This is a genomic window from Pseudomonas sp. UBA7500, from assembly GCF_002478435.1.
Lineage (GTDB): Bacteria > Pseudomonadota > Gammaproteobacteria > Pseudomonadales > Pseudomonadaceae > Aquipseudomonas > Aquipseudomonas palmensis.
In genome coordinates, this window is the sequence record NZ_DLNW01000027.1 from 167431 (window position 1) to 277613 (window position 110183).

Consider the following 110183-nt stretch of genomic DNA (forward strand, 5'->3'; position numbering starts at 1 on the left):
GTGGGCTTCGACATCGACCTGGGCAACGCAATCTGCGCCGAGCTCAAGGTCAAGTGCAGGTGGGTCGAGAGCGACTTCGACGGCATGGTTCCGGGCCTCAAGGCCAACAAGTTCGACGGCGTGATCTCGTCCATGACGGTGACCCCGGCGCGGGAGAAGGTCATCGATTTCTCTGACGAGCTGTTCTCCGGGCCTACCGCGCTGGTGTTCAAAAAAGGTGCAGGCATGAGCGCCGACCCGGCCTCGCTCAAGGGCAAGACCGTCGGCTATGAGCAGGGCACCATCCAGGAAGCCTATGCCAAGGCCGTGCTGGACAAGGCCGGGGTCAAGACCCAGGCCTACCAGAACCAGGACCAGGTGTATGCCGACCTGATTTCGGGACGCCTGGACGCCTCGATCCAGGACATGCTGCAGGCCGAACTGGGCTTTCTGAAATCGCCACAGGGCGCGGGCTACGAAGTGAGCCAACCGGTGGACAGCGAATTGCTGCCGTCGAAGACGGCGGTGGGCATTAAGAAAGGTAACAGCGAGCTGAAGGCCCTGCTGAACAAAGGTATCAAAGCGTTACACGATGATGGCACCTATGCCGACATCCAGAAGAAGCACTTTGGTGATCTGAACCTGTACAGCGGCAAGTAGGGCCGGCCTCTTCGCCGGCAAGGCCGGCTCCTACACGGGTTCGCGGTGCGTGCAAGAGCTGACTCACCGCGTACCCAAGGTCCCACCCGCACAGGCTCGCCCCATGCTTGACGACCTCCTGCAACACCTGGGCCTTGGCGCCTTCAGCCTCAGGGGCTTCGGCCCGCTGCTGCTGCAAGGCACCTGGATGACCCTGCAACTGTCCTTCATGTCGCTGCTGGTCAGCGTCGGCCTGGGCCTGCTCGGCGCCAGCGCCAAGCTCTCCGCGCTGCCGCTGCTACGCATCCCCGCGCAGCTCTACACCACGCTGATCCGCGGGGTGCCCGACCTGGTGCTGATGCTGTTGATCTTCTACAGCCTGCAGACCGGGCTCACCAGCCTGACCGACGCCATGGAGTGGGACTACATCGAGATCAACCCCTTCGCTGCCGGGGTCATCACCCTGGGCTTCATCTACGGTGCCTATTTCACCGAGACCTTTCGCGGCGCGATCCTCGCGGTGCCGCGCGGCCAGGTCGAAGCGGCCACCGCCTATGGCCTCAAGCGCTTTCAGCGGTTTCGCTTCGTGGTGTTCCCGCAGATGATGCGCTTCGCCCTGCCGGGCATCGGCAACAACTGGATGGTGATGCTCAAGGCCACCGCGCTGGTGTCGATCATCGGCCTGGCCGACCTGGTCAAGGCCGCCCAGGATGCCGGCAAGAGCAGCTACCAGCTGTTCTACTTTCTGGTGGTGGCGGCCTTCATCTACCTGCTGATCACCAGCGCCTCGAACGTGGCCCTGCGCTGGCTCGAACGGCGCTACAACGTCGGCACCCGGGAGGCACTGCGATGATCGAGCTGCTGCAGGAATACTGGCGCGCGTTTCTCTATACCGACGGCACCCACATCACCGGGCTGGCGATGACGATGTGGCTGCTCAGCGCCTCGCTGCTGATCGGCTTCGTGGTATCGATCCCGCTGTCGATCGCACGGGTGTCACGGCGCCTGTGGGTGCGCTGGCCAGTGCAGTTCTACACCTACCTGTTTCGCGGCACGCCGCTGTATATCCAGCTGCTGATCTGCTACACCGGCATCTACAGCCTGGAGGTGGTGCGCGGGCAACCGCTGCTCGACAGCTTCTTTCGCGACGCCATGAACTGCACCATCCTGGCCTTTGCCCTGAACACCTGCGCCTACACCACCGAGATCTTCGCCGGCGCCATCCGCAGCATGCACCACGGTGAAGTCGAGGCGGCCAGGGCCTACGGCCTGCGCGGCTGGAAACTTTATGCTTATATCATCATGCCGTCCGCGTTGCGCCGCTCACTGCCGTACTACAGCAATGAGGTGATCCTGATGCTGCACTCGACCACCGTGGCCTTCACCGCCACCGTGCCGGACATCCTCAAGGTCGCCCGCGACGCCAACTCGGCCACCTTTCTGACCTTTCAGTCGTTCGGTACGGCCGCCATCATCTACCTGTGCGTGACCTTCGCACTGGTGGGCCTGTTCCGCCTGGCCGAACGACGCTGGCTGGCCTTCCTCGGCCCCGCACACTAGGACCGTTCATGCACCACAAGACCCACGACATCCTGGCCCCGGTGCCGGGGATTTGCCGCCAGATCCACAGCTTCCACTTCGGCCCGCGCGGTGCCGGCAAGGTCTATATCCAGGCTTCGCTGCATGCCGACGAGCTGCCCGGCATGCTGGTGGCCTGGCACCTCAAGCAACGCCTGGGCGAATTGCAGAGCCAGGGCCGCCTGCGCCACGAGATCGTGCTGGTGCCCATCGCCAACCCGGTGGGCCTGGAACAGGTGCTGATGGACGTGCCCCTGGGGCGTTTCGAGCTGCAGAGCGGCGAGAACTTCAACCGCCACTTCGTCGACCTGAGCGACACCATCGGTGACCAGATCGAAGCGCACCTGACCCAGGACCCGCGGCACAACGTCGAGCTGATTCGCGAGTGCATGCGCCGGGCGCTGGACGCGCAGCCCGCCGCCACCCCGCTGCAATCCCAGCGCCTGGTACTGCAACGCCTGGCCTGCGATGCCGACATGGTGCTGGACCTGCACTGCGACTTCGAGGCCGTCGCGCACCTGTACACCACCCCGGAAGCCTGGCCCCGGGTCGAGGCGCTGTCGCGCTATCTCGGGGCCCAGGCCAGCCTGCTGGCCACCGATTCGGGCGGGCAGTCGTTCGATGAGTGTTTCACCCTGGTGTGGTGGCAGCTGCAGCAACGCTTTGCCAAGCAGTTCCCCATCCCCCAGGGCAGCTTTTCGGTGACGGTGGAGCTGCGCGGTCAGGGCGATGTGAGCCACCCGCTGGCCAGCACCGACTGCGAGGCGATCCTGAACTACCTGACCCGTTTCGGTGCCATCGAAGGCGAAGCCGCCCCCTTGCCGCCCCTGCCCTACCCGGCCACACCGCTGGCGGCGGTCGAACCGGTGGCCACGCCGCTGGGCGGCCTGCTGGTGTTTCATGTCACCCCGGGCCAGCCGGTGCAGGCCGGGCAACTGATCGCCGAGGTGATCGACCCGCTCAGCGACCGCGTGACCCCGGTATACAACCAGCAGGCCGGGCTGCTGTATGCCCGCTCGCTGCGACGCATGGCCACCGCTGGCATGGTGATTGCGCATGTGGCGGGCAACCAGCCGTACCGCAGCGGCTATCTGTTATCGCCATGAGGGGCCGTGCATGTACAAACTGACCATCGAAGGCCTGCACAAGCGCTACGGCGAGCACCATGTGCTCAAGGGCGTTTCACTGCAGGCCAGCACCGGCGACGTGATCAGCCTGATCGGCGCCAGTGGCTCGGGCAAGAGCACCTTTCTGCGCTGCATCAATTTTCTCGAACAGCCCGACGAGGGCAGCATGACCCTGGACGGCCAGCCGGTGCGCATGGTGCACGACCGCCACGGCCTGCGCGTGGCCGATGCCGACGAGCTGCAGCGTATCCGCACGCGCCTGGCCATGGTGTTCCAGCATTTCAACCTGTGGAGCCACCTGAGCGTGCTGGAGAACATCAGCATGGCGCCGCGCCGGGTGCAGGGGGTAAGCCGGCACGAGGCCGAGGAACGGGCACGTGCCTACCTGGACAAGGTAGGCCTGGCGCCCCGGGTGGCAGACCAGTACCCGGCGTTCCTGTCCGGTGGCCAGCAGCAGCGGGTGGCGATCGCGCGGGCGCTGGCAATGGAGCCGGAGGTGATGCTGTTCGACGAGCCGACTTCGGCGCTGGACCCGGAGCTGGTGGGGGAAGTGCTGCGGGTGATCCAGGGGCTGGCCGAGGAAGGCCGCACCATGATCATGGTGACCCACGAAATGAGCTTTGCACGGCAGGTATCGAGCCAGGTGCTGTTCCTGCATCAGGGGCTGGTGGAGGAACAGGGCGCACCGGCCGATGTGCTGGGCAACCCCAGGAGCGAGCGGCTGCGCCAGTTCCTGAGTGGCAACCTCAAATAATCCGACGATTGTCACCCGCTAAAACTAATGCCGGGCATTGATGGTCTGTGAAGACACACCCACTGCCCACAAGCGGCCCCGGCATGCGTAAACCGTCCGACCTTGCTGGCCCCTGGTTTGCCACCCGTGGCTGGAAGCCCTTCGCCTTTCAGAAGCGCGTGTGGGCCGCCGTCGCCCGCGGCGAATCCGGGTTGCTGCATGCCAGCACCGGCGCCGGCAAAACCTATGCCCTGTGGCTGGCCGCGCTGCAACACCTCCATGCCCAGGACACGCCACGCGCCAAGCACCCGGCACCGCTGCAAGTGCTGTGGATCACCCCCATGCGCGCCCTGGCCGCCGATACCGCGCGGGCCTTGCAGGCGCCACTGGACGCGTTGCAGATTCACTGGAGCCAGGGCGTGCGCAGCGGCGACACCTCCAGCGCCGAGCGTGCCCGCCAGAGCCGGCGCCTGCCCAGTGCCCTGATCACCACCCCCGAAAGCCTGACCCTGCTGCTGACCCGCGATGCGGCGCAGAGCGAGTTCGCCAGCCTGCGCCTGGTGGTGGTGGACGAATGGCACGAGCTGCTCGGCAACAAGCGCGGTGTACAACTGCAACTGGCCCTGGCGCGCCTGCGCCGCTGGCACCCGGGCCTGATCGTATGGGGCATCTCGGCCACCCTGGGTAACCTGGAGCATGCCCGCGACGTGCTGCTGCCCGAGGGCGGTTGCCTGGTGCAAGGCCGCCAGGACAAGCGCATCGAGGTCGATACCCTGCTGCCAGAAGCCATCGAGCGCTTCCCCTGGGCCGGGCACATGGGGCTCAAGATGCTCGCGCAGGTGCGCGATGAGGTCGCGCGCAGCAGCAGTTGCCTGGTGTTCACCAACACCCGCGCCCAGGCCGAGCTGTGGTATCAGGCGCTGCTGGAGGCGCGCCCCGACTGGGCCGGCATCATTGCCCTGCATCACGCCTCGCTGGCCCGCGAAACCCGCAACTGGGTCGAGCAGAGCCTGAAACAGGGCCAGCTCAAGGCAGTGGTATGTACCTCAAGCCTAGACCTGGGGGTGGATTTTCTGCCCGTCGAACGGGTGTTGCAGATCGGCTCGGCCAAGGGCGTGGCGCGTCTGATGCAGCGCGCCGGACGCTCGGGGCACGCGCCGGGCCGCCCTTCGCGGGTGACCCTGGTACCGACCCACAGCCTGGAGCTGGTGGAGGCCGCCGCCGCCCGCGAGGCCGTGGCAGCACGCCAGATAGAGGCAAGGCGCTCTCCGGCGCTGTGCATGGATGTGCTGGTGCAGCACCTGGTGAGCATGGCCCTGGGGGCCGGGTTTCGCCCCGCGCAACTGCTCGAGGAAGTGCGCAGCACCTGGGCCTATCGGCACCTGCGCGACGAACAGTGGCAATGGGCGCTGGAATTCGTGCGCAACGGCGGTGCCTCGCTGGGCGCCTACCCTGACTATCACCGGGTCATCGAAGCGCCGGACGGGGTATGGCGGGTGGCCAACGCACGCCTGGCGCGCCGCCACCGCATGGGCATCGGCACCATCGTCAGCGATGCGAGCATCCAGCTGAAGTTCTGGAGCAAGGGAGGCGGCGGGCGCAACCTGGGCAGTGTCGAGGAAGCCTTCGTTGCCCGCCTGCGCCCGGGCGATGCCTTCCTGTTCGCCGGGCGCACGCTGGAGCTGGTGCGCATCGACAACATGACCGCCTATGTGCGTCGCAGCACCGCGCGCAAACCTGCCGTGCCACGCTGGAACGGCGGGCGCATGCCGCTTTCCAGCGAGCTGGCAAGGGCCGTGGTCGAGCAGCTCGACAGCGCCGCGCACGGTCGCTACCACGGGCCGGCCATGCAGGCGGTCAAGCCATTGCTGGAGCTGCAGCGGCGCTGGTCGGTGATCCCCACCCACGACATGCTGCTGGCCGAGACCTGGACCTCGCGTCAGGGCTGCCATCTGTTTCTCTATCCATTTGCCGGGCGCACCACCCACCTTGGGCTGGCCAGCCTGCTGGCGTGGCGCTACAGCCGCAGCCAGCCGGCGAGTTTCTCGATTGCGGTGAACGACTATGGCCTGGAACTGCTGTGCCCTGGCGAAGTGCCGTGGGCGGCCATGCTGCCGGACCTGCTGAGCCCCGATGAACTGCTCGAGGACGTGCTGGCCAGCCTGAATGCCGGCGAAATGGCCATGCGACGTTTTCGCGAAATTGCGCAGATCTCCGGGCTGGTGTTCGGCGGCTATCCCGGCTCGCACAAGAGCACCCGGCAGATCCAGGCGTCCAGCGGCCTGTTCTTCGAGGTGTTCCGCCAGCACGACGCGGGCAACCTGCTGCTGGGCCAGGCCCGTGACGAGGTGCTGAACGCAGAGCTTGAGATCGACCGCCTGGCGCAGGTACTGAGCCGGCTGGGCGGTTTGCGCCTGCATCTGCAGCCGCTTGCGCGCCCGGGCCCGCTGGCCTTTCCGCTGCTGGTGGAAGGCATGCGCGAAACCCTGAGCACGGAAAAGCTCGCCGACCGCATCGCCCGCATGGTCGCCGACCTGGAAAAGGCCGCGAGCCGGGAGCGCTGAATGAGTCACTGCCTGAACATCGACGTACACGGCGAGCAGCTCTGGCTGCTGGGGGACAAGGCGCTGTACTGGCCGGCGCGCAGGGTGATGCTGGTGGCCGATGTGCATATCGGCAAGGCGGCGGCATTTCGCGCCCAGCACCTGCCCGTGCCCCGCGGCACCACGCAATCGACCCTGCAACGCCTGGACCGGCTGCTGACCAGCTACCCATGCGAAGAGCTGATCGTGCTGGGCGACTTTCTGCACGCACGCACCGGCCGCGCCGCGGCCACGCTGGAACGCGTGCGGCAATGGCGGGAACGGCACGCCCGGCTGAAGATCACGCTGATACGCGGCAACCACGACCTGCATGCCGGCGACCCGCCCGAGGGGCTGCGCATCGATGTGCTTGACGGCCCGCTGCTGCTGGGGCCGTTCGCCTTGCAGCACGAGCCTGAGCCCCATGCCACGCACCTGGTGCTGGCCGGCCACGTACATCCGGTGTATGTGCTGCGGGGGCGCGCGCGGCAACGCCTGCGCCTGCCCTGCTTCGTGATCGGCGAACGGCTCGGCCTGCTGCCGGCCTTCGGGGACTTCACCGGCGGCTGGGCAGTGCAGCCTCAGCCGGGTGAGCGCGTGTACCTGACGGCAGACGCGCAGGTATGGCCGGTCAAGCCCTAGGCTCAGGCAACCGGTGCCGGTGGCGGTTCATCAGGGAGTGTGGGTTCACCCGGTTCCATCGGCGGGTTATCGCCTGGCTGCGGCGGCGACGGGGTGTCCGGGTCAGGCTGGCCGGGGACGCCACCGGCCTGCATCAGTGGCGGCTGCGCGAGCAATGACCAGGCCACCAGCCCGATCTGATTGGGCTGCAGCACGGCAAGTTTGGCGCTGATTGAGGGGTCGAGTTTCATAGGCGGCTCCTGAGCGAAGTCCGACACGCCTCCTGGCGTGCCGGGACGGTTCATCTGCTTGGAGTGCCTTGCCGGCGAGTAATTCCCTCGCTTCGTCGGCTCAGGTGCGCGGCAGGGTCACACCGCGCTGGCCCTGGTACTTGCCGCCGCGGTCCTTATAGGACACTTCGCACTCTTCGTCGGACTCCAGGAACAGCATCTGCGCCACGCCTTCGTTGGCGTAGATCTTGGCCGGCAGGGTGGTGGTGTTGGAGAACTCCAGGGTCACGTGGCCTTCCCACTCCGGCTCGAGCGGGGTGACGTTGACGATGATGCCGCAACGGGCATAGGTGCTCTTGCCCAGGCAGATGGTCAGCACGTTGCGCGGGATGCGGAAGTACTCGACGGTGCGCGCCAGGGCGAAGGAGTTGGGCGGGATGATGCACACGTCGCTCTTGACGTCGACGAAGCTGCCGGCGTCGAAGTTTTTCGGATCGACGGTGGCCGAATTGATGTTGGTGAACACCTTGAACTCGTCGGCGCAGCGCACGTCGTAGCCGTAGCTGGAGACGCCGAAGGAGATCAGCCGGTTGTCGCTTTCGCCGCGTACCTGACGCTCGACGAAGGGCTCGATCATGCCGTGTTCCTGCGCCATGCGGCGAATCCACTTGTCCGATTTGATGCTCATGGCGGGTGTCCTGAAATAGCGTGGTGAAGAAATTCTGTGGGGCATCTTACCGGGCCCGGCGCCGGGTTCAAAGTTCCGTGCGGTGTTGGCGGCAAGATCCGCGTCATACGGGGCCTGCGCGGGGTATCGCGGCGCCGTCAGTCTTGAATTGCACGAAAGCTGAACAAGACCATTGGCACGTTCTGGAAAAAGGGTTATGGTGACGCCACTGTGCTGCACGTGTCACTGAGAATCTCTACCTGATGCAAGATCTCGATCAACCCATCTTCATGAATTTTCTGCCTCTTTGCACTCAGTCTCGGCCAGGGCGTTTCCTGAGCCGTAATTAACTTTGTCCAAGGAGACAGACCATGTCCAATCGCCAAACCGGTACCGTTAAGTGGTTCAACGATGAAAAAGGCTTCGGCTTCATCACCCCACAATCCGGTGACGACCTGTTCGTACACTTCAAAGCCATTCAAGCTGACGGCTTCAAAAGCCTGAAAGAAGGCCAGCAGGTCTCTTTCGTCGCTACCCGCGGCCAGAAAGGCATGCAAGCTGAAGAAGTACAAGTTATCTAACTTGCGCTTCACTGCTTGAAAAAAGCCCTGCCCTCACCGGCGGGGCTTTTTTTTGCCTTGCCGGTGGGCCTGCCCGTAGGAGTCGGCGTTGCCGGCGAAGGCAACACCGCAGTACCTGCCTGGTGATGCAGTGGGCCCTTCGCCGGCAACGCCGGCTCCTACACAGGCGAGGGTATCGACTCAGTCTTCGCTGATGGTGATATTGGGCATCGCCGGCGCCGCCGCTTCCTGCAGCACGATACGCGCCCCCACCTGCCGTGCCAGTTCCTGGTACACCATGGCAATCTGGCTTTCAGGCTCGGCAATCGCGGTCGGCTTGCCGCTGTCGGCCTGCTCGCGAATCAGCATCGACAGGGGCAGCGAAGCCAGCAGCTCCACACCGTACTGCGCCGCCAGCTTCTCGCCACCACCTTCACCGAACAGGTGCTCGGCATGCCCGCAGTTCGAGCAGATATGCACGGCCATGTTCTCGACCACCCCCAGCACCGGGATATTCACCTTGCGGAACATCTCCACCCCCTTTTTCGCGTCCAGCAGCGCAAGGTCCTGCGGCGTGGTCACGATCACCGAACCGGCCACCGGCACCTTCTGCGCCAGGGTCAGCTGGATGTCGCCGGTGCCCGGCGGCATGTCGATCACCAGGTAGTCGAGGTTGTCCCAGGCGGTCTGGGTCACCAGTTGCAGCAACGCACCGGAGACCATCGGGCCACGCCATACCATCGGCGTGTTGTCGTCGGTGAGAAACGCCATCGACATGACTTCCACGCCATGCGCACGCAACGGCACGAACCACTTCTGGTCGCGGATCTGCGGCCGGGTCCCTTCGGCGATACCGAACATCACGCCCTGGCTGGGGCCATAGATGTCGGCATCCAGGATACCCACCCGCGCCCCTTCACGGGCCAGGGCCAGGGCCAGGTTGGCGGCGGTGGTGGACTTGCCCACACCGCCCTTGCCCGAGGCCACGGCCACGATGTTCTTGACGTTGGCCAGGCCCGGAATCTGCGCCTGGGCCTTGTGCGCGGCGATCACACAGGTGATCTCGACCTGTGCCGAGGCCACGCCCTCGATCCCCTCGACGGCGGTCTGCAGCACCTGGGCCCAGCCGTTCTTGAACAGGCCGGCGGCATAGCCCAGCTCCAGGGCCACGCTGACCCGGTCGCCCTGGATATCGATGCTGCGCACACACCCGGCGCTGACCGGGTCCTGGTTCAGGTAAGGGTCGGTGTATTGGCGAAGGACGGTTTCAACCGCTGCGCGAGTGACGGCGCTCATGGAGACTCCCGATAAAAGACTGAATGAAACAGGTCGCTATGCTAACCCGTGAAACAACGGCAGATACGTCCATGGGGTGAAATATATTTCCCATCGTTTTATAGTGGCCGATCACCGTTCATACCCTGTAGCCGAAAGTAGCCGAGCCCCCATGTCCGAGCCACGCCAGATTCTCGTCACCAGCGCCCTGCCCTATGCCAACGGGTCGATCCACCTTGGCCACATGCTCGAGTACGTTCAGACAGACATGTGGGTGCGCTTCCAGAAGTACCGCGGCAACCAGTGCACCTACGTGTGCGCCGACGACGCGCACGGTTCGGCGATCATGCTGCGCGCCGAGAAAGAAGGCATTACCCCCGAGCAACTAATCGCGAACGTGCAGGCCGAGCACTGCGGCGACTTTGCCGACTTTCTGGTGGAGTTCGACAACTACCATTCGACCCACGCCGACGAAAACCGCGAGCTGTCGAGCCAGATCTACCTGAAACTGCGTGACGCCGGGCATATCGCCACGCGCTCGGTCACCCAGTATTTCGACCCCGACAAGCAGATGTTCCTGGCCGACCGCTTCATCAAGGGCACCTGCCCCAAATGCGCGGCCGACGACCAGTATGGCGACAACTGCGAAAAATGCGGCGCCACCTACGCGCCGACCGAACTGAAGAACCCCAAGTCGGCCATCTCCGGCGCCACCCCGGTGCTCAGGGACTCCCAGCACTTCTTCTTCAAGCTGCCCGACTTCCAGGCCATGCTGCAGCAGTGGACCCGCAGCGGCACACTGCAGGACGCCGTGGCCAACAAGTTGGCCGAATGGCTGGATTCCGGCCTGCAGGAATGGGACATCTCCCGTGATGCGCCGTACTTCGGCTTCGAGATCCCGGGCGAGCCGGGCAAGTACTTCTATGTGTGGCTGGACGCGCCGATCGGCTACATGGCCAGCTTCAAGAACCTGTGCGACCGCACGCCGGAACTGGACTTCGACGCCTACTGGAAAAAAGACTCCAGCGCCGAGCTGTACCACTTCATCGGCAAGGACATCGTCAACTTCCACGCGCTGTTCTGGCCTGCCATGCTCGAAGGCGCCGGCTACCGCAAGCCGACCGCAATCAACGTGCACGGCTACCTGACGGTCAACGGCCAGAAGATGTCCAAGTCCCGTGGCACCTTCATCAAGGCGCGCACCTACCTCGACCACCTGTCGCCGGAATACCTGCGCTACTACTACGCGGCCAAGCTGGGCCGTGGCGTGGATGACCTGGACCTGAACCTGGAAGACTTCGTGCAGAAGGTCAACTCGGACCTGATCGGCAAGGTGGTCAACATCGCCAGCCGCTGCGCAGGGTTCATCCACAAGGGCAACGGCGGCGTGATGGTGGCCGGCGACGCCGCACCGGAGCTGACCGAGGCCTTCCTGGCTGCGGCACCGGGTATCGCCGACGCCTACGAAGGCCGCGACTTCGCCCGTGCGATGCGCGAAATCATGGGCCTGGCCGACCGCGCCAACGCCTGGATCGCCGACAAGGCCCCGTGGTCGCTGGCCAAGCAGGAAGGCAAGCAGGACGAAGTGCAGGCCGTGTGCGCCCAGGGCATCAACCTGTTCCGCCAGCTGGTGATCTTCCTCAAGCCGGTGCTGCCGCAACTGGCCAGCGATGCCGAGGCGTTCCTGAACGTCGCGCCGCTGACCTGGAACGACCACCAGAGCCGTCTCGAGAACCACCAGCTGAACCCGTTCAAGGCATTGATGACCCGCATCGACCCGGTCAAGGTGCAAGCCATGGTCGACGCTTCCAAGCAGGACCTGGCCGCCAGCCAGACCAGCGTGGTCACCGGCAACGGCGAGCTGACCAAGGACCCGCTGTCGGCCGAGATCGACTTCGACACCTTTGCCGCCGTCGACCTGCGGGTAGCGCTGATTCTCAAGGCCGAAGCCGTGGAAGGGGCCGACAAGCTGCTGCGACTGACCCTGGACATCGGTGACGAGCAGCGCAACGTGTTCTCCGGCATCAAGTCCGCCTACCCGGACCCGAGCAAGCTGGAAGGTCGTCTGACCATGATGATCGCCAACCTCAAGCCACGCAAAATGCGCTTTGGCGTAAGCGAGGGGATGGTCATGGCCGCAGGCCCTGGCGGCGAGGAGATCTACCTGCTCAGCCCTGACAGCGGCGCCAAGCCGGGTCAGCGCATCAAGTAAGTGCCACGCCCCGACCCTGACCGGCCGGGGCGTTCTCATTGCACCGTGATTGCCGGATAATGGCGCACAGCCTCTTGCCTGTGGCGCGCCCATGACCGAACTGCTCCTTACCCTTATCAGCGCTGCGCTGGTCAACAACCTCGTGTTGCACCAGGCCCTCGCGCTCGACCCGCTGCTGCAGCCCGTCGAGCCGGCGTCACGTCGCCGGGTGCACGCACTGGGGTTGGCGACGCTGGTGCTGATGGTGCTGGCGGTCGTAACGGGGCAGTTGCTTTACCGCTACGGGTTGCGCCCGCTGCAACTGGAGTACCTGCGCCTGTTCGTGTTCCTGCCGCTGTGCGTTCTGCTGGCAGCGCCGGTGCTGAACCGGTTGCAACGCCAACTGCCACACTGGCCGTTCACCGGCCTCAAACCCTTGCTGCTGGGCAATGCCGCCGTCCTGGGCCTTGCCCTGCAAGCCAGCGATGCCACGCTCGACCCGTTCGCCACCCTGGCCCTGAGCCTGGGCAGCGGCCTGGGCTTCTGGCTGGCGCTGTGCCTGTTCGACGACCTGCGCCAACGCAGCGACGCGGCCCCCGTGGCCTTGCGCGGCCTGCCCATCGAGCTGATCGGCGCAGGGATCATGGCCCTGGCCTTTCTCGGTTTCAACGGACTGTTCACCTCATGAGCCTGATTCAACGCATCGACGCCCTGCTGCCCCAGACCCAATGCGGCAAGTGCGGTCATGCCGGCTGCCAGCCTTACGCCCAGGGGCTGGCGGCGGGCGAGGCGATCAACAAGTGCCCACCCGGCGGCAGCGAGACCATTGCCGCACTGGCAGCACTGCTGCAGGTGCCGGTGATTGCCCTGGATACCGACCGCGGCAGTGCGCCCGCCCAGGTCGCCTTCATTCACGAGGCCGAATGTATCGGTTGCACCAAATGCATCCAGGCCTGCCCGGTGGACGCCATCGTCGGCGCCGCCAAGCTGATGCACACAGTCATCAGCGCCGAATGCACCGGCTGCGACCTGTGCGTGGCGCCTTGCCCGGTCGACTGCATCGACCTGCTGCCACTGCCTGCCGACAGCCCTATCGTGCCGATCGTCGGCGGCCTTGCTCACACCCGGCCACAGCAGCTCGCCCGCGCCGCCCGGCGCAGCCATGCACGCCACCGCTTCGAGCAGCGTGCCCAGCGCCTGCAACGCGAAGAGGCGCGCAAGCAGGCCGAACGCATCGCGCGCAGCCAGCGGCCCGCCCCGAACGCGGCGGCTGCGGTGCCGGCCGACGACCCGATCAAGGCCGCGATTGCGCGGGTGCAGGCGCAAAAGGCTGCAGCCGCCGATGCGGCGCTGAAAAAGGCCAAGATTGCCGCGGCCATGAGTCGCGCCCAGCTGACCAAGGCGCGCACAGCCTTTGGCGACTCGCCAAGCCCGGCGCAGCAAGCGCAACTGGCTGAGCTGCAGCAAGCGCAGCAACAGGCCCAGGCTCACCTGGAATCACTGCTGGCGGTAAGCGATGCTGCCCGCGCCTGACCCGGGCGAACGCCTGCGCGCCAGCCTGCGCCTGGTGCTGCTGGCGTGCCTGCCCGGCTTGCTGGCACTGACCTGGCTGCACGGTTGGGGCACCCTGCTCAACCTGCTGCTGACCACCACCGCGGCGCTGGCGACCGAAGCGGTGTTGCTGCGCGCCCAGCGCCGCCCGGTACGTGCTGCACTGGGCGATGGCAGCGCCCTGGTCAGCGCCACACTGCTGGCCATCGCCCTGCCCGCCTACCTCGCCTGGTGGGTGCCGGTGATTGCCAGCGCAAGCGCCCTGGCCCTGGGCAAGCATGTGTACGGCGGGCTTGGCAAGAATCCGTTCAACCCGGCCATGCTCGGCTATGCCGTGGCCCTGGTCAGCTTTCCGGCCCAGATGACCCAGTGGCCCGGACCGCAACCGCTGGACCTGGGCACCAGCCTCGAAGCGGTGTTCGGCTTGGCCGTCCGACCCGACGCCTGGGCCCAGGCGACGGTGCTGGATGTGGTGCGCCACAACCAGAGCCTGACCATCGACGAACTGTTCGGCCAGCACCCGGCCTTCGGCCGGTTCGCCGGCGCGGGCAGCGAGTGGGTCGCCCTGGCCTTCCTGGCCGGTGGCCTGTTGTTGCTGCAGCGCAAGGTGTTCAGCTGGCATGCCCCGGTGGCCATGCTGGGCAGCCTGTTCTTCATGAGCCTGCTGGGCTGGAACGGCTCGGGCTCCGACTCCAATGGCTCGCCGCTGTTTCACCTGCTGGCCGGCTCCAGCCTGTTCGTCGCGTTCTTCATCGTCACCGAACCGGTCAGCGGCCCCAGGGCGGCCAGCGCACGCCTGCTGTTCGGCGCCGGGGTGGGCGTGCTGGTCTATGTAATCCGTACCTGGGGTAGCTACCCCGACGGCAGCGCGTTCGCCGTGCTGCTGATGAACCTGTGCGTGCCGGCGCTCGAACGCTGGGCCGCGCGGCGCCAAGGGCAGCCGGCATGACCCCCCGGGCGCGTGCAGTGCTGCTGGTGGCGGCCGTGGCGTGCCTGGCCATCGGCTGCGCCATTGGCTGGGCGCAGTTGAACGCCGCGCGTATCAGCCAGGCTGCAGTGCAGCTCAAGGCCAGGAGCCTGCTGAGCGTGCTGCCGGCAGAGCGCTACGACAACCAGCCGCTGCAACGCCCCCTCGCACTGCCCGCACCGACCCTGGCCCATAGCACCCTGCTGGCCGGCTACCGCGCGACCCTGCTCGGCCAGCCCAGCGCCGTGGTGCTGCACAGCCGGGTTCAGGGCTATGCGGGGCCACTGGACCTGCTGATCGCCATCGACAGCCACGGCCGCCTGCTGGCCACCCGGGTGCTGCAGCACCAGGAAACGCCAGGGCTTGGCGGCAAGTTGAGTGAACCGGGCAACACCTGGCTACGCGGGTTCGAGGGCCGCACGCTGGCGGACACCCCCGATCCGGCCTGGGCCCTCAAGCGCGATGCCGGCCAGTTCGACCAGCTGGCCGGCGCCAGCGTGACCTCCCGCGCAGTGATCCAGGCGGTGCACGATGCCCTGCGCTACTTCGACGAACACTCCCTCTATCTGCTGGGTACCGGTGAACATGAATAGCCGCAGCCTGCTCATCCTCAGCCTGGCCCCGATGCTGGGCGCCAGCCAGACCCTGGCCCAGGCCGCAGCGGTGGCGTTGTTCAGCCTGTTGAGCCTGTGCCTGCACCGGTTGTGCATGACGCCCTTGCGCCCGCTGCTGCAAGGGCTGCAGACCACGCTGGTCAGCGTGCTGCTGGCGGCGATGCTGGTGACCTGCCTGGAGCTGAGCCTGCGCGCCTGGGCCCTGGAGGTTCACGCGCAACTGGGCATCTACCCGGCGCTGATCGCACTGCAATGCGTGCTGCTGGAACAGTGCTTCGAGCGCCATCGCGGCGTCGCGCAAGGCCTGCTGGTGGTCATCGGCTTGTGTACAGTGCACCTGCTGCTGGGCCTGTGCCGCGAACTGCTGGGCTCTGCCGGGCTGCGCCTGGCCCAACTGACCCCGGGCGCACTGATCCTGCTGGGCCTGCTACTGGCCATTTTCAACCGGGTGCGGCGCAAGCCGGCCCCCTCGAGCCGTCAAGGAAGCCTCTGAGCCCATGAATGCTGCCAAACGCCTGGAAATCTTTCGCAGGCTGCACGAAGACAATCCGGACCCGAAGACCGAGCTGGCCTACACCACCCCCTTCGAACTGCTGATCGCGGTCATCCTCTCGGCGCAATCCACCGACGTGGGGGTCAACAAGGCCACTGCACGCCTGTACCCGGTGGCCAACACGCCCCAGGCCATCTACGACCTGGGCGTTGAAGGGTTGTCCAGCTACATCAAGACCATCGGCCTGTACAACAGCAAGGCCAAGAACGTCATCGAAACCTGTCGCCTGCTGATCGAGCGCCACGGCGGCGAAGTGCCGCAAACCCGCGAAGCCCTCGAAGCGTTGCCCGGGGTGGGCAGAAAGACGGCCAACGTGGTGCTCAACACCGCATTTCGCCAGCCGACCATGGCGGTGGACACGCATATCTTCCGGGTCAGCAACCGCACCCGTATCGCCCCCGGCAAGACGGTGCTGGAGGTGGAAAAGGCATTGATGAAGTTTGTGCCCAAGGACTATCTGCTGGATGCGCACCACTGGCTGATACTGCATGGGCGCTATGTATGCCAGGCGCGCAAGCCACGCTGTGGAAGCTGCCGTATCGAGGACCTTTGCGAGTACCCGCAAAAAACCTCCGACGATTGAACAAATAGTTGAATCGGTTGCGCACGATTGAAAAAATCTTTTTTACCGGCTCTGAAAATATCGCTATAAGGTGCGCCAATAGCCCTCTTGGCATGGAGTGACTTATGAGCACCGATAACGAAGAGCTGGATATCGACGTCGAGCCGGACACGGCAGACGAACAGGAAACGGAAAGCCCGCCCGAAACGGCGAAGACCAACCTCAGCAAGCGTCGCACCATCGACAACATGCTGGAAGAACGCCGCCTGCAAAAGCAGTTGGCCGATTACGACTTCGATCTTTGACGGCCCACTTCAGGTCGCGGGCGGGCCGTCTCTAGCGCATGCAGGGGCCAGGCAGTCGCCCTGGCAAGGTCTGGTTCACACCAGGCCGTTACGCTGGGCCAGTTCGATAAGGTCCACCAGGGAGCGCGCATTGAGCTTGAGCAACAGGCGCGTCTTGTAGGTACTCACCGTCTTGTTGCTCAGAAACATGCCGTCGGCAATCTCCTTGTTGGTCTTGCCACGTGCCAGTTGCTGCAGCACCATCATCTCCCGCCCCGACAGACGTTCGACCATATCCGCTTCGCTGGAACCGCCAAGGTTCGAACGCACCGAGTGCAGGGCCTGGTTGGGGAAGTAGCTGTAACCGGAGAGGACCGCCTTGATGGCGCTGAGCAGCTCGGTAAGGTCCTGCTGCTTGCAGACATAACCCGCGGCGCCCGCCTGCATGCACCGCATCGAAAAATGCCCAGGTGCCTGTGAGGTCAGCACCAGTACCTTTATGTTCACGTCATTGGAGGTCAACCTTGCGATGACCTCCAGCCCATCGAGCTTGGGCATGCCGATATCCAGTATCACGATATCGGGCAGGTGTTTCTTGACCAGCTGCAGCGCGTCCACTCCGTTGTCAGTCTCTGCGACAACTTCATAGCCATGCCGCTCCATCAGCATGCGTACAGCCAGGCGAATGACCGGATGATCATCCACGATCAGCACTTTATTCATGGGCAAAATCCAATTTTCGCTGTTCGATTTTTTGAGCCCGCACAATAGCCTAGTCAACCGGCATAGTGCATTGCAGCTTCCTTGACAGTTGCACGACAAGACCAGACCTACCTAAATAGAAGATTATTCCTACAAAACTTCCTGATAGCAGGCGTTAAGCAGAAACAATCATTGCGTCGTTCGAGGCGTGCATGCATTGCGAACAAACACTAACACCGCACTCTCGCCACGTTCCATATGACAACGCTCGCCCGCACGCAGGAAATATCCGTGATATTTGACTAACCCGGGTATCAATCCTGTCACGGCGTTTTATCGCGTCGAAGTTGCACCGAAGTATTTCCTGAGGACGATCCATAACCCCCTGAACACCGAAGTACCCAGGCCGCATAGTGGTTCCAAAAACAATGCGAACCCTGACCCTTGCGCCCACGAAACAGCGCTCACGCCGAGCAGCAGGCACGTACATGAGCAACGTCGAACCGAAAAGCCCACTGACGATCATTGCTATTTTCGCGGGTATCATCGAAGCCTCTGCGTTGGCCTCACTGCCCTTTCTTGGCGAAGACAGCCAGGGTATCTACACGTGGTTTCTGGTGGGCTTTCCACCCTTTCTGACAATCCTGTTTTTCCTGACGCTCAACTTCAACAGCAAGACGCTGTATTGCCCGGAGTACAACGAGGACACGCCTGAAGTTCCGGATGAACCCAAAGACTGGCCAACTTCAGAACAACGTGAAAGTCACCTGCCGCCTGCCCGTTCTGCCTTTGCACAATTGACCACACAAGCCCCACCCCTGGGTTGCGACGCCATGGCACCCGCTATCTCGACCATCGTCATTTCCGGTGCACACAGCACATCGCTGATCGAATACCTTGTCACTCAGGCCATCACGCAACAGCCCAGGCTGGGCACGCTGGTCATCCACAACCTTGAAACCGGCACGCAGACCACACTGACCACCCATGCCCTGGGCGCCGAGCCACCGCAATGAAGGCATAAAAAAACCCGGCCTCAGGCCGGGTTCCTTTCGTTCAAGCGCCCCTCACACCAGTGAGCGGCCCTTGTTCGCGGCAATGCGCAGGCGCAGTGCGTTGAGCTTGATGAAGCCCGCCGCGTCGGCCTGGTTGTAGGCGCCGCCGTCTTCTTCGAAGGTGGCGATGTTGGCATCGAACAGCGAATCGTCAGACTTGCGACCGGTGACGATCACGTTGCCCTTGTACAGCTTCAGGCGAACCACACCGTTCACGTTCAACTGCGAAGCATCGATCATCTGTTGCAGCATCAGACGCTCAGGGCTCCACCAGTAGCCGGTGTAGATCAGGCTGGCGTACTTGGCCATCAGCTCATCCTTGAGGTGAGCCACTTCGCGGTCCAGGGTGATGGACTCGATCGCACGGTGCGCGCGCAGCATGATGGTGCCGCCCGGGGTTTCGTAGCAGCCACGGGACTTCATGCCCACATAGCGGTTCTCGACGATGTCCAGGCGACCGATGCCGTTCTCGCCGCCGATGCGGTTCAGGGTGGCCAGGACGGTGGCCGGAGTCATCTCGACGCCGTCCAGCGCCACGACGTCGCCGTTGCGGTAGGTCAGTTCCAGGTAGGTCGGAACGTCAGGGGCGTTTTCTGGCGACTTGGTCCAGCGCCACATGTCTTCTTCGTGCTCGGTCCAGGTATCCTCCAGCACGCCGCCCTCGTAGGAGATGTGCAGCAGGTTGGCGTCCATCGAGTACGGCGACTTCTTCTTGCCGTGACGCTCGATCGGGATACCGTGCTTTTCGGCGTAGTCCATCAGCTTCTCGCGCGAGAGCAGGTCCCACTCGCGCCATGGGGCGATGACCTTGACGCCTGGCTTGAGCGCGTAGGCACCCAGCTCGAAACGCACCTGGTCGTTGCCCTTGCCGGTGGCGCCATGGGAAATGGCGTCGGCGCCGGTTTCGTTGGCGATCTCGATCAGACGCTTGGCGATCAGCGGACGTGCGATGGAAGTACCCAGCAGGTATTCGCCTTCGTAGACGGTGTTGGCGCGGAACATCGGGAACACGAAATCGCGGACGAATTCTTCTCGCAGGTCATCGATGTAGATCTCTTTGACACCCATGGCCTGAGCCTTGGCGCGGGCCGGTTCGACCTCCTCGCCCTGCCCCAGATCGGCGGTGAACGTCACCACTTCACAGTTGTAGGTATCTTGCAGCCACTTGAGAATCACCGAAGTATCAAGGCCGCCGGAATACGCCAGTACGACCTTTTTTACGTCCGCCATGCCATCACTCCACGGGTTGTACGGAAAGCCGGTGATTCTACCGGCCTTACCGCAGAATTTACAGTGGGGCGACAGCTTGTGACGACAAAGCGACAGAAATTGTCGTCGGCGCGACCGGCGGTCGCACCGTCGAATCAGGCGGCGGGTTTGCCTGCCTGGGCGGCCGGCGTCTGCGTGGGTGCCGGCGCAGGCGGGGTCGCTGCCGGTTCGGCAGGCTTGTGCGGGGCAACCTCTGCGGGCTTCTCGACCGGGGTGACGCGGTCGAGCTGGATGTTCACCCGGCGGTTGCGTGCCCGATTGGCGGCATTGGTATTGGCCGCCAGCGGATAGCGCTCGCCATGAAAGCGCACGGTGATCTGCTCTTCGGGGATGCCATGGGCCTTGAGGTAGTCCTGCACCGCCAGGGCGCGGCGACGCGAGAGGTCACGGTTGGTCAGGCGGTTGCCGCTGTTGTCGGAGTGGCCATCGAGCTCGATGTGGTTGACCGTGGGGTCGGCCTTGAGGAAGTCGATGATCACGTCCAGGCGGGCACGTGCATCGGCATCCAGATCGATACCGCCCCCCGGAAAGCCCACGCGTGCCTGGCGCACCTGGTCATAGTTCATCGGCAGCAGCTTGGCCGCACAGGCCTGGTAGTCACCGTAGGCACGGTTGAACTTCACCGGCAGCACGCGCACTTCCATGCTGCGCCCGGCTTCGCCGGTGTAGTTGCGCACCACGGTGCTGCGCCCGTCCAGCAGGCCATTGATGAGCCGGCTGGCCTGGCCCTGGGAGCTGTTGAACAGCACGCCGCTGCGCGCCATGCGCACCGCGCCCAGGTTGATGTCGCCACGCCCGGGCTGCCACGGTGCGGCGGCGGCCAGCAGGGTCGCGGAGCCGGCGCCCAGCACATTGCTGGTGGAGCGCAGCTGGAAGGTGGCCTGCTCGCCCGCGCGGCGCACGAACTCGCCGCTGCCGAAATCGGCGATCGGCTGGATCAGCCGGCATTCGAACTGATCGCCCTCGACCTTCCACTCGACGTTCTCCACGCGAGTCTGGAAGGTGAGTGCCACGGCCGGCAGGCTGGCAAACATACTGAGCAGGGCTAGGTAACGCTGGCGCACGGGCGGCTCCACAAATTTCTTACGGCATACCTGCAAGCTATCGGACGCCCTGCGCAAAACTTGATAGCGAGTGCTCGGATCGGGCTTTTCCGGTAGCATTCACCGGGAGTTCGAACCGCCTGGAATCCCCAATGTCCGACCGCCTGACCCTCCTGCGTCCCGACGACTGGCACATCCATCTTCGCGATGGCGCTGTATTGCCCCATACCGTCGGCGACGTGGCGCGCACCTTTGCCCGCGCCATCATCATGCCCAACCTGGTACCGCCGGTACGCAACACTGCCGAAGCCGACGCCTATCGCCAGCGCATCCTGGCCGCCCGCCCTGCCGGCAGCCGCTTCGAACCGCTGATGGTGCTGTACCTCACCGACCGCACCCAGCCCGAGGACATTCGCGCGGCCAAGGCCAGCGGATTCGTGCATGCCGCCAAGATGTACCCGGCCGGCGCGACCACCAACTCGGACTCCGGCGTGACCAGCGTCGACAAGATTTTCCCGGTGCTCGAAGCCATGGCCGAGGTGGGCATGCCACTTCTGGTGCACGGCGAAGTGACCCGCCCCGAGATCGACGTGTTCGATCGCGAGAAGCTGTTCATCGACGAGCACCTGCGCCGTGTGGTCGAGCGCTTCCCCACGCTCAAAGTGGTGTTCGAGCACATCACCACTGCCGAAGCCGTGCAGTTCGTCAACGAGGCCCCGGCCAACGTCGGCGCGACCATCACCGCCCAGCACCTGCTGTACAACCGCAACCACATGCTGGTGGGCGGTATTCGCCCGCACTTCTACTGCCTGCCGATCCTCAAGCGCAACACCCACCAGGTGGCTCTGCTCGACGCAGCCACCAGCGGCAGCAGCAAGTTCTTCCTCGGCACCGATTCGGCGCCCCACGCCCAGCATGCCAAGGAAGCCGCCTGCGGCTGTGCCGGCTGCTACACCGCGTTCGCCGCCATCGAGCTGTACGCCGAGGCGTTCGAACAGCGCAACGCGCTGGACAAGCTGGAAGGTTTCGCCAGCCTGCATGGCCCGGCGTTCTACGGCCTGCCGGCGAACACCGACCACATTACCCTGGTCCGCGAAAGCTGGACCGCCCCAGGCAGCCTGCCATTCGGCGAGCAGACTGTCATCCCGCTGCGCGCCGGTGAGCAACTGCGCTGGCGCCTGCTGGAGGAGACTGTGTGAGCGACGATTACGAAGACGACCAGGAAGGTCAAGGCGGCGGTTCGCGCCATCCGATGGCAGAGCGCTTTCGCGGCTACCTGCCGGTGGTGGTGGATGTTGAAACCGGTGGTTTCAACTGCGCCACCGATGCACTGCTGGAAATAGCCGCAGTCACCATCGGCATGGACGAAAAGGGCTTCCTGTTCCCGGAGCACACCTATTTCTTCCGCGTCGAACCCTTCGAGGGCGCCAATATCGAACAGGCGGCCCTGGACTTCACCGGCATCAAGCTCGATCACCCGCTGCGCATGGCGGTCAGCGAAGAGTCGGCGCTGACCGACATCTTCCGCGGCGTGCGCAAGGCCCTCAAGGCCAATGGCTGCAAGCGCGCGATCCTGGTGGGGCACAACAGCAGTTTCGACCTGGGCTTCCTCAACGCGGCCGTGGCGCGCCACGACATGAAGCGCAACCCCTTCCACCCGTTCTCCAGCTTCGACACCGCCACCCTGGCTGGCCTGGCCTATGGTCAGACCGTGCTGGCGCGGGCCTGCCAGAGTGCCGACATCGACTTTGACGGGCGGGAGGCACACTCGGCGCGCTACGACACCGAGAAGACGGCCGAGCTGTTCTGCGGCATCGTCAATCGCTGGAAGGAAATGGGCGGCTGGCAGGACTTTCGCGACTGACCGCTTCGCCGGCCGGCGCCTGCAGACGCTACGCGACGCAGGAGCCGGCCTTGCTGGCGAACAGGCATAAAAAAACCGGCCACCAGGGCCGGTTTTTTCATGCGTGGCGCTTACAGCTTGCCAGCATTCTCGCTCAGGTAGGCAGCAACGCCTTCTGGCGAAGCGGTCATGCCCTTGTCGCCTTTTTTCCAGTTGGCAGGGCAGACTTCGCCGTGCTCTTCGTGGAATTGCAGCGCGTCGACCAGACGGATCAGCTCTTCCATGTTGCGGCCCAGCGGCAGGTCGTTGACGATCTGCGAACGGACAACACCCTTGTCGTCGATCAGGAACGCGCCACGGAAGGCCACGCCGCCTTCGGACTCGACGTCGTAGGCCTGGGCGATTTCGTGCTTGAGGTCGGCAGCCATGATGTATTTGACCGGGCCGATACCGCCGGCGTTGATCGGGGTGTTGCGCCAGGCGTTGTGGGTGAAGTGCGAGTCGATCGAAACGGCGATAACTTCAACGTTGCGCGCCTTGAAGTCGTCCATGCGGTGATCCAGGGCGATCAGCTCGGACGGGCAGACGAAGGTGAAGTCCAGTGGGTAGAAGAACACCAGGCCGTACTTGCCCTTGATAGCCGAAGCCAGGTTGAAGCTGTCGACGATCTCGCCGTTGCCCAGTACTGCAGGTACGGTGAAGTCCGGGGCGTTTTTGCCTACGAGCACGCTCATTCGATATCTCCTGATGGTATTGAATGGTTTGCGCAGCCGACCCGCAGGTCCGCTGGCATGACACAAGAACTGCCCATCATACACCGACCGACGCCGTGCGCCGAGCGAATGCCAGCCCACTGCCAGACTGACCGCCGGTCGCTCTGGAACGGGCCTCTGCACAAGGTACTTTGACAAGCATTCTCATTAGCATTAAGCTCCCCGACATCAAGCCTTTACCAGCGATGGTCTCCCTTATGTATGTGTGTCTTTGTGTTGGTGTTACCGACGGACAGATCCGCGATGCGATTTACGAAGGATGCTGCAGCTACAAGGAAGTCCGTGCCGCCACCAACGTGGGCACCCAGTGCGGCAAATGTGCCTGCCTGGCCAAGGAAGTGGTACGTGAAACCCTGACCAAACTGCAGGTCAGCCAGGCCGCCCTGCCTTATCCGGTAGAATTTACCGCAGCCTGAAAACAGCGAATTTGAAGAACCGGACCTCGTGTCCGGTTTTTTTATGCCTGCAATTCAAGTAGTTAGGCTTAAAACGCGGAACACAAACATTCTTATTCCGATTAATTTTCATTTATTATTCAATAACTTAGGTTTGACACTGGAAGTTGTCGGGCTCAGACTCGTGCTTATCGACACACTTACGCAGGGCAGGACCCCATCATGAAAGGCGACGTTAGCGTCATCCAGCATCTCAACAAGATCCTCGGAAACGAGCTGGTCGCAATCAACCAATACTTCCTGCATGCGCGCATGTACGAAGACTGGGGTCTGGAAAAGCTCGGCAAGCACGAATACAAAGAATCCATCGACGAGATGAAACACGCTGACAAACTGATCAAGCGCATCCTGTTTCTCGAAGGTATTCCCAACGTCCAGGACCTGGGCAAGCTGCTGATTGGCGAACACACCAAGGAAATGCTCGAGTGCGACCTGCGCCTGGAGCAGAAAGGCCTGATCGACCTGAAGGCGGCGATTGCGCATTGCGAGACCGTGGGCGACTTCGGCAGCCGCGAACTGCTCGAAGACATCCTCGAGGCCGAGGAAGAGCATATCGACTGGCTGGAAACCCAGTTGAGCCTGATCGACAAGGTCAGCCTGGAAAACTACCTGCAGTCGCAGATGGGCGAGTAGTCACGCCCAACCGGCTGCAACCAAAGCCCCGCCTGTACGGGGCTTTTTTTCGCCTGAGGTAACCGGCCTTGCCGGCCACCGGGCCCAGGCAGGCACAAAAAAGCCCCGCAGATGCGGGGCTCTTCAGTGCAGAACCGGATTCAGGCCTTGGCCGCCTCGGCCTTGGCAGCGGCGTCCTTGATCAGGGTCTGCAGCTCGCCGTTGGCAAACATCTCGGCCATGATATCGCTGCCGCCGACCAGCTCACCGCCCACCCACAGTTGCGGGAAGGTCGGCCAGTTGGCGTACTTGGGCAGGTTGGCGCGGATTTCCGGGTTCTGCAGGATATCCACGTAAGCGAACTTCTCGCCACAACCCATCACGGCTTGCGCCGCCTTGGCCGAAAAGCCGCACTGCGGGGCATTCGGCGAGCCTTTCATGTAAAGCAGAATGGTGTTGTTGGCAATCTGCTCTTTGATTGTTTCGATAATATCCATGAAGCACCTCGCGGCTGAACTTTCCGACCTGGTTGTCGGCACGGTGACGCATTGTATCGGAAAGCCGAGCGTGACGCTCGGCCTTGCCGATATCAGGCCGCAACCACCTCTACCACCACCCCGTTGAGCGCCGCATTGCCCGATACCGCGTCGCGCTGACGCTCGTCGGTCAGATCGTTGGCACTGGCCCCTGCTTGCGCCTGAGCGATGCCCAGGCGCATGCCTGGCCGCCCATGGCCGAAGCCGTGTGGCAGGCTGACCACGCCGGGCATCATATCGGTGCTGGCGAGCACCTCCACCTCGATGCTGCCCACGCGCGAGCTGACACGCACCCGCTGGCCGTCCTGCAACTGCCGGCCGGCCAGGTCGTCGGGATGCATCAGCAGCTGGTGGCGCGGCTTGCCCTTCACCAGGCGATGGTAGTTGTGCATCCAGGAGTTGTTGCTGCGCACATGCCGACGCCCGATCAGCACCAGTTGCGTGGCCTGGGGCAAAGCTTGCGCGGCGAAGCGCTGAAGGTCGGCCAGGATCACCGCGGGCGCGGCCTCGACATACTGGCTGGCAGTTTTCAGCCGTGCACCGAGGTTGGGCTGCAACGGCCCCAGGTCGATACCGTGGGGATAGCGCTCGAGGGTGTGCAGCGACAGGTCGAACGCGCTGCCCTGGCCATGGGGCCCGCCGCGCAAGCCCAGGTCGATCATCTGCGCGGGTGTCAGGGTCGGTTTGAGCGGCTTGTCGGCCAGTGCCGCGAAGGCCTTGGCCAGGCCGACGAAGATCTCCCAGTCGTGCAGCGCGCCTTCGGGCTTGGGCAGGATCGCCCGGTTGAAGCGGCTGACGTTGCGCACCGCCAGCAGGTTGAAGGTGGTGTCGTAGTGATCGTTCTCCAGCGCCGAGGTGGACGGCAGGATCAGGTCGGCATGGCGCGTGGTCTCGTTGATGTACAGGTCGATGCTGAGCATGAACTCCAGCCCTTGCAGCGCCTGCTCCAGCTGCCGCCCATTGGGCGTGGAGAGCACCGGGTTGCCGGCCACGGTGACGAGTGCACGCACCTGCCCTTCGCCCTCGCACAGCATCTCTTCGGCCAGTGCCGCCACCGGCAGCTCGCCTGCGTACTCGGGCAGGCCCGACACACGGCTCTGCCAGGCGTTGAAATGCCCGCCGCTGGTACTGGCCACCAGGTCCACTGCCGGCTGGGTGCACAAGGCGCCGCCGACCCGATCCAGATTGCCACTGACCAGGTTGATCATCTGCACCAGCCAATGGCACAGGGTGCCGAAAGCCTGGGTCGAGATACCCATGCGCCCATAGCACACGGCCTTGTCGGCGGCGGCGAAGTCGCGGGCCAACTGGCGGATCTGCTCGGCCTCGATACCACAGCGCGGGCCCATGGCTTCGGCTGTGAACGGCGCGATTGCCTCGCGCACCGCGTCCAGCCCGGCCACCGGCAGGTGCGTGGTACGGCTCAGGCCTTCCTCGAACAGGGTGTTGAGCAGCCCGCACAGCAGCGCCGCATCAGCGCCTGGGCGCACGAACAGGTGTTGGTCGGCCATGGCCGCGGTCTCGCTGCGCCGCGGGTCGACCACCACCAGCTTGCCGCCCCGTGCCTGCAGGGCCTTGAGGCGCTTTTCGACATCGGGCACAGTCATGATGCTGCCGTTGGAAGCCAAGGGGTTGCCGCCCAGAATCAGCATGAAGTCGGTATGGTCGATGTCCGCAATCGGCAACAGCAGGCCATGGCCGTACATCAGGTAGCTGGTCAGGTGCTGCGGCAACTGGTCGACCGAGGTCGCGGAAAAGCGGTTGCGCGTCTTGAGCAGGCCCAGGAAATAGTTGCTGTGGGTCATCAGGCCGTAGTTGTGCACGCTGGGGTTGCCCTGGTACACCGCCACCGCGTTCTGACCATGGCGCTGCTGCAGGGCCCAGAGCTTCCGGGCGGCCAGCGCGAACGCCTCGTCCCAGCCGATGGCCTGCCATTGCTCGCCGATGCGGCGCATGGGAGTACGCAGGCGGTCCGGATCGTTCTGGATGTCCTGCAACGCAACGGCCTTGGGACAGATATGGCCACGGCTGAAGGTGTCCAGCGCATCGCCCTTGATCGACGTGATGCGCGGCGCCTGCCCAGGCTCATGGGCCACTTCCAGGGTCAGGCCGCAGATGGCTTCGCACAGATGACAGGCACGGTGATGCACGCTTTTGCTCATGGCCGCCTCTTGTTGTGGGTCTGATTAGCGACCTCGACTATGGCCCTGCCCCGCCCCCCTCGCCAGTGACGTTCGTGGCGTGAATCGCCCGGCATCAGGCAAGGCGATGGTCGCGGCGCGCTGGCACCTGTACCGCGCATGCGTTGCAAAGGCCTCGGCGGGCAGTGTACAAAGCCTGTCCGGCCCAATAAAAAGCGTCACCCAACGGCTTGCAACACATTCGGCAACGTCGAGTTCGCAGCCCCCACTTGGTAAGACGCGACATTTAATTATAGTATTGCGCCTTTCCCTATTTCGTCGCCCCGTGCGGCTTTCGCCGCAGGTCACTTCCGTTGTTTTCGAAAACCGGCTTTTGATGATCTGCGGTCTGTTGCAAAAAGGTAGTCAATGATGAGCGCTAGGCACTTTCTCTCCCTGATGGATTTCACCGCCGAAGAACTGGTCAGTGTGATCCGCCGAGGGATCGAGCTGAAGGACCTGCGTAACCGCGGCGTACTCTTCGAACCCCTGAAAAACCGCGTGCTGGGCATGATTTTCGAAAAGTCGTCCACGCGTACCCGGCTGTCGTTCGAAGCCGGCATGATCCAGCTCGGTGGCCAGGCCATCTTCCTGTCGCCACGCGACACCCAGCTGGGCCGTGGCGAGCCGATCGGTGACTGCGCCATCGTCATGTCGCGCATGCTCGACGCGGTGATGATCCGTACATTTGCCCACAGCACGCTCACCGAGTTCGCCGCCAATTCGCGGGTACCGGTGATCAACGGCCTGTCCGACGACCTGCACCCGTGCCAGCTGCTGGCCGACATGCAGACTTTCCTCGAACACCGCGGCTCGATCCAGGGCAAGACCGTGGCCTGGGTGGGCGATGGCAACAACATGTGCAACAGCTATATAGAAGCGGCCATCCAGTTCGACTTCCAGCTGCGCATCGCCTGCCCTGAGGGCTATGAGCCCAACCCGGCGTTCGTGGCCCAGGCCGGCGAGCGCGTGCAGATCGTGCGCGACCCCAAGGACGCCGTGCGCGGTGCACACCTGGTGAGCACCGATGTCTGGACTTCCATGGGCCAGGAGGAGGAAACTGCACGGCGCCTGGCGCTGTTTGCGCCTTACCAGGTCAACCGCGAACTGCTCGACCTGGCGGCTGCGGATGCCCTGTTCATGCACTGCCTGCCCGCCCACCGTGGCGAGGAAATCAGCCTGGACCTGCTCGACGACCCCCGTTCGGTCGCCTGGGACCAGGCCGAAAACCGCTTGCATGCACAGAAGGCGCTTCTCGAATATCTTGTCGAACCGGCCTATCACCACGCATGAGTCAACCTCTACTGCTTAACCTGCGCGACCTCGCCTGCGGCTATGGCGAGCAGCGCATCGTCCAGAACCTCAACCTGCACCTCAACGCCGGCGACATCGGTTGCCTGCTGGGTTCCTCGGGGTGCGGCAAGACCACCACGCTGCGCGCCATCGCCGGTTTCGAGCCGGTGCACGAGGGCGAGATCAGCCTGGCGGGCGAAGTCATCTCCAAGGCCGGCTTCACCCTGGCCCCGGAGAAGCGCCGCATCGGCATGGTGTTTCAGGACTACGCGCTGTTCCCGCACCTGACCGTGGCCGAGAACATCGCGTTCGGCATCGGCAAGCACCCCCGCCAGCGCCAGGTGGTCGATGAAATGCTCGAGCTGGTGAAGCTGGACAAGCTTGGCGGGCGCTACCCGCACGAGCTGTCCGGCGGCCAGCAACAGCGTGTGGCCCTGGCCCGTGCCCTGGCACCCGAGCCGCAACTGCTGCTGCTGGACGAGCCATTCTCCAACCTCGACGTGGAACTGCGCCGACGCCTCAGTCATGAGGTGCGTGACATCCTCAAGAGTCGCGGCACCAGCGCGATCCTGGTCACCCATGACCAGGAAGAGGCCTTTGCCGTCAGCGACCATGTGGGCGTGTTCAAGGAAGGCCGCCTGGAGCAGTGGGACACCCCGTACAACCTCTACCACGAACCGTTCACGCCGTTCGTGGCCAGCTTTATCGGCCAGGGCTATTTCATCCGTGGCCAGCTGACCAGCCCCGAATCGGTGCAGACCGAACTGGGCGAGCTGCGCGGCAATCGGGCCTACACCCTGCCCCAGGGCAGCGCGGTGGATGTGCTGCTGCGCCCGGACGACATCGTGCATGCGCCCCACAGTGCCTTGAAGGCAAGCATCGTCGGCAAGAGCTTCCTCGGTGCGTCCACCCTGTACCGCCTGCAACTGGGTACCGGCAGCCAGCTCGAAGCGATCTTCCCGAGCCATATCGACCATCAGGTCGGCGGCGAGGTGGGCATAGAAGTGGCGGCGGACCACCTGGTGCTGTTCCCGGTGGCCGGCACGGTGCCGGCACAACTGCCGGTGGCGGAGAACGGCGTGCGACGCTACAGCGCGGCGCTCTGATAACGCTTCGCCAGCAAGGCTGGCTCCTACAGGAAATTGCCTGGCCTACTGTAGGAGCCAGCCTTGCTGGCGAAAAGGGCCGCTAGAGGAACAACGTCCCGCTCGCCACCCGCGTCGCATACCCGCCAATCTTCACCCGCGCCCCCTCCAGGCGGCAGAACAGCTCCCCGCCCCGCGCGGAACACTGCACCGCGTGCAGCTCATCCTTGCCCAGGCGCTGCGCCCAGTAAGGGATCAGCGAGCAGTGCGTGGAGCCGGTCACCGGGTCTTCAGGGATACCGATCCCCGGCGCAAAATAGCGCGACACAAAATCATGCTCGCGCCCTGGCGCCGTGACAATCACGCCCAGCCCCGGCAACGGCACCAGCGCCGCCATGTCAGGGCGACAATCCCGCACCGCCTGTTCGCTTTCGAGCACCACGAACAGTTCATTGGTCTGCCACACCTCGACCACCGGGCACCCCAGCGCCTGCGCCACCGGCGGCAGCTCGGCCAGCGGCTGCGGGTCGTAGCGCGGGAAGTCCAGCACCAGGCGCCCCGCCTCGCGGCTCACGGTCAGCGGCCCCGAACGGCTGTCGAACGCCAGGCACTCGGCATCTTCCCCATACACCTCGAACAGCACATGCGCGCTGGCCAGGGTCGCATGCCCGCACAGCGGCACTTCGGTGGAGGGCGTGAACCAGCGGATGCGCCAGCGCTGCGCCTCGCGCACGACGAATGCGGTTTCGGCCAGGTTGTGCTCGGCCGCAATTTTTTGCATCAGTTCATCGGGCAGCCATTGCTCCAGGCGATACACCATCGCCGGGTTGCCGCTGAAGGGTTGGGAACTGAAGGCATCGACCTGGTGAAATTCAAGCTGCATGGGTTGGCTCCTGCATGGGAAGGCAGCGAGCATGCCTGCCCGGGCGCTCGCGCTTCCATATACAGAATGGCCGGATTTGGAGGATACAGATGCTACTCGCGGCCGATCGCCGCAAAGCTGCCCCGGGTGTGCTCGGCCAGCACCGCCGCCGCCAGTTCCACCTCGAGCCCGCGCCGCCCGGCGCTGACATGAATGGTTTCGAACTGCTGCGCCGAAGCATCGATGAAGGTGCGCAGGCGCTTCTTCTGCCCCAGCGGGCTGATCCCGCCCACCAGGTACCCGGTGGAACGCTGTGCGGCCATCGGGTCGGCCATTTCGCACTTCTTTGCGCCCGCCGCATGGGCCAGGGCCTTGAGGTCCAGGCTGCCCACCACCGGCACCACCGCCACCAGCAACTCGCCCTTCTCGGTGCTGGCCAGCAGCGTCTTGAACACCCGCGCTGGCTCCAGGTTGAGCTTCTCGGCGGCTTCCAGGCCGTAGGAAACCGCCTTGGGGTCGTGTTCATAACTGTGGATGCGGTGTTCGGCGCGGGCTTTCTTGAGCAAATCCAGGGCGGGGGTCATGCAGGGCTCCAGGCAGGGTGATCGGTCTCCAGTCGCTGGCTACTTTAGGGCAAAACGCCGGAGCCAACCATTACCCGCCCGGTTGCCACCGACACCACCTGAGCCACCGGCAGTCAGAATATGAATGGCAGTTCACTTTCGACCTTTGACATCAGCGTTTCTTGTCTATATTTTTTCGATTCTGAATATCGAACTGCCCCAATACCGTGCAGTTCTGCCGTCAACCCGACCAGAATGGGGATTCTGCTCGGGTTTTTGTCGAGCGCACACGCGCCTCACAACAACAAGAACCGAGGTCACGAATGACGACTGCTCTACGACAACCAACGCTGTCTGCCCAATGCATGGCCGAATTCCTCGGCACCGCATTGCTCATCTTTTTCGGTACCGGCTGCGTCGCGGCACTCAAGGTCGCGGGCGCCAGCTTCGGCCTGTGGGAAATCAGCATCATCTGGGGCGTGGGGGTCAGCATGGCGATCTACTTCACCGCCGGGGTGTCGGGTGCACACCTGAACCCGGCCGTGAGCATCGCCCTGAGCCTGTTCAGCGGCTTCGAAAAGCGCAAGCTGCCGTTCTACATCGTCGCCCAGGTGGCCGGTGCCTTCTGCGGCGCGGCGCTGGTATACACCCTGTACAGCAACCTGTTCTTCGATTACGAACAGACCCACGCCATGGTGCGCGGCAGCACCGCCAGCCTGGAGCTGGCCTCGGTGTTCTCCACCTATCCGCACCCGTTGCTGTCCACCGGCCAGGCATTTCTGGTGGAGGCCGTGATCACGGCCATCCTGATGGCGGTGATCATGGCCCTTGCCGACGACAGCAACGGCCTGCCCCGCGGCGCACTGGCACCACTGCTGATCGGCCTGCTGATCGCGGTGATCGGCAGTGCCATGGGCCCGCTGACCGGCTTTGCGATGAACCCGGCGCGCGACTTCGGCCCCAAGCTCATGACCTTCCTGGCCGGCTGGGGCAACGTGGCCTTTACTGGCGCACGTGACATTCCCTATTTCCTGGTTCCCATCATTGCGCCGATCATAGGTGCAAGCGTGGGTGCCGCCCTGTATCGCGGCGTGATCGCGCGCAACTTGCCCACGGCAGATGGCGCGAACGCCCAGACCGACGACAACGCTCGGGGCAAGACCCAGGCCTCCTGATGCCGAACCGGCGAGCCAGGCTCGCCCTGCCCCGACTTCCACCTTTTCGAGTGCAAGGCCCACACCATGACCGACACCCCGAACAAGCACTACATCATTGCCCTGGACCAGGGCACGACCAGTTCACGCGCGATCATCTTCGACCGTGACGCCAACGTGGTCGGCACCTCGCAGCGCGAGTTCGCCCAGCATTACCCCCAGGCCGGCTGGGTCGAGCACGACCCGATGGAGATCTTCGCCACCCAGAGCGCGACCATGGTCGAAGCACTGGCCCAGGCGGGCCTGAGCCACGACCAGGTGGCGGCCATCGGCATCACCAACCAGCGCGAGACCACCGTGGTGTGGGACCGCGAAACCGGTCGCCCGGTGTACAACGCCATCGTCTGGCAGTGCCGACGCAGCACCGAGATCTGCGAGCAGCTCAAGCGTGACGGCCACGCGGACTACATTCGCGAAACCACCGGCCTGGTCACCGACCCGTACTTCTCGGGCACCAAGCTCAAGTGGATCCTGGACAACGTCGACGGCGTGCGTGAACGCGCCGAACGCGGCGAGCTGCTGTTCGGCACCGTGGATACCTGGCTGATCTGGAAGTTCTCCGGCGGCAAGGTGCATGTCACCGACTACACCAACGCCTCGCGCACCCTGATGTTCAACATCCACACCCTGGAATGGGACGAGAAGATGCTGCAGGTGCTGGGCATCCCGAAGCAGATGCTGCCCCAGGTACGCTCGTCGTCAGAGGTGTACGGCCACACCAAGAGCGGCATCGCCATTGCCGGCATCGCCGGCGACCAGCAGGCTGCGCTGTTCGGCCAGATGTGCGTGGAGCCGGGCCAGGCCAAGAACACCTATGGCACCGGCTGCTTCCTGCTGATGAACACCGGCGACAAGGCCGTGCAGTCGTCCCATGGCCTGCTCACCACCATTGCCTGCGGCCCCCGCGGCGAAGTGGCCTATGCCCTGGAAGGCGCGGTGTTCAACGGCGGCTCGACCGTGCAGTGGCTGCGTGACGAGCTGAAGATCGTCAACGACGCCCACGACACCGAGTACTTCGCCAGCAAGGTCAAGGACAGCAACGGCGTGTACCTGGTGCCGGCATTCACCGGCCTGGGTGCGCCGTACTGGGACCCGTACGCGCGCGGCGCCCTGTTCGGCCTGACCCGCGGGGTCAAGGTCGACCACATCATCCGCGCCGCGCTGGAGTCGATCGCCTATCAGACCCGCGACGTGCTCGACGCCATGCAGCAGGATTGCGGCGAGCGCCTGAGCGCACTGCGGGTGGACGGTGGCGCGGTGGCCAACAACTTCCTGATGCAGTTCCAGGCCGACATTCTCGGCACCTGCGTGGAACGCCCGCAGATGCGCGAAACCACTGCGCTCGGCGCCGCCTACCTGGCCGGCCTGGCATGTGGCTTCTGGAGCGGGCTGGACGAGCTGCGCGGCAAGGCCATCATCGAGCGCGAGTTCACTCCGCAGTTGGAGGAGGCGCAGAAAGAGAAGCTGTACGCCGGCTGGCTGAAGGCAGTGGACCGTACCCGCGACTGGGAACCGCACGAGGAATAAAACCTGCGCAGGCCTCTTCGCCAGCAAGGCTGACTCCTACACTGTAGGCACCAGCCTTGCTGGCGAGGCGCCCACAGGATCGTTTCAGCCAGCCCCGCGCTGGCCCCCGCCCCCATCCTGCGGCATCATGCAGATTTGCCCGGCAGCCCAAAAGGACCGCCCATGAATCTGCCCCCTCGCCAACAACAAATTCTCGAGCTGGTCCGCGAACGCGGCTATGTCAGTATCGAGGAAATGGCGCAGCTGTTCGTTGTAACCCCGCAAACCATCCGCCGTGACATCAACCAGCTGGCCGAAGTGAACCTGCTGCGCCGCTATCACGGTGGCGCGGCCTATGATTCGAGCATCGAGAACACCGCCTACGCCATGCGTGCCGACCAGATGCGCGACGAAAAGCAGCGTATCGCCGAAGCCATCGCCACGCAGATCCCCGATCACGCCTCGCTGTTCATCAACATCGGCACCACCACCGAGTCCATCGCCCGCGCCCTGCTCAACCACAACCACCTGAAGATCATCACCAACAACCTGCATGTGGCCTCCATCCTCAGCGCCAAGGACGATTTCGAAGTACTGCTGGCCGGCGGCAACGTGCGCCGCGATGGCGGTGTGGTCGGCCAGGCCAGCGTCGACTTCATCAACCAGTTCAAGGTCGACTTCGCCCTGGTCGGCATCAGCGGCATCGATGAGGACGGCAGCCTGCTCGACTTCGATTACCAGGAAGTGCGCGTGTCCCAGGCCATCATCGCCAATGCGCGCCAGGTGATCCTCGCCGCCGACTCCAGCAAGTTCGGGCGCAACGCCATGGTGCGCCTGGGCTCGATCAGCCTGATCGACTGCCTGGTGACCGACCAGCCCCCCGTCGCCGCCCTCGCCCAGTTGCTCAACCAGCACAAGATCCGCCTGGACGTGGTGTAGCGCCATCGCGGCCCTCGCAACGGGGGCCGCTCGAATGTTCATAATTTTTCATTTATTTGTCATCCGATCAGTATTTTCTATTGAAAGCGACTGGCGGGCGCCATTTTGTTGCGCTACCATTTTCGCAAACGAACATTAATGTTCATATTCGATAGAAACCAGAGGCCGCCTCGTGTCCCAGTCCAGCTCGCCATCGCCCGCCCTTGCCGAAATCTACGACGTTGCCGTGATCGGTGGCGGCATCAACGGCGTCGGTATCGCCACCGATGCGGCCGGGCGCGGCCTGTCGGTACTGCTCTGCGAGAAGGACGACCTGGCCAGCCATACGTCCTCGGCCAGCAGCAAGCTGATCCACGGTGGCCTGCGCTATCTGGAGCACTACGAGTTCCGCCTGGTGCGCGAAGCGCTGGCAGAACGCGAAGTGCTGCTGGCCAAGGCGCCGCATATCGTCAAGCCGATGCGCTTCGTGCTGCCGCACCAGCCGCACCTGCGTCCAGCGTGGATGATCCGCGCCGGCCTGTTCCTGTATGACCATCTGGGCAAGCGCAAGCAGCTGGGCGCCTCGCGCAGCCTGCGCTTCGGCCCGGGCAACCCGCTCAAGCCGGCCATCACCCGCGGTTTCGAATACGCCGACTGCGCAGTGGACGACGCCCGCCTGGTGGTGCTCAACGCCATGGCCGCGCGTGAGCTGGGTGCGCACATCCTCACCCGTACCCGCTGCGTCAGCGCACGGCGCGTGGGCAAGCTGTGGAACGTGCAGCTCGAACGCCCCGACGGCAGCCAGCAGACCATCCAGGCCCGCGCCCTGGTGAACGCGGCCGGCCCGTGGGTGGCCAGGCTCATCAAGGACGACCTCAAGCTGGAGGCGCCCTACGGCATTCGCCTGATTCAGGGCAGCCACCTGATCGTGCCCCGGCTGTACGAGGGCGAGCATGCCTACATCCTGCAGAACGAAGACCAGCGCATCGTGTTCGCCATCCCGTACCTGGAGCGCTTCACCCTGATCGGCACCACCGACCGCGAGTACAGCGGCGACCCGGCCCAGGTGAGCATCACCGAGGCCGAGACCGACTACCTGCTCAAGGTTGTGAACGCGCACTTCAACCACCAGCTGGGCCGCGCCGACATCCTCAGCACCTACTCCGGTGTGCGCCCGTTGTGCAACGACGAGTCGGACAACCCCTCGGCGGTCACCCGCGACTACACCCTGGCCCTGTCGGCGTCTGCCGGCGAGGCGCCGCTGCTGTCGGTGTTCGGCGGCAAGCTGACCACCTACCGCAAGCTGGCCGAGTCGGCCATGGCCGAGCTGGCGCCGTACTTCACCCAGATGACCGGTAGCTGGACCGCCACCTCCAGCCTGCCGGGCGGTGAACAGATGACCACGCCGCAGGCGCTGTGCGACGAGATTCTCGCGCGCTTCGGCTGGCTGCCAGCGGATATCGCCAAGCGCTGGGCGCTGACCTACGGCAGCCGCGTATGGCGCCTGCTCGAGGGCGTCCAGGGCCCGGACGACCTGGGTGATGCGATTGGTGGCGGGTTGTTCACCCGCGAGGTGGATTACCTGTGCAGCGAGGAATGGGCGGTCAGCGCCGACGATATCCTGCTGCGGCGCACCAAGCTGGGGCTTTTCACCAGCCCGGCCGAACAACAGGCTCTGCGGGTTTACCTGCAACGGGTAGAACTGAGCCGCGGGCGTATTCAGGCGGCCTGACACCGCCAAATCGCATCGAGGGTCAAGCCCGCTCCCACAAGCTCACCAAACCAGTGGGAGCGGGCTTGACCCGCGATGAGGCCAACAAAGGACTATCTGTTCGGTTTCCCGAACGAGCCATTGGCCCTTAATCGGAAACCCGGACATCCCTCCCCCGCCATACCCCGGCAAAAAATGCCCGCCGCCGCTATTTGCATGGGGTTATGATCAAAATCAGAGTTTGGCATGAGTCATGCTCTACACTCAGTACCCGAATGCGCAACCGCTTCATTGCTGTGTTCGCTGAACGAAAGAGCCCGCCAACGGCTCAATAAGAAAAACAACGTCGAGGAAAATTTGATGCGTATCGTTCCCCATCTGTTGGGCGCCGCCATGGCGACCGCTTTGATCAGCACGCCGGCCCTTGCCGCCGAACTGACCGGCACCCTGAAGAAAATCAACGACTCGGGCACCATTACCCTGGGGCACCGCGACGCTTCCATCCCGTTCTCCTACATCGCCGACGCTTCGGGCAAACCCGTCGGTTACTCCCACGACATCCAGCTGGCTATCGTCGAGGCCCTGAAAAAGGACCTGAACAAGCCGGACCTGAAGGTCAAATACAACCTGGTCACCTCGCAGACCCGCATCCCGCTGGTGCAGAACGGCACCGTTGACGTCGAGTGCGGTTCCACCACCAACAACCTCGAGCGCCAGCAACAGGTCGACTTCTCGGTCGGCATCTTCGAGATCGGTACCCGCCTGCTGTCCAAAAAGGACTCCTCCTACAAGGACTTCCCGGACCTGGCCGGCAAGAACGTGGTGACCACCGCCGGTACCACATCCGAGCGCATCCTCAAGTCGATGAACGCCGACAAGCAGATGAAGATGAACGTCATCTCCGCCAAGGACCACGGCGAGTCGTTCCAGATGCTCGAGTCCGGCCGCGCCGTGGCCTTCATGATGGACGACGCCCTGCTCGCCGGCGAAATGGCCAAGGCCAAGAAGCCGACCGACTGGGCCGTGACCGGTACCCCGCAGTCCTATGAAATCTACGGCTGCATGGTGCGCAAGGGCGACGCCCCGTTCAAGAAAGCGGTCGATGACGCCATCGTCGCCCTGTACAAGTCGGGTGAGATCAACAAGATCTACGACAAGTGGTTCAACCAGCCAATCCCGCCTAAAGGCCTGAACCTGATGTTCCCCATGAGCGACGAGCTCAAGGCGCTGATCGCCAATCCTACCGACAAAGCTGCAGACGAAAAGAAGTCCTGACCCCCAGCTAGTTAGTGTCTAACCTTTCATCCGAGGGCGCCCAGCGCCCCCGGATGCTCGAAGGTGCCCGTGAAACAACCGATCTGAGGGGAGACCCCGATGAATTACAACTGGGACTGGGGCGTTTTTTTCAAGTCCACCGGCGTTGGCAGCGAGACCTACCTGGACTGGTATATCACCGGCCTGGGCTGGACCATCCTGATCGCCGTTGCCGCCTGGATCATTGCGCTGCTGCTGGGCTCGGTGCTCGGCGTCATGCGTACCGTACCGAACCGTCTGGTGTCGGGTATCGCCACGTGCTACGTGGAACTGTTTCGCAATGTGCCGCTGCTGGTGCAGCTGTTCATCTGGTACTTCCTGGTACCCGACCTGCTGCCCGAAGGCCTGCAGGAGTGGTACAAGCAGGACCTCAACCCGACCACCTCGGCGCTGATCAGCGTGGTCATCTGCCTGGGGCTGTTCACCGCTGCACGGGTGTGCGAGCAGGTGCGCACCGGCATCCAGGCACTGCCACGTGGCCAGGAAGCCGCTGCCCGCGCCATGGGCTTCAGCCTGCCGCAGATCTACAACAACGTGCTGCTGCCGCAAGCCTACCGGATCATCATTCCGCCGCTTACCTCCGAATTCCTGAACGTGTTCAAGAACTCCTCGGTGGCGTCGCTGATCGGCCTGATGGAGCTGCTGGCACAGACCAAGCAGACCGCCGAGTTCTCGGCCAACCTGTTCGAGGCCTTCACCCTGGCCACGCTGATCTACTTCACCCTGAACATGGGGCTGATGCTGCTGATGCGCCTGGTCGAGAAGAAAGTCGCGGTGCCGGGCCTGATCTCCGTGGGGGGTAAATAATGGACATGGATTTCAGTGGAATCGTGCCAGCCCTGCCGGGCCTGTGGAACGGCATGAAGATGACCCTGCAGCTGATGCTCATGGGCATCATTGGCGGCATCGCGCTGGGTACCGTGCTGGCACTGATGCGGTTGTCGTCGAGCAAGCTGCTGTCGCGCCTGGCCGGCGCCTACGTGAACTACTTTCGCTCCATCCCGCTGCTGCTGGTGATCACCTGGTTCTACCTGGCGGTACCGTTCGTGCTGCGCTGGATCACCGGCGAAGACACCCCGGTGGGTGCGTTCACCTCCTGCGTCGTGGCATTCATGATGTTCGAGGCGGCGTACTTCTGCGAAATCGTGCGGGCCGGCGTGCAGTCGATCTCCAAGGGCCAGATGGCGGCTGCCCAGGCACTGGGCATGAACTACGCGCAGACCATGCGCCTGATCATCCTGCCCCAGGCATTTCGCAAGATGACCCCGCTGCTGCTGCAGCAGAGCATCATCCTGTTCCAGGACACCTCGCTGGTCTACACCGTGGGCCTGGTGGACTTCCTCAACTCGGCACGGGCCAGTGGCGACATCATCGGGCGCTCCAACGAGTTCCTGCTGTTTGCCGGCGCCGTGTACTTTGTCATCAGCTTCTCCGCTTCCTTCCTGGTCAAGCGTCTGCAGAAAAGGATAACCGTATGATTTCCATCAAGAACGTCAACAAGTGGTACGGCGATTTCCAGGTTCTGACCGACTGCAGCACCGAGGTCAAGAAAGGCGAAGTGGTGGTGGTGTGCGGGCCGTCTGGCTCGGGCAAGTCCACCCTGATCAAGTGCGTCAACGCGCTGGAACCGTTCCAGAAGGGCGACATCGTGGTCGACGGCACCTCGATCGCCGACCCCAAGACCAACCTGCCCAAGCTGCGCTCGCGGGTCGGCATGGTGTTCCAGCACTTCGAACTGTTCCCGCACCTGACCATCACCGAGAACCTGACCATCGCGCAGATCAAGGTGCTGGGCCGCAGCAAGGAAGAAGCCACCAAGAAGGGCCTGCAACTGCTTGAGCGCGTCGGCCTGTCGGCCCATGCGCACAAGCACCCCGGCCAGCTCTCCGGCGGCCAGCAGCAGCGCGTGGCCATCGCCCGCGCCCTGGCCATGGATCCGATCGTGATGCTGTTCGACGAACCCACCTCAGCCCTGGACCCGGAAATGGTCAGCGAGGTACTCGACGTGATGGTGCAACTGGCCCACGAAGGCATGACCATGATGTGCGTGACCCACGAAATGGGCTTTGCGCGCAAAGTGGCCAACCGGGTGATCTTCATGGACAAGGGCAACATCATCGAAGACTGCACCAAGGAAGAGTTCTTCGGTGACCAGAGCGTGCGCGACGAGCGTACCCAGCACTTCCTCAGCAAGATCCTGCAGCACTGATGCCGCCCGGTGCCCCTGCCCGGCCCACGCCGGGCAGAGGGCGCTGGTCGTGACAAGGCCACTGTGATGAAATGCGATCCCACGCTCTTTCGCCCAGCCAAGCCTGACCTTGCCGTGAAACCTCGCCTGATCCGCCACCTGTTCCTGCCCCCACTGGTCCTGCTGCTGATGATCGGCCTGGGTGTGATCGGCTACCTGATCAGCGAGCACAACGGCATCCGCACCCTCAGCGAGACCGGCGAGCGTCAGCTTGAACTGCATGCCCGCGCGGTCGAGAGCGAGATCAGCAAGTACACCTACCTGCCCAGCCTGCTGGAACTCGAAGACAGCGTCTCCAGCCTGCTGAACTCCACCGATGGCGACCAGCGCCAGGCGGTCAACGAATACCTCGAAGGGCTCAACCGGCGCAGCCGCAGCCGCGCCATCTATGTGCTCGACACCACCGGCCGGGTGCAGGCCACCAGCAACTGGCGCGACGTCGACAGCTATCTGGGGGAAGACCTCTCGTTCCGTGCCTATTTCCAGAATGCCGTGCGCGGCCAACCCGGGCGCTTCTACGGCATCGGCAGCACCACCGGCGAACCTGGCTACTACCTGGCCCATGGCCTGGAAGAACACGGCAAGATCATCGGCGTGGCGGTGATCAAGGTGCGCCTGGAAGCCCTCGAAGAGCGCTGGCAGCGAGCCCGCCTGGAAGCCTTCGTCAGCGACGAGAACGGCATCATCATCCTCTCCAGCGACCCGGCGCGGCGGCTGAAGTCGGTGCGCCCGCTGACCCCGGAAATCAAGGAGCGCCTGGCGCGCAGCCTGCAGTACTACTGGTTCCCGCTCAACGAACTGCAGCCGCTGGCGCGCGAGAAGCTCGCCGACGGGGTCGAGAAGCTGACCTTTCCGGCCAATGCCGAACTGGGCGACAGCAACCGCAAGGTCACCTACCTGGCCCAGACACGGCGCCTGAGCGACACGCCCTGGCACTTCACCCTGCTGACCCCGCTGCAGGACCTGCGCCACGAATCGATGATCCAGGGCGTGCTGGTGGCCGTGGCCTTCGCCCTGCTGGCGATCCTGCTGATAGCCTGGAACGAGCGGCGCAAGGTTATCGCCACCCGCCTGGCCGCCCGCGAGGCGCTGGAAGAAGCCAACAACCAGCTCGAACGCAAGATTGCCGAGCGCACCGCCGACCTGCGTGCCAGCAACGAACGCCTCAAGGGCCAGATCCGCGAACGCCGGCACGCCGAGCAGACCCTGCGCCATGCCCAGGACGAACTGGTGCAGGCCGGCAAGCTGGCGGCCATCGGGCAGATGTCGACCAGCATCGCCCATGAGCTGAACCAGCCGCTGGCGGCGCTGCGCACCCTGTCGGGCAACACCGTGCGCTTTCTGCAGCGCGGTGCGCTGGAAACCGCCAGCGCCAACCTGCTGACCATGAACGAACTGATCGACCGCATGGGCCGTATCACCGCCAGCCTGCGCTCGTTCGCCCGGCGCGGCGACGACCGTGGCCAGGCCTCGCTGGAAAAGGCCGTGACCGCCGCCCTGCAACTGCTCAATGCGCGCATCGAGGGCTGCCACCTGAAACTGCACCTCGAGTACGCCGACCAGCAACTGACCATCGACCAGACCCGCCTGGAGCAGATCCTGGTCAACCTGATCGGCAACGCCCTGGATGCCATGGCCGCGGTGCCGCTGCCGCAACTCTGGCTCGAAGGCGAGCTGGTGGGCGACAAGTACCGCCTGCGCGTGCGCGACAACGGCCATGGCATCGACGATGAAGCGCGCAAGCACCTGTTCGAACCGTTTTTCACCACCAAACCGGGCGAGCACGGCCTGGGCCTGGGCCTGACCCTGTCGGCCAGCCTCGCCGCTGCAGCCGGCGGTACCCTGAACGTCGAACACCCCGCCAGCGGCGGTACCGCGTTCGTGCTCAGCCTGCCGCTGGTCGATGCCCCCACTGAACCTGCCGAGTCCCTATGACCCCATCGCCCCTTACCGTCCTGATCGTCGAAGACGATCCGCATGTGTTGCTCGGGTGCCAGCAGGCGCTGGCCCTGGAAGATATCGCCTGCGAAGGCGTCGGCAGTGCCGAACAGGCACTGGAGCGCATCGGCGATGATTTCGCCGGCATCGTGGTCAGCGATATCCGCCTGCCGGGCATCGATGGCCTGGAACTGCTCAGCCGCCTCAAGGCCCGCGACAAGAGCCTGCCGGTGGTGCTGATCACCGGCCACGGCGACATCGACATGGCCGTGGGCGCCATGCGCAACGGCGCCTACGACTTCATGGAAAAGCCCTTCTCGCCGGAGCGCCTGGTGGATGTGGTGCGCCGGGCGCTGGAACAGCGCGGCCTGGCCCGCGAAGTGTTCTCGCTGCGCCGCCAGCTGGCCGAGCGCAGCACCCTGGAGGGGCGCATCATCGGCCGCTCGCCGGCCATGCAGAACCTGCGCGAGCTGATCGCCAACGTCGCCGATACCTCGGCCAACGTGCTGATCGAGGGCGAGACCGGCACCGGCAAGGAGCTGGTCGCGCGCTGCCTGCACGACTTCAGCCGGCGCCAGAGCCAGCCCTTCGTGGCGTTGAACTGCGGCGGCCTGCCGGAGAACCTGTTCGAGACCGAAATCTTCGGCCACGAGGCCAACGCCTTCACGGGTGCCGGCAAGCGCCGCATCGGCAAGATCGAGCACGCCAACGGCGGCACGCTGTTTCTCGACGAAGTCGAGAGCATGCCGCTCAACCTGCAGATCAAGCTGCTGCGCGTGTTGCAGGAGCGCACCCTGGAGCGCCTGGGTTCGAACCAGAGCATTGCGGTGGATTGCCGGGTGATCGCCGCCACCAAGTCGGACCTGGATGCCCTCGGCCAGACCGGCCAGTTTCGCAGCGACCTGTACTACCGCCTCAACGTGGTGACCCTGGAACTGCCGCCGCTGCGCGAGCGCCGCGAAGACATCCTGCAACTGTTCGAGCACTTCCTGCAGCAGTCGGCCCTGCGCTTCGACCGCGAGGCACCGCCGCTGGACAGCCAGACCCTGTCGCGCCTGATGGCCCATGACTGGCCGGGCAACGTGCGCGAGCTGCGCAACGTGGCCGAGCGCCACGCCCTGGGCCTGCCGGCGTTCAAGAAGGCCGGCGCCAATGTGGCGCAGAGCCTGGGCTTTGCCGAGGCGGTCGAGGCCTTCGAGCGCAACCTGCTCAGCGACGCCCTGCAGCGCACCGGCGGCAACCTCAGCCAGGCCAGCCAGGAGCTGGGCATGGCCAAGACCACCCTGTTCGACAAAGTCAAAAAATACGGCCTGGCCTGAGCGAGCGTTTCGATGGACATGATTCTCAAGGCCTGCCTGGGCGCCGTGGTGGTGCTGATCATCGCGGCCCTGGCCAAGACCCGCAATTACTACGTGGCCGGGCTGGTGCCGCTGTTTCCCACCTTTGCCCTGATTGCCCACTACATCATCGGCAAGGGCCGCTCGCTGGAGGACCTGAAGGCCACCATCGTGTTCGGCATGTGGTCGATCATCCCCTACTTCGTGTACCTGGCCGCGCTGTACGTGCTGGTCGACCGCCTGCGCCTGGAGCTGTCACTGGCGCTGGCGGCGGTGGCCTGGCTGATCGCCGCCACCGTGCTGGTCAGCGTATGGGTGCGCCTGCACTAGCGTTGGGCCAGATGGCCCAGCTCTTCGCGGTGCGCCTTCAGGTAAGGCAGTACCGCCGCCAGCAGCGGGGCCTTGAACGGCTCCTGGAAGCGGTGCGCCAGGCCCGGTATCAGGCGTAGCTGGCTGCCCTGGATGTGCGCGGCCAGGTGCACGCCGTGCATCACCGGCAACAGCGGGTCGGCCGTGCCGTGCACCACCAGGGCCGGGACTCGCAGGTTGTCGAGCAGCTCGACACGGCTGGGCTCGGCAAGTATGGCCATGACCTGGCGCTGCACGCCTTCGGGGTTGAAGGCCCGGTCGTAGGCAGTGGCGGCCTGCTGCAACAGGGCCTGGCGATCATCCTGCACCTGCGGGCTGCCCAGCGCGGCCAGCAAGTCGGCCTGCTGCTCCAGGGCCACCTGGCGATTCGGCGCACCGCGCCGGGCCAACTGCCGAACCAGCGCCGGCGCAGGCGCCGGCAGCCCCTGCGCCCCCGAACTGGACATGATCAGGGTCAGGCTCTCGACCCGCTCGGGCGCCATCGCCGCCAGGTGCTGGGCAATCATTCCACCCATGCTCACCCCCAGCACATGAAAGCGCTGCGCGTGCAGCGCATCCATCAGCGCCAGGCCATCAGCGGCCATGTCGCTCAGGCTGTAGGGCGCCGCCACCGGCAGGCCGAGCCGGTAGCGCAGCGCCTCGACCGTCAGATTGGCCTGGGCGGGGGGCTGGTTCCAGCGCGACAGGCCGACGTCGCGGTTGTCGTAGCGGATCACCCTGAAGCCCTGCTGGCACAGCGCAAGTACCACCTCGTCGGGCCAGTGGATCAACTGGCCGCCCAGGCCCATGACCAGCAGCAGGGCCGGGTCGCTGTCACGCCCGATGCTCTGATAGGCCAGGCTGACCGGCCCCGCCTCGGCGTATCGGATACCTGAAGTGATGTCGCAGCGAGGCGCCGCGAACGAAGAAAAGGCGCTGCACAGCGCCACCAGAAACAGGATTGCCCGCATGAAAGAAACACCAGAGTGCAGTTCGCCAGTAAAGCGCGAGTCTGATGAAGTTCATGCCGGCGCGCTGCCACAGATCGGTGACCGTTTGATGACAACTGCCGGGCGGTCGACAGCATCGTCAACATGAGACAAACTCAACGAATTGTCTCATCCATCAAATTCTGTTCATGGAGCACCCTGGTGCTGGAAATTCGCCACCTCAAGACCCTGCACGCCCTGCGCGAAGCCGACAGCCTGGTGGAGGCCGCCGAGCGCCTGCACCTGACCCAGTCGGCGTTGTCCCACCAGTTCAAGGAACTCGAAGAACGCCTGGGCATGCAGCTGTTCACCCGCAAGACCAAGCCGATCCGCTTCACCAGCGCCGGCCTGCGCCTGCTGCAACTGGCCGATGCCACCCTGCCGCTGCTGCGCGGCGCCGAACGGGACATTGCGCGCCTGGCCGGCGGCACCGCCGGGCGCCTGCACATGGCCATCGAGTGCCACAGCTGCTTCCAGTGGCTGATGCCCACCATCGACCAGTTCCGCGATGCCTGGCCAGAGGTGGAGCTGGACCTGGCCTCGGGCTTCGCCTTCGCCCCGCTGCCGGCCCTGGCCCGTGGCGACCTGGACCTGGTGGTGACCTCCGACCCGCTGGAGCTGACCGGTATCACCTACGTGCCGCTGTTCACCTACGAGGCGATGCTGGCGGTGGCCAACCAGCACGTACTGGCCTCCAGGCCCTACGTGGTGCCGCAGGACCTGGCCACGGAAACCCTGATCACCTACCCGGTGGAACGCGACCGCCTGGACATCTTCACGCGCTTTCTGGAGCCTGCCGACATCGAGCCCGGGCAGGTGCGCACCGCCGAGCTGACGGTGATGATGATGCAGTTGGTGGCCAGCGGACGCGGGGTGTGCGGCATGCCGCACTGGGCCCTGCACGAGTACAGCTCGCGCGGCTACGTGAAGGGCAAGCGCCTGGGTGAAAAGGGCCTGTTCGCCACGCTGTACGCCGCAGTGCGCAGCGACATGCTCGATGCACCGTATATGCGCGACTTTCTGCTGACCGCCAAGGACACCTCGTTCTCAACCCTGGATGGGGTCAGTGCGGTGCGCTGAAGGTTCAAGCGGCAAGCATCAAGCCAGTTTGCGTTGTTCCTGCACCAGGCGCAGCGCAAGGGCCGCCAGCACAAAGCCCATCACGTAGCGCTGCAACATCAGCCACAGCGGGTAGCGCGCGAACCAGGCCGACAGGCCGGCGGCGAACAGTGCGATCAGCAGGTTCACGGTGAAGCTCACGCCGATCTGGGTCAGGCCCAGGGTCAGGCTCTGCGCCAGCACCGAGCCGTGCTCGGGCGAAATGAACTGCGGCAGCACCGACAGGTAGAACACCGCCACCTTTGGGTTCAGCACGCTGGTCAGAAACCCCATCGTCACCAGCCGCGCCGGTGAATCCGGGGCCAGCTCACGGGGCTCGAACGGCGAGCGCGCACCCGGCTTGACCGCCTGCCAGGCCATCCACAGCAAGTAGCCGGCACCGGCCCAGCGCAGCAGGTCGTAACCCAGCGGCACGGCCATGAACAACGCGGTGAGGCCCACAGCTGCGGCCGTCATGTGCACCAGAAACCCGCCCACCACACCGATCAGCGACGTCACGCCGGCCATGCGGCCCTGGCAGATCGAGCGCGAGATCAGGTAGATCATGTTCGGCCCGGGGGTCAGTACCATCAGCAGCGCGGCGCCGCTGAACAGCAGCCATTCGTGCAGCGGGATCATTGCGCGGCCCGTTGCAGGTGCAGCGGCAGGATCAGGTCGCGGGTCAGCGGCGCCAGTTCGAGGTGATCCACCTGGTGGGCGTCGACCCAGCAGGCTTCCTCGATTTCCGCTGCGGGTTCAAGCGTCAGGTCGGTGTGCAACTGAAACAGCTCGGCCTGCACTTCGAAACCCGGCTCGTTGGCCGCCGGTGCGCTGAACTGGCCCAGGTACTGCGCCTGCTGCGGGTCGATGCGCAGGCCCAGTTCTTCGAACAGCTCGCGGGCCAGGGCATCGACGGGTTGCTCGTGGGGTTCGATCTTGCCGCCAGGCTGCATGAAGGCCAGGGTGCCGCGCTTGCGTACCAACAGGGTACGGCCCTGAGCATCGAGCAACAGGGCAGCGGCGATACGGATGGTTTTGCTCATGGTAGGCGGCTCGTGGCGGGGAAGGCGCGCTAGGATCACATGCTGGCGCAGGGCTTTCAATCTTGCTGAGCGCTTCGCCGGCAAGGCCGGCTCCCACAGGTTCGGCGCATTCCTTGTAGGAGCCGGCCTTGCCGGCGAAGCGGCCGCAGCAGCCTGACGAAAGCCCCTTGCAACCAGGGCGCAACGGCCGCATAAACAGCTGATGAACCTGCCCGCCCGCAATCACCCGGTACTCGACGCCTTCCACCCCGCCGTCCGTGCCTGGTTCCAGCACCGTTTCGCCACGGTGACCGCCGCCCAGGCCCAGGCGTGGCCGCTGATCCGCAGCGGGCAATCGCTGCTGGTGGCGGCCCCCACCGGCTCCGGCAAGACCCTCACCGCGTTCCTCGCGGTCCTCGACGAACTCTTCACCCAGGCCCTGCACGCCGGCGGCGAGCTGCCCGAACAGACGCTGGTGGTGTACGTCTCGCCGCTCAAGGCGCTGTCCAACGACATCCAGCTCAACCTGCAGGCCCCCCTGGCCGGTATCAGCGCCGAACTGGCCGCCCTCGGGCTGCCCACCCCTACCCTGCGCACCGCAGTGCGCAGCGGCGATACCCCGCAGAAGGAACGCGCGGCCATGCGCCGCCAGCCCCCGCATATCCTGGTGACCACCCCCGAGTCGCTGTACGTGCTGCTCGGCTCGACGTCCGGGCGCCAGGGCCTGGCCTCGGTGCACACGGTAATCGTCGACGAGATCCACGCCGTGGCCGGCAACAAGCGCGGCAGCCACCTGGCGTTGAGCCTGGAACGCCTGCAGGCGCTGTGCCAGCGCCCGCTGCGGCGCATCGGCCTGTCGGCCACCCAGCGTCCGATCGAGCGGGTGGCGCAGTACCTGGTGGGCCATCAGCGCCCCTGCGCCCTGGTGGATATCGGCCATGCGCGCCAGCGCGACCTGGCCATCGAGGTACCGCGCGCGCCACTGGGCGCGGTGATGGCCAACGATGTGTGGGAGCTGGTCTACGATCGCCTCGCGCAACTGGCCCGCGAGCATCGCACCACCCTGGTGTTCGTCAACACCCGGCGCCTGGCCGAGCGCCTGGCGCGCCACCTGAGCGAGCGCCTGGGGCGCGAGGCGGTGGCCGCGCACCATGGCAGCCTGGCCAAGGAATTTCGCCTCGACGCCGAGCAGCGTCTCAAGCGCGGCGAGCTGCAGGTGCTGGTGGCCACCGCCTCGCTGGAGCTGGGCATCGACATCGGCGAGGTCGACCTGGTGTGCCAGATCGGCTCGCCTGGCTCGATTGCCGCGCTGCTGCAGAGGGTTGGCCGCTCCGGCCACCAGGTGGACGGCACCCCCAAGGGTCGTGTGTTCGCCACCACCCGCGACGAGCTGATCGAGTGCGTGGCCCTGCTCGACTGCGTGAGCCGTGGCGAGCTGGACGAGCTGCATATCCCCAACGCACCGCTGGACGTGCTGGCCCAGCAGATCGTCGCCGAGGTCAGTTGCCAGCCCTGGGACGAACAGGCGCTGTTTGCGTGCCTCACCCGCGCGATGCCCTACGCCAATCTCGACCAGGCGCATTACCAGGCCCTGCTGCGCATGCTCGCCGAAGGCTACAGCGGGCGCCAGGGCGTGCGCGGCGCGTACCTGCACCGCGATGCGGTCAGTGCCCAGTTGCGTGGAAGGCGCGGCAGCCAGCTGGCCGCCCTGACCAGTGGCGGGGCGATACCGGACAACGCCGACTACCGCGTGCTGCTCGAACCCCAGGCCTTGAACATCGGCAGCGTGAACGAAGACTTCGCGGTGGAGAGCATCGCCGGCGACATCTTCCAGCTGGGCAACGCGTCGTACCGCATCCTGCGCGTGGAGGCCGGCAAGGTACGGGTAGAGGATGCCCACGGGCAACCGCCGACCATCCCCTTCTGGCTGGGCGAGGCGCCGGGGCGCAGCGACGAGCTGTCCTTCGCGGTGGCACGCCTGCAAGCCGAAATCGACCAGCGCCTGGATGCCAGCGGCGGCCAGCTGCAACCGCTGCTGACCTGGCTGCACGCCACGCTCGGGCTGAACGCGGACAGCGCCGAGCAACTGCTCGACTACCTGGCCCGCACCCGCCAGGCCCTCGGCGCCCTGCCCTCGCAGGACACGCTGATCATGGAGCGCTTTTTCGATGAGTCCGGCGGTACCCAGCTGATCATCCACTCGCCCTTCGGCAGCCGCATCAACCGCGCCTGGGGGCTGGCACTGCGCAAACGCTTCTGTCGCACCTTCAATTTCGAGTTGCAGGCGGCAGCCAGCGAGGATGCGCTGATCCTGTCGCTGTCGGCCGGCCACAGTTTTGCCCTGGAAGAGGTGTGGCGCTACATTTCCAGCGCCAGTGCCGAGCACCTGCTGACCCAGGCCGTGCTCGATGCGCCGCTGTTCGGCGTGCGCTGGCGCTGGAACGCCGGGGTGTCGCTGGCACTGCCGCGCTATGCCGGCGGGCGCAAGGTCGCCCCGCAGATCCAGCGCATGAAAAGCGAAGACCTCACCGCTGCCGTGTTCCCCGACCAGCTGGCGTGCCTGGAAAACATCGTCGGCGAGCGCGAGATTCCCGACCACCCGCTGGTGGAGCAGACCCTCGACGACTGCCTGCACGAGGCGATGGATTGCGAGGGCTGGCTGAACTTGCTGCGGCGCATCGAAGACAAGCGCATCCGCCTGATCTGCCGCGACCTGCCGGCGCCTTCGCCCCTGGCGGCGGCGATCCTGAATGCACGTCCATACGCCTTTCTCGATGACGCACCGCTGGAAGAGCGGCGCACCCAGGCCGTGCTCAACCGGCGCTGGAGCGACCCGCAAAGTGCCGACGACCTGGGCGCACTGGATCCGCAGGCGATTGCCGCAGTGCGTGCCGAGGCCTGGCCGTTGCCCGGCGGCACCGACGAAATGCACGAGGCACTGATGAGCCTGGCGGCCGTGTGCGATGCCGAGGTGCAGGCCAACCCGGGCTGGCTGGCATGGCTGCAGCAACTGGCCGCCGGCGCACGCGCCTGCCACCTGAAGCTGCCGCAGGGTGGCGGCCTGTGGCTGGCCCGCGAACGCCTGCCGTGGCTGCTGGCGCTGTACCCGCAAGCGGCGCCCACCCCATTGCCCGGGTTCGATCAGCCCATCGATGCCGACAGTGCTGCCGTGGAACTGCTGCGCGCGCGCCTGAGCGGCTTCGGCCCGCTGACCAGCAGCGAGATCGGCGCGCCGCTGTGCCTGAGCCCCTCACAGGTCGAGCAGGCCATGCTGCGCCTGGAAGCCGAGGGCTATGTGATGCGCGGGCACTTCAGCCCGGGCCACACCCCTGAACAATGGTGCGAACGCCACCTGCTGGCGCGCATCCACCGCTACACGCTCAAGCGCCTGCGCCGCGAAATCGAGCCGGTCAGCCTGCAGGACTTCATGCGCTTTCTGTTCGACTGGCAGCACCTTTCGCCCGGCACACGGCTGGAGGGCCCGGCGGCGCTGGGCGAGGCGCTGACCCAACTGGAAGGCTTCGCCGCAGCGGCCTCGGCCTGGGAAAGCGACCTGCTGCCGAGCCGGCTGCGCGACTACAGTGGGCAGTGGCTGGACGATGCCTGCCGGGCCGGCAAGTTCGTGTGGGCTCGCCTGGCCCCTTCGGGCAAGGCTGCGGCCTGTACCCTGCGCAGCACCCCTGTCGTGCTGTTGCCACGGGCGCGGCTGGGGTTGTGGCGAGCACTGGCCGCCACCGACGACGCCCCGGCACCGTCGCCCCGCGCGCAACGTGTGCTGGCCGCGCTCAGCGAGCACGGCGCACTGTTTTTCGATGAGCTGCGCGACGAGGCACGCCTGTTGCCCAGCGAGCTGGAGACAGCCCTGCAGGAACTGGTGGCGGCCGGGCAGATCAGTGCCGACAGCTTTGCCGGCCTGCGTGCACTGATCACCCCGGCCAGCAAGCGCCAGGCACGCAGCCATCGGCGTGGTCGCGGGGCATTCAGTGGCGGCATGGAGGACGCCGGGCGCTGGGCATTGCTGCGCCGCGCCGGCACGCCGGCCGAGGACGCCCTGGAACAGGTGGCCCTGACCTTGCTGCGCCGCTATGGCGTGGTGTGCTGGCGGCTGCTCGAACGCGAGGCCGACTGGCTGCCGAGCTGGCGGGACCTGCTGCGCACGTTGCACCGCCTGGAGGCGCGTGGCGAGATCCGTGGCGGTCGCTTCATCAGCGGGCTGGCCGGCGAACAGTTCGCCTTGCCCGAGGCCATCGGCGTATTGCGCGAAGTACGCAGGCGCCCGCTGGATGGCAGCCTGGTGGCGGTGAGTGCCAGCGACCCGCTGAACCTGGTGGGCACCTTGCTGCCCGGCAGCAAGGTGGCAGCGGTGAGCGGCAACCGGGTGGTGTACCGCGACGGCGTGGCGGTAGCGGCGCGGGTGGCGGGCAAGGCGCAGTACTGGGTGCAGGAGGATGCGGCGCTGCGTGAGCGGGTGGTGCGCGATGTCCATCACTGATCCCGAAGCTTTGCGGTGTGTGCAGGAGCCGGCATTGCCGGCGAAGGCCGCAACGCTGTCTTGATGGGTTCACTGGCATCCAATCCCCCATTCGATATAAGGTCTTGGATTGCCTGCAAAAGGAACCCGCATGAGCCTCTCCCTCCTCAGCCGTTATGCCTTCTTCGCCGCGTGTGTCGTGTTCACCCTCGCCAGCCTGCCGTTCCTGCACCACGACTGGCTGTGGCCCTTCACCCTGGTCACCGGCCTGCTCAGCCTGCTGGGCCTGTTCGACCTGCTGCAGAGCCGCCATGCGGTGCGGCGCAACTACCCGATCCTGGGCAATATCCGCTACCTGGTGGAGGGCATCCGCCCGGAAATCCGCCAGTACCTGCTCGAATCCGACAGCGATGCGCTGCCCTTCTCCCGCGCCCAGCGCTCGCTGGTGTACTCGCGGGCCAAGAACGAAACCGCCGACAAGCCGTTCGGCACCCTGATCGACGTCTACCAGTCGGGCTTCGAGTTCATCGGCCACTCCATGCGCCCGGCACCGCTCAGCGACCCCGAGAGCTTTCGGGTGATCGTCGGCGGCCCGCAGTGCACCCAGCCCTATTCGGCCTCGGTGTTCAACATCTCGGCCATGAGCTTCGGCTCGCTCAGCGCCAACGCCATTCGCGCCCTCAACCAGGGTGCCAAGCTCGGCAACTTCGCACATGACACCGGCGAGGGCAGCATCAGCCCCTACCACCGCGAACATGGCGGCGACCTGACCTGGGAACTGGGCAGCGGCTACTTCGGCTGCCGCACCTCGGACGGTCGCTTCGACCCCGAGCGCTTCGCGCAGCAGGCCAGCAGCCCGCAGGTGCGCATGATCGAAATCAAGATGAGCCAGGGCGCCAAGCCCGGCCACGGCGGCATCCTGCCCAAGCACAAGGTGACCCAGGAAATCGCCGACACCCGCGGCATCATGATGGGCGAAGACTGCATCTCGCCGTCGCGCCACAGCGCGTTCTCCACCCCCATCGAGCTGATGCAGTTCATTGCCCAGCTGCGCGAGCTGTCCGGCGGCAAGCCGGTCGGCTTCAAGTTCTGCCTGGGCCACCCGTGGGAGTTCATGGGCATTGCCAAGGCCATGCTCGAGACCGGCATCCTGCCCGACTTCATCGTGGTCGACGGCAAGGAAGGCGGCACCGGCGCCGCGCCGGTGGAGTTCACCGACCACATCGGCGTGCCGCTGCGCGAAGGGCTGCTGTTCGTGCACAACACCCTGGTGGGGCTGAACCTGCGCGACAAGATCAAGCTGGGCGCCAGCGGCAAGATCGTCAGTGCGTTCGATATCGCCAGCGTGCTGGCCATCGGTGCCGACTGGGCCAACTCGGCGCGCGGCTTCATGTTCGCCATCGGCTGCATCCAGTCGCAAAGCTGCCATACCAACAAGTGCCCGACCGGCGTGGCCACCCAGGACGGCCTGCGCCAGCGGGCGCTGGTGGTGCCGGACAAGGCGCAGCGGGTGTTCAGCTTCCACCGCAACACGCTCAAGGCGCTGGCCGAGATGCTCGCCGCCGCCGGGCTGGATCACCCCTCGCAGCTGGAGGCCAAGCACCTGGTGCGGCGCATGTCGGCCACCGAGATCAAGCTGTTCTCGCAGCTGCACGTGTTCCTCAAGCCGGGTGAACTGCTTACCGGCGAGGTGAACGGCGAGTTCTACTCGCGGATGTGGCAGATGGCGCGGGCAGACAGTTTCGAGCCCAACGCCGAAGCGGCGTAACGGCGTCGCCGACTCCTCACCTGCAGAAGCCGGCATTGCCGGCGAAGGGGCAGTACAGCCACATAAAAACCCCGGCCTGGGCCGGGGTTGTGTACATCAGGATGCGCTGGATGCCGCCACTGCTTCACTGTCGCCCTTGGGCGCCAGCTTGAACACGTGGTACAGCACCGTCAGCATTACCAGGAACGCCGGGCCGATGAACAGCGCCACGCGGGTTTCCTCGAAGTAGGCCATCAGGCCGACCACCAGGATCAGGAACGCCAGGGCCAGGTAGGAACTCAGCGGCCACAGCCACATGCGGTACTTGAGCGCGGCCCGTTCGGCCTGGCTCAGCCCGGCGCGAAAGCGCAGTTGCGCCAGCAGGATCATCACCCAGGTCCAGATCGCGCCGAAGGTAGCGATCGAGGTCACCCACACGAAGACCTTTTCAGGTACCAGGTAGTTGGCCAGCACGCCCAGCAGCAGCGCGCCGATCGACAGCAGCAGTGCATTGCGCGGCACGCCGTTGCGCGAGGTGCGCGCAAAGCTGGCCGGGGCCTGGCCGTTCTGCGCCAGGCTGTAGAGCATGCGCCCGGTACTGAAGATACCGCCGTTGCACGACGACAGCGCCGCGGTGATCACCACGAAGTTGATGATGCCGGCTGCGGTCTTGATGCCCAGGCGCTCGAAGGTCATCACGAACGGGCTGCCCTGGCTGCCGATCTCGTTCCACGGGTACAGCGACAGGATCACGAACAGCGCGCCGACGTAGAACAGCAGGATGCGCCAGAACACCGAGCCGATGGCCTGCGGGATGGTCTTTTGCGGGTTGCGCGCTTCACCGGCGGTAAGGCCGATCATCTCCACGCCCAGGTAGGCGAACATCACCATCTGCAGCGACATCAGCACGCCGGTCACGCCGTTGGGCATGAAGCCGCCGTGACTCCACAGGTTGGAGATGCCCAGCGCCACACCGTCGTTGCCGAAGCCGAAGGCGATCACGCCGATGCCGCCCAGCACCATGGCGATGATGGTCACGATCTTGATCAGGGCGAACCAGAACTCGAACTCGCCGAAGGCCTTCACCGCCACCAGGTTGATCGCGCCCATGCTGCCCAACGCCGCCAGCGCCCAGATCCAGCGCGGTACGTCCGGGAACCAGATGCCCATGTAGATGGCCACCGCGGTGATCTCGGCGACACAGGTCACCAGCCACAGGAACCAGTAGTTCCAGCCGGTCAGAAAGCCCGCCAGCGGGCCCAGGTAGTCTTGTGCGTAGCGGCTGAAGGACCCGGCCACCGGGTTGTGCACGGCCATCTCGCCCAGCGCGCGCATGATCACCAGGATCGCCAGGCCGCCGATGATGTAGGACAGCATGATCGCCGGCCCGGCCATTTCGATGGCCTTGGCCGAACCGAGGAACAGCCCGACACCGATACAGGCGCCCAGCGCCATCAGGCGAATGTGACGTTCGCCGAGTTCCCGCTTGAGTGGGCCGCCCTGGGCGGTCTCACCATGAGAAGGGTGGTTGCCGACTGGCATAGGAATACAACCTCATTTTGTTATTGGATATAACCCTTCGTGCAGGCTGTACAGCGCCGATAGGCTGCTGTTTCGCCGCGCCGGGCTCACCTTGTGGGCAAGCACGTCGACCGGGGCGCGGAGCACCGGCCGAGCGAAAGGGGCGAGCAGTATAGGAAGGCCGCTACAGGGCTTTTCACTATATAAACCCCGATATTTGGCGAGAACTCTCGGCAATTACCGCTTATTCGGAGTGGCATTACCCGCGCTTGGTCGTGCGGGTGTCAACCGGGCGGCTAACATAGCACCAAAACGGGGCAACACAACCTTGCACCAAAGGCGCATGTTCGCGCCGTGATTGGCGAACCTGCCGCTGGCAACCCACAAATTTTTCATCAATTGCGACCAGCGTCTAAGCTTCAGGCAAGCGAGACGAACATACGCAGCCGGGCTGAACACTATGGGCGCACAGTGGCAAACGGAACCAGACAAGACGCAGGCTGCCGCAGAACAACCGGATACTCCCGCATTGCCCAAACGTCCCCGCCGGCGCTATGGCTGGTGGCTGTTCGGCCTGCTGGTGCTGGGGGCCCTGGTACTGCTGGGCCTGGCGATCGCCCGTGAAATGCACACCTCGCGCTTGCAGGCGCGCGAGTTCAGCCAGTTCGCCGCCACCCTGAGCTATTCGATGCACAAGGGCCCCAGCGATGCCGTCATCTACCCGGGCGAAGGCCCGTTCGACAAGCGCCTGGGCTACAGCGCGCTGGGCGAGTTTCTGCCGCGGCTGTTCAAGCGCGATTACGTGATCGTCGAGCAGGCGCGTTTTTCGCCGGCGCTGATGAACTATGTGCAGCACGGGTTCTTCGTGCCCTATGCCGAGAAGATCCAGGCCGGCCTGTCGATCACCGACTGCAAGGGCGACGCGCTGTACCAGTTCCATTACCCGCAGCACCTGTACCCGGATTTCGCCTCGATCCCGCCGGTGATCGTGCACAGCCTGCTGTTCATCGAGAACCGCGACCTGCTCGACCCCGCCGATCCGCGCAGCAACCCGGCGGTGGACTGGCCGCGCTTCGCCATGGCCGCCTACAGTCAGGTCGCCAAGCACCTGGCCCTGCCCGGCCAGTCGGCCGGCGGCAGCACGCTGGCCACGCAGCTGGAAAAATACCGCCACTCCCCCGATGGCCTCACGGTGTCGGGCAGCGAGAAACTGCGCCAGATGATTTCGGCCAGCGTGCGCGCCTACCAGGACGGGCCGCAGACCCTGGGCGCACGCCAGCGCATCGTGCGCGACTACCTCAACAGCGTGCCGCTGTCGGCGGTGCCCGGCCACGGCGAAGTGCACGGCATGGCCGAGGGCCTGCGGGTGTGGTACGGCGCCGACTTTGCCGAGGTCAACAAGACCCTGGCCAGTACCGACAGCGACCCGGCCAGCCTGGCCGCACGTGGCCTGGCGCTGCGCCAGGTGCTGTCGCTGATGATTGCCCAGCGCCGCCCGTCGCACTTTCTGTCCAAGGGTCGCAACGAACTGGCCACCCTCACCGACAGCCACGTGCGCCTGCTGGCCGCCAACAACATCATCGACCGCCCGCTGGCCGATGCCGCGCTGGCAAGCAAGGTGGTGTTTCGCGACTGGGTGGCGCAGCCGACCATCGTGCCCATCGTCACCAACAAGGGCATCAGCGTGGCTCGCAGCCGCTTGTCGTCGGCGCTGGGGCGCCCGCTGTACGACCTGGACCGCCTCGACCTGTCGGCCACCAGCACGCTGCAGGCCGACCTGCAGGGGCAGGTCAGCGAGTACCTCAAGAGCCTCGCCGACCCGGCCTTTGCGGCGCAGATGGGGCTGATTGGCGAACGCCTGCTGACCCCCACCAGCACCACCCAGGTGCGCTACAGCTTCACCCTGCTGGAACGCACCGCCGACGGCTCGCGGGTACGGGTACAGACCGACAGCACCGACCAGCCGTTCGACATCAACGAGGGCAGCAAGCTTGAGCTGGGCTCCACCGCCAAGTTGCGGGTGCTGACCCAGTACCTGGAAATCATCGCCGAGCTGCACGACAAGTACGTCGACATGACCCCGGCCCAGTTGAGCAAGGTGGAGGTGGCCGACACCGACTTCATCAGCCGCTGGGCCCTGGATTACCTGGCCCGCAACAAGGACCGCAACATCACCGCGATGCTCGACGCGGCGCTGGAGCGCAAGTATTCGGCCAGCCCCGGCGAAGCCTTTTTCACCGGCGGCGGCATGCATGTGTTCAACAACTTTCGCCGCGAGGACAACGGCCGCATGCCGACCCTCAAGGATGCCCTGCGCGAGTCGATCAACCTGCCCTTCATTCGCCTGATGCGCGACCTGGTGCGCTACAGCACCTATTCGGCACCGGGCAACAGCGGCAAGTTGCTCAAGGACGATGCCGAGCCGCGGCGCCAGGAGTACCTTGCCCGCTTCGCCGACCGCGAGGGCACCGACTTCATGCGCCGGTTCTGGAAGAAGTACCAGCGCAAGACCTCCCAGGAACGCCTGGACACCTTTCTCGACAGCCTGCGGGTCACGCCGATCCGCCTGGCCGCCGTGCACCGTTACCTGTTCCCCGAGGCCGACCAGGCCACCTTCAACGCCTTCGTGCGCGCGCACATGAAGGCCGAGCCAGGGGCGGCCAAGCGGCCACCGCTGAAAAAGGACCAACTGACCGACCAGCGTCTGGAAGGCCTGTATGCCGCCTACGGCCCGGGCACCTACGACCTGCCCGACCAGGGCTACATCGCCCGGGTGCACCCGCTGGACCTGTGGCTGCTGGGCTACCTGCTGAAGAACCCCACCGCAAGCTTTCAGGACGCGGTGCTGGCCAGCCATTTCGAACGCCAGGAAGTCTACAGCTGGCTGTTCAAGAGCCGGCACAAGGGCGCCCGTGACAGCCGTATCCGTACCATGGTCGAGATCGAGGCGTTCCTCGACATTCACCAGCGCTGGAAGCGCGTGGGCTACCCGTTCGATCACCTGGTGCCATCGCTGGCCACCGCCATCGGCAGCTCGGGCGACCGCCCGGCGGCGCTGGCCGAGCTGGTGGGCATCATCCAGAACGACGGCGTGCGCCTGCCGGTGCTGCGTATCGACACCCTGCACTTCGCCGCCGACACGCCCTATGAACTGCGCCTGGCCGGTGACCCGGACCGGGGCCAGCGGGTGCTGTCGGTGGAAGTGGCGCGGGCCCTGCGCGGGGCCATGTCGCAGGTGGTGGACGCCGGTACGGCACGACGGGTGTCGGGGAGCTTCAAGCTGCCCGATGGCACCCTGCTGACCATGGGCGGCAAGACCGGCACCGGGGACAACCGCATCGAGAGCTTCGGTGCTGGCGGGCGGCTGATCGGTTCGCGTTCGTTGAACCGCACCGCGACGTTCGTGTTCTTTCTGGGCGACAACCATTTCGGCACCTTGACGGCGTTCGTGCCGGGGCGCGCGGCCGAGGCATTCAAGTTCACCTCGGCGTTGCCGGTGCAGGTGCTCAAGGGCATGGCGCCGATACTGCTGCCATACCTGCAGCCGGGGGGCAACACGTTGTGCACGCCGCCGCTGGTGGCAACGCAAGACCTTTCGACGCCCTGAAGCCATTTGCTCGCCTGCACCAACCACACGCTTGCGTGCAGGAGCCGGCCTTGCCGGTGAAACAGATCAGCGCTAAATGCGAAAAATAATCATCTCCACGCCTTGCGTTAAGATATATCTTGAGTAATATCTTTAGATACATCGAAACGCAGACAGGAGACAGTCCATGCGTGACCATCACCCACCCCACCGCGACAGCGGCGAGCGCCATGACGGCTTCGAGCGCCGGCACGGCCGTGAACGCGGCGACCGTGGCCCCCGCGTGTTCGCCCCCGGCGATCTCAAGTTGCTGCTGCTGGCCATGCTTTCGGAAAAGCCCGGCCACGGCTACGACCTGATCCGCCAGATCGAGGCCGAGTTCGACGGCGGCTACAGCCCCAGCCCCGGCGTGATCTACCCGACCCTGACCTTTCTCGAAGAGAGCGAGCTGATCAGCGGCGAAGTCCACGGCAGCAAGAAGCTCTACAGCGTCACCGACGCCGGGCGCCAGTCGCTGGTCGACCAGGCCATCGCCCTGGACGGCGTGCGCACGCGCATCGAGGTGAGCAAGCGCTCGATGCGCGTGCACGACCGTCCGCCGGAAATCCACGAAGCCGTACACAACCTGCGCCATGCCCTGCAGATCCATGCCGGGCGCTGGAACCCCGCAGAGATCGAGCGGGTACGCACCCTGCTCAACGACACCGCAAAAGCCATCGTTGCCGGCCCGGCAACCCCCACCCAGGAGACTTCCGAATGACGGACAGCCCCAACCTTTCGATCCATCGCGTCAACCACGAGATCAAGCGCCGCCGCCTCGAGGTACTGCGCGTGACCGAGCTGACCCCGCGCATGCGCCGCATCACCCTCGGCGGCGCCGAGCTGCAGGGCTTTCTCAGCGTCGGCAGCGACGACCACGTCAAACTCATGTTCGCCTGCTCCCCCGCAGAACAGGTGGCCCTGGACAACCCCGGCGCCACCGACGTGCGACCGACCATGCGCGAGTACACCCCGCGGCGCATCGACCTGGCCGCCGGCGAGCTGGACCTGGACTTCGTGCTGCACGGCGACGGCCCCGCCTCCACCTGGGCGGCCCAGGCCGAACCCGGCCATTACCTGCATATCGCCGGGCCACGCGCCTCGCTGGTGGTGCCGGACATCTTCGACAGCTACCTGCTGGTGGGCGATGAAACCGCCATCCCGGCCATCGGCCGCCGGCTCGAAGAGTTGCCAGCCGGACGCAAGGTGCTGGCGGTGATCGAAATCGAGGACGACCAGGAACGCCAGCCACTGCCCAGCGCGGCGCAGGTCGAGGTGATCTGGGTACGGCGCCACCAGCAGGACGTGCTGCAGGTGTTGCGCGACCTGAGCCTGCCGTCGGGCACGCTGTATGCCTGGGTTGCCCTGGAAAAGGCGCTGACGCGCAAGGCCAAGAGCCTGCTGCTGGAAGAGAAAGGCGTGAACGAGGCGTACCTCAAGGCGGCCGCCTACTGGCGACTGGACCCCAACGACGAGGAATAAGCGTCGACCTTCAGGGTTGCGCCTGGGCCCGTGCCAGGCGCCTGCCCTGCCAGCGGTCGAGGACGATCAGCAGCACGCCGACCAGAATGAAGCCCCCCAGCATGGCCAGCGCATTGAGCAGCACCTGCGCATAGCCCAGGCTCGCCACATCGACGAACGGGTACGGATAGAAACCGATACCGTGACCGCGCGCCAGCACATACCCAAAGTACCCCAGCGGATACACCAGCCAGCCCAGCAGGTGCGTGAAACGCAACTGCCCCTTGGGCACGCACCACCACCAGTACAGCGCATAGGCCGCCGGCATCACGTCGTGCAGCAGCTCATCGGCCAGCCACTGCCAGCCCTGCGGTTGCCACAGGTGACGCAGCAACAGGCTGTAGGCCAGCGCCACGAACACGATGCTCACCGCCACCCCGGAACTCACCCAGGGCGACAGCCACCAGCGCCGCGCCGCCGATTCACGGCCAAAGGCCGCCTGGGTCAGCACCGTGGCCACCAGGGTATTGCTCAACACCGTGAAATAACCGAACAGATTCACCAACCCGCCCAGCAGGCTGGCCTGATCCTGCCAGCGCGCCAGCAGCACCAGATACAGCTGGATGGTCAACGCCGCCCAGCCAAGGCCCGCCAGCAGGCCGATGCCCATGCGACGGTCAGCCACCGGCATCGGCTCAGCGACCGCGTTGCAGCTTCAGGTACAGGCGCTCGACCTTCTCCCGCGCCCAGGGCGTCTTGCGCAGGAAGGTCAGGCTCGACTTGATGCTCGGGTCACTCTTGAAGCAGCGGATATCGATGCGCTGCGCCAGCCCTTCCCATTGGTAGTGCGCCACCAGCGCGGTGAGGATCTGTTCCAGTGTCACGCCATGCAGCGGGTTGTTGTCAGCGGCAGTCATGCCTGTGCTCCAGCCAAACGAAGGTGCGCACCTTAGCCCAGGTGCGGCGGCGCGTCAGCACCTGGTGCGGCCTTTCTCGATCAAGGGCACCTGAGGTGATTCTAGTGACCGCGAAGGCTCTGGACAGCACCTTGGCATTTATTGTTTTACGGTAATGTTATATTGTAACCAAAACGATAACTGCCAAGGACCCCACCATGCGTCACCTGCCGCTCCACCTCTCCCCCCTTGCCGCCGCACTGTGGCTGGCCTCGCTGCCCAGCCACGCGGTTGAACTGCAACCCCAGGTCATCACCGCCAACCCGTTGGGCACCCCGCTGGCAGCCCCCAGCAGCGTGCTCGAAGGCGACACATTGACCCTGCAGCAAAAGGGCAGCCTGGGCGAAACCCTGAACACCCAGCCCGGCGTCGCCTCCACCTGGTTCGGCCCGGGCGCCAGCCGCCCGGTGATCCGCGGCCTGGACGGCGACCGGATCCGTATCCTGCGCAACGGCGTGGGTGCACTGGATGCCTCTTCGCTGTCGTACGACCACGCCGTGCCACTGGACCCGGTGAACGTCGAGCGCGTCGAGATCGTGCGCGGCCCGGCCGCCCTGCTCTACGGTGGCAATGCCATCGGCGGGGTGGTCAACACCTTCGACAACCGCATCCCCGACGCGCCGGTGCAAGGCATTCATGGTGCCGGCGAGCTGCGCTACGGGGGCGCCGACACCACCCGCAGCAGTGCGGGCAAGCTGGAAGCCGGCGATGGCCGCTTCGCCCTGCACCTGGACGCCAACAGCCGCCAGTTCAACGATTTGCGCATCCCCGGCTACGCCCGCAGTTCGAAGGTGCGCGATGCCGACGAACCCGGCGGCAAGCATCGCCTGGAAAACAGCGACGGGCGCCAGGACGGTGGTGCCGTCGGCGGTTCGTACAACTGGGAACACGGTTACGCGGGCCTGTCCTACAGCCGCTACGATGCCAACTACGGTTCGGTGGCCGAGCCCGGCGTGCGTCTGGCCATGGAACAGGACCACTACGCCTTTGCCTCCGAACTGCGCGACCTCGACGGCCCGTTCAGCTCGCTCAAGTTCGACGCCGGCTACACCGACTACAAGCATCAGGAGCTGGAAGGCGGCGAGGTGCATACCACCTTCAAGAACAAGGGCTACGAGGCCCGCGTCGAGGCTCGGCACCAGCCGCTGGGGCCGGTGGAAGGCGTGATCGGCGCCCAGGTCACCCGCAACGAGTTCTCGGCGTTGGGCGAAGAAGCCTTCGTGCCGCAGACCGATACCGACAGCCTGGCGCTGTTCGTGCTCGAACAGTGGAAGGCCACCGACCGCCTCGACCTGAGCCTGGGCGCACGCCTGGAGCACACCCGGGTCGACCCCGACAGCCAGGGCAGCGAACGTTTCGCCCAGGCCGACAGCGCCAGCAGCTTCACCGCCGCCAGCCTGTCCTCGGGTGCGGTGTACCAGTTGACCCCGGTGTGGTCGCTGGCCGCCAGCCTGGGCTACACCGAACGTGCACCGACCTTCTACGAGCTGTATGCCAATGGCGCTCACGTCGCCACCGGCACCTACGAGGTGGGCGACCCGGGGCTTTCGAAGGAGAAGGCGATCTCCAGCGACCTGGCCCTGCGTTTCGACAACGGCACGCACAAGGGCAGCGTGGGCGTGTTCTACAGCCACTTCCGCAACTACATCGGCCTGCTGGCCAGCGGCAACCTGCGCGAAGGGCATGATCACGATCACGGGGATGACGATCACGATCACGATCACGACCATGATCACGAGCATGGCGACGTGCCCGAATACCTCTATCACGGCGTGCGCGCCCGCTTCTACGGCATCGAGGCCCAGGACCGCTGGCAACTGCTGGAAAACGCCTACGGCAGCTTCGCCCTGGAACTGTCTGGCGACTACACCCGCGCCAAGAACCTTGATACCGGCGAAGACCTGCCACGCATTGCCCCGCTGCGCCTGAACAGCGGCCTGACCTGGAACCTTGAACGCTGGCAGGCGCGGGTCGACGTGCAGCATGCCAGCAGCCAGCATCGCAAGCCGGCCAATGAAACCAGCACCGACGGCTACACCACCCTGGGGGCCAGCGTGGGCTATCGCTTCGAGATCGGCCAGAGTGAATGGCTGGCCTTCGTGCGCGGCGAAAACCTCACCGACCAGACCGTACGCTATGCCAGTTCGATCCTGCGCGACATCGCCCCAGCGCCGGGTCGCAGCGTACAGGTAGGCCTGCGAACCACCTTCTGAACCCACACCGTTGCCGGATTGTTACCCATCCGGCAACGGTCACTCTTGCTGATCCGGCTTTTTTTCCGGCACGTTCGCCTATATCCTCCCCGCCTCAAGCTGAACCGCTTCACCTATTCCTGATACTGCCTTGCCCTCGACGATGCCTGCATCTCGGGCAATTTGCCGTTCTTCCAACAATCAAAAGACAGCGCTATCTCATGCATCAGTTCCATCATCTGCCCCCCGCCGCCGCGACCTTGCTGGCAGGCCTGGCCGCCAGCACGCTGGCCTGCAGCCTGCAGGCCGCCCCCCTCTTCGACGGCAACTCGCCCTGGATGCTCGGCGACTGGGGCGGCACACGCTCGGCGCTGGCCGAGCGCGGCTACGACTTCACTCTGGGCTACACCGGGGAGATGGGCAGCAACCTGCACGGTGGCCACGACCACAGCAACACCGCCCGCTACAGCGACCAGTTCAGCCTGGGCAGCCACCTGGACCTGCAGAAGATCCTCGGCTGGCAGGGCGCCGAATTCCAGTTGACCGTGACCGAGCGCCACGGCAACAACATCAGCAACGATCGCATCAACGATCCGCGGGTGGGCGGCTTCACCTCGGCCCAGGAAGTCTGGGGCCGTGGCCAGACCTGGCGGCTGACCCAGATGTGGTTCAAGCAGACGTACCTGGACGGCGACCTCGACGTGAAGGTCGGGCGCTTCGGCCAGGGCGAGGACTTCAACAGCTTCCCCTGCGACTTCCAGAACCTGGCCTTCTGCGGCTCGCAGGTGGGCAACTGGGCCGGCAGCATCTGGTACAACTGGCCGGTGAGCCAGTGGGCCCTGCGCGTCAAGTACCACCTTACGCCGGAACTCTACGCCCAGGTCGGTGCCTACGAACAGAACCCCTCCAACCTCGAGCGCCAGAACGGCTTCAAGCTCAGCGGCAGCGGCACCCAGGGCGCGGTACTGCCGGTGGAACTGGTGTGGACGCCGGCCATCGACGGCCTCAAAGGGGAATATCGCGCCGGTTACTACTACAGTAGTGCCAAGGCACAAGATGTTTACAAGGACGGCAACGGCCAACCGGCAGCCCTCAGTGGCCAGGACTATCGCAGCAGCTCGAGCAAGCACGGGTTCTGGCTGGGGGCACAGCAGCAGGTGACGTCGTTGGCCAGCGATCACTCACGTGGCCTGAGCGTTTTTGCCAATGCCACGCTGCACGACAAGAAGACCAATGCCATCGACAACTATGTTCAGGCAGGTGTGGTTTACAAAGGGCTGTTCGATGCCCGCGCCAAGGACGACATCGGCTTCGCCCTCGCTCGCGTGCACGTCAACCCGGCCTATCGCAGGAACGCCGAGGCCCGCAACCGCGCCAATGCCCTCTTCGACTACGACAACCCCGCCTTCCTGCCCGTCCAGGACACCGAGTACAGCGCCGAGCTGTATTACGGCATCCACCTGGCCCAGTGGCTGACCGTGCGCCCGAACCTGCAGTACATCCGCCACCCGGGCGGGGTCGGGCACGTGGACGACGCGCTGATCGGCGGCCTCAAGATCCAGAGCAGCTTCTGAACGGGCCCTGCGGCTCGAACCTTTTCACCTTGATGGAGAACACACGATGAGCACTGATGGTGCCTTGAGTAGAACCCGCTGGCTGCCGAGACTGCTCGGCGTGCTGCTGTTGCTGATGGGGCTGGCGCTGCTGGCCGGCGGTATCAAGCTGAGCCAGCTCGGCGGCTCGCTGTATTACCTGATCGCCGGTATCGGCTTTGCCCTGTCGGGCGTGCTGCTGCTGGCACTGCGCCGCACCGCGCTGGGCCTGTACGGCCTGGTGCTGCTGGGTAGCACCCTGTGGGCATTGTGGGAGGTCGGCCTGGACTGGTGGCAACTGGTACCGCGCCTGTCGCTGTGGTTCGCCCTGGGCGTGGTGTTGCTGCTGCCGTGGGCACGCCGCCCGCTGCTGGGCCAGCCCGGCAAGCTCAACACCGGGCTGCTGAGCCTGGCGGTGGTGCTGTCGGGCGCCACCGCAGTGGCAAGCCAGTTCACCTTCCCGGGTGAAATCAAGGGCGAGCTGGGCCGCGACAGCACCGAGCTGAGCAGCACCGCGCCGGCCATGCCCGATGGCGACTGGCAGGCCTACGGGCGCACCGAATTCGGTGACCGCTACTCGCCGCTGCGCCAGATCACCCCGAACAACGTGCACAAGCTCGAAGAGGCCTGGCGCATTCGCACCGGCGACCTGCCGACCAGCGATGACCCGGTCGAGCTGACCAACGAGAACACCCCGCTCAAGGTCAATGGCAAGCTGTATGCCTGCACCGCGCACAGCAAGGTGCTGGCCCTGGACCCGGATACCGGTGCCGAGATCTGGCGCTTCGATCCGCAGATCAAGAGCCCGGTGGGCTTCAAGGGCTTTGCCCACATGACCTGCCGTGGCGTGTCGTACTACGACGAAAACAACTACGTGAACATGGACGGCGCCCCTGCGCCGAAAATCTCCGAAGCCGGCCAGGCCGTGGTGCGCAGCTGCCCGCGTCGCCTGTACCTGCCCACCGCCGATGCGCGCCTGATCGCGATCAACGCCGACACCGGCAAGGTCTGCGAAGGCTTCGGCAACCAGGGCGTGGTCGACCTGACCCAGGGCATCGGCCCGTTCACCGCCGGTGGCTACTACTCCACCTCGCCTGCCGCGATCACTCGCGAGCTGGTGATCATCGGTGGCCACGTCACCGACAACGAGTCCACCAACGAGCCCTCGGGCGTGATCCGTGCCTACGACGTGCATGACGGTCGTCTGGTATGGAACTGGGACAGCGACAACCCGGACGAGACCGCACCGCTGGCACCGGGCAAGACCTACAGCCGCAACTCGGCCAACATGTGGTCGCTGGCCAGCGTCGACGAGAAGCTGGGCATGGTGTACCTGCCACTGGGCAACCAGACCCCTGACCAGTGGGGCGCCGACCGCACCCCAGGTGCCGAGAAGTTCAGTGCCGGCATCGTCGCCCTGGACCTGGCCACCGGCAAGGTACGCTGGAACTACCAGTTCACCCACCACGACCTGTGGGACATGGACGTCGGCAGCCAGCCGACCCTGCTCGACCTGAAGACCGCCGACGGCGTCAAACCTGCGCTGATCGCCCCGACCAAGCAGGGCAGCCTGTACGTGCTCGACCGTCGTGACGGCAGCGCCATCGTGCCGATCCGCGAGATCCCGGCGCCCCAGGGCGCGGTCAAGGGCGACCACACCGCACCGACCCAGGCCCGCTCGGACCTGAACCTGCTGGGCCCGGACCTGACCGAGGCGGCCATGTGGGGCGCCAGCCCGTTCGATCAGATGCTGTGCCGTATCCAGTTCCGCGAACTGCGCTACGAGGGCCAGTACACCCCGCCGTCGGAGCAGGGCAGCCTGATCTACCCGGGCAACGTGGGCGTGTTCAACTGGGGCGGCGTGTCGGTCGACCCCGTGCGTCAGCTGCTGTTCACCAGCCCCAACTACATGGCCTTCGTGTCGAAGATGGTGCCGCGTGCCGAAGTGGCCGAGGGCAGCAAGCGCGAAAGCGAGACCAGCGGCGTGCAGCCCAACACCGGCGCACCTTACGCGGTGATCATGCACCCGTTCATGTCGCCCCTGGGCGTACCGTGCCAGGCCCCGGCCTGGGGCTATGTGGCCGGTATCGACCTGACCACCAACAAGGTGGTGTGGAAGCACAAGAACGGCACCAGCCGCGACAGCTCGCCGATTCCGATCGGCCTGCCGGTGGGTGTACCGAGCATGGGCGGCTCGATGGTGACGGCCGGCGGCCTGGGCTTTTTGAGCGGCACCCTGGACCAGTACCTGCGTGCGTATGACGTGAACACCGGCAAGGAGCTGTGGAAATCGCGCCTGCCGGCTGGCGGCCAGGCCACGCCGATGACCTACACCGGCAAGGATGGCCAGCAGTACGTGCTGGTGATGGCTGGCGGGCACGGTTCGCTGGGCACAAAGATGGGCGATTACGTGATCGCCTACAAACTGGCGCAGTGATCGACCGCTGAACCTGGGCTGCCGTGCAGACCTTCGCCGGCAAGGCCGGCGCCTGCAGGACCATGTGACAGCATGGCCCTGCAGGCGCCGGCCTTGTCGCTGAAGGGGCCGCCCGGCACTGCACATACCTGTCCGCCCATTGAAACCTCCCCCCTCCCGCCCCATCTAAGCACCATAGTCATTCACGCAGGTGCCCCATGAGCGACCAGCAGGATCTCCCCGAACATCCCGACCAAGACGCTGAAGTCGAGCATCTCGACGCCTCCGACCACACCGGTCGCACCCTCGCCATCCCCGGCCAGCAACTGCCGGACAAGGTCTACGTGATCCCGATCCACAACCGCCCGTTCTTCCCCGCGCAGGTACTGCCGGTGATCGTCAACGAAGAACCCTGGGCCGAGACCCTGGACCTGGTGGCCAAGACCCCGCATCACAACCTGGCGCTGTTCTTCATGGACACCCCGCCCGAAGACCATCGCCACTTCGATACCTCGGCCCTGCCGCTGTACGGCACCCTGGTCAAGGTGCACCACGCCAGCCGCGAGAACGGCAAGCTGCAGTTCGTCGCCCAGGGCCTGACCCGCGTGCGGATCCGCACCTGGCTCAAGCACCACCGCCCGCCCTACCTGGTGGAAGTCGAATACCCGCACCAGCCCAGCCAGCCGACCGACGAGGTCAAGGCCTACGGCATGGCCCTGATCAACGCGATCAAGGAGCTGCTGCCGCTCAATCCGCTGTACAGCGAAGAGCTGAAAAACTACCTCAACCGCTTCAGCCCCAACGACCCTTCGCCGCTCACCGACTTTGCCGCCGCCCTGACCTCCGCCACCGGCAACCAGCTGCAGGAAGTGCTCGACTGCGTGCCCATGCTCAAGCGCATGGAAAAGGTGCTGCCGATGCTGCGCAAGGAAGTCGAGGTGGCACGCCTGCAGAACGAGATCTCTGCCGAGGTGAACCGCCAGATCGGCGAGCACCAGCGCGAGTTCTTCCTCAAGGAACAGCTCAAGGTCATCCAGCAGGAGCTGGGCCTGACCAAGGACGACCGCAGCGCCGACCTGGAGCAGTTCCAGCAACGCCTGGCAGGCAAGACCCTGCCCGCTGCGGCGCAAAAGCGCATCGACGAAGAAATGGGCAAGCTGTCGATCCTGGAGACCGGCTCGCCCGAGTACGCCGTCACCCGCAACTACCTGGAATGGGCCACCGCCCTGCCCTGGGGCGTGTACGGCAAGGACAAGCTCGACCTCAGGCATGCACGCAAGGTGCTCGACCAGCACCACGCCGGCCTGGATGACATCAAGGATCGCATCATCGAGTTCCTTGCCGTGGGCGCCTACAAGGGCGAGATCAGCGGTTCGATCGTGCTGCTGGTGGGCCCGCCGGGCGTGGGCAAGACCAGCATCGGCAAGTCCATCGCCGAGTCCCTGGGGCGGCCATTCTACCGCTTCAGCGTCGGCGGCATGCGCGATGAGGCCGAGATCAAGGGCCACCGGCGCACCTACATCGGTGCCCAGCCGGGCAAGCTGGTGCAGGCGCTCAAGGACGTCGAGGTGATGAACCCGGTGATCATGCTCGACGAGATCGACAAGATGGGCCAGAGCTACCAGGGCGACCCGGCCTCGGCCCTGCTCGAAACCCTGGACCCGGAACAGAACGTCGACTTCCTCGACCATTACCTGGACCTGCGCCTGGACCTGTCCAAGGTACTGTTCGTGTGCACCGCCAACACCCTCGATGCCATCCCCGGGCCGCTGCTCGACCGCATGGAGGTGATCCGCCTGTCCGGTTACATCACCGAGGAAAAGGTCGCCATCGCCAAGCGTCACCTGTGGCCCAAGCAACTGGCCAAGGCCGGCGTGGCCAAGACCAGCCTGGGTATCAGCGACAGCGCATTGCGCACGGTTATCGAAGGCTATGCCCGTGAAGCCGGGGTGCGCCAGCTGGAAAAACAACTGGGCAAGCTGGTGCGCAAGGCCGTGGTGCAGTTGATCGACACACCCGATGCAGTGATAAAGATCGGCCCCAAGGACCTCGAAGCTTCACTCGGCATGCCGGTGTTTCGCAGCGAGCAGGTGCTGTCGGGCAAGGGCGTGATCACCGGCCTGGCCTGGACCAGCATGGGCGGCGCCACGCTGCCGATCGAGGCGACCCGCATTCACACCCTCAACCGCGGCTTCAAGCTCACCGGCCAGCTGGGCGAGGTGATGAAGGAATCCGCCGAGATCGCCTACAGCTACGTCAGCGCCAACCTCAAGCAGTACGGTGGTGAGGTGGGCTACTTCAACGAGTCGTTCATTCACCTGCACGTGCCCGAAGGGGCCACGCCCAAGGACGGCCCGAGTGCCGGGGTGACCATGGCCAGCGCCCTGCTGTCCCTGGCACGCGACCAGGCACCGAAGAAAGGCGTGGCCATGACCGGCGAGCTGACCCTGACCGGGCAGGTACTGCCGATTGGCGGGGTACGCGAGAAGGTGATTGCGGCGCGCCGGCAGAAGATCCACGAGCTGATCCTGCCGGAGGCCAACCGCGGCGACTTCGAAGAACTGCCCGGCTACCTGAAGGCCGGCCTGCAGGTGCATTTCGCCAGGCGCTTCAGCGACGTGGCCAAGGTGCTGTTCTGAAACAGCGGTAACAGAAACAGCGCGGGCTGCAGGCAGCCCGCGCGGGCACCCGGCAGCGAAGCGTGAGAATCTTCCCAAGGCAGCACACTTTCCCTATTATCGGCTGCCCGGACCCTCCCCGAGCCAGGAGTCATGATGACCGCATCCCGTGTGTTACTGAGTTCGAGCCTGATACTCCTGGCCAGCTGTGCCAGCCAGCCCACACCTCCACAGCCGCTGCTGGTGGAAAAACAGAGCCAGTGCCCGGTCACGCTCGATGTCGGCCAGGCCATTACCCTGGCGTTGCCCAGCAACCCCAGTACCGGTTATCGCTGGCTGCTGCAGAATCCGGCCAACGGCGTACTTGCGGCGCTGGGCCCCGAGGTCTACAGCAACCCCGAAGACACCGGCCTGGTGGGCAGTGCCGGCCGATCGCTGTGGCGCTTCAAGGCCAGCGCCAGCGGCAGCGGCCACCTGCTGCTGGTGTATCAGCAACCCTGGGCACCGGAGGTCAAGCCGGCGATGAGCTTCGACTGCGACATCCAGGTACGCTGAGGCTGCGCCCCGGAGCATTTACTCGAGGCGTTTCTGAAGACGCCTGGCGCACTCTTCGATGAATGACCACTGCGCCAGGAAGTTCTTGAAGTGAATGACGAATCTGGCCAGTTGCTGACTGTCCTGCATGCTGTGCAACTTGCCGATCGAGGCGTCCAGATAGGTCTCGATGAACTGCCAGACGGTTTGCAGATGTGACACGGCGGTGGTGACATCTTCCAGGCGCAGAATCAGCCCTCTCATCTGCTGAGCCACAACTTCCAGATTCCCAGGCTTGGTTCCGGCTGCCGCCACGCTTTCGAGCTTTTCCCCCAGCGCCGGCCTCAACTCGAATCGGGCTTTATCACGAAACCCTTCGGTTTCCTTGCGCACCTCGTTGACCTGAAACTGGAAGACGCCCGCCGAGTTCTTGATATTGCGAACCCATTTTTCCATTTCCAGAACCAGGGTTCGGTCTTGTGCATTCAACCGCACGGGCGCTTCGAACTGCACGCCGTGCCAGGCCTCCCTGCTTCCCCCCAACGCCTTGGTACGTTCGCAGGCAGCCAGCGCGCGCTCACCTGACACTCGGAACGAATACGCGCAGTTGATCAGTGCGGTGGGCAAATACGTGCTTTTGCGCTTCAAGAACGTCCATGAGTCGGCGTGGACCATGATGTTTCTAAGTACAAACCGTATCGAGCCTCCACTGATCTCAGGGTTGGGGTAGTGGTGGTAGTATCCCAACCACTGGGTAAACTCATCTATCCGGATCGGTATCGTCATCACATAGTCCCGATACGCATCCAGCACAGCAACATGATCGCGGGTGAAGGTCAGATCGAACCGCCCCTCCTCCTCCAGATCTTCAACAAGTTGCAGTGGAATCTGGGTTATCACTGTATCAAGCTCACTTTCAGCGAGCGGACTCATGAGTCTTTCAATGACATCGTTCATTGTTGATCTCCACCCGAGCAAACGAAATCGGGAAGGCGCTGCTTGCTCAGGCAGCCCGCAACGCCTTCCGGCATTCACTCAAAGGCCGGCAACATACTCGGCCTTGATCTTGTTCTTGTAGGCTTTCAACGCCTCGACCAGCTCGCTGACCGCTCTCAACGCCTGCACATCGTCGATGCTGCAGGCGATGAGCCGATCCCACACCGGTTTCAGTTGCACGGCGATGCGCCTGATGCCGGCCAGCCATTGCTCGCGCGACGTGACCAGCTCGGCATAAGCCTCCAGGTGCTGGCACTGGGCCTGGAGGCGCGTCTTGTCCCGTGCCATCGCGGTCAGTTGCAGTTGCAGTTCATCGTGCTGCTTCTGCATCCCTCGGCGCTGCTCCAGCATCGTTGCATAGCGCATGCCTTCCATTGCCGCACCGATGATTTCGCCGATTTTCTTCAGCGCACCTTGCACTGCCTCGACCGACAGTCCGCCCGTGGCGATGACATCCGCCGCCGCCTTGAGCTGCTCGGTGGTCGGCAACAGGCCGCCGAAGGTGGATTCCACCTTGGCCGCCTCAAGTACCTTGATCGCCTCGTCAAGACTGGCCAGGGCCTCGCGCCGCACGGCCAGTTCGTCTTCGCAGGCCTTGCGATTGGCCGCCAGCCTGTCGAGCTCGCCCTGATAGCGAGCCTTGTCGGCACTGGAGTCATAGACCGGGATGGCCGTGATCTGAGCCGTGGCCGTGCGCAACTGCCCCAACTGATCGTTGAGCTTGACGGCAATCTCGCCGATGGCGTCCTGTGCCACCTCCAGATACTGCGCAATGTCCTCGGGATCATCGTTCGGGTCGATGTCCTTTTCGAGGCCGCCCAGGTCATTGCTCTTGATCGCGACGATGATGCGATCGGCATGGCGCATCAGTTGCTGGAGGTTGTCGTCAAGACAGCGTGCATTGCGCTCCACACGCTCGTGCAACAGTGGCAGGAAGGCATAGCGGCTGTCCTGGGCGGCCTTCAGGTAGGCGGCACCGGCACGCAGGACCCTGTCGAACTGCGGATCATCCCAGCCCAGCGGAAATTGAAGAATGTTGCTCATGGGTAGCTCCTTATTGGGCCCACAGCGTGTCGTCGAAGACCCGGCTCATGGTGATGGAGCAGGCTTCGATAAACGCCCACTGCGAGAGAAAGTTTCTGAAATGGATGATGAAAATGCCCAGCTGGCGGCTGTCGTTCATCTTTTCGAGCTTTTCGATGGACGCTTCGATGTAGGTGCCGATGGTCTGCCAGGCCGTCTGCAGGTGCGAGGAGGCGGTCACCACCTCCTGCAGGCGGGTGGCCAGTTCATCCATGTGGGTCGTGAGTACCTGCAGGCGTCCCTCCAGGTTGACCGCCGCCGTCAGGCGCGCCCCCACAGCCTTGCGTTCCTTCTGCACCCGGTTGCGGGTCTTGCGCACCTTTTCGGCCTTGGAGCCGTAGATCGAGCCTGAGATGACCGCCCCCAGCGGGCCGGCCGCCAGCCCGGACAGGGCCGCCTTGACGTACTCGTCGTACTGCTTGTTGAGGTTGTCGATTTCCTTGTCGAGCGCCGCCAGCTCATCGCGCAGGGCCTGGGTGGCACCGCTGGCCTGGTGACGCTCGATGGCGTCGGTCTTGAGGGCGACCTCGTTCATCAGCTCGAAACGCGCGGTGTCGCGAAAGGTTTCGGTGTGGCTGCGCACGCTGCTTACGCGCGCGTAAAAATACTCGACTTCATCCTTGAGCACCTCCATGTAGTCCACCAGCGACGAGACGATCTCCCGGTCGCCGAAGCTCAACGCAACCGGCGCTGCGAACTGCACGGACTCCCACGTATCACGCCGCCCGCCAAGGGCCTTGGTCTTCTCGCATTCCTGCATCACCCCCTCGCCGGTGGTGTTGATGCCACGGGCACACACCCCCAGCTCGGCGGACAGCTTCTTGCACTCGTCGGACAGCGTGCCCCAGGCGCGGGCATGCTTGTGCATGTTGAGAAAGGTCGTGCGCATGGCACTGACCGACAGTACCGGCTCCTTGATGTCGGTGTAGCCAAGCCAGGGCACCAGCGACGCGGTTTCGGTCGGCAGGCCGGTGACATACTTCACATACTGATTGAGCGTGACGATATGTTCGCGGGAAAGCGTCAGCCCTCCCTCGTTTTCGCCATCACGCTGGTTCATGCCTTCGATCAGGTTTCTGGGCAGCAGGGCCGCTTCCTTTTCCAGTTCACCGGTATCGTACGAGCGCGCGCCAGGTTCGAGTTTCATTTCACATTCCTTGTGAGTGAGCCAATAGGGTCAAGCCACTTCACTCTAAGGACCCGCCGGCAAGACAAATAGCCGGCAGGCTTTCCTCGAAGCCGGCATTGGAATGCAGCGGCCTGCCGCGCCGGTCAGTCGGCCATGCATCCTGTTGCAACATTGGCTAAAATGCCGGCCCTTTACCGCCGAACGCCTGGATTGCCCGTGAGCAAAGAGCCCGATCGCCTGTTCGCCACCCCGCTGGCGCAGGTCCCCGATTTCACCTTCAACGAAGATGTCGTGCGGGTTTTCCCCGACATGATCAAGCGCTCGGTGCCCGGCTACCCGACGATCGTCGAGAACATCGGCGTGCTGGCTGCCCAGTTCGCCCAGCCCGATACCCTGCTGTACGACCTGGGCAGCTCGCTCGGTGCAGTGACCCAGGCGATGCGCCGACATGTACGCAGCGAGGGCTGCAAGGTGCTGGCGGTAGACAACTCCCCGGCCATGGTCGAGCGCTGCCGCGAATACCTCAGCCACCAGGACGCGATGCACCAGGAGTTGCTGCCGGTGCAGGTGATCGAGGCCGACATCACCGCGCTGGACCTGCAGCCGGCGTCGGTGGTGGCGCTGAACTTCACCCTGCAGTTCATCGAGCCGCAGGCACGCCTGGCCCTGCTTGGCCGCATTCGCCAGTGCCTGGTGCCTGGCGGCGCACTGATCCTGTCGGAGAAGCTGCGCTTTGCCGACCCGCAGCAACAGGCCCTGCTCACCGATCTGCACGTGGCCTTCAAACGCGCCAACGGCTACAGCGAACTGGAAATTGCCCAGAAGCGCAGTGCCATCGAAAACGTGATGAAACCCGACAGCCTCGAGGAACACCGTCAGCGCCTGCTGGCAGCCGGTTTCTCGCAGGTGGTGCCGTGGTTCCAGTGCCTGAACTTCGCCTCGCTGATTGCCCTGCCATGATCGATCTGACTCCCCTGGTCCGCCGCATGGCGGGTACCCCATTGGCGCACTGGGCCCAAGGCCTGCAAGCGCAACTCGATGCCAAGCTGGAAAAGGGCCATGGCGACCTGGAGCGCTGGCAAAGCGCGCTGGATGCGCTGCCGGCCCTGGAGCCCAGCCAGGTCGACCTGCTGCACGGCCTGCGCCTGGACAGCGACTGCGACGACGCCACCCGCGCACAGGTGCGCACCGCGCTGATGGGCCTGTCGCCCTGGCGCAAGGGCCCGTTCGACCTGTTCGGCGTGCACGTGGACACCGAATGGCGTTCGGACTGGAAGTGGTCACGGGTCGCGCCGCACCTGGACCTGCGCGGCAAACGCGTGCTGGATGTGGGCTGTGGCAACGGCTACTACCAATGGCGCATGCTCGGCGCCGGCGCCGACAGCGTGATCGGCGTAGACCCCAACTGGTTGTTCTTCTGCCAGTTCCAGGCCGTGCAGCGTTACCTGCCGGACCTTCCCGCCTGGCACTTGCCGTTCGCCCTGGAAGACCTGCCGGCCAACCTGGAAGGTTTCGACACGGTGTTCTCGATGGGGGTGTTCTACCACCGCCGCTCGCCGATCGAGCATTTGCTGGCGCTCAAGGACTGCCTGGTCAAGGGAGGCGAACTGGTGTTGGAAACCCTGGTGGTCGAGGGTGACGAGCATCAGGTGCTGGTGCCTGAAGACCGCTATGCGCAGATGCGCAATGTATGGTTCCTGCCCTCGGTGCCGGCACTGGAGCGCTGGTTGCGTCGCGCCGGCTTCAGCGATGTGCGCTGCGTGGATGTGAGCGTGACCAGCGTCGAGGAACAACGCAGCACCGACTGGATGCGCTACCAGTCGCTGAGCGACTTCCTCGACCCTACCGACCCGACCCGAACCGTCGAAGGCCTGCCGGCACCCAGGCGGGCGGTGCTGGTGGCGCGCAAGTAATCAGAAGGGGGCCCCTTCGCCTGCAGGAGCCGGCCTTGCCGGCGCAGAGGCCCTTGCGAACACGGCGTGCGTCAGTCCTTCACCACCTGCTGCTGCACCTGCTCCTTCTTCTGCGCTACCTCCTTCCTGCCCTCCCCATGCACCCGCTCCTGGCTCTTGCGAAACTCGGCCCAGAACGCCTTGGTGCGCTCGGCGCCGCCTTCGGCCATTGCCGCGCTGCTGCCCAGCAGCAACGCGGCGATCAGTGCGTACTTGCTCAGGTTCATCGACCTTCCCTCATGATTGGATTCGAACCGATCATAAGCAGCCCAAGCTAACGCCAAGGTGAGCCGCACATTACAGTGCTGCAAGATTGTGCTCCTCCTCCTTGCGGTGCGCCCAGTGGTACAGCGCCGGCAGCACCAGCAGAGTCAACGCGGTGGACGAGAGGATGCCGCCGATCACCACGGTGGCCAGCGGGCGCTGCACCTCGGCACCGGTGCCAGTGGCCAGGGCCATCGGAATGAACCCCAGCGACGCCACCAACGCGGTCATCAGCACCGGCCGCAGACGCGTCAGCGCACCTTCGTCGATGGCCACGCGCAGCGGCCGGCCCTGCTCGCGCAGGCTGCGGATGAAGGCGATCATCACCAGCCCGTTGAGCACCGCCACCCCCGACAGGGCGATGAAGCCCACCCCCGCCGAAATCGACAATGGAATGTCGCGCAGCCACAGCGCCACCACCCCGCCGGTCAGCGCGAACGGGATGCCGGTGAACACCAGCAGGCCGTCCCTGACGCTGTTGAACATCATGAACAGCAACCCGAACACCAGCAGCAATGCCACCGGCACCACCACCTGCAGGCGCTTGGCCGCCGATTGCAGCTGCTCGAACTGACCGCCCCAACGCGTCCAGTAGCCAGGCGGCACCTCCACCTGCGTATCGATGCGCTCGCCGGCCTCGGCCACGAACGAACCGATGTCGCGGCCACGCACGTTGGCGCTGACCACCACCAGGCGCTTGCCGTCTTCGCGGCTCACCTGGTTGGGCCCCTGCACCAGCGCCAGGCTGGCCACCTCGGCCAGGCTGATGAAGCCGATACCGCCGTCGCTGCCCGCACTGGCCGGTACCGGAATCAGCAGCTGCGACAAGCCTTCGATGTCGGTACGCACGTCGTCCGAGAGGCGCACCACCATGTCGAAACGCCGGTCGCCCTCGTACAGCGTGCCGGCCTGGCGGCCGCCCACGGCCACGGCGATGGTGTCCTGCACATCGCCGACGTTGAGCCCGTAGCGTGCAGCCTTGTCGCGGTCGACCTCGATGGTCAGCACCGGCAGGCCCGAGGTCTGCTCGACCTTGACCTCCGATGCCCCCGGCACCGCCTGCAAGGTTGCGGCAATCTGTGCTGCCGTGCGGTTGAGCACCGTCATGTCGTCGCCGAAGACCTTGACCGCCACATCGCTGCGCACCCCGGAAATCAGCTCGTTGAAGCGCAGTTGAATCGGCTGCGACAGCTCGTAGTTGCTACCCGGCACCCGCGCCGCCGCGCGCTGGATATCGGCGATCAGTTGCTCGCGCGACTTGCCGGGGTCGGGCCACTGCGCCTGCGGCTTGAGCATCACGTAACTGTCAGAGATGTTCGGCGGCATCGGGTCGGCGGCGATCTCGGCGGTGCCGGTGCGCGCAAATACGCGCTGCACCTCCGGCACCTGGCTGACCACACTCTCCTCCAGGCGCTGCTGCAATTGCACCGACTGGCTCAGGCTGGTGCCCGGCACCCGCAGCGCCTGCAGGGCGAAATCGCCTTCGCTGAGGCTGGGCACGAACTCGCTGCCCATGCGCCCGGCCAGCACCGCGCACAGCAGCACCGACGCCCCGGCCAGGGTAAACGCCAGCCCACGGTGCCCCATCACCCAGCGCAATAGCGGCGCATAGCCGGCCTTGGCGCTGCGCATCAGCAGGTTTTCCTCTTCCTTGACCTTGCCGGTGACGAACAGCGCGATGGCCGCCGGCACGAAGGTCACCGAGAGCAGCATCGCTCCCAGCAGGGCGATCACCACGGTGAAGGCCATGGGGTGGAACATCTTGCCCTCCACCCCGCTCAGGGCAAAGATCGGCAGGTACACCACCATGATGATCAACTGGCCGAAGATCAGCGGGCGGCGCGCCTCGCGGGCGGCATTGAACACTTCGTGCAGGCGCTCGGAGCGGGTCAGCAGGCGGCCATGGTGCTGCTGGGCGTGGGCCAGGCGGCGGATCGCGTTCTCCACGATCACCACCGCGCCATCGACGATGATGCCGAAGTCCAACGCACCCAGGCTCATCAGGTTGGCACTGACCTTGTTGCCGAACATGCCGGTGAAGGTGAACAGCATCGACAGCGGAATCACCATGGCGGTGATCAGCGCGGCGCGGATGTTGCCCAGAAACAGGAACAGCACCGCGATCACCAGGATTGCACCTTCCACCAGGTTCTTCTTCACCGTGGCGATGGCCTTGTCGACCAGGTCGGTGCGGTCGTACACCGTGACCGCGCTGACACCCGCCGGCAGCGTGCGGTTGATCTGCGCCAGCTTGTCGGCCACTGCCCGCGACACGGTGCGGCTGTTCTCGCCGACCAGCATGAACACGGTGCCCAGCACCACCTCACGGCCATTTTCGGTAGCCGCGCCGCTGCGCAGTTCGCGGCCGATGCCCACCTGGGCGACATCGCGCACGCGAATCGAGGTGCCGTCGACAGTGGCCAGCACGATGTTGGCAATGTCGTCGATACCTGCCAGTTGCCCCGGCGCGCGAATCAGCAGTTGCTCGCCACGGCGCTCGATGTAGCCGGCACCGACGTTGGCGTTGTTGCGCTCCAGGGCCGTCAGCAGGTCGCCCAGGGTCAGCTTGTAGGCGGCCAGGCGCCTGAGGTCGGGGGCAATCTGGTACTCCTTGGCGTAGCCGCCGATGCTGTTGATCTCGGCCACGCCGCGCACGTTGCGCAACTGCGGCTTGATGATCCAGTCCTGGATCTCGCGCAAGTCGGTGGGCGTGTACTCGCTGCCGTCGGCCTTGCGCGCATCCGGCGCGGCTTCCACGGTCCACAGGAATATCTCGCCCAGGCCGGTGGAGATCGGCCCCATGGACGCCTCGACGCCGTCGGGCAACTGCCCGCGCGCCTGTTGCAGGCGCTCGTTGACCAGTTGCCGGGCGAAGAACAGGTCGGTGCCCTCGTCGAAGATCACCGTCACCTGCGACAGCCCCGAGCGCGACAGCGAACGGGTCTGCTCCAGGCCCGGCAGGCCGGCCATGGCAGTCTCGATGGCGAAAGTGATCCGCTGCTCGGTTTCCAGCGGTGAAAAGCCCGCTGCCGAGGTGTTGATCTGCACCTGCACGTTGGTGATGTCGGGCACCGCATCGATCGGCAGCTTCTGGTAGCTGGCCAGCCCCAGCCCGGCCATCAGCAGCACCGCGAGCATCACGATCAGGCGCTGCTCGATGGCAAATTGAATGATCCGTTCGAACATGAGGAGTACTCGTGGGGGCTCAGTGGGAATGCTCGGCGCTGGCTTTGCCCAGCTCCGACTTGAGGATGAAGCTGCCCTGTGCCGCCACCTGCTGGCCGGCCTGCAGGCCCGCCTTGATCTGCACGAAGCCGTCGGCCACCACACCCGGGGTCACCGCCTGGGCGGTGAAGCCCTCTGCACTGCGCACGAACACGGTGGGCTGCTCTTCGAGGGTCTGCAACGCGGCCTCCGGTACCGCCAGCGCCTCGTCCAGGCGTTCGGTAGGCACCCGCACCGCCACGAACAGGCCGGGGCGCCAGGCGCCGCGAGGGTTGTCCAGGGTGACCCGCACGGTGGCGGTGCGGGTCTGCTCGCCGAGCAGGCTGCCCACATGGCTGACCGTGCCGCTGGCCTGCTCGCCCAGTTCACTGGCCAGCACCGTCACCGGCATGCCGACGCGCAGCCTGGCCAGGTCACGCGGGGCCACGCCAAAGGTTGCCCATACCCGCGACAGGTCGGACAAGGTGAAGGCCGCACTGCTCTCGCTGACCATTCGCCCGGCACCAGGTGCTTTTCCACCACCTGCCCGTCAAACGGTGCACGCAGTTCATAGCGGTTGCCGCCGGCCAGCACCACGCTGCCACTCAGTGCGCTGATCTTCTGCCGGGCATTGGTGGCGGCGATCTCGGCTTCCTGCAGGGCCTGGCGCGCCTGCAGGTAGTCCTGTTCGGCAGAGATGCCCTCCTGCCACAGGTCTTTCTCGCGGGCGAAGGTGCCGCGCGCCAGTTCCAGTCGCCGCTGGCTGGCCGCCAGCTCGCTGCGCTGCTCGGAGATCTGCGGGCTGGCGATCACCGCCAGCAGTTGCCCGGCCTTGACCTGCTGGCCGAGCACCACGGCCACCGATTCCACCACCCCGGCCGCACGCGGCACCAGGTGCGCGGTACGGTCCTCGTCGAAGCGGATCTCGCCCGGCAGGCCGAGGCTGCGGCTCAAGGTGCGCGGGGCCACGGTGGCCAGCTCGATACCGGCCACCTGGATCTGCTCGTCGCTCAGGGTCAGGTGGCCCTCCTGCTGTTCTTCGCCATGGCCTTCCTCGCCATGGGCGTCGTCGCCATGGCCCTTTTCCTCATCGCCATGGCCAGCCTCGGCATGCGCCGCGTGGGAGGCCTGCGGCGCATTCATCTGGTGACCCAGCACAACCCCCAGGCCAACGCCCAGGGTCAGGGTGACGGCCACCAGCGTGATGGTTTTGCTGTTCATGCACATTCCTCGGCAAATCGTCGGGGGTCAGCGGCTGGCGGTGGCCAGGTCGCCGAAAAGTCGTTCCAGGCGGACTCGCGCATCGCTGCCCTGGGCCTGCGCCGCCAGGTATTGGGTGCGCGCCGCCACCAGCGTGCGCTGGGCGTCGAGCACCTCGAGAAAGCTGAACTTGCCGCGCTCGAAACCCCGCGTGGCGGCGTCCACCGCCTGCTGCGCCGCCGGCAGTATCGAGCGGTCGAAGGCCTGTACCTCGCCCGCAGCCACCTGCCACTGCGCCAGCGCCTGCACCACTTCGCTGCGCACCCGCAGTTCGGCGCCGTTGCGCAGGTCGCGGGCCTGATCGGCACGCCGCGCCGCCGCCAGCACATTGCCCTGGTTGCGATCGAACAAGGGCAGCGGTATCGACACCCCGACCACATTGATGCGCTCGCGGTCGGCCTCGCTGTACTGGCTACCCAGGCTGACGGTGAGGTCGGGGATGCGCTGGCTGCGAGCCAGCCCCAGGTCAGCCTCGCGCTGCTCGATCTGCAGGCGGGCCAGGCGCAGCTCGGCCGTGCGCTCGAGGCGGGCAAGCAGCGTGTCGCCCTCGGCTGGGGTCAGGGCGTCGGACGGCATGCCTGCCACCCGCTCGAACCCCGCCTGCGGCGCCCCCGTCACGCTGGCCAGCTGCTGATAGGCCACGACCACGGCCTGCTGCGCACGGCCTCGTTCCAGGCGCATCTCGGACACCTGCACCTGCGCGCGGGTGGCTTCGATGGGGGAAGCGCTGCCAGCCCGCACCCGCCCCTGCACCACCTGCAGGCCACGCTCGGTCAGGCGCAGCGACTGCTCGGCCAGTTGCAGCCGTTCCTGAGCCTGCACGGCGGCATGAAACGCAGCCAGCACCTCGGCGCGCAAGGCATTGCCCTGGCGTTCCAGTTCCAGCGCCGCCAGGGCCTGCTCGCGCTGGGCCACCTCCACCCGCGCACCGCGCTTGCCGCCCAGTTCCAGGCGCTGGCTGAGGCTGACGGTGGTGGTCTGCGAGCCGCGGCGGGTATCTTCCTGCTCCCAGCTCAACTCCGGGTTGGGCAGCAGGCCGGCCTGGTTGCGTTCGCCCAGGGCGATCTCGGTGCCCCAGCGCGCCGCGGCAAGCTCGGGGTTGTTGTCCTGCGCGGTGCGCAAGGCGGCATCAAGCGTCAGCACGCTCGCCTGCAGCGCTGTCGAAAGCCCCAGCAGCACCCCGGCCAGCGCCGCCAGCCGCGCCACGCGCTGTGGATGAAGCCTGTGCCTGCACGTCATGCGTGAATCCCCCGCGCCCATTTCGAAGCGGGCACTTTAGGGAGCGGGCTTTATCGTCAACATGACCCCAGGATTACAAATCTGTTATCCAGCGCCGCTCAGGACCGGCTTGGCTTACCATGCGCGACACGCCTTGACCCTGAAGTGACTCAAGGGTTGAGAATTGCCGTTTTGCACGCCGCGAGTACCCCATGCGCCTATTGATCATCGAAGACGAAGTCCGTACCGCCGAGTACCTGCAGCAGGGCCTGAGCGAGAACGGCTACATCGTCGACTGCGCCGCCACCGGCATTGACGGCCTGCACCTGGCCCGCCAGCACGCCTACGACCTGGTCATCCTCGACGTCAACCTGCCGCAGCTCGACGGCTGGAGTGTGCTGCAACGCCTGCGGGCGGAGTCCTCGACCCGTATCATGATGCTGACCGCCCACGGCCGGCTCTCGGATCGGGTCAAGGGCCTGGACCTGGGCGCCGACGATTACCTGCTCAAGCCGTTCGAGTTTCCCGAACTGCTGGCACGCATTCGCAGCCTGTTGCGGCGCAGCGAGCAGAACCTGGCGCCGGCCACGCTCAGGGTCGCCGACCTTGAGCTGGACCCCAGCCGCCACCGCGCCTACCGGCGCAACCAGCGTATCGACCTGACGGCCAAGGAGTTCGCCCTGCTGCACCTGCTGATGCGCCAGAGCGGCGAGGTGCTGTCGCGCACGCAGATCATCTCGCTGGTGTGGGACATGAACTTCGATTGCGACACCAACGTGGTGGAGGTGTCGATCCGGCGCCTGCGGGCCAAGATCGACGACCCCTTCGAGGACAAGCTGATCCACACCCTGCGCGGCGTGGGCTATGTGCTGGAAGCGCGCGAATGAAACCGGCACGACTGTCGTTGCGCCTGGGCCTGAGCGTCAGCCTGATGGGCGCGGCGCTGGTGCTGCTGCTGGCGAGCCTGGCGGTACTGGCGCTGGACCACGAACTGGACAACCGCGCCCGCAAGGTGCTGGCACGCAAGATGGAGCAGATCGAGCACAGCCTGGGGGTGGACCTGAAGGCCAGCGACCTGGGCTCGCGCGCCCACCCCCTGCTCGACCTGGTGATGGGCCACGACGACCTGAGCCTGAACATCATCGCCCAGACCGGACGCCACCCGGCCCTGTTGAGCCTGGGGCCTGCAGTGGAGGCCGAGCCGCTGCGGCGTATCGCGGCCGGGACGGCGCTGGGCTACAGCGAATGGCAGGACAGCGCCGAGGCCCGCCTGATGACCGCCGCGCGCCTGATGACCCTGCGTGACGGCACCCCGGTGCGGGTACTGCTGACGCTGAACCGGGCCGACGACCTCGGCCTGCTGCAGGCCTACCTGCGGTCGACGTTGCTGGCGTTGCCACTGCTGTTGCTGCTGATCGGCATTGCCGCCTGGAAGCTGGTGCAGCGTGGTCTGCTGCCGCTGCGCAGGTTCCGGCGGATTGCCGCCCAGGTGTCGGCGCAAGAGCTGAGCCACCGCCTGCCCGAGGACAAGCTGCCCCAGGAACTGAGTGCCCTGGCGCGCGGCATCAACGTGATGCTCGACCGGCTGGATGGCGGCGTGCAGCGTCTGTCGCAGTTTTCCGATGACCTGGCGCACGAACTGCGCACGCCGATCAGCAACCTGATGGGCAGGGCCCAGGTGACCTTGTCACGGGTGCGCTCGGCGCAGGATTACCGGGTGGCGCTGGAGGACAGCATCGAGGAGCTGACGCGCCTGAACCGGATCATCACCGACATGCTGTTCCTGGCCCAGGTGGACGCGCCGCGTCAGCAACTGGCGTTGAAGCCGGTGGCGCTGGCCGACGAGGCGCAACGGGTGGTGGAGCTGTTCTCGCTGAGCGCCGAATGCAAGGCGATCACCCTGAAGGTCAGCGGCTGGGGCACGGTGCAGGGCGACCGGCTGATGCTGCAGCGGGCGCTGTCGAACCTGTTGAGCAATGCAATTCGCCACAGCCCCGAGGGCCGCCTGGTGGAAATCGGCATCGAGCAGAGCGCACGGGGCGTGCAATGCTGGGTGCGCAACGAGGGGCCGGGGATCGAGGCGGTGCACTGGCCGCACCTGTTCGAGCGGTTCTACCGGGTGGGCTGCGGGCGCTCGCGGGTGGAGGGCGGCACGGGGCTGGGGCTGGCCATCGTGCAGTCGATCATGCAGGTACATGGTGGGCAGGTGGAGGTGAGCAGCGCGGCGCAGGGGCCTACGCGCTTCAGTCTGATATTTGGCTAGGCGGCTTCGCCGGCAAGGCCGGCTCCTACAGGAATCGCAGCGCCTGTTGGAGCCGGCCTTGCCGGCGAAGGTCACGACCCATTCAGCGGCTGCTGGCTGCCAGAATCAGCTGTTTCATCTCGCTGACCGCACCCTTGAAGCCCACGAACAACGCATGGGCCACCAGTGCATGGCCGATGTTCAGTTCGTTGATGCCCTTGATCGCCGCCACCGGCTCGACGTTGTGGTAGTGCAGGCCATGCCCGGCATTCACGATCAGCCCCTGGGCCAGGCCGAAGGCCACGCCATCGGCCACGCGCTGGAGCTCTTCGGCCACCTCGGCCGGGGTCTGCGCATCGGCGTAACGCCCGGTGTGCAGTTCGATCGCCGGCGCGCCGACGCGGCGCGAGGCCTCGATCTGGCGCTCGTCGGCATCGATGAACAGCGACACCTCCGACCCCAGGCGCGACAGGCGCTCCACCGCCGCCTTGATCCGCGCCTCCTGCCCCGCCACGTCCAGGCCACCTTCGGTGGTCAGTTCCTGGCGTGTCTCGGGCACCAGGCAGATGTGCGCCGGGCGAATGCGCTCGGCAAACTGCATCATCTCTTCGGTGACGCCCATCTCGAAGTTCATGCGCGTCTGCAGCACCTCGCTCAGTACCAGCACGTCACGGTCCTGGATATGCCGGCGGTCTTCGCGCAAGTGCACGGTGATGCCGTCGGCACCCGCCTCTTCGGCGTCCAGCGCGGCCTTGACCGGGTCCGGATATCGCGTGCCACGGGCCTGGCGCAGGGTCGCCACGTGGTCGATGTTCACGCCAAGGAGGATGCGGTTGCTGGTGGTCACGAAGAGACTCTCCTGAAAATTGAGCCTCACAGCATACGTCGTGATCAAGGCTTGCGAAACAGTTCCCGGCTGACCAGCGGACGCCCGCCCAGGTGCACCGCCAGCGCCTGGCGCATCAGGCGCTTGGCCGCGCCCAGCGCGCCCGGCATCGACCACTCGGCCTCGGCCATGGCCAGCAGGTGCGCGCCACTGAACAAGCCTGGCTGCACCAGGTACACCCGCTCCAGGCCCGCGTCCACCTGCAGGCGGTACAGGCCATCGGCCACCAGAGGATCGCCATTGATGTCGTGCTCAAGCGCAAAGCCATACCCCAGCTCGTCCAGCAGGCGCCATTCGAAGGCACGCAGCAACGGCTCCAGCGGGCGCCCCGCGCCCAGTGCCTGCAAGGTGGCAGCGTACTGCTCGAACATCACCGGGTGCGGGTCTTCGGCCTGAAGCAGGCGAATCAGCAGCTCATTGAGGTACAGCCCGCTGAACAGCGCGTCGCCGTTGAGCCAGACCGCCACGCCTGCGCTGTCCATGCGACCGACATTCTTGAGCTCGCCGCGCCCATGGAACTGCACCTCCAGCGGCACGAACGGACGCGCCAGGCTGCCGGCCTTGCCGCGCGCACGACGCAGCACGGCGCGCAGGCGCCCCTGGGGGGTAAGGAAGTCGACCAGCGCACTGGTTTCACGGTACGCCCGGCTGTGCAGCACGAAGGCCGGTTGGCCGTCTGGCATGTCCATGATTCAGCGCTTCACGAAGAGGTGGGCCCGACACCGGTCGGTGTCGGGCCAGGGCAATCAGAGGTCGCCGTAGCCCAGCGAACGCAGGGCGCGCTCGTCGTCGGACCAGCCACCCTTGACCTTGACCCACAGGTTCAGCATGACCTTGGCGTCGAACAGCAGCTCCATGTCCTTGCGCGCCTCGGTGCCGATGCGCTTGATGCGCTCGCCCTTGTCGCCAATGATGATCTTCTTCTGGCCGTCACGCTCGACCAGGATCAGTGCATGGATATGCAGCACGTTGCCCTGCTGCTTGAATTCCTCGATCTCGACGGTGATCTGGTACGGCAGCTCGGCGCCGAGCTGGCGCATGATCTTCTCGCGTACCAGTTCGGCAGCCAGGAAGCGGCTGCTGCGGTCGGTGATCTGGTCTTCGGGGAAGAAGTGCTCGTTTTCCGGCAGGTGCTTGGCAATCAGTGCTTCGAGGGCATCGAGGTTGTGCCCGTGCTGCGCCGAGACCGGCACGATCTCGGCGTTGGGCAGTTGCTCCTGCAGCCATTGCAGGTGCGGCATCAGCTCGGCCTTGTCCTCGATGCGGTCGGTCTTGTTGATGGCCAGGATCACCGGGCCCTGCACGTATTGCACGCGCTCGAGCACCAGTTGGTCCTCGTCGGTCCACTTGGTGCGATCGACCACGAAGATCACCACGTCGACGTCTTTCAACGCCGCCGAGGCGGTACGGTTCATGTAGCGGTTGAGCGCCTTCTCGTTGCCCTTGTGCATGCCGGGGGTATCGACGTACACCGCCTGCACATCACCTTCGGTCTTGATACCGAGCATGTTGTGGCGGGTGGTCTGCGGCTTGCGCGAGGTGATCGCGAGCTTCTGCCCGAGGATGTGGTTGAGCAGCGTCGACTTGCCCACGTTGGGGCGGCCGACGATGGCGACGTAGCCGCAACGGGTAGTGTTCTGTTCAGTCATTGCCATTCTCCACGCCCAGGGCGATCAGTGCTGCGGCGGCCGCGACCTGCTCGGCGATACGCCGGCTCACGCCCTGCCCTCGGCTTTTTTCAGTCAACAGGGTCACTTCGCATTCGACGAAAAACGTCCGGCAATGGGGTTCACCCTGGATATCCACCACTTCGTAGCGGGGCAGTTCGCAGGCCCGCGACTGCAGAAACTCCTGCAGGCGGGTTTTCGGGTCCTTGTTGGTGTCGACCAGGGTCAGGCTCTCGAACTCACCGGCCAGCCATGCCAGCACGCGATCGCGAGCGGTGTGCATGTCCGAGTCCAGGTAGATCGCACCGATCAGCGCCTCGAGGGCATCGGCCAGGATCGACTCGCGCCGGAACCCGCCGCTTTTCAGCTCGCCCGAGCCCAGGCGCAGGTACTCGCCCAGATCGAAACCGCGGGCCAGCACGGCCAGGGTTTCACCCTTGACCAGGCGGGCGCGCAGGCGCGACAGCTGGCCTTCGCGTGCCTGGGGGAAGCGCTCGAACAGGGCCTCGCCGGCGACGAAGTTGAGGATCGCATCACCGAGGAACTCCAGCCGTTCGTTGTTGCGGCCGGCAAAGCTGCGATGCGTGAGGGCCAGCAGCATCAGCTCCTGGTTCTTGAAGGTGTAGCCGAGCTGGCGCTCGAGGCGGCTCAAGGAAACGCTCACAGTGTACCCACGCGCTGTTCGTGGTCGATTTTCAGCAGCGGCGCCAGGGCGCCGGGCTCACACAGTTCTGTCCGGCTCGAAGCCGACGGGGTTAACGCGTTGTTCAAATGCAAATCCTGAAAGACGGTTTTGTTCATGCCTGACGTCCGGCCGGGGCGCGTCTTGTGGACGCCCTTGTACAGCCTATGCCAGAAAAGCATTCGGCGCTGTCGAAGGACAGCGCCGTTAGGGTGTTACTTGATCAGGCCAACCCGCGAAAGGCTCGGGAAGTGGCTGAGCTTGGGCTCTGGCCAGCTCATCCAGATGGCGAAGGCCTTGCCGACGATGTTCTTGTCGGGAACCATGCCCAGCAGCTCCTTGGGAATGTTGGGGTCATCCCAGTAGCGACTGTCGTTGGAGTTGTCGCGGTTGTCGCCCATCATGAAATAGTGCCCGGCAGGCACCACCCACTGCTGGTCCGGCGGCATGCGATAGCGGCTCATCTCCTTGCGGATCAGGTGCTCGGCCTCGCCCAGCTTCTCCTTGTACAGCTCGGCGCTGCCCAGGGTGCCCGGCTCGCTGCCGACCAGTTGCTCGGCAATCGGCTGGCCGTTGACGAACAGACGCTTGTCGCTGGTGTAGCGCACCTGGTCGCCCGGCAGGCCGACCACACGCTTGATGTAGTTGACGTTCGGGTCGCTCGGGTAGCGGAACACCATCACATCGCCACGCTGCGGGTCACCGACCTCGATGACCTTCTTGTCGATCACCGGCAGGCGGATGCCGTAGGAGAACTTGTTCACCAGGATGAAGTCGCCCACTTCCAGGGTCGGCTTCATCGACCCCGAAGGGATCTGGAACGGCTCGACCAGGAACGAGCGCAGCACCAGCACGATGAACAGCACCGGGAAGAACGATTTGCCGTACTCGACCAGCAACGGCTCCTTGTTCAACTGCTCGACCACCGCCATCTCGGGCTGGCTGACGCTGCCCTGATAGGTGTTGATCGCCGTGCGCCGGCGCGGGGCCAGGAACAGCAGATCGATCAGGGCCAGCAGTCCACACACGGCAACGGCGATGACTAGCAACAGCGGGAAATTTAGTGACATAGGACCTAGCTATCCAACCTGAGCACGGCGAGGAAGGCTTCCTGTGGAATTTCCACGTTGCCCACCTGTTTCATGCGTTTCTTACCGGCTTTCTGCTTTTCCAACAGCTTGCGCTTACGGCTAACGTCGCCACCGTAGCATTTGGCCAGTACGTTCTTTCTGAGCGCCTTGACAGTGGTACGCGCCACAATCTGCCCGCCAATGGCGGCCTGGATTGCCACATCGAACATCTGCCGCGGGATCAGTTCCTTCATCTTCTCGGTCAACGCGCGGCCTTTGTAGTGCGCATTGTCACGGTGCACGATCAATGCCAGGGCATCGACCTTGTCGCCGTTGATCAGTACATCGAGCTTGACCAGGTTGGCCGACTGATACCGGTCGAAATGGTAGTCCAGCGAAGCATAGCCGCGGCTGGTGGATTTGAGGCGGTCGAAGAAGTCCAGTACCACTTCGTTCATCGGCAGGTCGTAGCGCACCTGCACCTGGGAACCGAGGAACTGCATGTCGCGCTGTACGCCACGCTTCTCGATGCACAGGGTGATGACGTTGCCCAGGTGCTCCTGCGGCACGAGGATGGTGGCGGCCACGATCGGCTCGCGGAAGTCTTCCACCGACGACACGTCCGGCAGCTTGGACGGGTTGTCGACGTAGATGGTTTCACCGGTCTTGAGCTTGACCTCGAAGATCACGCTCGGCGCAGTGGTGATCAGGTCCAGGTCGTACTCGCGCTCCAGGCGCTCCTGGATGATCTCCATGTGCAGCATGCCGAGGAAGCCGCAACGGAAGCCGAAGCCCAGTGCGTCGGAGCTCTCAGGCAGGTACTGCAGCGACGAGTCGTTCAGGGTCAGCTTCTGCAGCGCGTCACGAAAATCTTCGAAATCTTCGGAACTGACCGGGAACAGGCCGGCATATACCTGGGGCTGGATACGTTTGAAGCCTGGCAGCACTTCCACGTCGGGCGTGGAGCTGAGGGTCAGGGTGTCACCGACCGGTGCACCGTGAATGTCCTTGATGCTGGCGATGATGAAGCCCACTTCGCCGGCCTTGAGGTCAGCGGTGGCGGTGTGCTTGGGGTTGAACACGCCCACGCTGTCGACCAGGTGCACCTTGCCGGTGGACTTGACCAGAATCTTGTCGCCCTTCTTGACTCGGCCATGGCGCACGCGCACCAGGGACACGACGCCCAGGTAGTTGTCGAACCAGGAGTCGATGATCAGCGCCTGCAGCGGTGCATCGATGTCGCCGGTAGGGGCCGGAATGGTCTGCACCAGGCGCTCGAGCACCTCGTCCACGCCCATGCCGCTCTTGGCACTGCAGGCCACGGCGTCGGTGGCGTCGATGCCGATGATCTTCTCGATCTCGTCCTTGACGCGGTCCGGATCGGCCTGGGGCAGGTCCATCTTGTTCAGTACCGGCATGACCTCCAGGCCCTGCTCGATGGCGGTGTAGCAGTTGGCGACCGACTGGGCCTCCACGCCCTGGCCGGCATCGACCACCAGCAGCGCGCCTTCGCAGGCGGCCAGCGAACGGCTGACTTCATAGGTGAAGTCGACGTGGCCGGGGGTGTCGATGAAGTTCAGCTGGTAGGTGATGCCGTCGTTCGCCTTGTAATACAGGGTAACGCTATGGGCTTTGATGGTGATCCCGCGCTCGCGCTCGAGGTCCATGGAGTCAAGTACCTGCGCTTCCATCTCGCGCGCGGTGAGGCCACCGCACATCTGGATGAAACGGTCGGCCAGGGTCGACTTGCCATGGTCAATGTGGGCGATGATGGAGAAATTGCGGATATGACTCAAATCACTCACGGGTCAACACTCAAAAAGGCTGCGGGGCGAACGCCCGCCGAAAAATAGCCGGGAATTGTACCTTATGAAGGGGCCAGCCGCCACGCCCGCCCCTCCAGTTTCATGGTGCCTGATATTTCTGTCAGTAGATGGCCGCTCGCGCAGACCCGAATATAGGGCACCAGACGGAGAAATGGCCATGGCACATGTTCAACCAGCAGTCCCCGGAAGCCCCGATACGAGCTTTGGTGACAACGGCGAGCGCTCCCTACCGCAAATTGCGGACACCGATCGTTTCATCACTGATGTGGCAATACACGATGACACAATCACCGTGTGTGGCCTGACCGGGGACCACGAGCAGTCCCGCTATACCTTGCTTCGCTTCGATGATAAAGGTGATCTGGACCCGACGTTCGGCAACAAAGGGATAGTGTTCGGAACATTCGACCCGGTGGCCGAATCGGGCGCGGAAGCCATCGTCGTCGATGCCAACGCGAAGATATGGATGCTGGGATGGGTGAACAGCGCCGGCAAGCCCCACAGACTGGTGATGGCACGTTTCGACGCGCAGGGCGCGCTGGACACCAGCTATGCCTCCCCCCACGGTTACCTTGCCCTGGATCAGGACAACAGCCTTCATCTGAAGCTGCATTCCACGTCACTCCAGCTGCGGGCCGGACACCTGCTCGCCAGTGCTACGCTGGAGTCGGATTGGCTGGCTACCCATGCTTGCGTCTATCGACTGGATCTTGCCGGCAATGCCGGTTTCCCGAGCGGTCAGTTCATCGAGATCACGCACCCTTCCGGGACGGTGCAGATCGCCAATGTCATTGCGCAGGAAAGTACATTTCTCGCTGCCGGAACCTTGCGCAACGGGCCTGAGACCCGAGGCTTCATCGCACGCTTCAGAAACGACGGCACACCCGACCCGTCCTTTGGCGACCGATACGGTTTCAAGCTGTATGAATCCCCGCTGTCGCGCTGGCTGCGCTGGTTGCCGCGCTGGCTCCGCTGGCTTGCTCCGCGTCGAAACGCCAACATCCGCTTCAACACGCTGATTCAACGCCCCGATGGCCACCTGATCGTCGCGGGGAACCTGCCCGGCGAGCGCCCCGAAGACACCAACGCCATGACTTGGCAATTCGATGCCGAAGGTGTGAGGGACGCGACCTATAACCACGGCAACCCGACGGTGCTGACCTTCAACACGCACACCGAAGACGAATGGGAAGCCGCAGCGCTGCACCAGGACGGCAAGCTGGTGGTGTTTGGCCTGGGCGGTCAGCGCATCTACCGTGCCCGCTATACAGTCCATGGCCGACTGGATACTGCCTTTGGCAACCAAGGTATCGCCTTCCAGGACTACCCCAAGGACAGAAAGATGATCGCCGTCGCAATGACGCCCGCCGCCACACTGATTGGCTTGAACAGCCAGCACGCATGGGGTTTCTCCGGTCTTCTGGCACGCTTTCGCAATTGACTGCGCGCCCATGAAAAAGCCCGACGCATCGGCGTCGGGCTTTTTCTTACCGCGACCTTCTCGGTCAGGCCTTACTCGGCCAGCTTGAAGGTGATGAAACTGGCACGGCCCTGACGCAGCACGCGCATCGACACCGAACGGTTCTTCGGCAGTTCCTTGGCGATTTCGGTGAAGTTCTTCGCCGAAAGGATGGCCTGGTTGTTCAAGTGGCTGATGACGTCACCGGGACGCAGGCCGATCATCGCGGCCGGACCATCCTGCACTTCCTTGATGACCACGCCGCCCTTGAGCTCCAGAGTCTTTTTCTGCTCTGCGGTCAGGTCGGCTACCGATACGCCCAGGCGGTTGCTGCTGCGCTCGACGCCGCCATTGGCACCGGTGGTCACGTCCTGATCTTCATCGGGCAGTGCACCGATGGTCACGTCCAGGTTCTGGCGCTTGCCGTTGCGGATGATCTCCAGCTTGGCCTTGGCGCCATCTTTCAGGCCACCGACCAGGTGCGGCAGGTCAGCCGACATGACGATCGGCTGACCGTTCATGCTCAGGATCACGTCGCCCACCTGCAGGCCGCCCTTGGCTGCCGGACCATCTTCCAGCACCTGGGCCACCAGCGCGCCGGCCGGTTTGTCCAGGCCGAAGGATTCGGCCAGGTCCTTGTTGACCTCTTGGATCACCACGCCCAGCCAGCCACGGCTGACCTTGCCGTCCTTTTTCAGCTGGTTGGAAACATCCAGTGCAACATCGATCGGGATAGCGAACGACAGGCCCATGAAGCCGCCCGAGCGGGTGAAGATCTGCGAGTTGATGCCGACCACTTCGCCATTCATGTTGAACAGCGGGCCACCGGAGTTACCCGGGTTGATCGCAACGTCGGTCTGGATGAACGGCACGTAGGTGTCGTTGGGCAGGGTGCGGCCCTTGGCGCTGACGATACCTTTGGTCACCGAGTGATCGAAGCCGAACGGCGAACCGATGGCCAGTACCCACTCACCCACCTTGAGCTTTTCGGAGTCGCCCAGCTTGACCGTGGGCAGGTTCTTGCCATCGACCTTCAGCAATGCCACGTCGGTACGCGGGTCGGTGCCGACCAGCTTGGCCTGCAGTTCGCTGCGGTCGGACAGGCGCACGATGATTTCATCGGCATCGGCCACCACGTGGTTGTTGGTGAGGATGTAGCCGTCGGCCGAAATGATGAAGCCCGAACCCAGCGACTGGGCCTCGCGCTGACGATCGCCACGGGGTGAGCGCGGGGCTTGCGGCATGTTGCGCTCGAAGAACTCGCGGAACATCGGCGGCAGGCCTTCGAGGTCTGGCATCTGACCCGCAGCATACTTGCGATCAGGCAGCTTCTGCTTGGTACTGATGTTGACCACCGCCGGCGAGGCCTGCTCGACCAGGGTGGTGAAATCAGGCAGGGCTTCGGCCTGGGCGTTGAGCACCTGCCCGAGCATGAGCACGGCGGCGAACAGCGACAGATAGGATTTCAAGCGAGGTATTGACATACGGCTCCCGTCACAACGAGCGTGGTTAAGCAGTAGGGACCAGCCAACGCACAAAGCCCGGCAACATCCTCGAAAGGCTGCGACCAGGCTCGGTGGATCGGCATTGTTGATGCTGCAACAGCAGTAAAGGCCAGCCCCCGAAAGAACTGACCTATAGATAAATCTGGAGAATTTTGCAAATTCGAAGGCTTACGAATCATGTCAACGCCTTGGCGGCCCATCGATCATCAACGCATTACCTGTGGCTCGTCATTGGCTGGCGTGGGCGTCTTGGGCACGCATCGACAAGGCGACCCGCTCGGCCGTACCGATGGGGATCTCCCCTACCACGGTGACCACCACATCCCCCTTGGGCGTGGTCAGCCGGCGCGAAACCGCGACCGTCGGGCCAAGCTGGGTACGGGCGTCGATGCCCGAATTGCCTGCAACCGGCTCCAGAAACACCGAGAAGCGTGCCAGGCCATCATCGTACATCAGGCTGCTGACGATGCTCTTGTGCTCCGGATCCTTGCGTACCGCGCTGTTGACCAACTCGAAGCCGGGTGGCAACCAGTCGGAACGCCATCCCGATGCGGCCTCGGCAACCTGCTGAGTGGCCTGGGCCACCGGCTTGCAGTTGCTGCTGGGCTGCAGTTGGGCATCGTCCGGCGCCTTGTCGGTCTCCAACCGGGTGAACTGGAAGCGCTCCAGCAGTTGCTCCTTGTCGTTGAGCAGCAACGACTTGAGGGGCAAACCCGACTGTCGATCCAGGTGCAGCTCGAAGGCATAACGATGCTGATCGCGCGGCCTGAGGGTGATGATCTCGACCTCGCGACCGGCCACCCGGGAGCGCCCTGCCACACTCAGGTCGTACCAGTTCATCAGCTTCAAGGGGTCCAGTACACGGGGCGAAGACTGCGCCGCATTGCCCACTCCGCGGGCCAGGGCGCCGCTCACGCACTGGGTACGTCCATCTACCCGCACAACCTCAAGGGCTGGGCCATCGAGTTGCAACAAGCGTTCACGAACCTTGCCCTCCTGCACCCGATGCCAGATGTCATGGGTGGAAAAGCTGCCGTTACGCTCGTAGACGAAAGTACCCTGATAACTCTGCTGCTGCTCGGCCTTGGCCAGACGGTTGAGCCAGTCTGCGGCATCAGTGGAGGAGTTGGCGGCCAGGGCCGGCACCGACAGACATCCTCCGAGCAAGAGCGGTAGTAGAGTTGGCGCGCGCATGATCCTCCTTACTCAGCGATTTTCCAGGCTGGCCGCACGGGCATAAGGCAGAGCACTTTCAGTCCCTTCCACGGCGGCTTCCTGAGCATGCTGGCGCAGGTAGCCCGGCAGACGTTCGTCCTGCCAGCCGCTTTGACCTTGCAGCACGCCATTTGCCATCGGGCCGGTCGGCTGTTCGGCACTCTCGGTGTAGCCTGCCAGTACTGCCGGGCCTTGCACCTGAGGTACGGTCACGCCTTGCTGCACAGGCTGCTGGGCAGCCAGTTGGGCACCGCTGATGTCGTCCTGGTTGTACAGGCGCACACCTGCCAGTACTGCAACGGTCACCGAAGCTGCAACAGCCAGACGACCCAGGCTGCGCCATGGACCACGGGCAACCTTGACCGGCGTGGCTTCGTCAGCCAGTGCGGCACTGACCGCGGCGGCGATATCCAGTTTTGGCAGCAGCAGTTCCTTGTGCATCGCTGCTCGGGCAACCTGGTAACGCGACCAGGTGGCACGGGTTTCATTGTCGTCGACGGCATTCAATACCCGACGCAACTCCAGTTCGTCCGCTTCGTTATCCATCACCGCGGACAGCGATTCCTGCAAAGCTTCACGACTCATGGCGGTTCCTCTCTTGGCTGTCGCCGCTGTCTCAGGTTTCCTGCAACAACGGCTGCAGGGCTTTATCTATGGCCTCCCGAGCGCGGAAAATTCGAGAGCGCACGGTACCCACCGGACACTGCATGACGCTCGCAATGTCCTCGTAACTCAGACCATCGAATTCACGTAAAGTTAACGCCGTACGCAAATCTTCTGGCAGCTGCTGGATGGTTCGGTGGACGGTGCCCTCGATTTCATCTCGTAACAGCGCGCGCTCTGGTGACTCGAGATCCTTGAGGCCATGATCGCCATCGTAAAATTCCGCATCCTCGGAACTGACATCACTGTCTGGCGGCCGTCGACCGCGGGATACCAGATAGTTTTTTGCCGTGTTGATCGCAATGCGGTACAGCCAGGTATAAAACGCACTGTCGCCACGGAAATTGCCAAGCGCACGGTAAGCCTTGATGAACGCTTCCTGTGCCACATCCTGGGCTTCATGGGTGTCGTGCACAAAACGCACGATCAACCCGAGAATCTTGTGCTGATACTTCAGCACCAACAGATCAAACGCTCGCCTGTCGCCACGCTGCACGCGCTCGACAAGCTGCTGATCCTCTTCCTGGGTTAGCATGAACACTCCTCGGTGGACCTGGAGGAGTGCTGCAGCGGCCATCGTTCAGGCTTGCAACCATAGACTCGGGCTTTTCGCAAAAGTTCTCCCCTCCAAGCAAGTTTCCTGCGGCCCTTGAACGGCTCGCACGAAAAACGCAGCACGGTCACGGCCGGCTGCGTCAATATTCTGGTCTCGTGTACGCAGGCAGAGCCGATATCAGCCCCAGGCCTCCCGTCGCCGCCGCGTCCTGGCATGCAGGCAACCTTCTATGGATAGGCAGGGTTCCAGGAAAGTTCCCACATGCAAGCATCAGGTCGCACCGCACGTCATGGAAATCAGGCCCTCGAGGCTGTTATAAAGGCAACCCAGCCCGTTTCACGATAGTTTCACAATGCCATAAACACCTGACTATTGTGCCGATACCCCCGTCCTTATACTAGTGGTCGCCTCGCTCGGATATCCCTGACATGAGCCAACAATTCCAACATGACGTTCTGGTGATCGGCAGCGGTGCCGCCGGCCTGAGCCTGGCCCTGAACCTGCCGGCGCACCTGCGCATCGCCGTACTGAGCAAAGGCGAGCTGGCCAACGGCTCGACCTTCTGGGCACAGGGCGGTGTTGCCGCCGTGCTCGACGACACCGACACGGTACAGTCCCACGTGGAGGATACGCTCAATGCCGGCGGCGGGCTGTGTCATGAAGACGCGGTGCGCTATACGGTCGAGCACAGCCGCGAGGCGATCCAGTGGCTGATCGACCAGGGCGTGCCGTTTACCCGTGACGAACAGGCCGGCGTCGATGAACGCGGCTTCGAGTTCCACCTGACCCGCGAGGGCGGCCACAGCCACCGGCGCATCATCCACGCGGCCGACGCCACTGGCGCGGCGATTTTCACCACGTTGCTGGAGCAGGCCCGCCAGCGCCCGAACATCGAGCTTCTGGAACAGCGCGTGGCGGTCGACCTGATCACCGAACGGCGCCTGGGCCAGGCCGGCGAGCGCTGCCTGGGAGCCTATGTGCTCAACCGTGCCAGCGGCGAGGTCGACACCTTTGGCGCCCGCTTCACCGCGCTGGCCACCGGCGGGGCGGCCAAGGTCTACCTCTATACCAGCAACCCGGACGGCGCCTGCGGCGACGGGATCGCCATGGCCTGGCGCGCCGGCTGCCGGGTGGCGAACCTGGAGTTCAACCAGTTCCACCCCACCTGCCTGTACCACCCGCAGGCCAAGAGCTTCCTGATCACAGAAGCACTGCGCGGTGAAGGCGCCCTGCTCAAGCTGCCCAACGGCGAGCGCTTCATGCCGCGCTTCGACCCGCGCGCCGAACTCGCCCCGCGCGACATCGTGGCCCGCGCCATCGACCATGAGATGAAGCGCCTGGGCGTCGACTGCGTGTACCTGGACATCAGCCACAAGCCTGCGGAGTTCGTCAAAAGCCACTTCCCGACCGTGTACGAACGCTGCCTCACCTTCGGTATCGACATCACCACCCAGCCGATCCCGGTGGTACCGGCGGCGCACTACACCTGTGGCGGCGTGATGGTCGACGACCACGGCCAGACCGACGTACCGGGGCTCTATGCCATTGGCGAAACCAGCTTCACCGGCCTGCACGGTGCCAACCGCATGGCCAGCAACTCGCTGCTCGAATGTTTCGTCTACGGCCGCTCGGCGGCAGCCGACATCCTTGCCAGGCTCGACAGCGTGGCCATGCCCCAGGCCCTGCCCTGCTGGGATGCCAGCCAGGTCACCGATTCGGACGAAGATGTGATCATTGCGCACAACTGGGACGAGCTGCGCCGGTTCATGTGGGACTACGTCGGCATCGTTCGCACCAGCAAGCGCCTGCAGCGCGCCCAGCACCGGGTACGTCTGCTGCTGGACGAAATCGACGAGTTCTACAGCAACTACAAGGTCAGCCGCGACCTGATCGAGCTGAGGAACCTTGCCCAGGTAGCGGAGCTGATGATCCGCTCGGCCATGCAGCGCAAGGAAAGCCGGGGCCTGCACTACACCCTGGACTACCCGGACATGCTGCCCGAAGCTCTGGACACTATTCTACGGCCGCCCACCTACGCCGACTGAACTTCAACCGCAAGCGCAGGCGCCGGTGCAGCACCGGTTCCAGCGCATCGGGGGCGATGCACTGGCTCTGGCTGAACAGCCGCCCCGGCCGGCGATAACGCAGCACTACCAGGGCGGGCAAGGCGAGGCTGTCGCGGCGCAGTTGCACCTGCTGCCAGCCCGTGGCCGCGCTGAACAGGTGCCAGCCAGAAGGATCACGGCGCAGGCCGGTGACGGCACGCGGGTGGGTAAGCAGGATATGCCGGGGCACGACCCAGGCTGCGTGTGCCAGGCAAAGCGCCAGGCCAAGCAGGGTCATGTATAGCGAAATGGCCAGCAGGCACAGCGCGATCAGCGCCAGCAACTGGCATGCGAGGTAGGCCGCCAGCAGGACCCGCGAGCCCTGCCAGCGACACTCGAAGCGGTCACTTGGGCTGGACACGGTCCAGGATCATGCGCACCATGCGCTGCAGCTCAGGGTCGTCGGACTCGCTGCGTTCCATGAACCAGCCGAACATGTCCTGGTCTTCACAGGTCAGCAGCCGGACATAGAGCGCGCGGTCGACGTCGTTCAAGGTGCTGTAGACCTCCTGGGTAAACGGCACCAGCAGCACGTCCAGCTCCAGCATGCCGCGGCGGCTATGCCAGAAGAGCCGGTTGAGTTCAGATTGTTCGACGACCATGGAGCCCTCCTCAAATTGGCCGCCAGTATACAGGCCGAGCCTGTGAACGGCACAAGGCGTTGGTCTAGGTCGGCTACCTATTTTGCCGACAGCACTCTATGATGACCCCCAGTCCTGATTACCTGCGAAGACCCATGGCCGACTCCGCTTTTTTCTGCCCCCTGTCCCACGAGGGCGTCCTCGCCGTCCGCGGCTCTGACGCCGGCAAGTTTCTGCAAGGTCAACTGACCTGCAACATCAATTACCTCGACGAGCACACCTCCAGCCTCGGCGCGCGCTGCATGGTCAAAGGGCGCATGCAGTCGAGCTTTCGCATCGTGCCCCACGCCGACGGCTTCGTGCTGGCAATGACCCACGAACTGCTCGAGCCGCAACTGGCCGACCTGAAGAAGTACGCCGTGTTCTCCAAGGCCAAGCTCACCGACGAGAGCAGTGCCTGGGCGCGCTTCGGCCTGCAGCATGGCGACAAGGCGTTGCAGGCGCTGGGCATCGAGCCGCCGACGCAAGATGGCGCCATCAGCCGGCACGCCCCCCTGTTCGCAATTGCCGTATCGCCGGGCCGCACCGAACTGTGGGTACCGGCCGAACAGGCCGCAGCCGTACGCGAGCAACTGGCCGAGCACCTCGACGAAGGCCCGCTGGACGCCTGGCTGCTAGGGCAGATCCGCGCCGGTATCGGCCAGGTGATGGCCCAGACCCGCGAGCTGTTCATCCCGCAGATGATCAACCTGCAGGCCGTGGGTGGCGTCAGCTTCAAGAAGGGTTGCTATACCGGGCAGGAAATCGTCGCGCGCATGCAGTACCTGGGCAAGCTCAAGCGTCGCCTGTATCGCCTGGCCCTGGCCGAGGGTACTGCTCCGGCCCCTGGCACCGAGGTGTTCTCCCCTACCCATGCCTCATCGGTGGGTGAGGTGGTGCTGGCCGCCACGAGCGCGCAGGGCAGCGAGCTGCTGGCGGTGCTGACTGCCGATGCGGTAGCAGACGACAACCTGCACCTGGGCAGCCCCGAGGGCCCGCGCCTGGAACTGCTGAGCCTGCCTTACGAACTGGACCGCGATCGCGAAATCCAGCGCTGAGCCCACCTGCCCCGCCGCGTGTGGCGGTGGGGCCCCTGAATGCGCTAGAGAATCCACGATGAACACGCTGGCCCAGATCGTTGAAGCACAATTGCTCAGCGCCATCGACAACGATGACCTGGTGCTGCCGACCTTGCCGGAAGTGGCCCTGAGCATCCGCGAAGCGGCTGAAGACAGCGAGATCAGCGTCAGCACCCTGAGCAAAGTGATCGGCCGCGACGCCGCGTTGTCGGCACGCCTGATCAAGGTGGTCAACAGCCCCTTGCTGCGTGCGGCCACCGAAGTCACCGACCTGCAGACCGCCATCACCCGCATGGGTATCAACTACAGCTGCAACCTGGCCATCGGCCTGGTGATCGAGCAGATCTTCCATGCGCGCTCACCGGTGGTCGAACAGAAAATGCGTGAAATATGGGCCAAGAGCCTGGAAGTGGCCGGCATCAGCTATGAGCTGTGCCTGCGCTTCACCCAGCTCAAGCCCGACCAGGGCGCCCTCGCCGGGCTGGTCCACCAGATCGGCGCATTGCCGATCCTGACCTATGCCGAAGAACACAACGAACTGCTCTCCGACCCGGTCTGCCTGAACCATGTGATCGACCTGATCCACCCGGTACTGGGCGACAAGATCCTCAGCGTGTGGGAATTTCCCGAGCAACTGGCCGGGCTGCCGAGCCTGTCGCAGAACCTGGAGCGCAGCACCGACAAGCTCGACTATGTCGACATCGTGCAGATCGCGCGCACCCTCAGCGATGGCAACGAACATGCCCTGGCGCGCCTGCCGGCGATGCGTCACCTGAAGCTGCCACCCAACAGCCACCTGCAGGTCAGCGAGCTGATCGGCGCCAAGCACATGTTTCGCGCCTGATCAGTCGCCCGGGTTGAAGCTGACCCGAACCTTGAGCCCGCCGCGCTCGCCATCGTGCAGGCTGATCTGCGCCAGGTGCGCGCGGCAGATCTCACCGACGATGGCCAGCCCCAGGCCGGTGCCCTGCGCACTGCGCCGATAGAAGCGTTCGAACACCCGCTCGCGCTCCTGCGGGGGAATCCCCGGCCCGTCGTCCTCCACCTCCAGCACCGCAGGGGCCGTCACCCGCAGAATCACGTTGCCATTGGTCGGGGTGTGCGCCAGGGCGTTGTCCACCAGGTTGCTCAGCAATTCGTTGAGCAGCGTCGGCTCGCCGCGTATCCACACCGGCGCCTGTGCTTCCAGTGCCAATGCCACACCCCGTGCATGCGCCAGCGGCGCCATGGCCATGCCCAGCTCGCGGGCCAGCTGGCTGAGGTCGAGCAACTGTGCACCGCCCTCGGCAATGGCGCGCGCACCGTTCTCCACCCGTGCCAGGGACAGCAGCTGGTTGGCCAGGTGGGTCAGCTTGTCGGTGCCCTGGGCCGCCAGTTCGAGCGTGGTGCGCCACTCCTGCGGGTCCTTGGCGCGCAGGCCCAGTTCCACCCGCGCCTTGAGTGCCGCCAGGGGGGTGCGCAACTCGTGCGCGGCGTCGGCGATGAACTGTGCCTGGCGCTCGAACTGGCCCCGCAGGCGCTCGGTGAAGTGATTCAGTGCACGCACCAGCGGCCCCAGCTCGCGTTGAACCTGAACCACCGGCAGAGCGCGCAGGTCGTCGGGCTGGCGTTCTTCCACGGCGCTGCGCAGGCGCTCCAGCGGGCGCAATGCGGCGCTGACCGCAAACCACACCAGCAGCAACGCCCCCATCGCCAGCATGCCCAGGCGCAGCAGGGTATCGGCCATCAGGCTGCGGGCCATGCTCACCCGCGCCTCTTCGGTTTCGGCCACGCGGATCTCCGCCATGCCGTTCATGTTCGGCTCGCTCACCGCCTTGAGCAGGCTGACCACCCGCACGTCCTGGCCCAGGTAGCGCGCATCGTAGAAGCGCGCCAGGGCCGGATAGTCATCGGTACGCGGGGTATCGGGCGGCGGTGCGGGCAGGTTTTCGTAGCCGGAAATCAGGCGTTGATGGATGTCGTTGACCTGGTAGTAGATCCGCCCCGCGCTGTCGTAGGCAAAGGTGTCCAATGCCACGTAGGGCACATCGGCGCTGAGGGTGCCGTCGCGTTGCGAGAGCCCTGCGGCGATGGTGCGCGCCGAGGCCAGCAGGGTACGGTCATAGGCGGTGTCGGCGGCCTCGCGACCGTTCCAGTAGGCACTCAGCCCGCTGGCCACCATCAGCACCACCAGCAGCAGGGCGAGGTTCCACAGCAGGCGCCCGCGCAGGCTGCCGGCGTCACGCATCACGGTGCTCGAGCAGATAGCCCAGCCCACGGAAGGTGACGATCGCCACGGTATGCCCGTCGAGCTTCTTGCGCAGGCGGTGCACGTAGATCTCGATGGCGTCGGGGCTGGCCTCCTCGTCCAGGCCGAACACCTGCGCCGCCAGTTGCTCCTTGCTCATCACCCTGCCAGGGCGGGCGATCAGCGCCTCGAGCACGGCCTGTTCGCGGGAGGTCAGGGCCAACAGCTCGCCCCCCAGGGTGAAGCGCCGGGTATCCAGGTCGTAGACCAGCGGGCCGCAGGTCTGCTGGCGCTCGCCACCGAGCACGCTGCGGCGCAGCAGGGCCTTGACCCGCGCCTCCAGCTCGGTCAGTTCGAACGGCTTGGCCAGGTAGTCGTCAGCCCCCAGGTTCAGGCCGTGCACCCGGTCCTTGACGTCGCTGCGGGCGGTCAGCATCAGCACCGGCACGGTCTTGCCGCGGGCCCGCAGGCGCGCCAGCACCTCGAAGCCGTCCATGCGCGGCAGGCCCACATCGAGCACCGCCACGGCATATTCCTCGCTGGCCAGGGCCAGGTCGGCAGCAACTCCATCGTGCAGCACATCCACCGTCAGGCCTGTGCTCTTGAGGGCCTGGGCCACGCTCTCAGCCAGTTGCAGATGGTCTTCGACGAGCAGTACACGCATCGATTTCTCCTGGTCGTGTCGCGTTCAATGGCGCGGAGTTTACAGCGCGGCGGGCGCCTGTGAAGCCATCGAAACATTGAAAGGCCACTGAAAGGTTAGCGAAAGGTTGAGCCCCTAGCATCGCCTGACGGCCCGTTGTACAGGCCGTAGATCGAACCGAAGCGTTCGACCCGAATAAGAACAATAACGGAGTCACCCCACGATGCTGTCCACCCAGCCTCAGGCGCCTGCGCCTGCCCGTCGCCTGCACCCTCGTCCCTCTGCCATCGCCAGTGCCCTCGCCTTTGTCGGCGTCGCCCCGCTGAGCCAGGCCGCGTTCATCGAAGACAGCACCGCCACCTTCGAAACACGCACCATGTACTTCAACCGCGATTTCCACAACGAGCCCAGCACCACGCAATCCAAGCGCGAGGAATGGGCCCAGGGCTTCATGCTCAACCTGGAATCGGGCTACACCGAAGGCACCGTCGGCTTCGGCGTCGACGCCCTGGGCATGCTCGGGGTCAAGCTCGACTCCGGCAAGGGCCGCACCGGCACCGGCCTGCTGCCGACCCATGACGACGGGCGCGCCGCCGACGAGTACTCCAAGCTCGGCCTGACCGGCAAGGTCAAGGTGTCGGCCACCGAGCTGAAGGTCGGTACGCTGATCCCGCAAACGCCCACCCTGCGCCCCAACGACGGGCGCATCCTGCCGCAGACCTTCGAGGGCGGGCTGCTGACCTCCCAGGAAATCAGGCACCTGACCTTCACCGGTGGCCGCCTTGAAAAGGTCAAGGACCGCAACGACACCAACAAGGAAGACATCGCCCTCAACAACAAGAACGGTCGCTTCCTGGGCACGGCCGAAGGCAACCATTTCGACATGGCCGGAGTGGACTACAAGCTCACCGACCGCATCACCGGCAGCTATCACTTCGCCCAGCTCGACGACGTGTACCGCCAGCACTTCGTCGGCCTGCTCGCGACCCAGCCGTTCGGCCCGGGCACCTTCGGCGCCGATGTGCGTGTGGCGTTCAGCGGCGACCAGGGCCAGGCCCGCGGCGGCAGGATCGACAACACCGCCTTCGGCAGCCTGTTCAGCTATGCCCTCGGCGGCCACAAGCTGAGCACCGGCTACCAGCGCCTGTCGGGCGACAGCGCCTTCCCCTACGTCGATGGCGCCGACCCCTACCTGGTCAACTTCGTGCAGATCAACGACTTCGCCCAGGCCGACGAGCGCTCCTGGCAAGTGCGCTACGACTACGACTTCGCCAAGCTCGGCGTACCCGGCCTGAGCTTCATGAGCCGCTACCTCAGTGGCGACAACGTCAGCCGCGCCGGCGGTGGCGAAGGCAAGGAGTGGGAGCGCAATACCGAATTCAAGTACGTGGTACAGAGCGGCGCCCTGAAGAACGTCGCCGTGCGCCTGCGTAACGCCACCTTCCGTTCCAACTTCTCCCGCGACGCCGACGAAGTGCGGCTGCTGGTGAGCTACAGCGTGGCGCTTTGGTAATCCGCCCATAACAACAATGTTCACGGAGACTGACGATGACTTTTTCACTGCGCAAGATCGCCCTGGCCACCGGCTGCCTGCTGCTGGCCGGCAACGTGCTGGCCGCCGAACCCAAACGCCCCGAGTGCATTGCCCCGGCCTCGCCCGGCGGCGGCTTTGACCTGACCTGCAAGCTGGTGCAGAGCGCGCTGCTCAACGAGAAGATCCTGAGCAAGCCGATGCGCGTCACCTACATGCCCGGCGGAGTCGGCGCGGTGGCCTACAACGCTGTGGTGGCCCAGCGCCCGGCCGACGCCGGCACGCTGGTGGCGTGGTCCAGCGGTTCGCTGCTGAACCTGGCCCAGGGCAAGTTCGGCCGCTTCGACGAGAACGCAGTGCGCTGGCTGGCAGCGGTAGGCACCAGCTACGGCGCCATCGCGGTGAAAAAGGACTCGCCCTACAAGACCCTCGATGACCTGGTGGCGGCACTGAAAAAAGACCCTGGCAAGGTGGTGATCGGCTCGGGCGGCACCGTTGGCAGCCAGGACTGGATGCAGACCGCACTGATTGCCAAGGCCGCCGGCATCAACCCGCGCGACCTGCGCTATGTGGCACTGGAAGGCGGTGGCGAGATTGCCACCGCATTGCTGGGCGGGCACATCCAGGTGGGCAGCACGGACATCTCCGACTCGATGCCGCACATCCAGAGCGGCGACATGCGCCTGCTGGCGGTGTTCTCCCCCGAACGCCTGGACGAGCCCGAGATGAAGGACATCCCTACCGCCAAGGAACAGGGCTACGACATCGTCTGGCCAGTGGTACGCGGGTTCTACCTGGGGCCGAAGGTGAGCGACGAAGACTACGCCTGGTGGAAGGCATCGTTCGACACGCTGCTGGCCTCGGATGAATTCGACAAGCTGCGTGACCAGCGCGAGCTGTTCCCGTTCGCCATGACCGGTGAAGCGCTGGACGTGTATGTGAAGCAGCAGGTAGCGGACTACAAGGCACTGGCCCAGGAATTCGGACTGATCCAGTAATCCATCGCTTCACCTGTAGGAGCCGGCCTTGCCGGCGGATCACCGCGGTCCCGCCAGGTCGGTGGCGCGTCATTCGCCGGCAAGGCCGGCTCCTACGGGTGCAGGTTTGCCCTTCGAGGATTCCCCCATGATCCTGCAACGCCTTTTCGCCCTGACCCTGCTGGCCGCCTGCGCCGCACTGGCCGTCATGGCCTGGCCCTACCAGGCCGCCTTCTCCTACGAACCGGTCGGCCCGCGCGCCTATCCGTTGCTGATGCTCGGCCTGATGGCCATCGCCCTGCTCTACCTGGCGATCCGTCCCACGCCCATCGTGCGCAAGGACGACGAACCAGAGCTGGACCGCGCCAGCCTGATCAAGATCGGCCTGTGCACCGGCCTGCTGCTGGTGTTCGCCGCCACCTTCGAATCCCTGGGCTTCATCCTCAGCAGCACGCTGATCGGCATCCCCATGGCGCGCCTGTACGGCGGACGCTGGCTGCCCAGTGCGGTCATCGTCGGATTGATGAGCATCGCCCTGTACCTGCTGTTCGACCGCGCCATGGATGTGCCCCTGCCCCTGGGCCTGCTCGACGTTCTGGAGAATTGACATGGATACTTTCAGCTACCTCGGCCAGGGCTTCGGCGTCGCCCTGAGCCCCTACAACCTGGTGACTGCACTGTGCGGCACCCTGATCGGTACGGTGGTCGGCCTGCTGCCGGGCCTGGGCCCGATCAACGGCGTGGCGCTGCTGATCCCCATCGCGTTCGCCCTGGGCCTGCCGCCGGAATCGGCGCTGATCCTGCTGGCCGCGGTGTACCTGGGCTGCGAATACGGCGGGCGCATCAGCTCGATCCTGCTCAACATCCCCGGTGAAGCCTCCACCGTGATGACCACCCTGGACGGCTACCCCATGGCTCGCCAGGGCCTGGCCGGGGTGGCGCTGTCGCTGTCGGCCTGGAGCTCGTTCATCGGTGCGTTCATCGCCACCTGCGGCATGGTGCTGTTCGCCCCGCTGCTGGCCAAGTGGGCGATCGCCTTCGGCCCGGCGGAGTATTTCGTGCTGATGGTGTTCGCCATCGTGGCGCTGGGCGGCATGGCCGGCGACAAGCCGCTCAAGACCTTCATCGCCGCCCTGATCGGGCTGTTCCTTTCGGCCGTGGGCATCGACGCCAACAGCGGTGTGTACCGCTTCACCGGCGACAGCATCCACCTCACCGACGGCATCCAGTTCGTGGTGCTGGTGCTGGGCCTGTTCTCCATCAGCGAGATCCTGTTGCTGCTGGAAAAGACTCACCACGGGCACAAGGCCGTGGAAGCCACCGGACGCATGCTGTTCAACCTCAAGGAAGCCGCTTCGGTGTTCGTGGTGAACATCCGCTGCGGCCTGCTCGGCTTCTTCATGGGCGTGCTGCCCGGGGCCGGTGCGACCCTGGCCAGTGCCGTGGCGTACATGACCGAAAAACGCCTGGCCGGTGCCAGCGGCACCTTCGGCAAGGGTGACAAGCGCGGCCTGGCCGCTCCGGAAACCGCCATCGGCGCCTCCTGCTGCGGCGCCCTGGTGCCGATGCTGACCCTGGGCGTACCGGGCTCGGGTACCACGGCGGTGATGATCGGTGCCTTGAGCCTGTACAACATCACCCCCGGCCCGCTGCTGTTCGAACAGCAGCCGGACATCGTCTGGGGCCTGATCGCCTCGCTGTTCATCGCCAACATCATGCTGGTGATCCTCAATATCCCCATGGTGCGCCTGTTCACCCGCATCCTGTCGGTGCCCAACTGGGCGCTGGTGCCGGTGATCGCGATCATCACCGCGATCGGCGTGTATGCGGTGCATGCCACCACCTTCGACCTGTTCCTGATGATCGGCATCGGCATCTTCGGCTACATCCTGCGCAAGCTGGACTTCCCGCTGTCGCCGCTGCTGCTGGGCTTCATTCTCGGCGGGCTGATGGAGCAGAACCTGCGCCGGGCGCTGTCGATCTCCAACGGTGAACTGGAGATTCTGTGGGCCAGCCCGATCAGCCTGGGGGTATGGGCGATGGTCGCGTTGATGCTGACCCTGCCGCTGCTGCGTATATGGCGCCGCCGCAGCGCCCAGCGTCGTGCCCTGGCCGATGTCTGAATCCACCTTGCGCACCTGGTGGGCCACTCCACTGGTCGGCCTGGCCGGCGGATATCTCGCCAGCCTGGTCGGCTGGCCGCTGCCATGGATGGTCGGCTCGCTGCTGGCGGTGATTCTGGTGCGCTGCCTGACGCCCTGGCAGATCGGTGAAATACCCAACGGGCGCAAGTGCGGCCAGTGGATCATCGGCGTCGGCATCGGCCTGCACTTCACCCCCCAGGTGGTCGAACAGGTGGCCAGCCATTTCGGCTTGATCTTCTTCGGCGCGCTGATCACCAGCGTATCCAGCCTGATCGGCGTATGGCTGTTGCTGCGCACCGGTGAAGACCGGGCCACGGCGTTCTTTTCCAGCATGCCGGGCGGCTCGGGCGAGATGGTCAACCTGGGTGCACGCAACGGCGCAGTGCTCAGCCGCGTCGCCGCCGGGCAGAGCCTGCGGGTACTGGCGGTCGTGCTGTGCGTGCCCGCAGCGTTCAAGTTCCTGCTCGGCGACGGCGTACCGTTGAGCCATGCCGGTACGGTGGATGGTTACTGGCTGGCGTTGATCGCGCCGCTCGGGGTGCTGGCCGCACTGCTCTGGCAGCGCCTGCGCCAGCCCAACCCGTGGCTGTTCGGCCCGCTGCTGGTGGCCTCGAGCATCAGCATCGGCGCCAACCTGCACACCGGCCTGCCCGACGGCGCCAGCCAGCTCGGCCAGTGGCTGATCGGCAGCGGCCTGGGCTGTCACTTCAACCGCGCGTTCTTTCGTCGCGCGCCGTCGTTTCTGGGCCGTACCCTGGTCGCCACGGCGCTGACCATGCTGCTGGCGGGCCTCGCGGCCTGGGCCTTGAGCGCGTTGACGGCGCTGGACCTGCGCTCGCTGACCCTGGGCATGATGCCCGGCGGTATCGCCGAAATGAGCCTGACCGCCGAAACCCTGCAACTGTCGGTACCGCTGGTGACCGCGCTGCAGGTGATGCGCCTGCTGTTCGTGCTGTTTCTGGCCGAGCCGTTGTTCCGGCACTGGGCGGGCGAACGAACATCCGCCAACCCCTGAAACGAGAAAAGGAAGCCGAGGCTTCCTTTTCTTTTCTACTGCTCGCCTGATCAGAAGCGATAGCTTGCGCCGAGGCTGAAGCTGTACGGCATCTCGATGTTCTTGCCGTTCATGTAGCCAGCCTCGCCGTACACCTGGAAGTCCTTGGCGACGGTCAAGGCAACCCCTGCGCCCAGCTCGGCGCGCGAACCGGACAGGTCGTTGTTGAACACGTTGTTGTTCACCTGCACCTGGTTGCGCTGTGCGAACTCATGGGCAAACGCGGCCTTCACGTAGGGCTGGATCATGCTGTCGCCGCCCAGCGAGATGGTCTTGCCGAGCGTGGTACCGACCTTGCCCAGCAGCGAGCGGCTGACATCGCCATTGGCGTCGAAGCCGTTGTCCAGGGTGAAGTCCTTGCCGGCCACCGCCGCAGCGGCCACCTGGGCGAAGGGTTCGATGAAGTAGCCATCGTCGAGCTTGATGTGCTTGCCGACTTCGACCGAGGCGCTCATGCCGTGGGTGTCGTAGTCGCCCTTGGTGCGGGTGCCATCGCTCAGGCCGACCTTGGCGTCATTCTGGTAGCGGTTGTACTTGAGCACGCTGTCGACGTAATAGCCGCTCTCAGGGTCCATCCAGGTGGCGTAGCCGCCCACATAGTAGCTGTCGATGCTGCCCGAACTGCCGTAGCTCAGGTTCAGGTCCGAGCGGCTGTGGCCGGCCAGCAGGCCCAGGGTCCAGTTGCTTTCGCCCAGTTGCGCATCGGCCCCGAAGGTCAGCCCGCGCTGGTTCTGCTGGTACCCTACGCCCGACGAGGCGTCGGCAATGTTGTGCTGGTTGCCGTAGGCACGCATCCACACCCCGGCGTTCTTGCCCTGGTTGTAACGCAGTTCCCCCATGCGGCTGCGCAGCGAGGTCATTTCGCCGTAGGCGATGGTGATCGGGGTGTTGAACAGGGCCATGACCGTGCGGGTCATCGGGCTGATGGTGCGGGTTTCCCTGTCCAGGTACCAATCCTGATCGCCCTTTTGCACCAGCTTGTAGGAGTAGGCGCCCAGGTCTACCTGTTCACCCTGGTTGAGCAGGCTGAATTGCGCGTCGCCAGAGCCCATGTGCACCACTTTAAGGCTATCCAGGGAAGGGTCTGCGCCATTGGAGCCCATCAGCAGGCCATGGCTGCCGCTGGCGTTGCCAGTGACATTGAGGAAATCGGTGTTGCCATTGGAAAAGTCCGATGCCATGACGAAGGTGCCATTGCCCGAGAGGTTCTCGACGTTCAGACGATAGAACGTGGCGTTGTCGCCGAAGGTGACCTGACCGCCGTTCATGGCCAGGTTGGCGACCGTGTTGTCTGCGTTCAGCGTCCAGTTGGAACTGCTGTTGATACTGACCTGCTGGACGTTTTCAAGGCGGCCAGTGAGCTGAGAGCTGTTGTTCAGGGTCACCGACGCCGTGCCACCACTTGCAGCCACCACATCGCCCGTAATGCGCGACTGGTCAAAGCGCAGGTTGGCGCTGCCCGTGTCGCTGACATTCACATTTCCGTTGAGCGTGGATTGAGTAAAGGTTGCCGTGGTCGCCCCGGCAGTGGCGACATCACCTTCTAGCGATGAAGACGCGACAGTGAGGTCAGTTGTGGTGCCGATGGCCGTATCGAGAATCACCCCATTGCCGGCTGTAAGCGTCGAGCCATTGAGTACTTCGATGATCGCGGTGGCATTCGAAGCGACCTGGATGGCTGGGCCATTTACGCCCCTGACCACGCTGTTGTTCAATCTCAGCACCGGAGCGTCAGGCCTGGCCGCACCTTCGCGGCTCATGCGCACGCCGGCATTCTGGCCAGTAATTGTACTACCAGTCACATTGGCTTCTGCGCCGAGCAGACGCAGGCCATGAGCATTGGGGCCCGTCCCCGTCACATTCGAATCCACAAGATTCAGCACACTGCCGGCAGTCGCCTGCGCCCCCGTGGTGGCACCGGTGATCTGACTGTTGGTCACCGTGGCAGTGGAACCGACGCCACTACCGTGTACCAACAACAAGCCGAAGTTGCTGGAGCTGGTGATGGAAGCATTGGCAATCGTGGCCTGGCTATCAGCCAGTTCTATACCACGGCCGGTCGCTGTCACTGTTCCGCTTAGAATATTCAAGCCAGAGCGGTTGAGTCGCAGACCGAAAGTCTGTGCACTATCGACGATCAACAGTGATTGATTCACCAGTTGGTAATCGGTCGGTGCATCCAGTGAAGTAATGGTGAGTGTCTGGTTATCCAGCACCACCGCAAAGATCTGAGGGCTGACCAGTGTCATCGACAGTGCCGTGGCCCACTGAGTAACAGCAATTATTTTTTTAAATGGTGTAATAATAAGCGTGCTCGTGCGCATATCCGAATTCCTGTTTATTTCAGTAATCAGAAGCCGGCAAGTCACTCCCCTACCAGCTCTATCAGAAGCGCCGCATCCTACGCAAAATAACCTAGTCTTTTATGTAGGAATTTTCGACATCAACAGCTGGATTCATTGATACGCTCATGAGTCGAGGCCGTCGCACTACGACGGCCTCGAATTCATTCACCGTTACGCGTTACCCCATGCTGAACAAGCAACGCCCCCTTCGTTTGTGCTGTAGCGCACCATTGTTTTTGGCGAAACACCGGTGACGGTGCCGCGAATAAGTGTGAAGTTACAAACAATCGCGCCTTCGTTTAGGTTTGGGACATGCGGAGGTTTACCCGGTAACGGCGGAAGGTCCTCGCCAAAAATACGCGGCTGATAAGGGACGGTGAAGCTGACTGTCCTGGCCGCCGCCCCCGCCGGCACGCGCACATCCATCTCGAATAGGGTCGACGGCGCTTCTACCGTGGCGAGAGCGTCACGGTAAAATACCCAGTTCAAACGAATGATATCGCCGGCCAGCACTTCCCCAGCCGCAAACCTGATTTTGAGTTTTACCCCGTTCCACGGTTTGGTCAGACAGTTCAGGATACCCGTATCACGAATGGCCGACCCGGGACGTTTGTTTTGTTTGGCGGCAGGAATAGTGCCGTAGTCATACTCGATGTAGTTACCCACCGCGACGGTATTGGCAGTGACGTTGACGTCCGTATCCACCGATTGCTGATAGTTTGTCGTCGTCGAATTTTCAAAAACCTGGTACATCGTCGGGAAGGTACCATTGCCCAGTGCCTTGATCGTTTCCCATGGGAGGGCGGCCTCAGGTTCCAAGT

General features: G+C 64.7%; 97 protein-coding genes and 2 pseudogenes (1 of these 99 running past the window's edge). 58 read left to right on the forward strand and 41 right to left on the reverse strand.

Going from position 1 to position 110183, the window contains the following annotated elements:
- The 7 genes from B4I46_RS12620 to pdeM form a co-directional block, all read left to right on the forward strand.
- Positions 1-639: the 3' portion of a transporter substrate-binding domain-containing protein gene (locus B4I46_RS12620; RefSeq protein WP_043861953.1), read on the forward strand. The gene continues 144 nt to the left of window position 1, outside the view; the window shows 639 of its 783 coding nt (coding positions 145-783); its start codon lies beyond the left edge, outside the window; it ends in the stop codon at positions 637-639.
- Between the two features lie 103 nt (positions 640-742).
- On the forward strand, positions 743-1471 hold the full coding sequence (locus B4I46_RS12625) for an ABC transporter permease (RefSeq protein ID WP_043861954.1): 729 nt from the start codon (positions 743-745) through the stop codon (positions 1469-1471).
- Positions 1468-2178, forward strand: a complete 711-nt coding sequence (locus B4I46_RS12630; RefSeq protein WP_043861955.1) for an ABC transporter permease — start codon at positions 1468-1470, stop codon at positions 2176-2178. The genes B4I46_RS12625 and B4I46_RS12630 overlap by 4 nt, the downstream gene beginning before the upstream one ends.
- An 8-nt stretch (positions 2179-2186) precedes the next feature.
- Complete coding sequence (locus B4I46_RS12635; RefSeq protein WP_054914742.1) at positions 2187-3302, forward strand: succinylglutamate desuccinylase/aspartoacylase family protein; 1116 nt, start codon at positions 2187-2189, stop codon at positions 3300-3302.
- A gap of 10 nt (positions 3303-3312) precedes the next feature.
- Positions 3313-4077, forward strand: coding sequence for an ABC transporter ATP-binding protein (locus B4I46_RS12640; protein ID WP_258659795.1), 765 nt, complete (start codon positions 3313-3315; stop codon positions 4075-4077).
- Positions 4078-4160: 83 nt separating this feature from the next.
- On the forward strand, positions 4161-6620 hold the full coding sequence (locus B4I46_RS12645; RefSeq protein WP_286900473.1) for a ligase-associated DNA damage response DEXH box helicase: 2460 nt from the start codon (positions 4161-4163) through the stop codon (positions 6618-6620).
- Positions 6621-7280: a ligase-associated DNA damage response endonuclease PdeM gene (pdeM, locus tag B4I46_RS12650; protein ID WP_123752796.1), complete on the forward strand. Its 660-nt coding sequence runs from the start codon at positions 6621-6623 to the stop codon at positions 7278-7280.
- Positions 7281-7282: 2 nt separating this feature from the next.
- Here the strand turns inward: pdeM and B4I46_RS12655 are convergent, their stop codons facing one another.
- Both B4I46_RS12655 and dcd read right to left on the reverse strand, forming a co-directional pair.
- Positions 7283-7510, reverse strand: a complete 228-nt coding sequence (locus tag B4I46_RS12655) for a hypothetical protein (RefSeq protein WP_286900476.1) — start codon at positions 7508-7510, stop codon at positions 7283-7285.
- A gap of 100 nt (positions 7511-7610) precedes the next feature.
- Complete coding sequence (gene dcd / locus B4I46_RS12660) at positions 7611-8177, reverse strand: dCTP deaminase (RefSeq protein WP_028943496.1); 567 nt, start codon at positions 8175-8177, stop codon at positions 7611-7613.
- Between the two features lie 350 nt (positions 8178-8527).
- Between dcd and B4I46_RS12665 the strand changes: the two genes are divergently transcribed.
- Complete coding sequence (locus tag B4I46_RS12665; protein ID WP_008365925.1) at positions 8528-8737, forward strand: cold-shock protein; 210 nt, start codon at positions 8528-8530, stop codon at positions 8735-8737.
- 180 nt (positions 8738-8917) lie between these two features.
- Here the strand turns inward: B4I46_RS12665 and apbC are convergent, their stop codons facing one another.
- Positions 8918-10012 (reverse strand): iron-sulfur cluster carrier protein ApbC, encoded by a 1095-nt coding sequence (gene apbC / locus B4I46_RS12670; protein ID WP_058540969.1) that lies wholly within the window; start codon positions 10010-10012, stop codon positions 8918-8920.
- A 151-nt stretch (positions 10013-10163) separates the two neighbouring features.
- Here apbC and metG point away from each other — a divergent pair, with 151 nt between their 5' ends.
- The 8 genes and pseudogenes from metG (at position 10164) to B4I46_RS12710 (ending at position 16734) form a co-directional block, all read left to right on the forward strand.
- Complete coding sequence (metG, locus tag B4I46_RS12675) at positions 10164-12203, forward strand: methionine--tRNA ligase (RefSeq protein ID WP_043861961.1); 2040 nt, start codon at positions 10164-10166, stop codon at positions 12201-12203.
- 91 nt (positions 12204-12294) lie between these two features.
- Positions 12295-12870 carry an Rnf-Nqr domain containing protein gene (locus B4I46_RS12680; protein ID WP_286900489.1) on the forward strand — a complete coding sequence of 192 codons (576 nt, stop codon included), beginning with the start codon at positions 12295-12297 and terminating at the stop codon, positions 12868-12870.
- A pseudogene (locus B4I46_RS12685) lies at positions 12867-13682 on the forward strand (RnfABCDGE type electron transport complex subunit B); the annotation flags it as partial. The gene B4I46_RS12680 and the pseudogene B4I46_RS12685, both read left to right, overlap by 4 nt.
- Before the next feature lie 16 nt (positions 13683-13698).
- Positions 13699-14682, forward strand: a complete 984-nt coding sequence (locus tag B4I46_RS12690; RefSeq protein WP_286900492.1) for an RnfABCDGE type electron transport complex subunit D — start codon at positions 13699-13701, stop codon at positions 14680-14682.
- A complete protein-coding gene (locus tag B4I46_RS12695) occupies positions 14679-15293 on the forward strand; it encodes an RnfABCDGE type electron transport complex subunit G (RefSeq protein ID WP_286900495.1) in 615 nt (204 codons plus the stop codon). The genes B4I46_RS12690 and B4I46_RS12695 overlap by 4 nt, the downstream gene beginning before the upstream one ends.
- On the forward strand, positions 15286-15807 hold the full coding sequence (locus B4I46_RS12700; RefSeq protein ID WP_236176556.1) for an Rnf-Nqr domain containing protein: 522 nt from the start codon (positions 15286-15288) through the stop codon (positions 15805-15807). Before B4I46_RS12695 ends, B4I46_RS12700 begins: the two co-directional genes overlap by 8 nt.
- Positions 15808-15811: 4 nt before the next feature.
- A complete protein-coding gene (gene nth, locus B4I46_RS12705) occupies positions 15812-16450 on the forward strand; it encodes an endonuclease III (RefSeq protein ID WP_043861967.1) in 639 nt (212 codons plus the stop codon).
- A 104-nt stretch (positions 16451-16554) separates the two neighbouring features.
- Positions 16555-16734, forward strand: a complete 180-nt coding sequence (locus tag B4I46_RS12710; protein ID WP_043861968.1) for a PA3496 family putative envelope integrity protein — start codon at positions 16555-16557, stop codon at positions 16732-16734.
- Positions 16735-16809: 75 nt separating this feature from the next.
- On the opposite strand, the gene B4I46_RS12715 is transcribed toward B4I46_RS12710, so the two are convergent.
- Positions 16810-17436: a response regulator transcription factor gene (locus B4I46_RS12715; RefSeq protein ID WP_043861969.1), complete on the reverse strand. Its 627-nt coding sequence runs from the start codon at positions 17434-17436 to the stop codon at positions 16810-16812.
- A 467-nt stretch (positions 17437-17903) separates the two neighbouring features.
- Here B4I46_RS12715 and B4I46_RS12720 point away from each other — a divergent pair, with 467 nt between their 5' ends.
- Positions 17904-18431, forward strand: coding sequence for a hypothetical protein (locus B4I46_RS12720; protein WP_282361149.1), 528 nt, complete (start codon positions 17904-17906; stop codon positions 18429-18431).
- A gap of 51 nt (positions 18432-18482) precedes the next feature.
- Here the strand turns inward: B4I46_RS12720 and B4I46_RS12725 are convergent, their stop codons facing one another.
- On the reverse strand, positions 18483-19700 hold the full coding sequence (locus B4I46_RS12725; protein WP_043861971.1) for an argininosuccinate synthase: 1218 nt from the start codon (positions 19698-19700) through the stop codon (positions 18483-18485).
- Positions 19701-19834: 134 nt separating this feature from the next.
- A complete protein-coding gene (locus B4I46_RS12730; RefSeq protein ID WP_043861972.1) occupies positions 19835-20803 on the reverse strand; it encodes a flagellar protein MotY in 969 nt (322 codons plus the stop codon).
- Between the two features lie 131 nt (positions 20804-20934).
- Between B4I46_RS12730 and pyrC the strand changes: the two genes are divergently transcribed.
- Positions 20935-21981, forward strand: a complete 1047-nt coding sequence (gene pyrC / locus B4I46_RS12735) for a dihydroorotase (RefSeq protein ID WP_043861973.1) — start codon at positions 20935-20937, stop codon at positions 21979-21981.
- A 53-nt stretch (positions 21982-22034) separates the two neighbouring features.
- A complete protein-coding gene (gene rnt / locus B4I46_RS12740) occupies positions 22035-22646 on the forward strand; it encodes a ribonuclease T (RefSeq protein ID WP_173925077.1) in 612 nt (203 codons plus the stop codon).
- Positions 22647-22756: 110 nt separating this feature from the next.
- On the opposite strand, the gene B4I46_RS12745 is transcribed toward rnt, so the two are convergent.
- Complete coding sequence (locus B4I46_RS12745) at positions 22757-23359, reverse strand: peroxiredoxin (protein WP_043861975.1); 603 nt, start codon at positions 23357-23359, stop codon at positions 22757-22759.
- Positions 23360-23595: 236 nt separating this feature from the next.
- On the opposite strand from B4I46_RS12745, the gene B4I46_RS12750 reads away from it, so the two are divergent.
- Both B4I46_RS12750 and bfr read left to right on the forward strand, forming a co-directional pair.
- Positions 23596-23814 (forward strand): bacterioferritin-associated ferredoxin, encoded by a 219-nt coding sequence (locus B4I46_RS12750; protein WP_043861976.1) that lies wholly within the window; start codon positions 23596-23598, stop codon positions 23812-23814.
- A 201-nt stretch (positions 23815-24015) separates the two neighbouring features.
- Positions 24016-24486, forward strand: a complete 471-nt coding sequence (gene bfr, locus B4I46_RS12755) for a bacterioferritin (RefSeq protein WP_043861977.1) — start codon at positions 24016-24018, stop codon at positions 24484-24486.
- Between the two features lie 140 nt (positions 24487-24626).
- Here bfr and grxD read toward each other — a convergent pair whose 3' ends face one another.
- Both grxD and B4I46_RS12765 read right to left on the reverse strand, forming a co-directional pair.
- Positions 24627-24962, reverse strand: coding sequence for a Grx4 family monothiol glutaredoxin (gene grxD, locus B4I46_RS12760; protein WP_038999109.1), 336 nt, complete (start codon positions 24960-24962; stop codon positions 24627-24629).
- Positions 24963-25054: 92 nt separating this feature from the next.
- Positions 25055-27163, reverse strand: a complete 2109-nt coding sequence (locus B4I46_RS12765) for a molybdopterin oxidoreductase family protein (protein ID WP_286900505.1) — start codon at positions 27161-27163, stop codon at positions 25055-25057.
- 390 nt (positions 27164-27553) lie between these two features.
- On the opposite strand from B4I46_RS12765, the gene argF reads away from it, so the two are divergent.
- Both argF and B4I46_RS12775 read left to right on the forward strand, forming a co-directional pair.
- On the forward strand, positions 27554-28474 hold the full coding sequence (argF, locus tag B4I46_RS12770) for an ornithine carbamoyltransferase (RefSeq protein ID WP_043861979.1): 921 nt from the start codon (positions 27554-27556) through the stop codon (positions 28472-28474).
- The gene (locus tag B4I46_RS12775; RefSeq protein ID WP_043861980.1) at positions 28471-29580 is read left to right on the forward strand and encodes an ABC transporter ATP-binding protein; all 1110 of its coding nucleotides are present in this window, start codon (positions 28471-28473) and stop codon (positions 29578-29580) included. The genes argF and B4I46_RS12775 overlap by 4 nt, the downstream gene beginning before the upstream one ends.
- Before the next feature lie 82 nt (positions 29581-29662).
- Here B4I46_RS12775 and B4I46_RS12780 read toward each other — a convergent pair whose 3' ends face one another.
- Entirely contained in the window at positions 29663-30442 is a 780-nt protein-coding gene (locus B4I46_RS12780) for a PhzF family phenazine biosynthesis protein (RefSeq protein WP_058540964.1), read from the reverse strand.
- Between the two features lie 92 nt (positions 30443-30534).
- Positions 30535-31005, reverse strand: coding sequence for a Cys-tRNA(Pro) deacylase (gene ybaK, locus B4I46_RS12785; RefSeq protein ID WP_286900509.1), 471 nt, complete (start codon positions 31003-31005; stop codon positions 30535-30537).
- A gap of 302 nt (positions 31006-31307) precedes the next feature.
- On the opposite strand from ybaK, the gene B4I46_RS12790 reads away from it, so the two are divergent.
- The 11 genes from B4I46_RS12790 (at position 31308) to B4I46_RS12840 (ending at position 43500) form a co-directional block, all read left to right on the forward strand.
- Positions 31308-32159 carry an MIP/aquaporin family protein gene (locus tag B4I46_RS12790; RefSeq protein WP_043861983.1) on the forward strand — a complete coding sequence of 284 codons (852 nt, stop codon included), beginning with the start codon at positions 31308-31310 and terminating at the stop codon, positions 32157-32159.
- Positions 32160-32225: 66 nt separating this feature from the next.
- Positions 32226-33725: a glycerol kinase GlpK gene (gene glpK / locus B4I46_RS12795; protein WP_043861984.1), complete on the forward strand. Its 1500-nt coding sequence runs from the start codon at positions 32226-32228 to the stop codon at positions 33723-33725.
- Between the two features lie 162 nt (positions 33726-33887).
- Positions 33888-34643 (forward strand): DeoR/GlpR family transcriptional regulator, encoded by a 756-nt coding sequence (locus tag B4I46_RS12800; protein WP_286900513.1) that lies wholly within the window; start codon positions 33888-33890, stop codon positions 34641-34643.
- Positions 34644-34815: 172 nt separating this feature from the next.
- A complete protein-coding gene (gene glpD / locus B4I46_RS12805; RefSeq protein ID WP_286900515.1) occupies positions 34816-36354 on the forward strand; it encodes a glycerol-3-phosphate dehydrogenase in 1539 nt (512 codons plus the stop codon).
- Positions 36355-36693: 339 nt separating this feature from the next.
- Positions 36694-37608: a glutamate/aspartate ABC transporter substrate-binding protein gene (locus B4I46_RS12810; protein WP_043861987.1), complete on the forward strand. Its 915-nt coding sequence runs from the start codon at positions 36694-36696 to the stop codon at positions 37606-37608.
- Between the two features lie 99 nt (positions 37609-37707).
- Complete coding sequence (locus tag B4I46_RS12815) at positions 37708-38454, forward strand: amino acid ABC transporter permease (RefSeq protein WP_043861988.1); 747 nt, start codon at positions 37708-37710, stop codon at positions 38452-38454.
- Positions 38454-39125, forward strand: a complete 672-nt coding sequence (locus B4I46_RS12820; protein WP_043861989.1) for an ABC transporter permease subunit — start codon at positions 38454-38456, stop codon at positions 39123-39125. Before B4I46_RS12815 ends, B4I46_RS12820 begins: the two co-directional genes overlap by 1 nt.
- Positions 39122-39856: an amino acid ABC transporter ATP-binding protein gene (locus B4I46_RS12825; protein WP_043861990.1), complete on the forward strand. Its 735-nt coding sequence runs from the start codon at positions 39122-39124 to the stop codon at positions 39854-39856. Before B4I46_RS12820 ends, B4I46_RS12825 begins: the two co-directional genes overlap by 4 nt.
- A gap of 66 nt (positions 39857-39922) precedes the next feature.
- The gene (locus tag B4I46_RS12830; protein ID WP_043861991.1) at positions 39923-41830 is read left to right on the forward strand and encodes a sensor histidine kinase; all 1908 of its coding nucleotides are present in this window, start codon (positions 39923-39925) and stop codon (positions 41828-41830) included.
- On the forward strand, positions 41827-43152 hold the full coding sequence (locus B4I46_RS12835; RefSeq protein WP_043861992.1) for a sigma-54-dependent transcriptional regulator: 1326 nt from the start codon (positions 41827-41829) through the stop codon (positions 43150-43152). Before B4I46_RS12830 ends, B4I46_RS12835 begins: the two co-directional genes overlap by 4 nt.
- 21 nt (positions 43153-43173) lie before the next feature.
- A complete protein-coding gene (locus B4I46_RS12840) occupies positions 43174-43500 on the forward strand; it encodes a GlpM family protein (RefSeq protein ID WP_173925076.1) in 327 nt (108 codons plus the stop codon).
- Here B4I46_RS12840 and B4I46_RS12845 read toward each other — a convergent pair.
- The gene (locus B4I46_RS12845; protein ID WP_078480586.1) at positions 43497-44489 is read right to left on the reverse strand and encodes an alpha/beta fold hydrolase; all 993 of its coding nucleotides are present in this window, start codon (positions 44487-44489) and stop codon (positions 43497-43499) included. The two genes, B4I46_RS12840 and B4I46_RS12845, sit on opposite strands and share 4 nt — an antisense overlap.
- Positions 44490-44669: 180 nt before the next feature.
- Between B4I46_RS12845 and metR the strand changes: the two genes are divergently transcribed.
- The gene (gene metR, locus B4I46_RS12850; protein ID WP_043861995.1) at positions 44670-45587 is read left to right on the forward strand and encodes a transcriptional regulator MetR; all 918 of its coding nucleotides are present in this window, start codon (positions 44670-44672) and stop codon (positions 45585-45587) included.
- An 18-nt stretch (positions 45588-45605) separates the two neighbouring features.
- Here metR and B4I46_RS12855 read toward each other — a convergent pair whose 3' ends face one another.
- A complete protein-coding gene (locus tag B4I46_RS12855; protein WP_054914755.1) occupies positions 45606-46244 on the reverse strand; it encodes a LysE family translocator in 639 nt (212 codons plus the stop codon).
- Positions 46241-46648 (reverse strand): NUDIX hydrolase, encoded by a 408-nt coding sequence (locus tag B4I46_RS12860; protein ID WP_043861997.1) that lies wholly within the window; start codon positions 46646-46648, stop codon positions 46241-46243. The genes B4I46_RS12855 and B4I46_RS12860 overlap by 4 nt, the downstream gene beginning before the upstream one ends.
- A gap of 202 nt (positions 46649-46850) precedes the next feature.
- On the opposite strand from B4I46_RS12860, the gene B4I46_RS12865 reads away from it, so the two are divergent.
- Positions 46851-51119 carry a DEAD/DEAH box helicase gene (locus tag B4I46_RS12865; protein WP_286900520.1) on the forward strand — a complete coding sequence of 1423 codons (4269 nt, stop codon included), beginning with the start codon at positions 46851-46853 and terminating at the stop codon, positions 51117-51119.
- Between the two features lie 130 nt (positions 51120-51249).
- Entirely contained in the window at positions 51250-52866 is a 1617-nt protein-coding gene (locus B4I46_RS12870) for an FMN-binding glutamate synthase family protein (RefSeq protein ID WP_054914757.1), read from the forward strand.
- Positions 52867-52962: 96 nt separating this feature from the next.
- On the opposite strand, the gene B4I46_RS12875 is transcribed toward B4I46_RS12870, so the two are convergent.
- A complete protein-coding gene (locus B4I46_RS12875; RefSeq protein ID WP_043862000.1) occupies positions 52963-54387 on the reverse strand; it encodes an amino acid permease in 1425 nt (474 codons plus the stop codon).
- Between the two features lie 439 nt (positions 54388-54826).
- On the opposite strand from B4I46_RS12875, the gene B4I46_RS12880 reads away from it, so the two are divergent.
- From B4I46_RS12880 to B4I46_RS12890, 3 genes are all read left to right on the forward strand, one after another.
- The gene (locus B4I46_RS12880) at positions 54827-57973 is read left to right on the forward strand and encodes a transglycosylase domain-containing protein (protein ID WP_043862001.1); all 3147 of its coding nucleotides are present in this window, start codon (positions 54827-54829) and stop codon (positions 57971-57973) included.
- Positions 57974-58139: 166 nt separating this feature from the next.
- On the forward strand, positions 58140-58712 hold the full coding sequence (locus tag B4I46_RS12885) for a PadR family transcriptional regulator (protein ID WP_054914759.1): 573 nt from the start codon (positions 58140-58142) through the stop codon (positions 58710-58712).
- Positions 58709-59473, forward strand: coding sequence for a siderophore-interacting protein (locus B4I46_RS12890; protein ID WP_286900525.1), 765 nt, complete (start codon positions 58709-58711; stop codon positions 59471-59473). Before B4I46_RS12885 ends, B4I46_RS12890 begins: the two co-directional genes overlap by 4 nt.
- A 10-nt stretch (positions 59474-59483) precedes the next feature.
- Here B4I46_RS12890 and B4I46_RS12895 read toward each other — a convergent pair whose 3' ends face one another.
- Positions 59484-60122, reverse strand: a complete 639-nt coding sequence (locus tag B4I46_RS12895; protein WP_376787183.1) for a Pr6Pr family membrane protein — start codon at positions 60120-60122, stop codon at positions 59484-59486.
- 25 nt (positions 60123-60147) lie between these two features.
- Positions 60148-60369, reverse strand: coding sequence for a VF530 family DNA-binding protein (locus tag B4I46_RS12900; protein ID WP_043862005.1), 222 nt, complete (start codon positions 60367-60369; stop codon positions 60148-60150).
- Between the two features lie 197 nt (positions 60370-60566).
- Here B4I46_RS12900 and B4I46_RS12905 point away from each other — a divergent pair, with 197 nt between their 5' ends.
- The 5 genes from B4I46_RS12905 to B4I46_RS12925 all read left to right on the forward strand — a co-directional run bounded on the left by B4I46_RS12905 (position 60567) and on the right by B4I46_RS12925 (position 69781).
- Positions 60567-62621, forward strand: a complete 2055-nt coding sequence (locus tag B4I46_RS12905) for a TonB-dependent receptor (RefSeq protein ID WP_286900528.1) — start codon at positions 60567-60569, stop codon at positions 62619-62621.
- Between the two features lie 200 nt (positions 62622-62821).
- Positions 62822-64174: a carbohydrate porin gene (locus B4I46_RS12910; RefSeq protein WP_210014230.1), complete on the forward strand. Its 1353-nt coding sequence runs from the start codon at positions 62822-62824 to the stop codon at positions 64172-64174.
- Between the two features lie 46 nt (positions 64175-64220).
- Positions 64221-66629 carry a glucose/quinate/shikimate family membrane-bound PQQ-dependent dehydrogenase gene (locus B4I46_RS12915; protein ID WP_043862008.1) on the forward strand — a complete coding sequence of 803 codons (2409 nt, stop codon included), beginning with the start codon at positions 64221-64223 and terminating at the stop codon, positions 66627-66629.
- A gap of 197 nt (positions 66630-66826) precedes the next feature.
- On the forward strand, positions 66827-69247 hold the full coding sequence (lon, locus tag B4I46_RS12920; RefSeq protein ID WP_286900529.1) for an endopeptidase La: 2421 nt from the start codon (positions 66827-66829) through the stop codon (positions 69245-69247).
- Positions 69248-69382: 135 nt separating this feature from the next.
- On the forward strand, positions 69383-69781 hold the full coding sequence (locus tag B4I46_RS12925; protein WP_043862010.1) for a protease inhibitor I42 family protein: 399 nt from the start codon (positions 69383-69385) through the stop codon (positions 69779-69781).
- Positions 69782-69799: 18 nt separating this feature from the next.
- Here B4I46_RS12925 and B4I46_RS12930 read toward each other — a convergent pair whose 3' ends face one another.
- The 3 genes from B4I46_RS12930 to B4I46_RS12940 form a co-directional block, all read right to left on the reverse strand.
- The gene (locus tag B4I46_RS12930; protein ID WP_286900531.1) at positions 69800-70717 is read right to left on the reverse strand and encodes a hypothetical protein; all 918 of its coding nucleotides are present in this window, start codon (positions 70715-70717) and stop codon (positions 69800-69802) included.
- A gap of 78 nt (positions 70718-70795) precedes the next feature.
- Positions 70796-71800 (reverse strand): alpha-xenorhabdolysin family binary toxin subunit B, encoded by a 1005-nt coding sequence (locus B4I46_RS12935; RefSeq protein ID WP_286900532.1) that lies wholly within the window; start codon positions 71798-71800, stop codon positions 70796-70798.
- A gap of 10 nt (positions 71801-71810) precedes the next feature.
- A complete protein-coding gene (locus B4I46_RS12940) occupies positions 71811-72986 on the reverse strand; it encodes an alpha-xenorhabdolysin family binary toxin subunit A (protein WP_286900534.1) in 1176 nt (391 codons plus the stop codon).
- Positions 72987-73148: 162 nt separating this feature from the next.
- Here B4I46_RS12940 and cmoA point away from each other — a divergent pair, with 162 nt between their 5' ends.
- The gene (gene cmoA, locus B4I46_RS12945) at positions 73149-73928 is read left to right on the forward strand and encodes a carboxy-S-adenosyl-L-methionine synthase CmoA (protein WP_173925038.1); all 780 of its coding nucleotides are present in this window, start codon (positions 73149-73151) and stop codon (positions 73926-73928) included.
- Positions 73925-74881, forward strand: a complete 957-nt coding sequence (cmoB, locus tag B4I46_RS12950) for a tRNA 5-methoxyuridine(34)/uridine 5-oxyacetic acid(34) synthase CmoB (protein WP_043862015.1) — start codon at positions 73925-73927, stop codon at positions 74879-74881. The genes cmoA and cmoB overlap by 4 nt, the downstream gene beginning before the upstream one ends.
- A 71-nt stretch (positions 74882-74952) precedes the next feature.
- On the opposite strand, the gene B4I46_RS12955 is transcribed toward cmoB, so the two are convergent.
- The 4 genes and pseudogenes from B4I46_RS12955 to B4I46_RS12970 form a co-directional block, all read right to left on the reverse strand.
- Entirely contained in the window at positions 74953-75147 is a 195-nt protein-coding gene (locus tag B4I46_RS12955) for a co-regulatory protein PtrA N-terminal domain-containing protein (RefSeq protein WP_058540951.1), read from the reverse strand.
- 70 nt (positions 75148-75217) lie between these two features.
- Positions 75218-78370 (reverse strand): CusA/CzcA family heavy metal efflux RND transporter, encoded by a 3153-nt coding sequence (locus B4I46_RS12960; protein WP_286900535.1) that lies wholly within the window; start codon positions 78368-78370, stop codon positions 75218-75220.
- 19 nt (positions 78371-78389) lie between these two features.
- Positions 78390-79609: pseudogene (locus B4I46_RS12965) on the reverse strand (efflux RND transporter periplasmic adaptor subunit).
- 27 nt (positions 79610-79636) lie between these two features.
- On the reverse strand, positions 79637-80887 hold the full coding sequence (locus tag B4I46_RS12970) for a TolC family protein (RefSeq protein ID WP_286900536.1): 1251 nt from the start codon (positions 80885-80887) through the stop codon (positions 79637-79639).
- A 191-nt stretch (positions 80888-81078) separates the two neighbouring features.
- On the opposite strand from B4I46_RS12970, the gene B4I46_RS12975 reads away from it, so the two are divergent.
- On the forward strand, positions 81079-81753 hold the full coding sequence (locus tag B4I46_RS12975) for a heavy metal response regulator transcription factor (RefSeq protein WP_043862020.1): 675 nt from the start codon (positions 81079-81081) through the stop codon (positions 81751-81753).
- On the forward strand, positions 81750-83129 hold the full coding sequence (locus tag B4I46_RS12980) for a heavy metal sensor histidine kinase (protein ID WP_286900537.1): 1380 nt from the start codon (positions 81750-81752) through the stop codon (positions 83127-83129). The genes B4I46_RS12975 and B4I46_RS12980 overlap by 4 nt, the downstream gene beginning before the upstream one ends.
- Positions 83130-83211: 82 nt before the next feature.
- Here B4I46_RS12980 and pdxJ read toward each other — a convergent pair whose 3' ends face one another.
- From pdxJ to lepA, 7 genes are all read right to left on the reverse strand, one after another.
- Positions 83212-83955, reverse strand: a complete 744-nt coding sequence (gene pdxJ / locus B4I46_RS12985; RefSeq protein WP_100633585.1) for a pyridoxine 5'-phosphate synthase — start codon at positions 83953-83955, stop codon at positions 83212-83214.
- A gap of 44 nt (positions 83956-83999) precedes the next feature.
- On the reverse strand, positions 84000-84683 hold the full coding sequence (recO, locus tag B4I46_RS12990; RefSeq protein ID WP_043862023.1) for a DNA repair protein RecO: 684 nt from the start codon (positions 84681-84683) through the stop codon (positions 84000-84002).
- A gap of 57 nt (positions 84684-84740) precedes the next feature.
- Positions 84741-85643, reverse strand: coding sequence for a GTPase Era (gene era, locus B4I46_RS12995; RefSeq protein ID WP_043862024.1), 903 nt, complete (start codon positions 85641-85643; stop codon positions 84741-84743).
- A complete protein-coding gene (gene rnc, locus B4I46_RS13000) occupies positions 85636-86325 on the reverse strand; it encodes a ribonuclease III (RefSeq protein WP_043862025.1) in 690 nt (229 codons plus the stop codon). The genes era and rnc overlap by 8 nt, the downstream gene beginning before the upstream one ends.
- Positions 86322-86462 carry a hypothetical protein gene (locus B4I46_RS13005; protein ID WP_156326207.1) on the reverse strand — a complete coding sequence of 47 codons (141 nt, stop codon included), beginning with the start codon at positions 86460-86462 and terminating at the stop codon, positions 86322-86324. The genes rnc and B4I46_RS13005 overlap by 4 nt, the downstream gene beginning before the upstream one ends.
- Before the next feature lie 96 nt (positions 86463-86558).
- Positions 86559-87413 (reverse strand): signal peptidase I, encoded by an 855-nt coding sequence (lepB, locus tag B4I46_RS13010; protein WP_043862027.1) that lies wholly within the window; start codon positions 87411-87413, stop codon positions 86559-86561.
- Between the two features lie 5 nt (positions 87414-87418).
- A complete protein-coding gene (gene lepA / locus B4I46_RS13015; protein WP_043862028.1) occupies positions 87419-89218 on the reverse strand; it encodes a translation elongation factor 4 in 1800 nt (599 codons plus the stop codon).
- A gap of 178 nt (positions 89219-89396) precedes the next feature.
- Between lepA and B4I46_RS13020 the strand changes: the two genes are divergently transcribed.
- Positions 89397-90680 carry a hypothetical protein gene (locus tag B4I46_RS13020; protein ID WP_286900554.1) on the forward strand — a complete coding sequence of 428 codons (1284 nt, stop codon included), beginning with the start codon at positions 89397-89399 and terminating at the stop codon, positions 90678-90680.
- Between the two features lie 71 nt (positions 90681-90751).
- Here the strand turns inward: B4I46_RS13020 and B4I46_RS13025 are convergent, their stop codons facing one another.
- From B4I46_RS13025 to rpoE, 4 genes are all read right to left on the reverse strand, one after another.
- Positions 90752-92131 carry a DegQ family serine endoprotease gene (locus B4I46_RS13025; protein WP_370409179.1) on the reverse strand — a complete coding sequence of 460 codons (1380 nt, stop codon included), beginning with the start codon at positions 92129-92131 and terminating at the stop codon, positions 90752-90754.
- Between the two features lie 300 nt (positions 92132-92431).
- Positions 92432-93397 carry a MucB/RseB C-terminal domain-containing protein gene (locus B4I46_RS13030; RefSeq protein WP_043862031.1) on the reverse strand — a complete coding sequence of 322 codons (966 nt, stop codon included), beginning with the start codon at positions 93395-93397 and terminating at the stop codon, positions 92432-92434.
- A gap of 12 nt (positions 93398-93409) precedes the next feature.
- The gene (locus B4I46_RS13035; RefSeq protein ID WP_043862032.1) at positions 93410-94003 is read right to left on the reverse strand and encodes a sigma-E factor negative regulatory protein; all 594 of its coding nucleotides are present in this window, start codon (positions 94001-94003) and stop codon (positions 93410-93412) included.
- A 31-nt stretch (positions 94004-94034) separates the two neighbouring features.
- Positions 94035-94616, reverse strand: a complete 582-nt coding sequence (gene rpoE, locus B4I46_RS13040; RefSeq protein WP_010220971.1) for an RNA polymerase sigma factor RpoE — start codon at positions 94614-94616, stop codon at positions 94035-94037.
- A gap of 449 nt (positions 94617-95065) precedes the next feature.
- Here rpoE and nadB point away from each other — a divergent pair, with 449 nt between their 5' ends.
- Complete coding sequence (nadB, locus tag B4I46_RS13045; RefSeq protein WP_054914774.1) at positions 95066-96682, forward strand: L-aspartate oxidase; 1617 nt, start codon at positions 95066-95068, stop codon at positions 96680-96682.
- Here nadB and B4I46_RS13050 read toward each other — a convergent pair.
- Both B4I46_RS13050 and B4I46_RS13055 read right to left on the reverse strand, forming a co-directional pair.
- Entirely contained in the window at positions 96651-97103 is a 453-nt protein-coding gene (locus B4I46_RS13050; RefSeq protein ID WP_058540941.1) for a protein YgfX, read from the reverse strand. The two genes, nadB and B4I46_RS13050, sit on opposite strands and share 32 nt — an antisense overlap.
- Positions 97087-97344 carry a succinate dehydrogenase assembly factor 2 gene (locus B4I46_RS13055; RefSeq protein ID WP_043862035.1) on the reverse strand — a complete coding sequence of 86 codons (258 nt, stop codon included), beginning with the start codon at positions 97342-97344 and terminating at the stop codon, positions 97087-97089. Before B4I46_RS13055 ends, B4I46_RS13050 begins: the two co-directional genes overlap by 17 nt.
- A 134-nt stretch (positions 97345-97478) precedes the next feature.
- On the opposite strand from B4I46_RS13055, the gene B4I46_RS13060 reads away from it, so the two are divergent.
- The gene (locus B4I46_RS13060; RefSeq protein WP_058540940.1) at positions 97479-98420 is read left to right on the forward strand and encodes a YgfZ/GcvT domain-containing protein; all 942 of its coding nucleotides are present in this window, start codon (positions 97479-97481) and stop codon (positions 98418-98420) included.
- 58 nt (positions 98421-98478) lie between these two features.
- Positions 98479-99285 (forward strand): HDOD domain-containing protein, encoded by an 807-nt coding sequence (locus B4I46_RS13065; protein WP_054914777.1) that lies wholly within the window; start codon positions 98479-98481, stop codon positions 99283-99285.
- Here B4I46_RS13065 and B4I46_RS13070 read toward each other — a convergent pair whose 3' ends face one another.
- Together B4I46_RS13070 and B4I46_RS13075 are read right to left on the reverse strand one after the other, a co-directional pair.
- On the reverse strand, positions 99286-100668 hold the full coding sequence (locus B4I46_RS13070) for a sensor histidine kinase (RefSeq protein WP_123752815.1): 1383 nt from the start codon (positions 100666-100668) through the stop codon (positions 99286-99288). It abuts the gene before it with no gap.
- Positions 100661-101332, reverse strand: coding sequence for a response regulator (locus B4I46_RS13075; RefSeq protein WP_286900571.1), 672 nt, complete (start codon positions 101330-101332; stop codon positions 100661-100663). Before B4I46_RS13075 ends, B4I46_RS13070 begins: the two co-directional genes overlap by 8 nt.
- 202 nt (positions 101333-101534) lie before the next feature.
- Between B4I46_RS13075 and B4I46_RS13080 the strand changes: the two genes are divergently transcribed.
- The 5 genes from B4I46_RS13080 (at position 101535) to B4I46_RS13100 (ending at position 106978) form a co-directional block, all read left to right on the forward strand.
- The gene (locus B4I46_RS13080) at positions 101535-102824 is read left to right on the forward strand and encodes an OprD family porin (RefSeq protein ID WP_116052190.1); all 1290 of its coding nucleotides are present in this window, start codon (positions 101535-101537) and stop codon (positions 102822-102824) included.
- A gap of 35 nt (positions 102825-102859) precedes the next feature.
- Positions 102860-103840 carry a Bug family tripartite tricarboxylate transporter substrate binding protein gene (locus B4I46_RS13085; protein WP_043860094.1) on the forward strand — a complete coding sequence of 327 codons (981 nt, stop codon included), beginning with the start codon at positions 102860-102862 and terminating at the stop codon, positions 103838-103840.
- A gap of 127 nt (positions 103841-103967) precedes the next feature.
- Positions 103968-104426: a tripartite tricarboxylate transporter TctB family protein gene (locus B4I46_RS13090; RefSeq protein ID WP_043860093.1), complete on the forward strand. Its 459-nt coding sequence runs from the start codon at positions 103968-103970 to the stop codon at positions 104424-104426.
- 1 nt (position 104427) lies between these two features.
- The gene (locus tag B4I46_RS13095; protein ID WP_043860092.1) at positions 104428-105942 is read left to right on the forward strand and encodes a tripartite tricarboxylate transporter permease; all 1515 of its coding nucleotides are present in this window, start codon (positions 104428-104430) and stop codon (positions 105940-105942) included.
- Positions 105935-106978, forward strand: a complete 1044-nt coding sequence (locus B4I46_RS13100; protein ID WP_043860091.1) for an AbrB family transcriptional regulator — start codon at positions 105935-105937, stop codon at positions 106976-106978. Before B4I46_RS13095 ends, B4I46_RS13100 begins: the two co-directional genes overlap by 8 nt.
- A 50-nt stretch (positions 106979-107028) precedes the next feature.
- On the opposite strand, the gene B4I46_RS13105 is transcribed toward B4I46_RS13100, so the two are convergent.
- The gene (locus B4I46_RS13105) at positions 107029-108819 is read right to left on the reverse strand and encodes an autotransporter outer membrane beta-barrel domain-containing protein (RefSeq protein ID WP_286900576.1); all 1791 of its coding nucleotides are present in this window, start codon (positions 108817-108819) and stop codon (positions 107029-107031) included.
- A 714-nt stretch (positions 108820-109533) separates the two neighbouring features.
- The coding region (locus tag B4I46_RS13110) for a hypothetical protein (protein WP_286900578.1) at positions 109534-110183 on the reverse strand (650 nt) is incomplete at its 5' end.

Coding starts and splice junctions, on each gene's coding strand:
- B4I46_RS12625 (WP_043861954.1), top strand. CDS start 743: ATGCTTGACGACCTCCTGCAACACCTGGGCCTTGGCGCCTTCAGCCTC.
- B4I46_RS12630 (WP_043861955.1), top strand. CDS start 1,468: ATGATCGAGCTGCTGCAGGAATACTGGCGCGCGTTTCTCTATACCGAC.
- B4I46_RS12635 (WP_054914742.1), top strand. CDS start 2,187: ATGCACCACAAGACCCACGACATCCTGGCCCCGGTGCCGGGGATTTGC.
- B4I46_RS12640 (WP_258659795.1), top strand. CDS start 3,313: ATGTACAAACTGACCATCGAAGGCCTGCACAAGCGCTACGGCGAGCAC.
- B4I46_RS12645 (WP_286900473.1), top strand. CDS start 4,161: ATGCGTAAACCGTCCGACCTTGCTGGCCCCTGGTTTGCCACCCGTGGC.
- pdeM (WP_123752796.1), top strand. CDS start 6,621: ATGAGTCACTGCCTGAACATCGACGTACACGGCGAGCAGCTCTGGCTG.
- B4I46_RS12655 (WP_286900476.1), bottom strand. CDS start 7,510: ATGAAACTCGACCCCTCAATCAGCGCCAAACTTGCCGTGCTGCAGCCC.
- dcd (WP_028943496.1), bottom strand. CDS start 8,177: ATGAGCATCAAATCGGACAAGTGGATTCGCCGCATGGCGCAGGAACAC.
- B4I46_RS12665 (WP_008365925.1), top strand. CDS start 8,528: ATGTCCAATCGCCAAACCGGTACCGTTAAGTGGTTCAACGATGAAAAA.
- apbC (WP_058540969.1), bottom strand. CDS start 10,012: ATGAGCGCCGTCACTCGCGCAGCGGTTGAAACCGTCCTTCGCCAATAC.
- metG (WP_043861961.1), top strand. CDS start 10,164: ATGTCCGAGCCACGCCAGATTCTCGTCACCAGCGCCCTGCCCTATGCC.
- B4I46_RS12680 (WP_286900489.1), top strand. CDS start 12,295: ATGACCGAACTGCTCCTTACCCTTATCAGCGCTGCGCTGGTCAACAAC.
- B4I46_RS12690 (WP_286900492.1), top strand. CDS start 13,699: ATGCTGCCCGCGCCTGACCCGGGCGAACGCCTGCGCGCCAGCCTGCGC.
- B4I46_RS12695 (WP_286900495.1), top strand. CDS start 14,679: ATGACCCCCCGGGCGCGTGCAGTGCTGCTGGTGGCGGCCGTGGCGTGC.
- B4I46_RS12700 (WP_236176556.1), top strand. CDS start 15,286: ATGAATAGCCGCAGCCTGCTCATCCTCAGCCTGGCCCCGATGCTGGGC.
- nth (WP_043861967.1), top strand. CDS start 15,812: ATGAATGCTGCCAAACGCCTGGAAATCTTTCGCAGGCTGCACGAAGAC.
- B4I46_RS12710 (WP_043861968.1), top strand. CDS start 16,555: ATGAGCACCGATAACGAAGAGCTGGATATCGACGTCGAGCCGGACACG.
- B4I46_RS12715 (WP_043861969.1), bottom strand. CDS start 17,436: ATGAATAAAGTGCTGATCGTGGATGATCATCCGGTCATTCGCCTGGCT.
- B4I46_RS12720 (WP_282361149.1), top strand. CDS start 17,904: ATGAGCAACGTCGAACCGAAAAGCCCACTGACGATCATTGCTATTTTC.
- B4I46_RS12725 (WP_043861971.1), bottom strand. CDS start 19,700: ATGGCGGACGTAAAAAAGGTCGTACTGGCGTATTCCGGCGGCCTTGAT.
- pyrC (WP_043861973.1), top strand. CDS start 20,935: ATGTCCGACCGCCTGACCCTCCTGCGTCCCGACGACTGGCACATCCAT.
- rnt (WP_173925077.1), top strand. CDS start 22,035: ATGGCAGAGCGCTTTCGCGGCTACCTGCCGGTGGTGGTGGATGTTGAA.
- B4I46_RS12745 (WP_043861975.1), bottom strand. CDS start 23,359: ATGAGCGTGCTCGTAGGCAAAAACGCCCCGGACTTCACCGTACCTGCA.
- B4I46_RS12750 (WP_043861976.1), top strand. CDS start 23,596: ATGTATGTGTGTCTTTGTGTTGGTGTTACCGACGGACAGATCCGCGAT.
- bfr (WP_043861977.1), top strand. CDS start 24,016: ATGAAAGGCGACGTTAGCGTCATCCAGCATCTCAACAAGATCCTCGGA.
- grxD (WP_038999109.1), bottom strand. CDS start 24,962: ATGGATATTATCGAAACAATCAAAGAGCAGATTGCCAACAACACCATT.
- B4I46_RS12765 (WP_286900505.1), bottom strand. CDS start 27,163: ATGAGCAAAAGCGTGCATCACCGTGCCTGTCATCTGTGCGAAGCCATC.
- argF (WP_043861979.1), top strand. CDS start 27,554: ATGAGCGCTAGGCACTTTCTCTCCCTGATGGATTTCACCGCCGAAGAA.
- B4I46_RS12775 (WP_043861980.1), top strand. CDS start 28,471: ATGAGTCAACCTCTACTGCTTAACCTGCGCGACCTCGCCTGCGGCTAT.
- B4I46_RS12780 (WP_058540964.1), bottom strand. CDS start 30,442: ATGCAGCTTGAATTTCACCAGGTCGATGCCTTCAGTTCCCAACCCTTC.
- ybaK (WP_286900509.1), bottom strand. CDS start 31,005: ATGACCCCCGCCCTGGATTTGCTCAAGAAAGCCCGCGCCGAACACCGC.
- B4I46_RS12790 (WP_043861983.1), top strand. CDS start 31,308: ATGACGACTGCTCTACGACAACCAACGCTGTCTGCCCAATGCATGGCC.
- glpK (WP_043861984.1), top strand. CDS start 32,226: ATGACCGACACCCCGAACAAGCACTACATCATTGCCCTGGACCAGGGC.
- B4I46_RS12800 (WP_286900513.1), top strand. CDS start 33,888: ATGAATCTGCCCCCTCGCCAACAACAAATTCTCGAGCTGGTCCGCGAA.
- B4I46_RS12810 (WP_043861987.1), top strand. CDS start 36,694: ATGCGTATCGTTCCCCATCTGTTGGGCGCCGCCATGGCGACCGCTTTG.
- B4I46_RS12815 (WP_043861988.1), top strand. CDS start 37,708: ATGAATTACAACTGGGACTGGGGCGTTTTTTTCAAGTCCACCGGCGTT.
- B4I46_RS12820 (WP_043861989.1), top strand. CDS start 38,454: ATGGACATGGATTTCAGTGGAATCGTGCCAGCCCTGCCGGGCCTGTGG.
- B4I46_RS12825 (WP_043861990.1), top strand. CDS start 39,122: ATGATTTCCATCAAGAACGTCAACAAGTGGTACGGCGATTTCCAGGTT.
- B4I46_RS12830 (WP_043861991.1), top strand. CDS start 39,923: ATGAAATGCGATCCCACGCTCTTTCGCCCAGCCAAGCCTGACCTTGCC.
- B4I46_RS12835 (WP_043861992.1), top strand. CDS start 41,827: ATGACCCCATCGCCCCTTACCGTCCTGATCGTCGAAGACGATCCGCAT.
- B4I46_RS12845 (WP_078480586.1), bottom strand. CDS start 44,489: ATGCGGGCAATCCTGTTTCTGGTGGCGCTGTGCAGCGCCTTTTCTTCG.
- B4I46_RS12855 (WP_054914755.1), bottom strand. CDS start 46,244: ATGATCCCGCTGCACGAATGGCTGCTGTTCAGCGGCGCCGCGCTGCTG.
- B4I46_RS12860 (WP_043861997.1), bottom strand. CDS start 46,648: ATGAGCAAAACCATCCGTATCGCCGCTGCCCTGTTGCTCGATGCTCAG.
- B4I46_RS12865 (WP_286900520.1), top strand. CDS start 46,851: ATGAACCTGCCCGCCCGCAATCACCCGGTACTCGACGCCTTCCACCCC.
- B4I46_RS12870 (WP_054914757.1), top strand. CDS start 51,250: ATGAGCCTCTCCCTCCTCAGCCGTTATGCCTTCTTCGCCGCGTGTGTC.
- B4I46_RS12875 (WP_043862000.1), bottom strand. CDS start 54,387: ATGCCAGTCGGCAACCACCCTTCTCATGGTGAGACCGCCCAGGGCGGC.
- B4I46_RS12880 (WP_043862001.1), top strand. CDS start 54,827: ATGGGCGCACAGTGGCAAACGGAACCAGACAAGACGCAGGCTGCCGCA.
- B4I46_RS12885 (WP_054914759.1), top strand. CDS start 58,140: ATGCGTGACCATCACCCACCCCACCGCGACAGCGGCGAGCGCCATGAC.
- B4I46_RS12890 (WP_286900525.1), top strand. CDS start 58,709: ATGACGGACAGCCCCAACCTTTCGATCCATCGCGTCAACCACGAGATC.
- B4I46_RS12895 (WP_376787183.1), bottom strand. CDS start 60,122: ATGGGCATCGGCCTGCTGGCGGGCCTTGGCTGGGCGGCGTTGACCATC.
- B4I46_RS12900 (WP_043862005.1), bottom strand. CDS start 60,369: ATGACTGCCGCTGACAACAACCCGCTGCATGGCGTGACACTGGAACAG.
- B4I46_RS12905 (WP_286900528.1), top strand. CDS start 60,567: ATGCGTCACCTGCCGCTCCACCTCTCCCCCCTTGCCGCCGCACTGTGG.
- B4I46_RS12910 (WP_210014230.1), top strand. CDS start 62,822: ATGCATCAGTTCCATCATCTGCCCCCCGCCGCCGCGACCTTGCTGGCA.
- B4I46_RS12915 (WP_043862008.1), top strand. CDS start 64,221: ATGAGCACTGATGGTGCCTTGAGTAGAACCCGCTGGCTGCCGAGACTG.
- lon (WP_286900529.1), top strand. CDS start 66,827: ATGAGCGACCAGCAGGATCTCCCCGAACATCCCGACCAAGACGCTGAA.
- B4I46_RS12925 (WP_043862010.1), top strand. CDS start 69,383: ATGACCGCATCCCGTGTGTTACTGAGTTCGAGCCTGATACTCCTGGCC.
- B4I46_RS12930 (WP_286900531.1), bottom strand. CDS start 70,717: ATGAACGATGTCATTGAAAGACTCATGAGTCCGCTCGCTGAAAGTGAG.
- B4I46_RS12935 (WP_286900532.1), bottom strand. CDS start 71,800: ATGAGCAACATTCTTCAATTTCCGCTGGGCTGGGATGATCCGCAGTTC.
- B4I46_RS12940 (WP_286900534.1), bottom strand. CDS start 72,986: ATGAAACTCGAACCTGGCGCGCGCTCGTACGATACCGGTGAACTGGAA.
- cmoA (WP_173925038.1), top strand. CDS start 73,149: ATGCCGGCCCTTTACCGCCGAACGCCTGGATTGCCCGTGAGCAAAGAG.
- cmoB (WP_043862015.1), top strand. CDS start 73,925: ATGATCGATCTGACTCCCCTGGTCCGCCGCATGGCGGGTACCCCATTG.
- B4I46_RS12955 (WP_058540951.1), bottom strand. CDS start 75,147: ATGAACCTGAGCAAGTACGCACTGATCGCCGCGTTGCTGCTGGGCAGC.
- B4I46_RS12960 (WP_286900535.1), bottom strand. CDS start 78,370: ATGTTCGAACGGATCATTCAATTTGCCATCGAGCAGCGCCTGATCGTG.
- B4I46_RS12970 (WP_286900536.1), bottom strand. CDS start 80,887: ATGACGTGCAGGCACAGGCTTCATCCACAGCGCGTGGCGCGGCTGGCG.
- B4I46_RS12975 (WP_043862020.1), top strand. CDS start 81,079: ATGCGCCTATTGATCATCGAAGACGAAGTCCGTACCGCCGAGTACCTG.
- B4I46_RS12980 (WP_286900537.1), top strand. CDS start 81,750: ATGAAACCGGCACGACTGTCGTTGCGCCTGGGCCTGAGCGTCAGCCTG.
- recO (WP_043862023.1), bottom strand. CDS start 84,683: ATGGACATGCCAGACGGCCAACCGGCCTTCGTGCTGCACAGCCGGGCG.
- era (WP_043862024.1), bottom strand. CDS start 85,643: ATGACTGAACAGAACACTACCCGTTGCGGCTACGTCGCCATCGTCGGC.
- B4I46_RS13005 (WP_156326207.1), bottom strand. CDS start 86,462: ATGAACAAAACCGTCTTTCAGGATTTGCATTTGAACAACGCGTTAACC.
- lepB (WP_043862027.1), bottom strand. CDS start 87,413: ATGTCACTAAATTTCCCGCTGTTGCTAGTCATCGCCGTTGCCGTGTGT.
- B4I46_RS13020 (WP_286900554.1), top strand. CDS start 89,397: ATGGCACATGTTCAACCAGCAGTCCCCGGAAGCCCCGATACGAGCTTT.
- B4I46_RS13025 (WP_370409179.1), bottom strand. CDS start 92,131: ATGCTCGGGCAGGTGCTCAACGCCCAGGCCGAAGCCCTGCCTGATTTC.
- B4I46_RS13030 (WP_043862031.1), bottom strand. CDS start 93,397: ATGCGCGCGCCAACTCTACTACCGCTCTTGCTCGGAGGATGTCTGTCG.
- B4I46_RS13035 (WP_043862032.1), bottom strand. CDS start 94,003: ATGAGTCGTGAAGCTTTGCAGGAATCGCTGTCCGCGGTGATGGATAAC.
- rpoE (WP_010220971.1), bottom strand. CDS start 94,616: ATGCTAACCCAGGAAGAGGATCAGCAGCTTGTCGAGCGCGTGCAGCGT.
- nadB (WP_054914774.1), top strand. CDS start 95,066: ATGAGCCAACAATTCCAACATGACGTTCTGGTGATCGGCAGCGGTGCC.
- B4I46_RS13055 (WP_043862035.1), bottom strand. CDS start 97,344: ATGGTCGTCGAACAATCTGAACTCAACCGGCTCTTCTGGCATAGCCGC.
- B4I46_RS13060 (WP_058540940.1), top strand. CDS start 97,479: ATGGCCGACTCCGCTTTTTTCTGCCCCCTGTCCCACGAGGGCGTCCTC.
- B4I46_RS13065 (WP_054914777.1), top strand. CDS start 98,479: ATGAACACGCTGGCCCAGATCGTTGAAGCACAATTGCTCAGCGCCATC.
- B4I46_RS13070 (WP_123752815.1), bottom strand. CDS start 100,668: ATGCGTGACGCCGGCAGCCTGCGCGGGCGCCTGCTGTGGAACCTCGCC.
- B4I46_RS13075 (WP_286900571.1), bottom strand. CDS start 101,332: ATGCGTGTACTGCTCGTCGAAGACCATCTGCAACTGGCTGAGAGCGTG.
- B4I46_RS13080 (WP_116052190.1), top strand. CDS start 101,535: ATGCTGTCCACCCAGCCTCAGGCGCCTGCGCCTGCCCGTCGCCTGCAC.
- B4I46_RS13085 (WP_043860094.1), top strand. CDS start 102,860: ATGACTTTTTCACTGCGCAAGATCGCCCTGGCCACCGGCTGCCTGCTG.
- B4I46_RS13090 (WP_043860093.1), top strand. CDS start 103,968: ATGATCCTGCAACGCCTTTTCGCCCTGACCCTGCTGGCCGCCTGCGCC.
- B4I46_RS13095 (WP_043860092.1), top strand. CDS start 104,428: ATGGATACTTTCAGCTACCTCGGCCAGGGCTTCGGCGTCGCCCTGAGC.
- B4I46_RS13100 (WP_043860091.1), top strand. CDS start 105,935: ATGTCTGAATCCACCTTGCGCACCTGGTGGGCCACTCCACTGGTCGGC.